This is a genomic window from Bacillus sp. ISL-34, assembly GCF_018613325.1.
Taxonomy (GTDB): domain Bacteria; phylum Bacillota; class Bacilli; order Bacillales; family DSM-1321; genus Peribacillus.
Genome location: NZ_JAGGQJ010000033.1, coordinates 1 through 115343 on the forward strand (window position 1 = coordinate 1; position 115343 = coordinate 115343).

General features: G+C 40.9%; 122 protein-coding genes and 1 riboswitch (1 of these 123 running past the window's edge). Of the genes, 110 read left to right on the forward strand and 12 right to left on the reverse strand.

The genetic code is table 11. The annotated features are described in order from the left end of the window. Nucleotides 1-100: 100 nt before the first annotated feature. The 3 genes from J7E52_RS21130 to mciZ form a co-directional block, all read right to left on the reverse strand. Complete coding sequence (locus J7E52_RS21130) at nt 101-526, reverse strand: Ohr family peroxiredoxin (RefSeq protein WP_214750581.1); 426 nt, start codon at nt 524-526, stop codon at nt 101-103. Between the two features lie 264 nt (nt 527-790). Next, nucleotides 791-1699 (reverse strand): aldo/keto reductase, encoded by a 909-nt coding sequence (locus J7E52_RS21135; RefSeq protein ID WP_214750406.1) that lies wholly within the window; start codon nt 1697-1699, stop codon nt 791-793. A 57-nt stretch (nt 1700-1756) separates the two neighbouring features. Further along, nucleotides 1757-1918, reverse strand: a complete 162-nt coding sequence (gene mciZ / locus J7E52_RS21140; RefSeq protein ID WP_214750407.1) for a Z-ring formation inhibitor MciZ — start codon at nt 1916-1918, stop codon at nt 1757-1759. A 75-nt stretch (nt 1919-1993) separates the two neighbouring features. Here mciZ and J7E52_RS21145 point away from each other — a divergent pair, with 75 nt between their 5' ends. Together J7E52_RS21145 and J7E52_RS21150 are read left to right on the forward strand one after the other, a co-directional pair. Beyond that, complete coding sequence (locus J7E52_RS21145) at nt 1994-2545, forward strand: NUDIX hydrolase (RefSeq protein ID WP_214750408.1); 552 nt, start codon at nt 1994-1996, stop codon at nt 2543-2545. Then, a complete protein-coding gene (locus tag J7E52_RS21150; protein ID WP_214750409.1) occupies nt 2546-3727 on the forward strand; it encodes an endonuclease Q family protein in 1182 nt (393 codons plus the stop codon). A gap of 37 nt (nt 3728-3764) precedes the next feature. Here J7E52_RS21150 and J7E52_RS21155 read toward each other — a convergent pair whose 3' ends face one another. Next, nucleotides 3765-4328 (reverse strand): GNAT family N-acetyltransferase, encoded by a 564-nt coding sequence (locus J7E52_RS21155; protein WP_214750410.1) that lies wholly within the window; start codon nt 4326-4328, stop codon nt 3765-3767. Nucleotides 4329-4467: 139 nt separating this feature from the next. On the opposite strand from J7E52_RS21155, the gene spoIIM reads away from it, so the two are divergent. The 17 genes from spoIIM (at nt 4468) to lysA (ending at nt 20584) form a co-directional block, all read left to right on the forward strand. Next, complete coding sequence (gene spoIIM / locus J7E52_RS21160) at nt 4468-5115, forward strand: stage II sporulation protein M (protein ID WP_034308157.1); 648 nt, start codon at nt 4468-4470, stop codon at nt 5113-5115. A 119-nt stretch (nt 5116-5234) separates the two neighbouring features. Beyond that, nucleotides 5235-5693 (forward strand): ferric iron uptake transcriptional regulator, encoded by a 459-nt coding sequence (gene fur / locus J7E52_RS21165; RefSeq protein WP_101223459.1) that lies wholly within the window; start codon nt 5235-5237, stop codon nt 5691-5693. A gap of 158 nt (nt 5694-5851) precedes the next feature. After that, on the forward strand, nt 5852-6079 hold the full coding sequence (locus J7E52_RS21170) for a YqzK family protein (protein WP_101223458.1): 228 nt from the start codon (nt 5852-5854) through the stop codon (nt 6077-6079). Between the two features lie 5 nt (nt 6080-6084). Continuing rightward, nucleotides 6085-6978 (forward strand): site-specific tyrosine recombinase XerD, encoded by an 894-nt coding sequence (gene xerD / locus J7E52_RS21175; protein WP_214750411.1) that lies wholly within the window; start codon nt 6085-6087, stop codon nt 6976-6978. A gap of 304 nt (nt 6979-7282) precedes the next feature. Beyond that, a complete protein-coding gene (deoB, locus tag J7E52_RS21180) occupies nt 7283-8485 on the forward strand; it encodes a phosphopentomutase (protein ID WP_214750412.1) in 1203 nt (400 codons plus the stop codon). Then, on the forward strand, nt 8486-9298 hold the full coding sequence (locus tag J7E52_RS21185) for a purine-nucleoside phosphorylase (RefSeq protein WP_214750413.1): 813 nt from the start codon (nt 8486-8488) through the stop codon (nt 9296-9298). Nucleotides 9299-9364: 66 nt separating this feature from the next. Further along, nucleotides 9365-10669 (forward strand): pyrimidine-nucleoside phosphorylase, encoded by a 1305-nt coding sequence (locus J7E52_RS21190; RefSeq protein ID WP_214750414.1) that lies wholly within the window; start codon nt 9365-9367, stop codon nt 10667-10669. A 206-nt stretch (nt 10670-10875) separates the two neighbouring features. Then, a complete protein-coding gene (locus J7E52_RS21195; RefSeq protein ID WP_214750415.1) occupies nt 10876-12042 on the forward strand; it encodes a D-alanyl-D-alanine carboxypeptidase family protein in 1167 nt (388 codons plus the stop codon). A 131-nt stretch (nt 12043-12173) separates the two neighbouring features. After that, nucleotides 12174-12524 carry an anti-sigma F factor antagonist gene (spoIIAA, locus tag J7E52_RS21200; protein ID WP_034308142.1) on the forward strand — a complete coding sequence of 117 codons (351 nt, stop codon included), beginning with the start codon at nt 12174-12176 and terminating at the stop codon, nt 12522-12524. 1 nt (nt 12525) lies between these two features. Then, on the forward strand, nt 12526-12966 hold the full coding sequence (gene spoIIAB, locus J7E52_RS21205) for an anti-sigma F factor (RefSeq protein WP_053346844.1): 441 nt from the start codon (nt 12526-12528) through the stop codon (nt 12964-12966). 13 nt (nt 12967-12979) lie between these two features. Next, entirely contained in the window at nt 12980-13747 is a 768-nt protein-coding gene (gene sigF / locus J7E52_RS21210) for an RNA polymerase sporulation sigma factor SigF (protein WP_034308137.1), read from the forward strand. A 292-nt stretch (nt 13748-14039) separates the two neighbouring features. Then, a complete protein-coding gene (locus tag J7E52_RS21215) occupies nt 14040-15329 on the forward strand; it encodes an NCS2 family permease (RefSeq protein WP_214750582.1) in 1290 nt (429 codons plus the stop codon). Nucleotides 15330-15849: 520 nt separating this feature from the next. Beyond that, entirely contained in the window at nt 15850-16473 is a 624-nt protein-coding gene (locus J7E52_RS21220) for a stage V sporulation protein AA (RefSeq protein WP_286197979.1), read from the forward strand. After that, a complete protein-coding gene (locus tag J7E52_RS21225; protein ID WP_148358836.1) occupies nt 16463-16885 on the forward strand; it encodes a stage V sporulation protein AB in 423 nt (140 codons plus the stop codon). Before J7E52_RS21220 ends, J7E52_RS21225 begins: the two co-directional genes overlap by 11 nt. A 43-nt stretch (nt 16886-16928) precedes the next feature. Further along, nucleotides 16929-17510 (forward strand): stage V sporulation protein SpoVABEA, encoded by a 582-nt coding sequence (gene spoVAEA, locus J7E52_RS21230; protein WP_214750416.1) that lies wholly within the window; start codon nt 16929-16931, stop codon nt 17508-17510. Beyond that, nucleotides 17488-18981 carry a spore germination protein gene (locus J7E52_RS21235; RefSeq protein ID WP_396020301.1) on the forward strand — a complete coding sequence of 498 codons (1494 nt, stop codon included), beginning with the start codon at nt 17488-17490 and terminating at the stop codon, nt 18979-18981. Before spoVAEA ends, J7E52_RS21235 begins: the two co-directional genes overlap by 23 nt. Before the next feature lie 274 nt (nt 18982-19255). Next, the gene (gene lysA / locus J7E52_RS21240; protein ID WP_214750417.1) at nt 19256-20584 is read left to right on the forward strand and encodes a diaminopimelate decarboxylase; all 1329 of its coding nucleotides are present in this window, start codon (nt 19256-19258) and stop codon (nt 20582-20584) included. Between the two features lie 39 nt (nt 20585-20623). On the opposite strand, the gene J7E52_RS21245 is transcribed toward lysA, so the two are convergent. Then, nucleotides 20624-21493, reverse strand: coding sequence for a DUF1002 domain-containing protein (locus J7E52_RS21245; RefSeq protein ID WP_286197981.1), 870 nt, complete (start codon nt 21491-21493; stop codon nt 20624-20626). Between the two features lie 580 nt (nt 21494-22073). On the opposite strand from J7E52_RS21245, the gene J7E52_RS21250 reads away from it, so the two are divergent. After that, the gene (locus tag J7E52_RS21250; protein WP_101222466.1) at nt 22074-22418 is read left to right on the forward strand and encodes a GNAT family N-acetyltransferase; all 345 of its coding nucleotides are present in this window, start codon (nt 22074-22076) and stop codon (nt 22416-22418) included. Nucleotides 22419-22446: 28 nt separating this feature from the next. On the opposite strand, the gene J7E52_RS21255 is transcribed toward J7E52_RS21250, so the two are convergent. Next, entirely contained in the window at nt 22447-22983 is a 537-nt protein-coding gene (locus J7E52_RS21255) for a DUF309 domain-containing protein (protein ID WP_214750418.1), read from the reverse strand. A 165-nt stretch (nt 22984-23148) separates the two neighbouring features. Continuing rightward, nucleotides 23149-23241 (reverse strand): YjcZ family sporulation protein, encoded by a 93-nt coding sequence (locus J7E52_RS21260; protein ID WP_072273196.1) that lies wholly within the window; start codon nt 23239-23241, stop codon nt 23149-23151. A gap of 214 nt (nt 23242-23455) precedes the next feature. On the opposite strand from J7E52_RS21260, the gene J7E52_RS21265 reads away from it, so the two are divergent. The 18 genes from J7E52_RS21265 (at nt 23456) to J7E52_RS21350 (ending at nt 41435) form a co-directional block, all read left to right on the forward strand. After that, entirely contained in the window at nt 23456-24223 is a 768-nt protein-coding gene (locus tag J7E52_RS21265; RefSeq protein ID WP_214750419.1) for a segregation/condensation protein A, read from the forward strand. Next, the gene (gene scpB / locus J7E52_RS21270) at nt 24210-24791 is read left to right on the forward strand and encodes an SMC-Scp complex subunit ScpB (protein WP_214750420.1); all 582 of its coding nucleotides are present in this window, start codon (nt 24210-24212) and stop codon (nt 24789-24791) included. Before J7E52_RS21265 ends, scpB begins: the two co-directional genes overlap by 14 nt. A 55-nt stretch (nt 24792-24846) precedes the next feature. Continuing rightward, nucleotides 24847-25263, forward strand: coding sequence for a hypothetical protein (locus tag J7E52_RS21275; RefSeq protein ID WP_214750421.1), 417 nt, complete (start codon nt 24847-24849; stop codon nt 25261-25263). A gap of 22 nt (nt 25264-25285) precedes the next feature. After that, nucleotides 25286-25774 (forward strand): YpuI family protein, encoded by a 489-nt coding sequence (locus J7E52_RS21280; RefSeq protein ID WP_214750422.1) that lies wholly within the window; start codon nt 25286-25288, stop codon nt 25772-25774. Between the two features lie 120 nt (nt 25775-25894). Beyond that, entirely contained in the window at nt 25895-26770 is an 876-nt protein-coding gene (locus tag J7E52_RS21285) for a superoxide dismutase (protein WP_214750423.1), read from the forward strand. Between the two features lie 441 nt (nt 26771-27211). Further along, nucleotides 27212-27775, forward strand: a complete 564-nt coding sequence (ahpC, locus tag J7E52_RS21290) for an alkyl hydroperoxide reductase subunit C (protein ID WP_063233159.1) — start codon at nt 27212-27214, stop codon at nt 27773-27775. Between the two features lie 178 nt (nt 27776-27953). Next, a complete protein-coding gene (locus J7E52_RS21295; protein WP_214750424.1) occupies nt 27954-29600 on the forward strand; it encodes an FAD-dependent oxidoreductase in 1647 nt (548 codons plus the stop codon). A gap of 159 nt (nt 29601-29759) precedes the next feature. Further along, nucleotides 29760-30920, forward strand: a complete 1161-nt coding sequence (locus J7E52_RS21300) for a D-alanyl-D-alanine carboxypeptidase family protein (protein ID WP_214750425.1) — start codon at nt 29760-29762, stop codon at nt 30918-30920. Next, the gene (locus J7E52_RS21305; RefSeq protein WP_202315805.1) at nt 30913-31506 is read left to right on the forward strand and encodes a nucleoside recognition domain-containing protein; all 594 of its coding nucleotides are present in this window, start codon (nt 30913-30915) and stop codon (nt 31504-31506) included. Before J7E52_RS21300 ends, J7E52_RS21305 begins: the two co-directional genes overlap by 8 nt. A 1-nt stretch (nt 31507) precedes the next feature. Further along, the gene (locus J7E52_RS21310; protein ID WP_137023788.1) at nt 31508-32047 is read left to right on the forward strand and encodes a spore maturation protein; all 540 of its coding nucleotides are present in this window, start codon (nt 31508-31510) and stop codon (nt 32045-32047) included. A gap of 302 nt (nt 32048-32349) precedes the next feature. Beyond that, on the forward strand, nt 32350-33090 hold the full coding sequence (gene rluB / locus J7E52_RS21315) for a 23S rRNA pseudouridine(2605) synthase RluB (RefSeq protein ID WP_034308106.1): 741 nt from the start codon (nt 32350-32352) through the stop codon (nt 33088-33090). Between the two features lie 206 nt (nt 33091-33296). Then, complete coding sequence (gene resA / locus J7E52_RS21320) at nt 33297-33827, forward strand: thiol-disulfide oxidoreductase ResA (protein WP_053535624.1); 531 nt, start codon at nt 33297-33299, stop codon at nt 33825-33827. Nucleotides 33828-33845: 18 nt separating this feature from the next. After that, on the forward strand, nt 33846-35495 hold the full coding sequence (resB, locus tag J7E52_RS21325; protein WP_214750426.1) for a cytochrome c biogenesis protein ResB: 1650 nt from the start codon (nt 33846-33848) through the stop codon (nt 35493-35495). Next, nucleotides 35488-36666 (forward strand): c-type cytochrome biogenesis protein CcsB, encoded by a 1179-nt coding sequence (gene ccsB, locus J7E52_RS21330; RefSeq protein WP_214750427.1) that lies wholly within the window; start codon nt 35488-35490, stop codon nt 36664-36666. Before resB ends, ccsB begins: the two co-directional genes overlap by 8 nt. A 297-nt stretch (nt 36667-36963) precedes the next feature. Continuing rightward, on the forward strand, nt 36964-37680 hold the full coding sequence (locus J7E52_RS21335) for a response regulator (protein ID WP_214750428.1): 717 nt from the start codon (nt 36964-36966) through the stop codon (nt 37678-37680). Next, nucleotides 37677-39470 carry an ATP-binding protein gene (locus tag J7E52_RS21340; protein WP_214750586.1) on the forward strand — a complete coding sequence of 598 codons (1794 nt, stop codon included), beginning with the start codon at nt 37677-37679 and terminating at the stop codon, nt 39468-39470. The genes J7E52_RS21335 and J7E52_RS21340 overlap by 4 nt, the downstream gene beginning before the upstream one ends. Nucleotides 39471-39685: 215 nt before the next feature. Further along, complete coding sequence (gene sigX, locus J7E52_RS21345; protein WP_214750587.1) at nt 39686-40246, forward strand: RNA polymerase sigma factor SigX; 561 nt, start codon at nt 39686-39688, stop codon at nt 40244-40246. Beyond that, nucleotides 40212-41435 carry a hypothetical protein gene (locus J7E52_RS21350; protein ID WP_214750429.1) on the forward strand — a complete coding sequence of 408 codons (1224 nt, stop codon included), beginning with the start codon at nt 40212-40214 and terminating at the stop codon, nt 41433-41435. Before sigX ends, J7E52_RS21350 begins: the two co-directional genes overlap by 35 nt. Before the next feature lie 131 nt (nt 41436-41566). Here J7E52_RS21350 and serA read toward each other — a convergent pair whose 3' ends face one another. Continuing rightward, entirely contained in the window at nt 41567-43141 is a 1575-nt protein-coding gene (gene serA, locus J7E52_RS21355; RefSeq protein ID WP_214750430.1) for a phosphoglycerate dehydrogenase, read from the reverse strand. 329 nt (nt 43142-43470) lie between these two features. Beyond that, nucleotides 43471-43607, forward strand: a riboswitch (FMN riboswitch). Between the two features lie 166 nt (nt 43608-43773). Here serA and J7E52_RS21360 point away from each other — a divergent pair. Further along, a complete protein-coding gene (locus J7E52_RS21360) occupies nt 43774-44355 on the forward strand; it encodes an ECF transporter S component (RefSeq protein WP_214750431.1) in 582 nt (193 codons plus the stop codon). Nucleotides 44356-44476: 121 nt separating this feature from the next. Here J7E52_RS21360 and J7E52_RS21365 read toward each other — a convergent pair whose 3' ends face one another. Further along, nucleotides 44477-44725, reverse strand: a complete 249-nt coding sequence (locus J7E52_RS21365) for a ferredoxin (RefSeq protein ID WP_034308087.1) — start codon at nt 44723-44725, stop codon at nt 44477-44479. A 289-nt stretch (nt 44726-45014) separates the two neighbouring features. Between J7E52_RS21365 and J7E52_RS21370 the strand changes: the two genes are divergently transcribed. The 21 genes from J7E52_RS21370 to fni all read left to right on the forward strand — a co-directional run bounded on the left by J7E52_RS21370 (nt 45015) and on the right by fni (nt 64199). Next, on the forward strand, nt 45015-46079 hold the full coding sequence (locus J7E52_RS21370) for a YpbB family protein (RefSeq protein ID WP_214750432.1): 1065 nt from the start codon (nt 45015-45017) through the stop codon (nt 46077-46079). 2 nt (nt 46080-46081) lie between these two features. Further along, nucleotides 46082-47587 carry a RecQ family ATP-dependent DNA helicase gene (locus J7E52_RS21375; RefSeq protein WP_286197983.1) on the forward strand — a complete coding sequence of 502 codons (1506 nt, stop codon included), beginning with the start codon at nt 46082-46084 and terminating at the stop codon, nt 47585-47587. Next, nucleotides 47577-48203 carry a CPBP family intramembrane glutamic endopeptidase gene (locus J7E52_RS21380; RefSeq protein WP_214750434.1) on the forward strand — a complete coding sequence of 209 codons (627 nt, stop codon included), beginning with the start codon at nt 47577-47579 and terminating at the stop codon, nt 48201-48203. The genes J7E52_RS21375 and J7E52_RS21380 overlap by 11 nt, the downstream gene beginning before the upstream one ends. Further along, nucleotides 48181-49035: a LysM peptidoglycan-binding domain-containing protein gene (locus J7E52_RS21385; protein ID WP_214750435.1), complete on the forward strand. Its 855-nt coding sequence runs from the start codon at nt 48181-48183 to the stop codon at nt 49033-49035. The genes J7E52_RS21380 and J7E52_RS21385 overlap by 23 nt, the downstream gene beginning before the upstream one ends. A gap of 144 nt (nt 49036-49179) precedes the next feature. Beyond that, nucleotides 49180-49638, forward strand: coding sequence for a YpbF family protein (locus J7E52_RS21390; protein ID WP_214750436.1), 459 nt, complete (start codon nt 49180-49182; stop codon nt 49636-49638). A gap of 95 nt (nt 49639-49733) precedes the next feature. Beyond that, nucleotides 49734-50549, forward strand: a complete 816-nt coding sequence (locus tag J7E52_RS21395; RefSeq protein WP_214750437.1) for a metallophosphoesterase — start codon at nt 49734-49736, stop codon at nt 50547-50549. 98 nt (nt 50550-50647) lie between these two features. Further along, nucleotides 50648-51541 carry a MerR family transcriptional regulator gene (locus J7E52_RS21400; RefSeq protein WP_214750438.1) on the forward strand — a complete coding sequence of 298 codons (894 nt, stop codon included), beginning with the start codon at nt 50648-50650 and terminating at the stop codon, nt 51539-51541. 91 nt (nt 51542-51632) lie between these two features. Beyond that, entirely contained in the window at nt 51633-52208 is a 576-nt protein-coding gene (locus J7E52_RS21405) for a genetic competence negative regulator (RefSeq protein ID WP_214750439.1), read from the forward strand. A 269-nt stretch (nt 52209-52477) separates the two neighbouring features. After that, entirely contained in the window at nt 52478-53755 is a 1278-nt protein-coding gene (locus J7E52_RS21410; protein ID WP_048681753.1) for a Glu/Leu/Phe/Val family dehydrogenase, read from the forward strand. Between the two features lie 152 nt (nt 53756-53907). Continuing rightward, complete coding sequence (locus J7E52_RS21415) at nt 53908-54879, forward strand: YpdA family putative bacillithiol disulfide reductase (protein ID WP_214750440.1); 972 nt, start codon at nt 53908-53910, stop codon at nt 54877-54879. 27 nt (nt 54880-54906) lie between these two features. After that, the gene (locus tag J7E52_RS21420) at nt 54907-55872 is read left to right on the forward strand and encodes an asparaginase (protein WP_214750441.1); all 966 of its coding nucleotides are present in this window, start codon (nt 54907-54909) and stop codon (nt 55870-55872) included. Between the two features lie 97 nt (nt 55873-55969). After that, nucleotides 55970-56656, forward strand: a complete 687-nt coding sequence (gene prsW / locus J7E52_RS21425; RefSeq protein ID WP_214750442.1) for a glutamic-type intramembrane protease PrsW — start codon at nt 55970-55972, stop codon at nt 56654-56656. Between the two features lie 125 nt (nt 56657-56781). Further along, nucleotides 56782-57621: a spore cortex-lytic enzyme gene (gene sleB / locus J7E52_RS21430; protein ID WP_214750443.1), complete on the forward strand. Its 840-nt coding sequence runs from the start codon at nt 56782-56784 to the stop codon at nt 57619-57621. A gap of 14 nt (nt 57622-57635) precedes the next feature. Further along, nucleotides 57636-58991, forward strand: coding sequence for a germination protein YpeB (gene ypeB / locus J7E52_RS21435; RefSeq protein ID WP_214750444.1), 1356 nt, complete (start codon nt 57636-57638; stop codon nt 58989-58991). A gap of 158 nt (nt 58992-59149) precedes the next feature. Beyond that, a complete protein-coding gene (locus tag J7E52_RS21440) occupies nt 59150-59398 on the forward strand; it encodes a flagellar brake protein (protein WP_214750445.1) in 249 nt (82 codons plus the stop codon). Beyond that, nucleotides 59385-59819, forward strand: coding sequence for a PilZ domain-containing protein (locus tag J7E52_RS21445; RefSeq protein ID WP_214750446.1), 435 nt, complete (start codon nt 59385-59387; stop codon nt 59817-59819). The genes J7E52_RS21440 and J7E52_RS21445 overlap by 14 nt, the downstream gene beginning before the upstream one ends. A 53-nt stretch (nt 59820-59872) precedes the next feature. Next, the gene (locus J7E52_RS21450) at nt 59873-60058 is read left to right on the forward strand and encodes a YpfB family protein (protein ID WP_048681726.1); all 186 of its coding nucleotides are present in this window, start codon (nt 59873-59875) and stop codon (nt 60056-60058) included. Between the two features lie 462 nt (nt 60059-60520). Continuing rightward, nucleotides 60521-61195: a (d)CMP kinase gene (gene cmk, locus J7E52_RS21455; protein ID WP_214750447.1), complete on the forward strand. Its 675-nt coding sequence runs from the start codon at nt 60521-60523 to the stop codon at nt 61193-61195. Next, a complete protein-coding gene (locus J7E52_RS21460; protein ID WP_214750448.1) occupies nt 61192-61779 on the forward strand; it encodes a lysophospholipid acyltransferase family protein in 588 nt (195 codons plus the stop codon). The genes cmk and J7E52_RS21460 overlap by 4 nt, the downstream gene beginning before the upstream one ends. A gap of 214 nt (nt 61780-61993) precedes the next feature. Then, complete coding sequence (rpsA, locus tag J7E52_RS21465; protein WP_214750449.1) at nt 61994-63133, forward strand: 30S ribosomal protein S1; 1140 nt, start codon at nt 61994-61996, stop codon at nt 63131-63133. Nucleotides 63134-63152: 19 nt separating this feature from the next. Then, entirely contained in the window at nt 63153-64199 is a 1047-nt protein-coding gene (fni, locus tag J7E52_RS21470; RefSeq protein ID WP_214750450.1) for a type 2 isopentenyl-diphosphate Delta-isomerase, read from the forward strand. 66 nt (nt 64200-64265) lie between these two features. On the opposite strand, the gene J7E52_RS21475 is transcribed toward fni, so the two are convergent. After that, nucleotides 64266-64397: a YpzI family protein gene (locus J7E52_RS21475; RefSeq protein WP_069981702.1), complete on the reverse strand. Its 132-nt coding sequence runs from the start codon at nt 64395-64397 to the stop codon at nt 64266-64268. Between the two features lie 113 nt (nt 64398-64510). On the opposite strand from J7E52_RS21475, the gene J7E52_RS21480 reads away from it, so the two are divergent. The 4 genes from J7E52_RS21480 to J7E52_RS21495 all read left to right on the forward strand — a co-directional run bounded on the left by J7E52_RS21480 (nt 64511) and on the right by J7E52_RS21495 (nt 69756). Continuing rightward, entirely contained in the window at nt 64511-65131 is a 621-nt protein-coding gene (locus tag J7E52_RS21480) for a YphA family membrane protein (RefSeq protein ID WP_214750451.1), read from the forward strand. Nucleotides 65132-65642: 511 nt separating this feature from the next. Continuing rightward, complete coding sequence (der, locus tag J7E52_RS21485) at nt 65643-66953, forward strand: ribosome biogenesis GTPase Der (RefSeq protein ID WP_214750452.1); 1311 nt, start codon at nt 65643-65645, stop codon at nt 66951-66953. A 16-nt stretch (nt 66954-66969) separates the two neighbouring features. Then, nucleotides 66970-68022, forward strand: a complete 1053-nt coding sequence (locus J7E52_RS21490) for an NAD(P)H-dependent glycerol-3-phosphate dehydrogenase (protein ID WP_214750453.1) — start codon at nt 66970-66972, stop codon at nt 68020-68022. Between the two features lie 381 nt (nt 68023-68403). Beyond that, the gene (locus tag J7E52_RS21495; RefSeq protein ID WP_214750454.1) at nt 68404-69756 is read left to right on the forward strand and encodes an APC family permease; all 1353 of its coding nucleotides are present in this window, start codon (nt 68404-68406) and stop codon (nt 69754-69756) included. 274 nt (nt 69757-70030) lie between these two features. On the opposite strand, the gene J7E52_RS27115 is transcribed toward J7E52_RS21495, so the two are convergent. Beyond that, nucleotides 70031-70165, reverse strand: coding sequence for a hypothetical protein (locus tag J7E52_RS27115; protein ID WP_286197985.1), 135 nt, complete (start codon nt 70163-70165; stop codon nt 70031-70033). A gap of 348 nt (nt 70166-70513) precedes the next feature. Between J7E52_RS27115 and J7E52_RS21500 the strand changes: the two genes are divergently transcribed. From J7E52_RS21500 to J7E52_RS21635, 28 genes are all read left to right on the forward strand, one after another. Then, nucleotides 70514-72619 (forward strand): sigma 54-interacting transcriptional regulator, encoded by a 2106-nt coding sequence (locus J7E52_RS21500; RefSeq protein ID WP_309476922.1) that lies wholly within the window; start codon nt 70514-70516, stop codon nt 72617-72619. Between the two features lie 275 nt (nt 72620-72894). Then, nucleotides 72895-74268, forward strand: a complete 1374-nt coding sequence (locus tag J7E52_RS21505; protein WP_214750455.1) for a putrescine aminotransferase — start codon at nt 72895-72897, stop codon at nt 74266-74268. Between the two features lie 208 nt (nt 74269-74476). Further along, entirely contained in the window at nt 74477-74674 is a 198-nt protein-coding gene (locus tag J7E52_RS21510; protein WP_101222425.1) for a DUF2768 domain-containing protein, read from the forward strand. A 13-nt stretch (nt 74675-74687) separates the two neighbouring features. Continuing rightward, on the forward strand, nt 74688-75413 hold the full coding sequence (locus J7E52_RS21515) for a hypothetical protein (protein WP_214750456.1): 726 nt from the start codon (nt 74688-74690) through the stop codon (nt 75411-75413). Between the two features lie 232 nt (nt 75414-75645). Beyond that, nucleotides 75646-77124: a stage IV sporulation protein A gene (gene spoIVA, locus J7E52_RS21520; RefSeq protein WP_101222423.1), complete on the forward strand. Its 1479-nt coding sequence runs from the start codon at nt 75646-75648 to the stop codon at nt 77122-77124. A gap of 504 nt (nt 77125-77628) precedes the next feature. Continuing rightward, nucleotides 77629-77901: an HU family DNA-binding protein gene (locus J7E52_RS21525; RefSeq protein WP_034308023.1), complete on the forward strand. Its 273-nt coding sequence runs from the start codon at nt 77629-77631 to the stop codon at nt 77899-77901. Between the two features lie 302 nt (nt 77902-78203). Further along, nucleotides 78204-78770, forward strand: a complete 567-nt coding sequence (gene folE / locus J7E52_RS21530) for a GTP cyclohydrolase I FolE (RefSeq protein WP_076365641.1) — start codon at nt 78204-78206, stop codon at nt 78768-78770. 19 nt (nt 78771-78789) lie between these two features. Beyond that, the gene (gene mtrB / locus J7E52_RS21535) at nt 78790-79038 is read left to right on the forward strand and encodes a trp RNA-binding attenuation protein MtrB (protein WP_137016024.1); all 249 of its coding nucleotides are present in this window, start codon (nt 78790-78792) and stop codon (nt 79036-79038) included. Nucleotides 79039-79283: 245 nt separating this feature from the next. Further along, entirely contained in the window at nt 79284-80114 is an 831-nt protein-coding gene (locus J7E52_RS21540) for a heptaprenyl diphosphate synthase component 1 (protein ID WP_214750457.1), read from the forward strand. 3 nt (nt 80115-80117) lie between these two features. Continuing rightward, nucleotides 80118-80828 (forward strand): demethylmenaquinone methyltransferase, encoded by a 711-nt coding sequence (locus J7E52_RS21545; protein WP_098370781.1) that lies wholly within the window; start codon nt 80118-80120, stop codon nt 80826-80828. Nucleotides 80829-80862: 34 nt separating this feature from the next. After that, a complete protein-coding gene (gene hepT / locus J7E52_RS21550; protein WP_214750458.1) occupies nt 80863-81825 on the forward strand; it encodes a heptaprenyl diphosphate synthase component II in 963 nt (320 codons plus the stop codon). 96 nt (nt 81826-81921) lie between these two features. After that, nucleotides 81922-82368 carry a nucleoside-diphosphate kinase gene (gene ndk, locus J7E52_RS21555; RefSeq protein WP_034308008.1) on the forward strand — a complete coding sequence of 149 codons (447 nt, stop codon included), beginning with the start codon at nt 81922-81924 and terminating at the stop codon, nt 82366-82368. Between the two features lie 190 nt (nt 82369-82558). After that, the gene (locus J7E52_RS21560) at nt 82559-83332 is read left to right on the forward strand and encodes a CheR family methyltransferase (protein WP_214750459.1); all 774 of its coding nucleotides are present in this window, start codon (nt 82559-82561) and stop codon (nt 83330-83332) included. 255 nt (nt 83333-83587) lie between these two features. Beyond that, a complete protein-coding gene (gene aroC, locus J7E52_RS21565) occupies nt 83588-84760 on the forward strand; it encodes a chorismate synthase (protein WP_214750460.1) in 1173 nt (390 codons plus the stop codon). A 3-nt stretch (nt 84761-84763) separates the two neighbouring features. Beyond that, nucleotides 84764-85843, forward strand: coding sequence for a 3-dehydroquinate synthase (aroB, locus tag J7E52_RS21570; protein WP_214750461.1), 1080 nt, complete (start codon nt 84764-84766; stop codon nt 85841-85843). 25 nt (nt 85844-85868) lie between these two features. Beyond that, entirely contained in the window at nt 85869-86237 is a 369-nt protein-coding gene (gene aroH, locus J7E52_RS21575) for a chorismate mutase (RefSeq protein WP_214750462.1), read from the forward strand. Nucleotides 86238-86318: 81 nt separating this feature from the next. Beyond that, nucleotides 86319-87431, forward strand: a complete 1113-nt coding sequence (gene hisC / locus J7E52_RS21580) for a histidinol-phosphate transaminase (protein WP_214750463.1) — start codon at nt 86319-86321, stop codon at nt 87429-87431. 47 nt (nt 87432-87478) lie between these two features. Beyond that, nucleotides 87479-88582 carry a prephenate dehydrogenase gene (locus J7E52_RS21585; protein WP_214750464.1) on the forward strand — a complete coding sequence of 368 codons (1104 nt, stop codon included), beginning with the start codon at nt 87479-87481 and terminating at the stop codon, nt 88580-88582. A 23-nt stretch (nt 88583-88605) separates the two neighbouring features. Beyond that, nucleotides 88606-89892 carry a 3-phosphoshikimate 1-carboxyvinyltransferase gene (gene aroA, locus J7E52_RS21590; protein WP_214750465.1) on the forward strand — a complete coding sequence of 429 codons (1287 nt, stop codon included), beginning with the start codon at nt 88606-88608 and terminating at the stop codon, nt 89890-89892. A 367-nt stretch (nt 89893-90259) separates the two neighbouring features. Further along, entirely contained in the window at nt 90260-91531 is a 1272-nt protein-coding gene (locus J7E52_RS21595; protein WP_214750466.1) for a tetratricopeptide repeat protein, read from the forward strand. Nucleotides 91532-91572: 41 nt separating this feature from the next. Beyond that, a complete protein-coding gene (locus J7E52_RS21600) occupies nt 91573-92124 on the forward strand; it encodes a ReoY family proteolytic degradation factor (protein ID WP_101222412.1) in 552 nt (183 codons plus the stop codon). Nucleotides 92125-92286: 162 nt separating this feature from the next. After that, nucleotides 92287-92748, forward strand: coding sequence for a YpiF family protein (locus tag J7E52_RS21605; protein WP_214750467.1), 462 nt, complete (start codon nt 92287-92289; stop codon nt 92746-92748). A 160-nt stretch (nt 92749-92908) separates the two neighbouring features. After that, nucleotides 92909-93415 carry a Rieske (2Fe-2S) protein gene (locus J7E52_RS21610; RefSeq protein ID WP_214750468.1) on the forward strand — a complete coding sequence of 169 codons (507 nt, stop codon included), beginning with the start codon at nt 92909-92911 and terminating at the stop codon, nt 93413-93415. A 3-nt stretch (nt 93416-93418) separates the two neighbouring features. Further along, on the forward strand, nt 93419-94093 hold the full coding sequence (gene qcrB / locus J7E52_RS21615) for a menaquinol-cytochrome c reductase cytochrome b subunit (RefSeq protein ID WP_034307974.1): 675 nt from the start codon (nt 93419-93421) through the stop codon (nt 94091-94093). Between the two features lie 56 nt (nt 94094-94149). Beyond that, entirely contained in the window at nt 94150-94917 is a 768-nt protein-coding gene (locus tag J7E52_RS21620; protein ID WP_214750469.1) for a menaquinol-cytochrome c reductase cytochrome b/c subunit, read from the forward strand. A 177-nt stretch (nt 94918-95094) separates the two neighbouring features. Next, nucleotides 95095-95691: a lipoprotein heptaprenylglyceryl N-acetyltransferase LhaT gene (gene lhaT, locus J7E52_RS21625; RefSeq protein ID WP_214750470.1), complete on the forward strand. Its 597-nt coding sequence runs from the start codon at nt 95095-95097 to the stop codon at nt 95689-95691. A 119-nt stretch (nt 95692-95810) separates the two neighbouring features. After that, nucleotides 95811-96596 (forward strand): sporulation protein YpjB, encoded by a 786-nt coding sequence (gene ypjB / locus J7E52_RS21630; RefSeq protein ID WP_214750471.1) that lies wholly within the window; start codon nt 95811-95813, stop codon nt 96594-96596. Between the two features lie 85 nt (nt 96597-96681). Then, nucleotides 96682-97356 carry a zinc metallopeptidase gene (locus J7E52_RS21635; RefSeq protein ID WP_214750472.1) on the forward strand — a complete coding sequence of 225 codons (675 nt, stop codon included), beginning with the start codon at nt 96682-96684 and terminating at the stop codon, nt 97354-97356. 138 nt (nt 97357-97494) lie between these two features. Here the strand turns inward: J7E52_RS21635 and J7E52_RS21640 are convergent, their stop codons facing one another. Continuing rightward, complete coding sequence (locus J7E52_RS21640; protein ID WP_214750473.1) at nt 97495-98367, reverse strand: YitT family protein; 873 nt, start codon at nt 98365-98367, stop codon at nt 97495-97497. 129 nt (nt 98368-98496) lie between these two features. Between J7E52_RS21640 and J7E52_RS21645 the strand changes: the two genes are divergently transcribed. The 18 genes from J7E52_RS21645 to hpaD form a co-directional block, all read left to right on the forward strand. Next, the gene (locus J7E52_RS21645; protein WP_286197986.1) at nt 98497-98889 is read left to right on the forward strand and encodes a nucleotide pyrophosphohydrolase; all 393 of its coding nucleotides are present in this window, start codon (nt 98497-98499) and stop codon (nt 98887-98889) included. Continuing rightward, nucleotides 98882-99682, forward strand: coding sequence for a 4-hydroxy-tetrahydrodipicolinate reductase (dapB, locus tag J7E52_RS21650; protein WP_214750474.1), 801 nt, complete (start codon nt 98882-98884; stop codon nt 99680-99682). Before J7E52_RS21645 ends, dapB begins: the two co-directional genes overlap by 8 nt. Before the next feature lie 18 nt (nt 99683-99700). Next, nucleotides 99701-100126: a methylglyoxal synthase gene (locus tag J7E52_RS21655; RefSeq protein ID WP_214750475.1), complete on the forward strand. Its 426-nt coding sequence runs from the start codon at nt 99701-99703 to the stop codon at nt 100124-100126. Continuing rightward, a complete protein-coding gene (bshB1, locus tag J7E52_RS21660) occupies nt 100110-100823 on the forward strand; it encodes a bacillithiol biosynthesis deacetylase BshB1 (protein ID WP_214750476.1) in 714 nt (237 codons plus the stop codon). Before J7E52_RS21655 ends, bshB1 begins: the two co-directional genes overlap by 17 nt. Nucleotides 100824-100827: 4 nt before the next feature. Continuing rightward, a complete protein-coding gene (gene bshA / locus J7E52_RS21665) occupies nt 100828-101967 on the forward strand; it encodes an N-acetyl-alpha-D-glucosaminyl L-malate synthase BshA (RefSeq protein WP_214750477.1) in 1140 nt (379 codons plus the stop codon). 13 nt (nt 101968-101980) lie between these two features. Continuing rightward, a complete protein-coding gene (locus tag J7E52_RS21670; RefSeq protein WP_214750478.1) occupies nt 101981-103165 on the forward strand; it encodes a CCA tRNA nucleotidyltransferase in 1185 nt (394 codons plus the stop codon). Then, nucleotides 103150-104130, forward strand: a complete 981-nt coding sequence (locus J7E52_RS21675) for a biotin--[acetyl-CoA-carboxylase] ligase (RefSeq protein ID WP_137015984.1) — start codon at nt 103150-103152, stop codon at nt 104128-104130. The genes J7E52_RS21670 and J7E52_RS21675 overlap by 16 nt, the downstream gene beginning before the upstream one ends. Before the next feature lie 341 nt (nt 104131-104471). Then, the gene (panB, locus tag J7E52_RS21680) at nt 104472-105308 is read left to right on the forward strand and encodes a 3-methyl-2-oxobutanoate hydroxymethyltransferase (protein ID WP_214750479.1); all 837 of its coding nucleotides are present in this window, start codon (nt 104472-104474) and stop codon (nt 105306-105308) included. Continuing rightward, entirely contained in the window at nt 105305-106153 is an 849-nt protein-coding gene (gene panC / locus J7E52_RS21685; protein WP_214750480.1) for a pantoate--beta-alanine ligase, read from the forward strand. Before panB ends, panC begins: the two co-directional genes overlap by 4 nt. A 25-nt stretch (nt 106154-106178) precedes the next feature. Beyond that, entirely contained in the window at nt 106179-106562 is a 384-nt protein-coding gene (gene panD / locus J7E52_RS21690) for an aspartate 1-decarboxylase (protein ID WP_054400285.1), read from the forward strand. 161 nt (nt 106563-106723) lie between these two features. Then, nucleotides 106724-109504 (forward strand): ATP-dependent DNA helicase DinG, encoded by a 2781-nt coding sequence (dinG, locus tag J7E52_RS21695; protein WP_214750481.1) that lies wholly within the window; start codon nt 106724-106726, stop codon nt 109502-109504. Between the two features lie 156 nt (nt 109505-109660). Next, nucleotides 109661-109831: a YpmA family protein gene (locus J7E52_RS21700; RefSeq protein ID WP_064505144.1), complete on the forward strand. Its 171-nt coding sequence runs from the start codon at nt 109661-109663 to the stop codon at nt 109829-109831. Nucleotides 109832-109849: 18 nt separating this feature from the next. Then, nucleotides 109850-110326 carry a cell wall elongation regulator TseB-like domain-containing protein gene (locus J7E52_RS21705; protein WP_063233239.1) on the forward strand — a complete coding sequence of 159 codons (477 nt, stop codon included), beginning with the start codon at nt 109850-109852 and terminating at the stop codon, nt 110324-110326. A 19-nt stretch (nt 110327-110345) separates the two neighbouring features. Then, nucleotides 110346-111530, forward strand: a complete 1185-nt coding sequence (locus J7E52_RS21710) for a pyridoxal phosphate-dependent aminotransferase (RefSeq protein ID WP_214750482.1) — start codon at nt 110346-110348, stop codon at nt 111528-111530. Between the two features lie 290 nt (nt 111531-111820). Then, nucleotides 111821-112498 (forward strand): GntR family transcriptional regulator, encoded by a 678-nt coding sequence (locus tag J7E52_RS21715; RefSeq protein WP_214750483.1) that lies wholly within the window; start codon nt 111821-111823, stop codon nt 112496-112498. 110 nt (nt 112499-112608) lie between these two features. Next, nucleotides 112609-113526, forward strand: coding sequence for a 2,4-dihydroxyhept-2-ene-1,7-dioic acid aldolase (hpaI, locus tag J7E52_RS21720; protein ID WP_214750484.1), 918 nt, complete (start codon nt 112609-112611; stop codon nt 113524-113526). 77 nt (nt 113527-113603) lie between these two features. Further along, complete coding sequence (gene hpaE, locus J7E52_RS21725; protein ID WP_214750485.1) at nt 113604-115118, forward strand: 5-carboxymethyl-2-hydroxymuconate semialdehyde dehydrogenase; 1515 nt, start codon at nt 113604-113606, stop codon at nt 115116-115118. 31 nt (nt 115119-115149) lie between these two features. After that, on the forward strand, nt 115150-115343 hold the start of the coding sequence (gene hpaD, locus J7E52_RS21730; RefSeq protein ID WP_214750486.1) for a 3,4-dihydroxyphenylacetate 2,3-dioxygenase. 790 nt of this gene lie beyond the right edge of the window; the window shows 194 of its 984 coding nt (coding positions 1-194); the start codon lies at nt 115150-115152; its stop codon lies beyond the right edge, outside the window.

Sequence of the window (115343 nt, forward strand, 5' to 3'; positions counted from 1 at the left end):
TCAAAGGAAATTTCAAAAGGGGCTCGGAATTTTTTAATTCCGAACCCCTTTTGTCTACAAACTGAGACGCTTGGGAACCCCAAGCGTCTTTTTGTCGGATTTAATCTACATCTATTTCAAAGGCGACATCCACATTGCCGTTGATTGCTTTTGAATAAGGACACATTTGATGTGCTTTATGAACAAGGATTTCGAATGTCTCCTTGTCGACTCCGGATCCCTTCACAGCCAAAGTTACAGCCAAGCTGTACTGATGCATCTCACCCATCAATAGGCTGACGCTTGCGGTAACTTTGGAATCGAAGGAAATGCGTTCAATTTTACCAACCGATTGCAATGCACTATCAAAACATGCAGCATATCCAGTTGCAAAAAGCTGTTCCGGATTAGATGCTTCAGGCATCTGTTTAGCCCTTGGTGTTCCAGGCATCGCAATATCAACCGTGAAGTTGCCGTCAGCAGAAATAGCCGTTCCTTCTCTTCCGCCATCAACTGTTACAGACGTTGTAAATAATGTTTTAGTCATCATTTTTTCTCCCTTACCTTCTTATTTAAATTGCGCACAACTGAATTGTACAACATTTATTTTAGGATGTCCAATGAAAAAAGTTCCATTGGTATGAAGTTAAATTGGTTTGGAAGGGATTAAGAATGATGGGAAACTTGAAAGCCGTGCAGAGGCAGTATGGCGAAAAAAACGATGGAACGGAAAAAGGCTGCCTATCACGTTGGTTAAACGGAGATAGTGCAGCCTAATTCGTTTGAAACATTTAGTTTAGTTCTATTCTTTTTAAACCCGGTGACTTTCATATTTGTTCGCTTTGGTCAACTGCTTTAAGATATCCAACTCGGTTTTGGACAGTGAAGGACTGTTAGCGGCCTGGCAGTTCTCACGGAGCTGCTGCACTGAGCTTGCTCCTGGTACAACGGTAGCGACGCTTGGGTGGGACAATACATATTGAAGTGCCGTTTCAGTCAACTCCCTATCAGAAAGTTTGTCCTTTATTTGTGGAAGCAAATCTTTAAGTTCGTGATAGCTATAGTCAAGGTATCCATCTTCATTTGCCTTTTCAAGCATTTTTTCACTGAGCAGCCCTTTGGCAAGGGGGCCACGGGCGACAATGCTGATCTGTTTGTTGGCCAAAAGGGACATCCACTCTTCTGGGCGGCGGTCGAGTAGATTAAACTGCATCATCACGGAATCAAGCTCAGACTTTTCAGTGAATTCCTTGATCACATTCGGACGAATCGAGGAAATTCCATAATATCGGATATAGCCTTCTTTTTTCAAATCTTCAAATGCTTCTACCGTTTCTCCGATATTGTCTGAAATGGTGCCGCCATGTAACTGATAAAGATCAATATAATCAGTCCCCAATCGCTTTAAGCTATCTTTTACTGCCGTTTTAATATAAGCGCCAGATGGATCCCAGCTCCAGGAATCTTTATTTTCATTCCAGCGGTTTCCGACCTTGGTGGCTATGTATACCTTATCGCGGACCGATTTTAAATTCTTTCCGACGATTTCTTCATTCATGCCGAAATCATATAAGTCAGCAGTATCAAAATAATTGATTCCTTCATCTAAAGCGGCCTGTATGATTTCGGATGCCTGATTTTCAACAGTCCCCAATGACATGCACCCAAGCCCGATTTCAGAAACTAGCAAGTCAGAATTTCCTAGTCTGCGTTTTTTCATGTTATCCACTCCCTTTACATTTCATTGTAAAGGAGAAATCCATTTCACTCAAAGAATTCACTTGATCCGTTTTAAATGAGTGGGCGGCACCTGATCGTGTATGTCGGCTATCCAATCATTGATATAGACATATTGACTTTGTAATTGTTTTAGTTTTTGAAGGATTTCCCAACTCTTTCCGGATAAAGTAACGCTTTTTTCCACTACGTAAACTTTCATTAAATCGCCCTCCATCTCTATTATGGTAAAATGTATGAGGAATCATGCTGCAATTAGAACAGAGGAGTGGTCAGGATGAAAAAATTTGAAGAAAAAACGCTGTCTTCGGAAAAAATCTTCACAGGAAAGGTAATCAGCCTGCAAGTGGATGATGTAGAGCTTCCTGATGGGAAAACGGGTAAACGTGAAATAATCAAACATCCGGGAGCGGTTGCCGTCATAGCTCTCACGGCAGACAATAAAATCATCATGGTTGAACAGTACCGTAAAGCGCTGGAGAGAAGCTTGGTGGAAATTCCTGCAGGAAAGCTGGAAAAAGGCGAAGAACCGGTTCTGTCGGCTAAACGGGAGCTGGAAGAGGAGACAGGTTATGAATGTGAAAAAATGGAGCATATCATATCCTTCTATACATCCCCGGGTTTCGCCGATGAATTGGTCCACCTGTATGTGGCCCACAATTTGAAAAAGAAAGAAAATGCGGCCCCGCTGGATGAAGATGAATTCGTCGAGATGATTGAACTCACGCTCGAGGAAGCTCAAACTTATATGGATGAAGGAAAGATCCAAGATGCCAAAACGGCATATGCAGTTCAGTATCTGCAGTTGAAAAAGGCGATGACATCATAAATGAAAGAGTTTTACGCTGACCTGCATATCCATATAGGCAGAACGAGAAGCGGAAGGGCCGTGAAAATAACAGGTGCTAAAACGTTGACCTTCAGCAATGTGCTGCAAGTGGCAAGTGAAAGGAAGGGCCTTGATCTAATCGGGATAATCGATTGCCATTCACCTGAAATTATCGAAGAAATCGAAGCGGGGATGCTGGATGGCGAAATCACGGAAAAGGTTGAAGGCGGACTTCAATACAAGAACACAACCATCATTCCAGGCTCGGAGATTGAGATTTATGATCAGAATTGTAATGGTCCGATCCATGTCCTCGCCTATTTTCCCACTTTAAATGCGATGAAGGAATTCTCCTCATGGATGAGCGGACATGTTAAAAATATCACCTTGAGCTCCCAAAGGATTTATTGTGATGGAAGAACGCTGCAAAAAATCGTGAAGTCACTGGGCGGCCTGTTTATCCCGGCACATGTTTTCACCCCATTTAAAAGCTTATATGGAAAAGGGGTGCGATCCAGTCTGACAGAAGTATTCGATCCGAAACTAATTGATGCCATCGAACTTGGTTTAAGTTCAGATACAGAAATGGTCAAGGATATCGAGGAGTTGGACTCCTATGTATTCGTAACAAATTCCGATGCGCATTCGCTTGGGAAAATCGCTCGTGAATATCAAAAAGTCCTGCTTGAAGAACCAAGTTTCAATGAGTTGGCAAAAGCCCTTAAAGAAAAAGGGAATCGTAAGGTGACCGTTAATTATGGATTGAACCCCTTATTGGGAAAGTATCATCAAACTGTATGTTCAGGGTGTTTACACCAGGTATTGAGGGATAGTGAACAATGTCCCGAGTGCGGTAATAAATCCATTATAAAAGGGGTATCGTCCAGGATCGAAGAACTCTCCATTTCCGGGATGGACGGAAGAAACGGAAGGGAAAGGCCGCCGTATATCCACCAAGTACCACTCGATTTCATCCCGGGACTCGGTCCTAAATCCATGGAAAAACTGCTAATGGCATTTGGAACAGAGATGAATATCCTACATGAAGTTACGCTTGAACAGCTCATGGAAATCGTTCCTGAAAAATTGGCGGGCTACATCGATTCTGCCAGAAAAGGGACGCTATCTTTTGAAGTGGGGGGCGGAGGAAAGTACGGAAAGGTCAAAAAGGAATTAACCTGAAAAAAGTCCTGACAGAGGAGATCTGTCAGGACTTTTTTTAGTTTGTTGTTTTTGCATAAATGGCGGTGTCCCGCACTTCCTTGCCATCTGCACTAAGGCAGTCATTACGCAAAATTCCTTCAAGGGTATACCCCAGCTTTTCGGGAATCCGTTTGCTGGCAATATTATTAGGATCACAGCGGATCTCGACTCGTTTTGCGCCATAATGGTAAAAGGCGAATTTGGTTAACTTTTCAACCGCCTCCGTTATGTAGCCTTGTTTACTGTATCTCGTATCAATCCAATAGCCAATTTCGAATTTAGGAATATCCCAGTTAATTCGGTGCAGACCGGTGGAACCAATGAATTGATCGTCTTCTTTCCTATAAATATGGAGTCTGATATCCTCTTTTAAAATAAAATCCGCAAAGGACTTAAGGACATTCTGTTCAGAAGTTTCCAAAGAAGCATCTTGATGGGCAAACGGCAGAAACTGTTTCAATTCAGGTTTAGAATGGACAATGGCCTCGTGAACGTACAGGCCATCTCCAGGCTGACAAGGCCTTAGATATAATCGTGGGGTTTCAATTTTTTCGGGAAAATCCATTAACATAGCTTTCATATCCTGCCTCCATATCGTTATTATGGAAAATTATAACATGAATTGAGTTCGAGGTGTTCGGCTGATGGGGAAAGTTTTCTTAGCATAAATGAGAGAGTGAAAACATAGATTCTAGTAAGCGGAGTTGGGAGGATGAAAGATGAAAAAAAAATCTGTCGTACAAAATGCCGTAATGAAACATATTAACGAACATTCCTCATTATATGTCTTTATCACTGTGCTTTTTTTGATGGGTGTCATTTTTGGGGCAATATTGGTGAATAGTTTGAGCTTTACCCAAAAGGAAGACTTGTTCTATTATTTATCGCAATTCTTCGGACAAGTATCCAAAGGTGAATTTGCATCTTCGCATGATATGTTCAGCCAAAGTATTATGCATAATATAAAATATATTGGGGTCATCTGGATTCTCGGAATATCGGTCATCGGTTTGCCTGTCATCCTGGTTTTGTTATTTATAAAAGGGATGGTTGTTGGATTCACAGTCGGCTTTTTAGTCAATCAAATGGGATGGAGCGGTTTTTTATTATCGTTTGTCGCTATTTTGCCCCAAAATATATTCATCGTCCCGATATTCATCGTGATAACCGTCCTTGCCGTCTCGCTATCAATGAAAATGATCAGCCGGATTTTCCTAAAGCAGGTTCGTGAACCGCTGAAGCCGATAATTTCACGGTATATTTTCTCATTGGTTTTGTCGGGGTTATTTTTGATTACAGCTGCTGCATTTGAAGCGTACCTATCCCCTTCTTTAATGAAAAATGTCGTAAGTTTATTGGGTCATTGATGGAAATTTACCGTTCCCACAAATTTTTTTATCATTAACAAGAAATCTATTTTGACAGTTTTCCCTCTTTTGATATAATGGATAGGATAGCGGCGCGGGAGGGAATATTAGGTATGGAAATAGAAAACAGAATTGATAGGATAAAAAAGCAGTTACACTCGTCCAGCTACAAATTAACGCCTCAGCGAGAAGCGACCGTCCGCGTTTTACTTGAGCATGAAGAGGATCATTTAAGCGCAGAAGACGTTTACCTCCTTGTCAAAGAAAAGTCGCCGGAAATTGGATTGGCAACAGTTTACCGTACGCTAGAGTTGCTGACTGAATTGAAGATAGTAGATAAAATTAACTTTGGAGACGGGGTTTCCCGTTATGATTTAAGACAAGAAGGAGCTGCGCATTTCCATCATCATCTTGTTTGTGTGGAATGTGGTGCGGTAGATGAGATTCAGGAAGACCTACTTGAAGATGTAGAAGACATTGTGGAACGCGACTGGAACTTCAAGATAAAAGACCATAGATTAACCTTTCATGGCATTTGTCATCGATGTCATGACAAAGAAGAAAATAAAGGTGAATGAAGTCGGACCTTTTCCATTTAATGGGGAAGGTTTTCTGCATTTTTAAAAGCCTATTTTCTGAAGTAAGAGCTGTTTTTGTTTTCTCCTTTCCGAAACACGTATAAAACTTGTCCTGTTGGGCATAGATTGATACAAAGGATCGAATGGGAGGGGAAGATATGAAAACATCATTATCGCTTGTTTTGCATACGGCTAAAGTGATGATTCTCTTTGTTAGCTTCACTGTTCTTTTTTATATAGGAATGGTATGGTTAAATCAGGAATATCAAGATTATCATCGTTATGATGAACCGAAAGGAATGGCTGTAAAAGTATCGAAGGCTGTTGATACGGGTGATGATGCATGGCTTGAACGCTTAATGTTGTTTTATTTAAACGGGGAGTAATGAATATGGAGAATCAAATTAGGGATTTCATTCATTTTTTAACCATTGAAAAAGGACTTGCCAAGAATACGCTCGTCTCGTATGAGCGTGACTTAAGATCATATTGGAGCTATCTGAAAGATGTTGAAACCATTGAAGATTGGAATGATTCGCGGCGGGCGAACATCCTGCATTTTCTCGTGCATTTGAAGGATCAAGGGAAATCATCGAAGACGGTGGCGCGTCATATAGCTTCCATTCGGTCTTTTCATCAATTTCTTCTAAGGGAAAAAGTAACCGATCAGGATCCGTCCATACATATAGAAACGCCAAAACCGGAACGAAGCCTTCCAAAGGTATTAAGCATGGAAGAGGTTGAAGCACTATTGGAAGCCCCGAAGAAAATGGATGAATTCGGGATACGCGATAAGGCGATGCTAGAACTGATGTATGCGACTGGTATGCGTGTCAGCGAGTTGATATCCATGGATGTGAGTGATGTCCATGCATCAATGGGGTTTGTCCGTTGTGTAGGGAAAGGAAATAAAGAGAGGATCATTCCGATTGGACAAACCGCTTTGGGTGCGATTGAACATTATATGGAAAGTTCCCGGGGGAAAATGGCCAGCCCTAAGCACAGGACAGATTCACTTTTTTTGAATCATCATGGAAACAGGCTGACAAGGCAGGGATTTTGGAAGATTCTAAAAAAACTTGTAAAATCGGCACAAATTGAAAAAGAAATTACACCGCATACACTAAGACATTCTTTCGCGACACATCTATTGATGAACGGGGCTGATTTACGTGCCGTCCAGGAAATGCTTGGTCATGCGGATATTTCGACAACTCAAATTTATACACATATTACGAACGTACGGATCAAGGATGTATATTCAAAATTCCATCCGCGAGCTTAAAAGAATAGTAGAATGATAGAAAGGTTGTGAATTTAACTGCGAAGCGGTTGAAGGAGCAGCCTTTTTATTTCAGTGTGTAACTTGACTGCCATAAGGGCTGCTGATGATTCTACCGCAAGCTCTAAGGGCACTTGGTTTCATTCCGAAATATATTATTTGTCTCCATCATGGTAATCGTTTACAATGTAGAGAGGTCAGACTTCTGACGTTCTCACGATTTCATTTAAAATGAAGAGTAACTGAGCAGAATAAGGGTATTATAGAGAGTATAAAAAGTGATTTACTATTTTAGGAGGAATGACTCATGAAAGGGAATTCAGCATTTAAACGAATATTTGTAATAGTTATGGATTCAGTTGGAATTGGCGAAGCACCTGATGCAGACTTATTCGGCGATAAAGGGGCGGATACACTCGGCCATATTGCAGAAAGAATGAATGGATTGAACATGCCGACTCTCGCAAAATTAGGTTTAGGCAATATCCGTGAAATCAAGGGGATTGATAAAGCTCAGCAACCTCTCGCATACTATACGAAAATGAAGGAAGCATCTACAGGAAAAGATACGATGACTGGACATTGGGAAATCATGGGTTTGAATATATCGACTCCATTCCGTGTATTTCCAGATGGTTTTCCTGAATTATTAGTCAATGAGCTCGAGGCGAAGATGGGTCGGGGAATTATTGGGAACGTCCCGGCAAGCGGCACGGAAATCATTGAAAGGCTCGGCGAGGAACATATGAAAACGGGTGCGCTGATCGTATATACATCAGCTGATTCTGTATTACAGATTGCTGCACATGAAGATATCGTCCCGATAGACGAATTGTACAAGATTTGTGAAATTGCCCGTGAAGTGACAATGGCTGATGAGTTCAAGGTTGGACGCGTGATTGCCAGACCTTTCACAGGTGAACCAGGCAACTTCAAAAGAACGCCTAACCGCCATGATTATGCATTGAAGCCTTTTAACCGGACAGTAATGGATGAATTGAAAGATTCTGGATATGATGTGCTTGCAATCGGGAAGATCTCGGATATCTTTGATGGGGAAGGCGTCACTGAATCATTAAGGACCGTATCCAATATGGATGGAATGGATAAATTAATCCAAACGGTAGAACAGGATTTCAAAGGGTTAAGTTTCCTTAATCTAGTCGACTTCGATGCTTTATACGGTCACCGCCGCGATCCAGAGGGATACGGAAAGGCATTGGAAGAATTCGATGCCAGGATGCCGGAAGTCCTTGATAAACTGAAAGAGGATGATTTATTGATCATCACTGCCGATCACGGGAATGATCCGGTCCATGAAGGAACCGATCACACACGTGAATATGTACCATTATTAGTCTATTCCAAACGATTTACAGAAGGTGCCGAACTACCGATCAGAGATACATTTGCTGATATCGGGGCGACGGTCGCTGCTAACTTTGATGTGAAAATGCCTGCATACGGGAAAAATATATTGGGCGATCTAAATTTAGGGGAGATTAAATAGATGTTTAACAAAATAGAAACTGCTGCGTCATTTATAAAAAGTAAAATTGAAGGCTCTCCGGAGATAGGACTGATTCTTGGTTCCGGACTTGGAGTATTGGCGGATGAAATTAAAAATCCCATAACGATTCCGTACCACGAAATCCCGGAATTCCCGGTATCGACTGTTGAAGGGCACGCTGGACAGCTTGTCATTGGTCAATTAAGTGGCAAAAAAGTTGTAGCCATGCAAGGGCGTTTCCACTTTTATGAGGGTTATTCCATGGAGAAGGTCACTTTTCCTGTACGTGTAATGAAACTTCTTGGTGTTGAGCAGTTAATTGTAACGAATGCTGCCGGAAGCGTTAATGAAAGCTATGAACCAGGTGACTTGATGCTCATTACGGATCATATCAATTTAATGGGGGCAAACCCGTTGATTGGTCCTAATGAAGAGCGTTTTGGCCCTAGATTCCCTGATATGTCGGAGGCTTACAATAAAGACCTTCGGACACAAGCGAAAAAAATAGCAGCTTCACTAGGATTGGATATTAAAGAAGGTGTTTATATCGGGAATACAGGACCGACCTATGAGACACCTGCAGAAGTGAAAATGGCACGGATACTTGGCGGGGATGCAGTCGGTATGTCGACAGTTCCGGAAGTTATCGTAGCAAGGCATAGCGATATGAAAGTGCTCGGAATTTCATGCCTTACGAATATGGCCGCGGGCATTCTGGATCAGCCTTTGTCGCATGAAGAGGTAATTGAAACGACGGAAAAAGTGAAAAGCAGTTTTCTGGAATTTGTTAAGCACATCGTTAAAGACATATAAAACGAACCAAAAAATACAAGTACACCTAAAGAGAAGCGGTGTCTTTAAAAAAGTGGGGATTCTAATATGAGAATGGTAGATTTAATCGAGAAAAAGCGTGATGGAAAGGCTCTTACTACAGAGGAAATTCAGTTCATCATCAAAGGGTTTACCGATGGATCGATTCCGGATTACCAAATGAGCGCTTGGTCAATGGCAGTTTATTTCAAAGGTATGAATGAGCAGGAACGTGCTGATTTAACCATGGCAATGGTCGAATCAGGAGATCAAATTGATTTATCGATGATTGAAGGAATTAAGGTCGATAAACATTCAACAGGCGGTGTCGGTGATACCACAACACTAGTGCTTGGACCATTGGTTGCTGCTGTTGGCGTTCCAGTGGCAAAGATGTCAGGACGCGGTCTTGGACATACAGGCGGAACGATCGATAAGTTGGAGTCTGTAGAAGGATTCCATGTCGAAATAGAAAATGACGAGTTCATTCGACTTGTTAATAAAAATAAGATAGCTGTCATTGGACAAAGTGGTAACCTGACTCCAGCCGACAAAAAGTTATATGCATTGCGTGATGTTACGGCTACCGTTAACAGTATCGGTTTGATTGCTGGCTCGATCATGAGTAAGAAAATCGCAGCTGGTGCTGATGCAATCGTACTTGATGTTAAAACGGGAGCGGGCGCTTTCATGAAAACGCTCGAAGATTCCGAAGAGTTGGCGCATGCAATGGTTAGCATTGGAAACAATGTGGGGCGAAACACGATGGCTGTCATTTCCGATATGAGCCAACCGTTGGGTTATGCAATCGGAAATGCTTTAGAAGTTAAGGAAGCCATCGATACACTCAAAGGAGAGGGACCGGAAGATTTAACGGAACTTTCTTTAACACTAGGAAGCCATATGGTATACCTTGCCAAAAAAGCAAGCTCGCTGAAAGAAGCAAGAACCTTGCTGGAAAATGCGATTAAGGATGGTTCTGCACTTAATTCATTCAAGGTTTTCCTAGAAGCGCAGGGAGGCGATGGTTCGGTTGTGGATCAGCCGGAAAAACTGCCGCAGGCTGCTCATACTTTCGAGCTGGAAGCGAAAGAGGACGGATATGTATCGGAGATCATCGCTGATGAAGTAGGAACGGCAGCCATGCTGTTAGGTGCCGGGCGGGCGACTAAAGAATCAGAGATTGATTTGGCAGTCGGACTGGTGCTTCGAAAAAAAATCGGGGAAACCGTGGCAAAAGGTGAATCCCTTGTGACGATTTACAGCAATTTTGAAGATGTTTCAAAGGTAAAAGAAAAATTGTATGAAAGCATTGCGATTTCAAAAGAAAAAATAGAAAAACCTACATTGATCTATAAAGAGATCATGGAATAAATATTTACCAAAAAAGGCCGCGCTTTTGAGCGGCCTTTTTACGTTTATTCCATTGAATGTTTAAAAGAGGATGCCCATGCGCATCCTCTTTTAATTTGGTTCACTTTGTTACCCTATATCGAGTATATGTTCAAAATTCATCTTTATTTGTATAAAAATGGGTTTAATGGAAAAAATAAATTCTATAAAGATTGGAGGGTATGGAGATGAAGCGGATTCTTTCTCTATTTTTAACCGTATTGGTAGCAATGGGCTTTAGCGTCCCGAATACAAAAGCAGCTGAGGAAAAAGGAGTCGAATTGGCGGCAAATGCTAAATCCGCTATTTTGATTGAACGGGATACAGGTACTGTTCTCTATGATAAAAATGCAGACGTTCGTCTTTCACCGGCAAGCATGACGAAAATCATGACGATGCTGCTGATCATGGAAGCGATCGATAAAGGCGAACTTAGCATGAAGGAGAAAATCAGGACTAGTGAGTATGCAGCATCCATGGGCGGTTCCCAGATCTTCCTAGAGCCAGGTGAAGAAATGACCACAGAACAAATGCTCAAGGGGATCTCGATTGGTTCGGCGAATGATGCATCTGTGGCGATGGCTGAACGTCTAGCTGGATCCGAAGAAGAGTTTGTTAGGAAAATGAACAAAAAGGCGAAAGAACTCGGGTTGAAAAATACAAAGTTCCAAAACGCAACTGGCCTTCCTGTTAAAGATCATTACAGTTCGGCACATGATATGTCGATCATGGCGAAGGAATTATTGAAATACGATACGATTACAAGGTTCACGGGTACATATGAAGATTATCTCCGTGAAAATACCGAAAAGAAATTCTGGCTTGTCAACACGAACAGATTAGTGAAGTTTTACCCTGGGGTCGATGGACTGAAGACTGGATTCACAAATGAAGCGAAGTATTGTTTGACAGCGACCGCTAAAAAAGGGAATATGCGTGTCATTGCCGTCGTTTTCGGAGCCGTTTCTCCAAAGGAACGAAACGCTCAGGTCACCAAGATGTTAGATTATGCATTTTCACAATATATCACATACCCGATTTATAAACGAGGCGAGATGTTAGGTGAAGCCAAGGTAAGTAAAGGCAACAAGAAATCCGTGGTGGGAGTGACAAGTGAACCTATTTCAGTTTTGACAGCCAAAAACGGAACGGCAAAGGACTTTACAAAAAAAATCACGCTTGATAAAGATTTGGATGCCCCGATTAAAAAAGGTGATGAAATTGGTACGCTTGAATTGAAGAAAAACGGAAAAGTGTATGTCGAATCTCCGATTGTTGCGAAGGAAACTGTTGAAAATGCCAGCTGGTGGCAATTGTATAAACGGGCTTTCGGCATGTTTACCCAAGCCAAATAGCATAAATTGTCGCAATGCCTGTTAATCGTACTAATTTAGGCGAAACTCCACTAGTTTTGCTAGCAAGGAGGAATCGGCAGGTGAGAAAGAGAATTTGACTCTTTATAAGACAGTGAAGGAGGCTGTATATAATGAGTCTTACGATTAATATGGAGGCGAAAAATCGCGTATTGTGCATTCGTCTCAAAGGTGATTTAGATCATCATACAGCAGAAAAATTGAAAAATCAGGCAGAGGCAGCCATTCAAAAGCATAATATCAAGCATATAATCCTTAACATGGAAGAATTGGATTTTATGGACAGTTCAGGGCTCGGAGTTATTTTAGGGCGCTATAAGCAGGTAAACAAAAAGCAAGGTGAAATGGTGGTCTGTGCAATTTCTCCAGCAGTAAAGCGGTTATTTGAGATGTCAGGGTTGTTTAAAATTGTTAAAATGGAACTATCCGAAAAAAACGCTTTGCAAAGACTGGGGGTTGCCTAAGATGAAAAATAAAATGGAAACGAAATTTTCTGCACTTAGCCAAAATGAATCTTTTGCCAGGGTAACTGTTGCGGCTTTCATTGCCCAATTGGACCCGACGATGGATGAATTGACAGAGATCAAGACTGTCGTGTCTGAAGCTGTTACGAATTCGATTATCCATGGGTATGAGAGTGACCCGGAAGGTTGGGTATACATTTCAGTGATTATCGAAGGCGATACTGTGGAATTGACCATCCGGGATGAAGGACTGGGCATTGAAGACGTCGAGGAGGCTAAACAGCCGTTATTTACGACAAAACCCGAACTTGAACGTTCCGGTATGGGATTCACCATCATGGAAAACTTCATGGATGAAATCAATATAATTTCCCATAAGGGCGAAGGCACGATCATTCGATTAAAAAAGCACTTAACTACAAGCAGAGCTTTGTGCAATTAAGGGAGACTTGCATATGGATGTGGAGGTTAAAAACGAGAAGAGCAAGAAAGGCCAGCCCCATTTAAAAGATGAGGAATTGCGGAATTTAATCCAACGCAGCCAGAGCGGTGACCAAGATGCGAGGAATCTGATTGTCAATAGCAATCTGAGGCTTGTATGGTCAGTAGTGCAAAGATTCCTCAATCGAGGTTACGAACCGGATGACCTTTATCAAATAGGCTGTATTGGTCTGTTGAAGTCCGTGGATAAATTTGACTTATCGTTTGAAGTGAAATTCTCAACGTATGCTGTGCCTATGATCATTGGTGAAATCCAACGTTTTATCCGTGATGACGGAACGGTTAAAGTAAGCCGGTCGTTAAAGGAAATGGCGAATAAAATTCGCAGGGCCAAAGAGGAACTTTCAAAGACGTATGGCCGTGTTCCGACTGTCAATGAATTGGCGGAACATCTAGAGCTGTCGCCAGAGGAAATCATCATGGCCCAAGAAGCTAGCAGGAGCCCTTCATCCATCCATGAAACGGTTTACGAAAATGATGGAGATCCGATTACTCTCCTTGACCAGATTGCCGACCATAATGAAACATCCTGGTTCGATCAAATCGCTTTGAAAGAAGCCATACATGAATTGAATGAACGTGAAAGGCTGATTGTTTTCCTGAGGTATTATAAAGATCAGACGCAATCAGAAGTGGCGGCACGGCTTGGAATTTCCCAAGTCCAGGTGTCAAGACTGGAAAAGAAGATTCTTCAGCAAATGAAAAACCACATGAATCAGTGATTCATGTGGTTTTTTTTTTTGAGCTGAAAATAAATATTGATTTTAGGAAAAAGTAAAAGTGATTCTTATCAGGTAGGGAGAAAATATGTGCGGGGGCAAATTTTTTAGTTGAATTTAGGAATAGAAACGAATATTATAGTAAAGGTCGCGTTTTTCATTCGTTTTTTTATCTTTCTTTCAAAGAATAATGATCAGGAAAAACGTCGATGCAGTACAATATTAGGACACCTTATCTTTTTCGTGCAAACGGTTGTCGGTGTTTCCTTTAGATCTGGAGGTCTAAAATATGTTTATGGAAAAGTTTTTCTCCCTGAAAGAAAATGGGACGGACGTCCGTACAGAAGTCATGGCGGGTGTTACGACATTTTTAACTATGGTTTATATCCTTATTGTGAATCCGGCTCTATTATCTTCAATCGGAATTCCATTTGAACAAGTTTTCATGGCAACGGTCATATCAGCGGTGATTGGTACCCTTATCATGGGGCTCGTTGCAAAATACCCAATTGCGATAGCACCAGGGATGGGTTTGAATGCTTATTTTGCCAGCGTAGTGGGGGCACAGGGCCTTTCATACCAGACCGTATTCGGTACGGTTTTCATTGCTGGATTGCTATTTCTATTAATTAGCGTGACTAGCTTGCGTAAAATGATAATTGATGCGATTCCTAACTCATTAAAATATGGCATCACATCCGGAATTGGTTTATTCATTGCGTTTATCGGATTAAAAAATGCTGGAATCGTAGTGCCTAATGAATCAACGATGGTGACGCTTGGCGATTTGCATCAGCCTGGAACCGTTTTAGCGTTAGCAGGCTTATTCATTACCTTGATTTTTATGGCCCGTAATATTAAAGGGGCAATTTTCATTGGTATGATCATTACGGCAATCATTGGCTACTTCATCGGTTTGCTCAACTTCGATGGGGTCTTATCAGTACCTCCAACACCGGTATTTTTTGATATCGATATTGCTGGGGTCTTCACGAATTCTTTATATTCAATTGTTTTCGCCTTTTTACTTGTGACGATCTTTGATACGACAGGAACCTTGATTGGCGTGACGGAACAGGCAGGACTAACGAAGGATGGGAAAATCCCTCGTGCCAAAAAAGCCTTTTTAGGTGATGCGATTGCGACGACAGTCGGCTCGATGTTTGGTACAAGCCCTTCGACTGCCTATGTTGAATCGAGCACGGGAGTGGCCGCTGGCGGACGTACGGGATTAACCGCTACTGTCGTGGCAATCTTGTTTGCTGCATCGATTTTCTTTTCTCCATTGATATCGGCAATTTCTTCAGTTCAAGCAATCACAGCTCCTGTTTTGATCATCGTGGGATGTTTCATGATGGAAGGGCTGGCTAAAGTCAATTGGAAAATTTTCGATGAGGCATTTCCGGCATTTGCGATTATTTTAACGATGCCGCTTACTTCAAGTATATCTACAGGGATTGCAATCGGGTTCATTACTTATCCCCTTATGAAGGTATTCAGTGGAAAAGGAAAATCGGTACATCCGCTCATTTATATTTTTGGATTGATATTTTTGGTTCAGCTGGTTTTCTTCCCCACTCATTAATGTTAAAAAAGACATGCTGTCATTGCAGCGTGTCTCAAACTGCATGCAAACTCGAAGAAAAACGAGTTTGCATGCAGTTTTTTCTTAAAAAAATTCAGTTGATTTCAGAAATCCGCTCCCTTTCCGCCGACTGTCTGCCAAGCCTCCTCGCCGCAAGCGGCTGTGGGGTCTCGGCTAGCCAGTTAAGGCACTCCCTTTCCGCGGGTGGTTCGCCCGCGGCCCCTGAGCGCCTGTGGGTCTCCCTTGGACGCGCTTTTCACGGAGGAGTCCCGACCCTTCCTCTCCAATCAAAACCATACCTGAGAAGTTGAAGGTGTTCTTTGGGTCAGTGGTTCCGAAACACCATTTGATGAAAGATCCGTTATCCAAACCCTTTTTGTCTACAAACAGAGACATGCTGTCATCAGCGTGTCTTTTTTTGTTTTCAATTTAGTAATATTTGGACATGGTTCACTTCCTGCATTTTCAATCTGTTTCCAATCCATACTACTAGCATAAGGAAATAAAAGGTCGGGATGTGATGATAGTGGCAGTTGTATATATCAGGATGAGGAACCGTGTACAAGTAAAGGGAAATCAAACGGTGAGGATAAAAGATATTGCAAGGATAATCGGACCTGAAGAAGTGATTACCTTAATTGAAGAAATCATATTATTAAAGGTCAAGAAGGAAGATAGGAATATCATTGTCATTGATTTGGCTCAAGTCATCATGGCCATCCGTAAGATGGATACGACTATTGAAGTGGAGACATTCGGGCCCTCCCAAACGATCATCGAAATCATCCTCTCGAAAAAGAAAATGTCATACCTGGCATTCGCCTTAGTTTGGTTATTGTTATTTGTCGGCGGCGGGATGACGATCATGAATTTTCATGTGGATGTCAGCATGGGGGAAGTGCATCAAAAAATCTTTACTATAATAACGGGAAAAGTGGAAGATAAGCCATTATTGATTCAAATCCCATATAGCTTCGGCCTTGGTATGGGCATGATTCTATTTTTTAATCACTTCTTTAAAAAACGCTTCAATGAGGAACCTAGTCCGCTCGAGGTTGAAATGTTCAACTATCAGCAGGATTTGGACAGTTATGTAATCATGAATGAAAATAAGGAGAACGTGCGCCACCTTGATGACCGGTAAAATCATCTTCGGAATTTTTGTCGGTTTAGCCGGGGGTTTTGCGACAGGTGCCGGTTTTGTAGCGTTTTTAACTGTACTTGGGGTGATTCCGAGACTGACTCAGCTGACAAAAACAATGAAAATGATACATTACTACGAAGGAGCCATCATTGCCGGTGTTGTCGCAGGAACATGGTTAGGATTACAGGAAACGGAATTTTCCCTCCCGCATTTTTTATTAATTCCGATCGGTTTGGCTGACGGGATTTTTAATGGGATGCTCGCTGCAGCCTTAACTGAAGTCCTGAATGTATTTCCGGTTCTGTCAAAGCGAATCGGGATTCAAGAGAAAATCATTTATCTGTTAATGGCACTCGTATTGGGGAAAATAGCCGGATCATTATTCCAATGGATTTATTTTGTCGATTTATAAGTTTATGAGGTAACTATTCCTGATGATGAAAGGTAGGCCCAAGATGGTGACCAAACGAAAAGTGATATTGATTACGGATGGAGATGAGTATGCGAAACGGGCTGTCGAGCTTGTAGCCAAGGAAATAGGAGGAAGATGTATCTCCATGTCCCAAGGTAATCCATCACGATATACGGGCTTGGAGCTAGTTGAATTAATAAAAAAGGCGAAGTATGATCCTGTATTGGTCATGTTTGATGATAGCGGTTTTATCGGTGAAGGATCAGGCGAACAGGCAATGAAGGTTGTTGCCGGACATCCTGATATTAATGTCCTTGGCGTGATAGCGGTCGCTTCAAAGACTAGAAGGGAAGAATGGACCAAGGTGGATATCTGTATTGACCGTGATGGTAATTTGACACCGAACGGGGTTGATAAATACGGCGCCGAGGAATTTGAACTGGGTAAGATAACAGGAGATACGGTGTATTGCATCGATCAATTACATGTTCCCATAGTAGTGGGGATAGGGGATATCGGCAAAATGTCCCACCAGGACGATTTTAGAAGAGGAGCACCGATAACGAAGCTAGCAGTAGAAATCATATTGGAAAGGAGTGGTCATGATGACTTCAGAAAAACCTGAAAACATGAAACCGATTCCGAATAGGGTAGCGGAAGTTGACGCATACATGGAAGAGAATGTTGGTCTGGGTGTCAGCTTCGACTTAGGTGTAAGAAGGATAAAGGTCCTAAGAAAAGATGTGCATCTTTACTATATAAACGGGCTTACGGATACAGAATACATCATTGAAATCCTCGATTCTCTCATTCATAACAAAAATGCGGATATCGTGACTACTAAGGTTTTTGATGTAGTCAAAGACTTGCTTGTACACCAATCCGTTCAGGAAATAAAGACGATGGATGAGCTTGTTGATCAGGTATTATCCGGTTTAATCGTCGTTGTTGTTGATGGTAAACCAATAGGATTGGTTGTGGACGTCCGGAGTTATCCCGGGAGACAGCCAGTAGAACCTGATACGGAAAAAGTCGTCCGTGGATCAAGGGATGGTTTTGTCGAGAATATCATCATTAACACAGCGATAACCAGACGGAGAATCCGGGATGAAAGATTACGTTTCGAAATGCTGCATGTAGGGGAGCGATCGAAATCGGATATATCCCTCGGCTATATTAAAGATATTGCCGATCCCGATTTAATAGATATCGTTCGTAAGGAATTGACTAGTATTGAGGTTGATGGCATAACGATGTCTGATAAAACGATCGAAGAGTTCATCGTCAAGCAAAGGTATAACCCATACCCGCTTGTCAGGTATACGGAACGGGCTGATGTGGCGGCAACGCATTTGCTTGAGGGGCATGTCCTTATTTATGTGGATACTTCACCGAGTGTCATCATTACCCCGTCCACTCTTTTCCATCACATGCAACACGCTGAGGAGTATCGTCAGGCACCTGCCGTTGGAACCTTGGTGCGCTGGGTCCGGTTTCTCGGGATTTTCGTTTCGTTATTCCTGCTGCCGATTTGGTTATTGTTTTGTTTGGAGCCTTCCCTGCTGCCGGATAAGTTCGAGTATATCGGGCCGAATGAAAAAACGCATATACCCATTGTGATCCAAATCTTCATTTCCGATATTGGGATAGAATTTTTAAGGATGGCAGCTGTTCATACCCCGACCCCGCTTTCTACGGCAATGGGCTTGGTTGCGGCAGTTTTGATAGGACAAATAGCGATAGACGTTGGCCTATTTGTTCCTGAAGTGGTTCTCTACGCTTCAGTGGCGACAATCGGTACATTTGTCACTCCAAGTTTAGAACTAGGGGTTGCGAATAAAATTTCCCGTTTAGTACTGCTAGTGTTGGTAGCTTTATTTAAAGTGCCTGGCTTAGTCATAGGCATCACACTCTACATTATCATGCTTACTAGTATAAAAACGTTAAATACACCTTATTTATGGCCGCTTCTACCGTTTCAGCCGAAGGCCTTGTCACATATAATATTAAGAAGACCTTATCCAGGTACTATAGAACGTCCTAGTATCGTACATCCCCAGGATTTATATAGGCAGCCGAGAAAATCTAAAGGTTGATGTTGTCGAAAAGTTGTGGTAATTTAATTTTATTCGGATAAAGCGGTAAAGTTAGGCTTCACAAAGAGATAAAGCTACTATGACTCTTTGGAGTTTAAACAAATCTGTCTTTCACTTCGAACTACTAAGCAGTCATAGAGAACAATATTTACATGGGATAATCGATTCGGATGAGGCTTGTTCAGATAAGGTCCTTTTATAGTAGGGTTTCTTTATTTGAGGCTGCCTCATTTCTTATTAATCTTTAGATTTAAGTCAGGAAGGTGAGGCTATCATGCATTTGTACGGAACCGGTGGTGTCAATGAACGTGGACATCTGGAGATTGGCGGAGTGGACACTATCGAATTGATCGAACAATTTGGCACACCATTATATGTTTATGATGTAGAGCTAATTCGTGAACGGGCAAGAGGGTTCAAGAGAACTTTTGAGGAATTGGGGATTTCAGCTCAAGTTGCTTACGCAAGTAAGGCATTTTCTTCGATTGCCATGATCCAGTTAGCTGAGCAAGAAGGACTTTCTCTCGATGTTGTGTCAGCGGGGGAATTGTATACGGCCATTAAGGCAAATTTCCCAACAGAACGGATTCACTTTCATGGAAATAACAAAAGTGAAGAAGAGCTACATATGGCTTTGGATTATGACATTGGCTGTATTGTAGTCGATAATTTTTCTGAGTTGACACTGTTGGAAGAAATTTGTACAAACCGTGAACAAAAGGTGAAAATCCTTCTTCGGGTAACACCAGGTATTGAAGCCCATACGCATGATTATATTTTGACAGGGCAAGAAGATTCGAAATTTGGTTTTGATCTTATTAACGGCCAGGCCGAAGCTGCCCTTAGGCAAGCGCTGCAAAGTGAATTCCTGGAAGTACTGGGGCTGCACTGCCATATAGGTTCCCAGATCTTTCAAACGACAGGTTTCCTTCTCGCAGCCCAAAAAATTATCGGCAAGCTGAATGATTGGCACGGTTCGGTAGGGTTTCAACCAAAGGTATTGAATCTCGGAGGGGGATTCGGGATTCGATATACACAAGAGGACGACCCGCTACCGGCGTCTCAATATGTTGAGGAAATCGTTAGGGAAGTGCAGAACCTGATTGCTGATTCTGATTTAGTGATGCCTGAAATCTGGATCGAACCTGGCCGTTCATTAGTCGGAGATGCCGGTGTGACATTGTACAAGGTCGGTTCTGAAAAGGAAGTTCCTAATGTCCGTAAATACATTGCCGTTGATGGGGGCATGAGTGATAATATACGTCCCGCTCTTTACGAAGCGAAATATGATGCAATTCTGGCAAACCGGCCGCTTGACCCTGTAGAAGAGACAGTGTCCATTGCCGGAAAATGCTGTGAAAGCGGAGATATGTTGATTTGGGATTTACCATTGCCAAAAGCCGGCCGCGGTGATGTCTTGGCGGTATTTTGTACAGGGGCCTATGGATATTCCATGTCGAATAATTACAATCGGATTCCGAGACCGGCTGTCGTCTTTGCCGAAAATGGAGAAGCCCGGTTGGTCATCAAACGCGAGACGTACGAAGATCTTATCCATTTGGATTTGGCCCTGCATGAAGCGGCAGTCGTCAATAAAAAATAGAAAAAAAGGATGGCATTGGCCATCCTTTTTTTATTTGATTCAGCTGAAAAGTGACTTGATTGCATCAATTAAGCTACTGAAGACTTCTTTCAATTTATCCAGAAATGATTGACCCTCTTCGGATTCAAGAAAATTGGAAAGCTTATCTTTAGCTGCAGTAAGCTGATCACCGACAGCGTTCCAATCAATATCCAATTCTTTTAGTTTATTGAATAAGTCAATTAAACTTTGAACTTGAGCATCATTTAAGGCGATTCCAAGTTCTTTTGCTGAAGTCTCGACAACCTCACGGACCTCTTCAGTATTGGCTGGTGGATTTGCAGCCATTTCCTCTTTGATTTTCGTAACAAGTGCAGAGGCTTCTTCTGTACCGATTTCGTCACCCAATTTTGCTGTTTTCACCATTTCTTCATTCGCTGCCTGTTTCACATCTTCAGGAATCTTCTTGTCGGCAGAGATTTCATAGGCTTTAATGACCCCTGTCAAAGCTGCTGTACCGGAAACGGGTATTGGTGCGGTGACATAAACGGTAGCATCCTTTACTCCAGCAGTTGCCAGTGCATTGATATACATTTCATCGGAAACCCAGTTAATGTTTTTCGACTCCAGTTTAAGTCCGGTACCTTTTTCCTCCAAAGTAATGGCGGAAGATGAAATCGCTTTTGTACCGATCAGACGGCTTGCGATATAGTCTCCTAAGTATTCATGTTCCTCCGCATTTGTAACCGTCAGGACCTCAACATCACTAGGTGCTTTCATTTCTGATAAAATCATATTTTTTTGTTCATTTGTCAAATTCTCACCAAGTGTGACGATCATATCACCAACAGCTGCATCTGCAAAAGCCTTATATGGCAATAATAGACATAATAAAATGGTTACAATGACCCATTTATTCATTTTTTTCATGATAATCCTCCTTAACTTTTCCTGCTGAATTGGGAATCTTTCAATAAAAGGGCGGCACTTTAAATCAGATTCATAGTATTTGACGAAACAAAGGATAAAAAAGATACATATTTTCCTGAAAAAAATTTATATAGCCAAAGATAGCTACGTTTTTTTAACGAAAAAGTTTGGTGTATCTTTGTCTTTTATGCCTAAGAGGGCACTCTATGAACCTAATCACTTTACCAATGTAGTAAAATCGAAGCAAGATTGCAAGGATATTTGTCAGATTGTGTTAAGTTATAGTAGAATGAATTCGTTATTTAAATATTTGGACCATTCATAAAGGGAGTATGGGATGAGGAAAAGTAATAAGACTCTTTTACTTATGATGCTTATTATCGCTTTGATGTGGGGAATCGTATACTGGCTGTTTATCGCTTAGCATATAGCACATCGATAAATCAAGTGCTGAAAGTGATGTTGAAACGAACGAGGTTTTTATGTATGATGTAATTGTTATATGTGAGGATTATTATTCAAAGCAAATTAATTGGAAACAGGATGATAATAAAAACGTTATTTAGTAACGAGGGATATTATGTTGATTAAGTATAAGAAAAGTTATGAGAAGTTTGCCATGGGATTATTATCTTTCATGCCAAATGAAAAAGAGATAAAAACGCTTCGGAATACGATGAAGAATTATGAAACGGATGAAAATCTACAGCTGTTCCTATGGAAAGATGAAGAGATCACGGGCTTGATCGGGATAGAGGTCTCTCCAAACCACATAGAGATACAACATATATCTGTAAATCCATCCTTTCGGAAGCAAGGTATCGGTAAAACGATGGTCAGGGCCATCAAGGAGCAATATCCTGACAAAGAATTAAAAGCAAATGAGTTTACGGAAAGCTTTCTTGACAGATGTGAAGAATTCTGAATATGAAAGCTGAAATGGAGGACCACCTTTAAGGGCGGTCCTCCATTCTTGTTTTTCGAAGGGATAGCTGCCGAGCCCTTTCAGAAATGACATCCGAACGGTCACGCATCAGATGTTTATCGACTATGGATGAATTGGCCATGTCGCTGTCTCCACCCCATATGTACCCTTCTTGCAAACACATGGACTGGCATTTTTCGATCAAGCTTTGATCCGCTATCGGCAGATTGATGCTTTCATATGGCTTTTGTGATAACATTCGCTCATGGGTTTCCTCGAGCAATTTGAACAGTCGTTCTGGATCGAGTCCCAACTTCAGGAGCTCGGCCTTTTTAAGGTGGAGATTTGCCAGGGCTTTAGCCAGGGTCCTTGCAGCCCCTTTTTTGTTTCCCCTGCGATCATGATACAGGGCAACCGCAATTTGAATGAGCCCGACCCAATGAGAGTCACGCTCTTTTGGTGCGGTTTCTTTCCAATATTCTTCAAGAATTTCATGACATTCGAAGTAGTCCCTTGTTCCATGGAACTGGACAAGGAAAGAAAGGTAGTCTTCCGCGTAATTCAATAGGAGCACCCCCTTTGTTTGATGGAAAATCTAAGGTAAGGCAAAAGCTTTTTTCTTATAGCCTAACACCCGCTATATATACTCACCAAGTTTAGCATAGAATTTTTTCTTGGAAAATAAAGAAAGCCGATTGCAAGGCAATCAGCTTGATTCATCAGTCTTCAATTAACACCAAGAAGCACCGACGATAACTAATAAAATGAACAATACTACAATAAACGCGAATCCGCCGCCGTTTCCAAAACCACCTGCACCCATAATAAGTACCTCCTTTGTTCTGCTATTCTTACATTTCTAGGTTATGTTGGATTTCGGAATGTGATTGGGCAACGACCCATTTGTCGGAAATCCCTTTTAAAAACTTTTCTAAGGACAGAAAATTATTATTTGGATAAAGGGCGGCAATCCACTATACTTGATTAGTAAAGAAATAGGCCTTTACAGGCCAATTAGATTTAAATGAGGTAATTTAATGGGTTATAATATAAAAATTGACGCTTTCGAAGGTCCGATGGATTTACTCCTGCATTTGATTAATCGCCTGGAAATAGACATCTACGATATTCCGATGGCTGATATTACAGATCAATACCTAGGGTACATCCATACGATGCAGCATCTGGAATTGGATGTAGCCAGCGAATATCTGGTGATGGCTGCAACACTGCTTGCCATCAAGAGTAAAATGCTGCTTCCAAAGCATGAAGATGAACAATTGATTGATGAAGATGGGGAAATATTTGAGGAAGATCCACGGGACGAGCTTGTGGAAAAACTATTAGAATATAAAAAGTATAAAAATGCAGCCGAAGAATTTAAAGGGATGGAAGAAGAACGCAGCTTGCTGTTCACCAAACCCCCAAGTGATTTATCTGCTTATGTTAAAGAAGCCGAAAGTGATAAACAAGAGTTGAATATAAGTCTATATGATATGTTGGGGGCTCTGCAAAAACTGCTGCGAAGGCAAAAAATTCAAAAGCCGCTATACACGAAAGTAACGAAACAAGAGATATCGATAGAAAAACGAATGGATGAAATCATGATTGAGTTACAATCCATAAAGGGTAAGAAAAGTTTTTTTGAACTGTTTTCGCTCCCGGTTAAGGAGCATATCGTCATCACTTTCATGGCGGTGCTGGAACTGATGAAACTAAATGAAATCATCGTTGAACAGGAAGATAATTTTTCGGATATCATGATTGCTGCTAAGGAAGGTGTAGAACCAATTGGAAGTTATTAATTGGAAAGGGATTCTTGAGGCATTATTGTTTGCTGCCGGAGATGAAGGGCTCTCCGTCAAACAAATTGCCTCTGTCCTGGAAATTACGGAATATCAAGCAACGGACATCGTTGAAAGCTTGAAGGAAGAATATATAACTGATGTACGCGGGATTCAGGTGATCGAAATAGCGGGTGTATATCAAATGACGACTAAGAAAGAACACTCGGATTACTTGAAAAGACTAGTGGAAACATCAAGCACTCAAGGCTTGTCCCAGGCGGCTTTGGAAACTCTCGCAATCATTGCCTATAAGCAGCCGATTACTAGAGCGGAAATTGATGAAATTCGCGGAGTGAAAACGGAACGCCCCATCCATACACTTGTCACTAAAGTCTTAATAAAAGAGGTCGGACGTGCTGAAGGCTCCGGACGGGCTTATTTATATGGTACAACAAAAGAGTTTTTGGATTACTTCGGCCTGAATTCCATAGATGAATTACCGCCTCTCGCCGATAATTCGGATGATAGCTTTGAAAATGGTGAAGCCGATCTGTTTTTTGAAAAATTTCAGCAAACAATCGAATAACATTTTTCTTTAAATTGTGATAATATAGAAAAAAATGAATGCGGGGGGATTGCGGGTGCAAATTGTAGCATGCAATGGATTTGGGCTTGAAAAGGAAAAGTCAAATTCACCTGAGGACTTCTTTAATCGATCCGTTATACAATACATAAAGGATGGAGAAGAAAAGACGCTGAATGTACTGTATCTTCGCTATTTTGATGAGATGGTCACTAGTTGGACCCCATATCCCGCCAATCCCATATTCAAAAGCCCTAACAGGGATATTTATATGGCTGATATCATTGCCATGGTCTGTCTGCTCAAAGACCCGAGCCTGGTTAACCGAAAACGTATATATATAAATGCAGAAAAAGAGCTGGCTGGTTATTTCGAAAATATAGATTTTGAAAAATTGGAGAAAGTGTTTATATCTATTGACCAAGCTAAACCATATGATATAGAATCACATGTTGACTATTATATTCAATCTTAATCATTTTGAGGAGGGTTCACGGTTGGGGAATACATTGGTAAAATCTCAGCTTGAGGATGTAAAAGGCTTTTTGGAAACGACAGTGGCTCAGCTAGAGGAATTTCTAAATGAGACGACCTATTCAAAGCTGCAAGAGGAAAAAAGCGGGGATGAAACCTATTATAAAGGGATCCTTTCCAGTTTAAGAAGAATGCTTGTAAGCTGTGAAGAGGGCTTGGAGGCTTGCCAAATCGTTCTGAAAAATGATGTTTTCAATAAAGCTGCAGCTGAAAAGACGCTTTATAGAATTTATCATCAATGTATCGAAGAATACTTTTCCCCAAAATCAGATCGGTGGTTTGAGGACAGCAGATCTGCCTATACAGGAAAAAACTCGATTAAATTTCACCAAAGTGTACCTGACAGCATAATATCCATTCTGAAGGCCGTGGAAAGTGGATTCCAGACCATGCGTGAAGAATTGGAGTTTTATGAAACGGATTACCGGACGAAAATGCTGCAGTCAAGATAATGAAACAGCAAGGCTAAATAGGCCTTGCTGTTTTTTTATCGATAAAAGGAATCTCCGCTTAATCGAAACATAAAATACTTTGATGATTTATGTGCATAAAGGCTAAGAGGAGGTTGCAAGATGTCTGATGTAAGAGATTATGCTAAAGAGGTCAGTGACTGGGTTGATGGAGTGATGGAATATCTTGAGAAGATCGATATCACCGATTCGGCATTGCTGTCAAATATTGAACGGCTTTCCGAGATGACAAAAGATATGGATGAGGAAGAAATGGATTATGAGGATATGGTCCTGATTGAAGAAGAGATGGCTCGGGTCTACGAGGAAATTGAAGAGCTCGCTAGAGAATTCAATATACAGGAAAGGCAATCAGTGCCGATTGGGAAGCATACACTACCGCCGTTACCTTATGCCTATGATGCGTTGGAACCGACGATTTCAAGGGAAATCATGTATCTTCACCATGATAAGCATCATCAAGCATATGTCGATGGTCTGAATAAAGCGGAATTGATGATGAAAAAGGCGAGGGAAACGAAAGATTTTTCCTTGTTGAAACATTGGGAAAAGGAAGCAGCCTTTCATGGGTCAGGCCATTATCTCCATACGCTGTTCTGGGAAGTGATGATTCCGGGAGGGGGCGGACAGCCAAGGGGGGATTTACTTAAACAGATTGAGAAGGATTTTGGAAGCTTTGCCGCTTTTAAGAGTCATTTTAGTGAAGCTGCCAAACAAGTGGAAGGTGTTGGCTGGGCGATTTTAGTCTGGGTTCCGCGTTCGCGGCGGCTAGAAATACTTCAATCGGAATTGCATATGGTTTTGACCCAGTGGGATACGATCCCAATCCTTGTCCTTGATGTTTGGGAACATGCTTATTACCTGCAATATAAAAATAATCGGGCAGCCTATGTGGACAAATGGTGGGACGTTGTAAACTGGCCGAAAATCGCCGTAAGGTTCACGGAAGCGAAAAAGCTAATTTGGAAAAAGCAATAACTGATAAAATATAGGAAAGTCTTTGGAGAAACAATTACACGAGCCGTGAAAAGGTTCGTTTTTTTTTGCCAGAAATTTTGTATCAAGAATTTTTTAGGGGAAATATGGGAAAGATATAAAGGGGTACCTGTAAATTTTATTCGAAAGCGACTTATGATTCTCATTTGGATATTATAATTAGATTGAAAGGGAGATGATATCATCTCACGAAATAATGAGCATATGTCTTATTTAAATCCTTGAAATAACATTGGAAATGTGTTAATTATGCTACTTTGAAGTACTATGGGTTTTTTTTAAAAAAATAATTTATATCAATATACAAACTGTGACCAATTTGTGAACTTAAAAATTATTAAGGTATATTTATTGACTAGTTTCTATTTAATAATTATTATAAACAGGAGCAGATAAAAAAAATAGCTATTGGAGGAATTTATTATGTCATTGATCAATAAACAAGTTGAAGATTTTAAAGTACAAGCTTACCATGCAGGAGAATTCAAAGAAGTTACACTTGAAGATGTTAAAGGAAAATGGGCAGTATTCTTTTTCTACCCAGCTGACTTCTCTTTCGTATGTCCAACTGAATTAGCTGATCTTCAAGATAACTATGAAACATTCAAGGAAATTGGTTGTGAAGTTTACTCAGTTTCAACAGATACTCATTTCAGCCACAAAGGATGGGCTGATGCTACTGATACAATCGGTAAAATCCAATATCCAATGTTAGCTGACCCAGCAAACGTTTTATCCCGTCAATTCGGTGTATTGATTGAAGAAGATGGATTGGCTCTACGTGGAACTTTCATCGTAAATCCAGAAGGACAAATTAAAGCATACGAAATCAATGACCTAGGAATTGGCCGTAATGCTGAAGAACTTGTAAGAAAAGTTCAAGCTGCACAATTCGTAGCTGAACATGGAGATAAAGTTTGCCCTGCAAAATGGACTCCAGGTGAAGCTACTCTTGAACCAAGCCTAGACCTTGTAGGTAAACTTTAATTTTTAATGGGATGGTCCATTTCTACAGGTAATGGACATACCCAGCATTGATTACGATTACTGGGACAAATCGTCCGACAAGAACTTATGACAAAAGGCACTTACCTAAAATAAGTGCCTTTTGTTTTTCAAAATAATCAGTTTAGCACGAATTATCATTCAGCAAGGAGCACAAAAGATGAAAAAAATATATGATTTATTAATCATTGGTGGCGGACCTGCAGGCCTCTCAGCCGGCGTTTATGCAGGAAGAGCTAAGTTAAAGACAATAATTCTTGAAAAAGGAACTGGCGGCGGACAAGCTGCAACTACGTCGGAAATAGCCAATTATCCTGGTATCCGTCATATATCGGGCCCTAGGTTAGTTGAAGAAATGAAGCTTCAAAACGAAGATTTTGGCGTTGAATTCGCCAAAGCTGATGTAACGGGCGTGGATTTCTCCGGTGAGGTGAAAGTCGTTAAAACCCTTGGCGGGGACTACCATGCACGTGCCGTCATTATTGCAACGGGTGCTTCTCCAAGAACACTAGGATTTCCAGGTGAAGAGGAATTTACTGGCCGCGGTGTAGCTTATTGTTCAACATGTGATGGTGAATTCTTTGAAGGGTTGGAAGTATTCGTTATCGGGGCAGGATATGCAGCCGCTGAAGAAGCTATATTCCTGACTCGTTTTGCTACAAAAGTTACAATCATCGCCCGGGAATCAAACTTCTCGTGTGCCCCGTCCATTGTTGATAAAGTAATGGCAAATGATAAGATTGAAGTGAAATTCAATACGGAAATCCTTGGGGTATATGGAGACGGGATGATTCAAAGTGCCCGTTTCATCAATAACGCGACTAAAGAAGAATTTGAATATAAGGCGAAGGAAGAAGACAGTACGTTTGGAGTTTTCGTTTTCATAGGTTATGAGCCGAAAACAGAAATTTTCAAGGGCCATATCGAAATGGATGATGCTGGTTACATTTTAACCGATGATGATATGAAGACTAATGTGAAAGGTGTCTATGCAGCGGGCGACCTAAGGCCAAAATCCTTGCGCCAGATTATCACAGCTGTATCTGATGGAGCGATTGCAGCAACGGATGCCGGTAAATATATTGAAGAAGAAAAAGATCGCCTAGGAATCAAAGATGAACCTGAAGTTGAAAAACCGGCGAAAAAAGAACAGGCCGCTGTCCCAGCAGGCAAGAGCGCTTTATTAAGTGATGCGTTACGTGGCCAATTAAAGGGAATCTTCGGCAAGATGGAGAGCGAAGTAACATTGGTGTCCATCGTCGATGAAAGTCTGCCAAAATCAGTCGAATTGCGAGACTTCTTGTTGGATGTTGCGGAATTAGGAGACAAGCTGCATCTTGAGTTATACAACAAGGGGGAAAGTCCGGAAATTGAAGAAAAAATCAATGCAGATAAGTTCCCTGTCGTTTCCCTCTTAAATTCGAATGGTGAATACAGTGGCGTCAAATACCACGGTGTACCAGGCGGCCATGAGTTGAATTCCTTCATTTTGGCTATTTATAACTTGGCCGGACCTGGTCAAGCATTGGATTCAGCCGTATTGAATTCAATTAAGGGAATCAGTAAAAAAGCGAACATTAAGGTTATGGTTTCATTGGCATGTCACTACTGTCCAGACGTTGTAGTGGGTGCACAGCGTATTGCGATTGAAAACCCTAACGTTGAAGCTGAAATGGTCGATATAAGCAATTTCCAGGAAATCAAGAAGAAATATAAAGTCATGAGCGTGCCGGCCATGATCATCAATGATGAAGAAGTCGTATTCGGAGCTAAGAAAATTGATGAAATCGCTGCATTATTAGTATGATAGAACACTAAATCGATAGGGGCCCCTATCGATTTTTTTTTATGGGAAATCACCACATGAAATCAATAGATATCATGAAGGATTACATTCTTTTATTCATAACCCTTGTCCCTTTGCATAAACTTGTACAAAAACAAGTAAAGAGACGAGGGGGCACTCATGCGTTTTCCATATAAAGGGTTATCAAGTTTGTGTATCGTCATTCTCCTGTTGTCTTTTATGGCACCTATACAAAGCGCCAATGCAAATGTATCCGTAAGTGCCCATAGCGCGATTTTGATGGATGAGGATAGCGGAAGGGTCATTTATGAAGTGAATGCTCATGAAAAGAATCGCATAGCAAGCATTACGAAAATAATGACGGCTATCTTGGCCATCGAATCGGGACAAATGGATGAGACAGTGAAGGTAAGCAGCAATGCCTTCGGGACGGAGGGCTCTTCCCTTTATTTAAAAGAAGGAGAAAAAATTAAGCTCGAAGATTTGGTTTATGGCTTGATGCTTCGTTCAGGTAATGATGCAGCAGTTGCCATCAGCGAAAAGGTTGGCGGAAGCCTGGATGGATTCGTCTGGATGATGAATCAAAAGGCGGAAGAAATCGGGATGAAAAATACCCATTTTTCAAATCCACATGGTTTGGATAATACGAAGAACCATTATTCAACTGCATATGATATGGCCATACTCACTCGTTATGCCATGCAAAATGAAACGTATGCAAAGATTGCCGGCACAAAGGAACACAGGGCACCTAATTCCACAGAGCAATGGGATTATGTATGGAAGAACAAAAATCGCTTACTTACACAATTATATGAGTATTGCACAGGGGGGAAAACAGGGTATACCAAACTAGCAAAACGTACCTTGGTCACGACGGCAACAAAAAACGAGCATGACCTGATTGCTGTGACATTGAATGGTCCGGATGATTGGAATGATCATATTCAAATGTACGAATCCGCCTTTAAGGATTATAAGCCGACAGAAATTTTACCCGAAGGCATGGTAAAAAATATGGAAAATAAAATATATGAAGGGCATGTTTACATTAAAAATGATTTTTCGTACCCACTGACAAAAGAAGAGAGAAAATTGGTCAATGTGAAAATGAAATTGTTGAAGCCCCAGAAGGCTTGGAAAGATAAAAGGAAAATCCCGGATGTGGTCGGCAGAGCATCCATCTATCTCGATGGAAAGAAAATAGGTACTCGTTCGATTTTTTATGGGGAATCAAAAGAAAGCTTCAAGCAACAATCATTCCAATCTTCATGGGCTGAGGTATTTGAAGCGGTATTGGGAATCGGACGCAATGGTTAATTACATTTGGGTCGGTATGTTTGTGATAGGTATTGTCTTTGGCATGATCAATGGGACGATGGATCAGGTGAATGAAGCTCTTTTCGTCAGCGCAAAGGAAGCGGTCACCCTTTGTCTGGGATTGATGAGCATACTTGTCTTTTGGCTGGGTTTGATGAAAATAGCGGAGGAATCGGGGCTGTTGGATAAACTATCCAACTTGTTCAAGCCATTCATGAGATGGCTGTTCCCTGAAGTGCCTCCTAATCATCCCGCTATGGGGTATATACTTTCCAATATGATGGCAAACACATTCGGATTGGGAAATGCAGCTACGCCTCTTGGAATAAAAGCCATGGAACAGCTAAAGAAACTAAATGGAGGAAAAGCAACAGTCAGCCGTTCGATGGTCACTTTTTTAGCAATCAATACCTCAAGTGTAACGCTGATTCCAACTACTGTCATTGCGATCCGCATGAATTACGATGCCCACTCCCCGACGGACATCGTTTTTCCGACCATAATAGCAACGGCCATTTCTGCCGTCGGAGGAATCGCAATAGATCGATATTTTTATTACAGGAGAAAGAGGAACGGGAGGGAATAGGATGTTGCACTGGATGACCACCATTTCAATTTGGATGATACCGATTTTGATCCTCTGTATATTATTGTACGGCACATTGAAGAGAGTTCCCACCTATGAGACCTTCGTTGAGGGGGGGAAAGAAGGAATCAGCATGTCCTTTTCCCTCATCCCTTTCCTGGTAGGGATGCTTGTGGCGATTTCAGTATTTAGGGCATCAGGGGCCTTGGATTTCATTGTACAATCACTGCACCCCTTGCTATCCTTTCTTCATTTTCCGTCTGAGGTTTTACCCCTTGCGATTATTAGACCAATATCCGGAACAGCCGCTTTAGGAATCACCAGCGACCTGATATCGGTTTATGGACCGGATTCCTTTGTCGGGCGCTTGGCTGCCACGATTCAGGGAAGTACAGATACCACCTTCTATGTATTGACCGTTTATTTTGGAGCGGTCGGGATCAAAAAAATGGGTGATGCCCTTAAGGTCGGTCTTTTGGCAGACTTGATCGGAATCATAGCTGCCGTTATCGTCGTCACACTGGTTTTCGGAATGAATTAAAGTTAGGGAAATGGACGAATCCATTTCTTTTTTTTGTCTTTTTTCTTAAACTTAACCCTCCAATTATTAAGGTGGATTCAAACTTTCATCAAAAGAAACATTTTTTTGTATGGAAAAATAAGCTATGTTACACTCATTATGGAAACCAACCCATTTAACCGTCCCATTATTGGTGTAATAATAAAAGAAAAGCTCTTAATCGCGAAAAACCTTTTGTTTTTGCCTCTCTATATGTAATAATTGTATGATTGTGTATGTATAGACAATAACAAACGAATGATTATACTATGGGGTGAAAATAGATGGAACGATTACAAAAGGTGATAGCACATGCTGGACTGGCTTCCCGCCGGAAAGCAGAAGAGTTGATTTTAGAAGGTAAGGTAAAAGTGAACGGCAAAGTAGTGAAGGAATTAGGAGTGAAGGTGGGGCCTAATGATAAGGTTGAGGTTAATGAAGTCCCGCTTGAAAAAGAAGCCCCGGTTTATTTCCTATTCTATAAACCGCGCGGCGTCATTTCGGCAGTTTCTGATGATAAGAACAGAAAAGTCGTAACGGACTTTTTCCCTTACATCAATGAACGGATTTATCCAGTTGGCCGCTTGGATTACGATACTTCGGGCTTGTTGATTTTAACGAATGACGGAGAATTTGCAAACACGTTAATGCATCCGAAGCATGAAGTGGATAAAGTGTATGTGGCAAAAGTGAAAGGGATGCCTTTGCGTGAAAGCTTGAAAAAGCTGGATAAAGGTATCAAGTTGGAGGATGGCAAAACTGCTCCAGCCAAGACAAGGGTATTGTCTACCGATAAGAAAAAGGAAACGGCCATAGTTGAAATCACAATACATGAAGGCAGGAACAGGCAAGTCCGCCGGATGTTCGAAGCAATTGGCCATCCCGTCATTAAATTGAAGAGGGAACAATATGGTTTCTTGACCTTGGACGGTTTAACAGCAGGAGATTCCCGGGAGCTGACTCCACATGAAGTTAAATTAATGCGGACTTTAGCAACGACCGAGCCTAAACAGCGGAGAATGTAAGAAAGAATTTTTCTGTATTGATAGGTTGAAACCACTACCCCATTCTTCCCTGGAAGAATGGGTGGTGGAAAACAACCTGTAAATACCTTTTCCTTCATGAATCGGGAAAGAATGTCACAAAACCTTCAGAAATGTAAATAAAAAGGACATGGCGTTAAATGGTATAATGGTATGGTTAAATTTAGTGTAGCCTTAGGAGGATCTCTATGGATAAAAAGAAGCGACGCCTAATTAGCAGAACCATCATTCTCCTGCTTTTAGGTGCAGCTTTAGTGTTTGCCCTTTACACGAACTTCACTAAAGATAAGAATGAAAGTCTGAGAAAAGGATCCGAAGCACCCAATTTTGTCTTGACTGATATGGAAGGCAAAGAGCATAAACTTTCCGATTACAAGGGAAAAGGCGTCTTCCTGAACTTTTGGGGTACATATTGCAAGCCGTGTGAATATGAAATGCCTTATATGGAAAATCAATATAAAAACTTTAAAGACCAGGGCGTTGAGATATTGGCGGTTAATGTCGGGGAATCTGACTATGCTGTCAATAATTTCATTACCAAGCATGACCTTACCTTTCCTGTCATGATCGATAAAGGTAGGGAAGTGGAAAATGCTTATCGAGTGGATATATTGCCTGTCTCCTTTTTGGTTGATAAAGAGGGGAAAGTGATAGATATCATCACCGGAGCTTTGACAGAAGAGAGCATCCAAAAGCATATGGAGAGAATTAAACCATAATATTGGGGAGTTTTTGACATGAAAGAAGTAAAATGCGATTGTGGTCATGTAAATCCGTTTGGCACAAACATTTGTGGGAAATGCGGGATGGTGCTTGATAACGAAAAAGAAAACAAGCTTATTGATATGAGATATGAAGGAAGTGCCAGGCGTTCACAAACCTATAAAAAAACGATCATCGATAAAATATGGAACTTCTTTTCTTCCGTTAAGGTCGGGGTGACGCTCATTGTCATTGCCTTGATCGCTTCAGCTATCGGGACGATCTTACCTCAGGAAATGTACATCCCTTCAACCGCGACGCCTGCAGAGCATTATGAATTGGAATACGGCTGGTTCGGAATGGTGTATTATGAACTCGGGTTTCATAACTTGTATAGTTCATGGTGGTATTTGATCATCATAGGCATGCTGGGCATATCACTATTGATTGCCAGTATCGACCGGTTCTTTCCATTGTATCGATCGTTAAAAAAACAAGGGGTCACACGTCATGACGGTTTCATGAAACGTCAGCGGGTTTATGGGGTGACAAAGCTTGAAGACCAAGATATAAACCTTGAAGAAGTAAAGGATAGACTAAAAAGGCAGCGTTATCATATACGAGAGGAAAACGGTCATATACTTGCCGAAAAGGGTCGTTTTTCACGTTGGGGACCCTATGTAAATCATATTGGACTTATCATTTTCTTAATTGGAGCATTATTGCGTTCCGTCCCTGGGATGTATATCGACAAAGTACTTTGGCTGCGTGAAGGCGAGAGAAAAGAAATCCCGGGTACAAATGGTGAATACTACCTCCAGAATAATGAATTCACCTTAGAGGTGTATGACAAAGAGAATGAAGAAGATGAACAGTACAGTGCTGCAATTGATAAAACCGGTACAATCGCAAAGACCTATCAATCCGATGTTACGCTCTATGAGCGCAAGGGAGAAACCTTACCAGGGGAAAAAGTGGACCTTGATAAGCTTAAAGATTATAAAATCAAAGTCAATGAACCTCTGAAACATGATCATTATGCTCTCTACCAAGTAGACTATAAACTGGATGAGCTCAGTACGATGGCTTTTAAATTGATAAATAAAAAAACCGAAGAGGAATATGGCAGCTTAAAGGTTGATTTGAATAATCCTCAAAAGAAATATGAGTTGAAAGAAGGATATTCCGTTGACTTGATCAGTTACTTCCCCGATTTCGAGTTCGATGAAAAAGGCGAACCTAGAACGATATCGAAGATTCCGAATAATCCAGCATTTATCTTTAAAATGCATACTCCGGATAAGCCAGAGGGTGAAGTCAGTTTCGTGGCGATTAAGGAGACTGTGGAGCCTTTAGGGGAAAACACTTATAAAATGGCTTTTAATGGTGTAGAAACCCAAGATGTCACGGCCTTGACCGTCAGGAAGGATTTAACGCTTTGGATCCTATTCACGGGTGGAATCATTTTCATGATCGGCGTTGTCCAAGGGTCTTATTGGAATCACCGGCGTATATGGATTAAGAGGAAAGATGATGAGATATTAATGGCCGGCCATACAAACAAAAACTGGCACGGCATTAAAAGAGATATAAAACAAGCGATTGAATCAACATCACTTTCCGAACCAATGGATCAACTTGAAGAGGAGAAATCTTCTAGTAAGGGGGAAGTTTTAAATGGCTGAATTAAGCAGTAACTTTTTATATGCCGCTTTCTTATTATATCTGATCGCTACCTTTTTATTTGGGGGATCGATCAAGGATAAACGCGGGGCGGAGGAAAAGAAACAAAACAAATGGGCTAAACTGGGCATTTTCATTACCATTATCGGATTTATAGCGCAAATTGGGTATTTCATCACCAGATGGATTGCTGCCGGTCATGCCCCCGTAAGTAATCTGTTTGAATTTACGACCTTTTTCGGAATGATGCTGGTCGGTGCTTTCATATTAATTTATTTTCTTTATAAAACACCTGCACTTGGGCTATTTGCTTTACCGATTGCGTTATTGATAATCGCATATGCAAGTATGTTCCCTACAGAGATTTCGCCACTCATCCCTGCTCTGCAGAGCGATTGGCTTCATATTCATGTAACGACTGCAGCGGCAGGACAGTCAATCCTTGCCATAAGTTTCGTTACTGCCATCATTTATTTAATCAAATTCGTCGATCAGACACAATCAAGCAAAAGAACGTTCTGGCTTGAAGCCATCATGTTCACATTGGTCTGCACCATCGGTTTCGTCATCATCACTTCTTCTTTTGCTGCCATGGATTATAAGGCGAATTTTGATTGGGTCGATAAACATGGTGCCGAGGTCAAACAGGAATTCAACCTACCGGCATTGGTAGGTCCCAATGAAGGGAAACTCATCGAGACGGATCGGTTTGAACCACTGGTGGACATGCCTGCACTGATCAATGCCAAGAAACTGAATACTGTACTTTGGTCAATCGGTGCGGGACTCGTCCTGTATGGTTTAATAAGGTTGATTGCTCGCAAAAGAGTGGCAGCATTGATTAAACCGATCGTTAAAAATGTGAATTTGAATTTATTGGACGAGATTAGTTATCGTTCGGTCCTTATCGGTTTTCCGATCTTTACACTCGGTGCTCTCATTTTTGCAATGATTTGGGCTCAAGTGGCCTGGACACGATTCTGGGGCTGGGATCCGAAAGAGGTCTGGGCATTGGTTACTTGGTTGTTTTATGCGGCTTTCTTGCATCTGCGCATGTCAAAGGGGTGGCAAGGGGAAAAATCAGCCTGGCTTGCCGTCATCGGTTTTGCCATCATAATGTTTAACTTGATATTCGTTAATCTTGTTATTGCCGGTTTGCATTCATATGCTTGATTCTGTATTGTAATATTTAGAAGAAGGGGGTCTTTTAATAGAAACGTCGAGGAGTTCGATTATCGATTTTTCTAGAGAATGATCCCTTTTTCCGTCACTCCCTTTAATAACAATCTTTCTTTCCTGAAATAGAATTTATGGATTCTTAGTGAGCGGCCGAAGTCTGTTTTGTGACAAAATGGTGAAAGGTTCATGGAAGCCATGCGAAATACGCTCTTTATCGTACTTTGTGAGGAAAAAGTATTAGTCATGGAAGTTTTCATTTTGTAGAATATATGATAGGAGGCTGATTACATAATGTATAATGCAATTAAAATTCTCGTGGTGGATGATGAGGAAAGAATCCGCCGGCTGCTAAAGATGTATTTGGAAAGAGAAGAATACATAATCGATGAAGCTGAAAATGGAGATGTGGCTTTAACAAAAGCCCTTGAAAATGATTATGATTTAATTTTATTGGATATTATGATGCCTGGTAAAGATGGAATCGAAGTTTGCCGTGAATTAAGGGAAAAGAAGACGACACCGATTATCATGCTGACTGCTAAAGGGGAAGAAGTGAACCGCGTTCAAGGGTTCGAAGTGGGTACCGATGATTATATCGTAAAGCCTTTCAGCCCCCGTGAAGTCGTGTTAAGGGTTAAGGCTTTATTACGTCGCTCTTCAAGCACAAGTTACATGCAGGCGGAAACGACGGCAAAAGATGTGATCGTCTTCTCACATCTAACCATTGATAATGATGCCCACCGTGTACTTGCTGATAACAAAGAGGTTTCATTAACACCAAAAGAATATGAATTATTATATTTCTTGGCGAAATCCCCGGATAAGGTTTTCGATCGGGAGCAATTGTTAAAAGAAGTATGGCACTATGAATTTTTTGGAGATCTTCGAACTGTAGACACGCATGTTAAACGCTTACGTGAAAAATTAAACCGCATATCCGAAAACGCAGCCAAGATGATTGTCACCGTTTGGGGTGTAGGTTACAAGTTCGAAGTCGTTAATGACTGATGCTATGGGGCAGTGTTGTAGGGAAGCTATGGGCAACGATCCTATTGCTCGTGTCGTTTGTATTAATCGTTTTAACCGTTTTGCTTGTCGAATTCTTTGAGAATTTCCAAATTGAAAATATTGAAAATAATTTAACCAAAACTGCTGAACAAATCATTAAGGTAACCAATGAACATCAGGGATCCAGCAATGAGGTTTTACAAATAGCTTCGGAACTGATAGGCAACGAAGTGAAAATGATCATTCTTAATGATGACAAAATGATATTCTCCTCCATCGGAGGAGATAATGAGTTCGAAATTACGCCGGAACTCATTAAAAATGATTCCGAATTACTCAAGGTTTTTACGGAAAGAAAGACTGTGAAAAAGGAAATGGCGCTATCCGATGAGGCGGGTAACGAGGAATTGTCCGCAATCGTAGTAGGCATCCCACTTGAATTGAATGGGGAACAGGATGAAGTTTTCCTATTTCAATCGTTGGAGTCCATGGAAGAAACCACAAAATCCACAACACAGTTCATTTTATTGGCAGCAGGCATCGCCATTATTTTGACAACGATTTTTGCTTTCTTTTTATCCACAAGAATCAATGCCCCATTGGTGAAGATGAGGGAAGCCGCTTTAGCGATTGCCCGGGGGAAATTTGATACAAAGGTTCCAATTCTGACTCAAGATGAAATCGGTGAGCTGGCAATAGCGTTTAATCAGATGAGGAAGCAGCTGAAATTCAATATGAATGCACTTAGTCAGGAAAAGGAACATCTCTCAAGCATTCTTAGCAGTATGGCAGATGGGGTCATTACCTTCAATAAAGATGGCACAATTCTTGAAACGAATCCGCCAGCGGAAAGGTTTCTGCAATCCTGGTACTTTGAAAAGGGCTATAATCGGGAAGATAATGTGAATGTCCCCTTGGTTTTGATGAATCTTTTTGATGATTCAGAGTCCTTCGATAAGGAGCAAGTCGGTGAAATTACCTTGCAGGGACGTGATTGGGGATTGATTGTCAGTCCGCTATATACAAATGCCGACAATATTCGGGGAGCGGTGGCCATCATACGGGATATGAGTGATGAAAGACGTATGGACAAACTTAGGACTGATTTCATAGCAAATGTCTCCCATGAGTTAAGAACGCCGATTTCAATGTTGCAGGGATATAGTGAAGCGATTGTAGATGACATTGCGAGCAGTGAAGAGGAAAAGGTGGAAATGGCCCGCATCATCTATGATGAGTCTTTGAGAATGGGACGTTTAGTCAATGATCTCCTCGATCTAGCTAAATTGGAATCGGGTAAAATGAACCTTAGTTATGAATGTGTACCTATTTCTCCTTATTTAAAGAGGATTACAAGTAAGTTTTCCGGGCTAGCTAAAGAAAAAGGGATCACAATATCAGCCAGTCTTGAAGACGATCAAATTCAATGGCATTTCGATCCGGACCGTATTGAACAGGTTTTGACCAATTTAATTGATAATGCGATTCGTCATACTCCTCCAGGAGGTAATATTGATGTCATTCAGAGGACTAGTGATCGAAGGGGTCTGATCATTGATGTGAGGGACTCTGGATCTGGAATTCCCGAAGAAGATTTACCTTTTGTATTCGAGAGGTTTTATAAAGCGGATAAAGCAAGGACCCGCGGGCGTTCGGGTACCGGATTGGGTTTGGCAATCGTAAAAAATATAATCAATGCCCATGATGGCTTCATTTCGGTAAACAGTTTACCTAATAAAGGGACGACGTTCAGTTTTATCCTGCCTCGAATTATGGAAAATGCTGAATGAATGACGGGTGGCTTGCCAAAAAATCTTGTTTCATAAGGAACTGAGAAGACAAAGGCAATTGGATTTCTTTCCAACTTGTCTTTGTTTTTTTTTAGGATACAAGATAAGTCCCGAATATGTAGAAAATAACGGAATTTTATAATAAGATAAAAGCCGAAGTATGTAACTTTTATTTAGGATTGACGACTAAATTTATGAACGGATGTGGGGAAATGATGGATTCCGTTTTCCACGATCTTTATGAAAAATATCATCAGGAAATTTATCAATTCATTTTTTATATGACTAAAAATCGAGAAACGGCTGAGGACCTTGTTCAGGAGGTCTATATCCGGGTGATGAAGGCCTATGAACGCTTCGAAGGAAAAAGCAGTGAAAAAACGTGGATGTATTCAATTGCTAGAAATGTGACGATTGATTACTTTCGGAAACAAAAAGGGTGGAAAGACAAAATCTTTCCTAACTTTGATTGGGATAGGCAATTGATAAAAGATAAAGAACCCATTCCCGAGGAAGTGGCTATCCTGAACGATGAAATCCAAGATATTTATCAATGCTTAAACCGGTGTACCACGAATCAAAGATCCGTCATCATTTTACGATATATTCAGGGATTGTCCATTACGGAAACTGCTGAAGTATTGAATTGGAGTGAAAGTAAGGTGAAAACGACCCAGCACCGTGCTTTGAAGGCTATTAAAAAGTTGATGGAAGATTTATCAGGAAAGGAGGGCCACCGCATTGAGAAGATCCCGTTGGAAAGAAAGCGAAATTGAAGACATGCTACGCGAGCTTCCAAAATTAAAAGATGACCGAAGCAAGGCAGAGGTGTATGCGAGAATACATGATAAAAAGAGAAAGAAACACTGGATACCTCTAATTGCGGGTGTTGCCTCCTTATTCTTGATGGTTGTTTTGGCATCATCATTAATTATTGAAAAAAAAGGAACGACAAGTCAAGAGGGCAGCGGCAGTAGTGGGAAATTATCTCTATCTGAAAATAATGAAACGGCAGATCTTGAACGGCAGGATGCAAGCAACAAAGCAAATCCTTCAGAAGATGAACAGGATTATCAAGAGTTTTCGAGTAAGCAAGCAAAAATCGAATCTAAAGACGAGGTTTCAGAAATTGAACCCGGAAAAGGGAAAAAGGAAAAAAACTTTGCACAAGCGATCTATCAAGATGACCATAATAATGCATCGATCATTACGATGGGTATCCCAGATAATCAAATGAATTTCATTGTTCCCATTTCAATCAAACTCAAAAATCATGACCAAAGTGATACACTGAAACAGTTAGTTAATCAAATGTCCGATATCAATGAAGAGAAATATGGGCTATCTGACTATTTTCCACTTGATATAAAGATTAGCCAAGGAAAAGATACGGCCACTGCTCATATTGATTTTCAAGAAAATAGCCAACTATTGGATGAAGATACACTTTTTCTCCATTCGATGGAGGAAACGCTTTCCTATAATAATATAGAGAAAATGACATTTTCTACAGGTGGCAAGCAAGGTGCCATGTTTGCGCATGCGGGATATTTAAAGGAGGTGGATATACCTCATCAAAAAAATCGCACATACCTGCTTTACCAAAAGGATGAGTCCTCCCCAAGGTTTCTTGTTCCAAGCAATATGGGATATCAGGACTTTGAGGAGGCGCTGCAAGCTGGAAAAGGGGAGGCAGACATCGAGGGAATTTCACCTGCAATCCCGCATGACCTGAAATGGGAAAGGATAAGCTCTAATGGAGATCTTGTGATCATTCAATTATCAGATCAAGCTGCTATTGAAAATAGTGAGGAATCCCTTGAAGCTTTGGAAGCCATACTCTTCATAGCTAAGGATTTTGGTTTTGAAAAAGTGAAATTTGAAAATGCTCCAATTGAAGAGGTAGGCCAGCTGAATTTAACTGAAGACATATTGGTGCCCAAAGCACCGAACCAAGTGAATTGATGCAGCGAGCCAAGATTAAATTAATGGGGAGGTTTTCCATATGATGGTGCTTTATAAACACCCTGTCTATGGTTGGCAAAAGCCCCTTGCATTCACAGAAAAAGTGCCCGCGCTGACGGGCACTTTTTTTCTTATAATGAAATACGGGCCATGAATGTAATTTCTTCTGTTTCCATTAAAAATTGTTTCATGTTATCTTCCAATGGTAAATCAAAGCTCAAAACCATGATGGCTTCCCCGCCAGCTTCTTTTCGGCCAACCTGCATGGTGGCGATATTCACCCCGTGATCACCAAGGACCTTACCTACGTTACCGATTACACCAGGTTTATCGGTATGCTGGATATAAAGTAAATTCGGTTCTGGATGAAAGTCGATTTTGAAACCATTCAAACTTACAATTCGAGAACCGTAATTTTCGATATAGGTCCCACTGATTGTTAATTCACGGTGGTCACCTTTTACTTTAAGGCTGATCAAATTCGAGTAACCTAAAGAGTCCGTAGAGATTTTTTCACCAACGGTTATGCCACGCTCTTTTGCGATCAACAAGGCATTCACTTCATTTACTGATGCATCAACTCTTGATCTGAAAAAGCCGGAAATTAGACTTTTTGTAAGAATCGCTGTATCGAAATCCAATGATTCTCCTGCATACGTAACGGAGATTTCCTGAATTCCTTCATTCATGCACTGAGAAGCAATGGATCCCATTTGCTGAACAAGTTGATAGAATGGCTGTACCTTTTCAAACACTTCTTTAGATATGGCTGGAAGGTTGATCGAACTTGAGACTGGATTTCCTTCGAAATAGGTCAATACTTCTTGGGCAACCTGTACGGCAACATTTAATTGGGCTTCTTTAGTGGAAGCACCTAGATGCGGTGTAGCAATGACGCTATCCAGTTCAAGCAGTTTATGGCCAAGTGGAGGTTCTTCGACAAAAACGTCCAGTGCCGCCCCTGCAACATGTCCTTGAACTAACATTTCATATAAATCATCTTCGTCCAGAATTCCACCACGGGCGCAGTTCAGTACATAAACCCCTTTTTTACAGGTAAGCAGTTTTTCTTTATTGATTAATCCTCTAGTTTCATTCGTAAGTGGTGTATGAACAGTAATGATGTCTGCTTTAGGAAGCAATTCATCTAACGGCAGGGCAGTTACGGACATTTTCTTTGCACGATCGACAGTCAGGAACGGATCATAGACAATGACATCCATGCCAAATACTTTAGCGCGTTTGGCAATTTCCCCTCCGATACGTCCAAAGCCAACTATACCTAATGTTTTACCGCGCAGTTCGGTACCCGTATATGAAGAACGTTTCCACTCCCCATTCTTCAGTGAAGCATAAGCTTGCGGAATGTGGCGCATTAATGAAGCCATCATGGCGAATGTATGTTCAGCTGTTGAAATGGTGTTGCCGTCAGGTGCATTAACCACGACAATCCCGCGTTTTGTCGCCGCAGGGATGTCTATGTTATCAACACCGACACCAGCGCGTGCTATAATTTTTAGCTGCGGCATACGGTTCATTAAATCTTCCGAAACCTTCGTTGCACTTCTTACAAGAATTGCATCAATTTGATCAAGTTCGTTTGCAGCTTCCTCTACGGTCTTCTGAATGAGATGAATATTGGATGCCTCTGAAAGCGGTCCGAGTCCTTCTGGTTTAATGGCGTCTGCTACTAAAATCCGATACACGTCTAAACACCTTCCTAGGGAAAAAATTATCTTAAATTTCAGTTAATTTTACAATTGAAATGCTGAATATGTCAATTTGGCTTATCTGGATGTAAGCGCTTAATGGAATGGTTATCATCTGTACATCTGTTTAATGTCGCGATATAAATGGCTTCGTCTAGGATTGAATATTATAAAAATAATTTTCATTATTTCGAATTATCAGTTGCCATTCGTTTTAAACCATTCACTATGACGATCGATAATGATCCTAAATGAATCAACTGAGAAAAAATGCTATCAAAAAAAAGGAAATTCCGATATAATGTGAGGTATAAAAAATTTTATAGATCTATCTTCGGGGCGGGGCGCAATTCCCCACCGGCGGTGATGAAGGAATTTCTTCTTCTAAGCCCGCGAGCCTTACAAGGCAGGATTTGGTGCGATTCCAAAGCCGACAGTATAGTCTGGATGGGAGAAGATGGAGGTTCCTGAGTGCGTTTCAACAGTTATTTGCTGAAACGTTTGTTTGATGTAACCTTTAATTTATCCCTTTAATTCTATTGGAATTGAAGGTTTTTTTATTGAGCATCAACATATTTTGGAACCCTAACCTCTTTTTCAGGTAGATCGGAAAAGAAGGAGAGAGAACTATGAAAAAGAACAAAGTGAAAAAAACGGTCACTCTTGCCATGATGGGAAGCATTTCTTATTTATTGATGCTTTTAAATTTCCCGTTTCCGGGATTCCCGCCTTTTCTCAATGTTGATTTTAGCGACATACCAGCACTGATGGCGGCATTGATTTTCGGTCCGATGGCTGGAATTCTAGTCGAGTTCATTAAGAACCTATTGGATTTAGTCATGACAGGGACCTTGACAGCTGTACCTGTTGGGCATATCGCTAACTTTATAGCCGGAATACTGTTTGTCTTGCCGACTTATTATGTATTTCAGAAAATCAATTCAAAAAAAGGGATGACGTTCGCTTTACTTGCTGGGACAGTTTCCATGGCGGTATTCATGAGTGTTTTAAACTATTATGTCTTTTTACCGGCTTATACCTTCTTTATGGGATGGGATGCAATGTCGGCTCCCGAGTCAAGAAAGTTCGTTACGACGGCAATCTTGCCTTTCAATGTGATTAAAGGAGTACTCATTACATCTGTATTCATGTTGCTGTTCATTAAATTACAGACATGGATCAATAAGCAAACATTATATAAAAATGCTTAATGGCATTGACGATAAAATAAAAAAACAACCGGATATCTTTATTCGGTTGTTTTTTATGCCTGTTTAATTGTGGGAAGATGGACAAAAGAAAAGCCATTTTCGATTGAAAATGGCTTGTACGTTATTCGAATTTAAGTGCATCTCCGTCAAATGCCTCGTCAGCAACTTTAATAGAATCCGTTGGGCATCCTTCAAATGCATCCATCATGTCATCTATAAGTACATCAGGAATTTCAACGATTCCCTCGTTATCGTCAAGGGTAACAAATGCAATCCCTTCGTCATCGTAATCATATATATCTGGTGCCGCTGCTCCGCAAGCTCCACAAGCTATGCATGTTTCTTTATCCACAATAGTAAATTTAGCCATGAATATAACCCCTCCTAAGTTGATTAACAACTGATAATCTTTTTATTTCAGATTATTATCTCTTTCTTATTGTAAGACCGAATGCCAAACTTTTCAATAGAAATTGTATTGATAATAACTATCAGTAGCACAATGTCAACGGAAAACATCGAAAAAATTAACTTGGTTCTTTCCATGGTTCGTCATTTAGTCACATAATTTCCCTTGTTTTCATCAATAATAACGGCGATTTTTGCAGTTATTTGTTACAATGGGTTTATTGGTTAAATGAAACAAGGATGTGAGTCCCATGAATAATTATCTACAGGCAATCATTCTATATTCGATAAAAAAATTTCAAGGCGAACGCTCCATTTATGCTATATACCATATGCTGCAGGGGAAGAAATCGTCACAAACAATCCAGGATGCCCATTTATTCGGGCTAACGGATATCTTTGGGACAATACCTCGATTTACCCGTCAGCAATTAAATCAAAACATTGAACATTTACTTAAGCATGACTTGATTAATTTAACGGATAAACCAGATGCATATGAAATTAGTATGCAAGGTGAGGGAATGTTAGTCGAATACTTTAAAAATAATCCTTTTCCGACGTATATAAATGGTTGGAAGTATCACAATATCACCTCGGTTTTCTGGGAAAGGTTAAACCTACTCATTCAAACCATATCCCATATTGTCCACAATGAAAGACGTTTTTATCCGATACAAAGAAATCCCAAAATCCAATTCTTCGTAAAGGAATTTTTACATGCCAATCGTCAGGATCGAGCGTTGATTGCCCAACATCTATATGATGAACTGATATCCCTTTTAGAAAGTCAAAGTGATATGAAACGAGACATTTTCATTTTGAAATTAACCGGGATTAACAGGATTGGACTTACGTTTGAACAGATTGCAAAAAGGAAAGACGTAGAAGAAGAGTATGTGCGCTTTACATTCCTTGACTCATTGCATCAAATGCTTGCAGAAATGGAAACGGGAAAGGATTACCCTCTCTTGTCCACATTAACAAATGATTGGAAAAGTAGTGGGAATCCTCATTTGACACAATCTACACAGACTACCTTACGATACATCCAGGAAGGGAAAAGTCTGGATGAAATAGCTGAAATCCGCAGATTGAAAGTCAACACCATCGAAGATCATCTCGTGGAAATTGTCTTATCGGACAAGAGTTTTCCGATTTCAGATTATGTGACTATCGAGGATGAAAGGAAAATTGCTGAAGCAATTAAAGAACTAGGAACGAAAAAGCTTAAAGCAATCAAGCAGATGGTCGATAATAATAAACAGATAAGCTTTTTCCAAATAAGACTTGTACTTGCGAAAATAGGTGAGTGATGATGAATATAGAACGAGTCCTCAAAGAAAAATTCGGTTTTGATGAATTCCGTCCTGGACAAAAGGAAGTGGTTGAATCATTGATGTCCGGCAGTCATACGTTAGCGATGCTACCGACCGGATCAGGTAAATCATTATGTTACCAGCTGCCGGCTTATCTTTTAAATAAGACTGTCCTAATTGTTTCCCCGTTATTATCATTAATGCAGGATCAGGCAGATCAGCTAAAGATGAGAGGCGAAAAAAGTGTATTGACCCTCAACTCTTTTTTGACTTTAAATCAAAAAAGGAAAGCTTTCGACCGGTTACATAGTTATCGTTTTATCTTTTTATCTCCTGAAATGCTAAGCCTGGATGGTGTGATAAAATCCTTGAAATCCATAGATATAGGTTTGTTCGTCATAGATGAAGCACACTGCATCTCACAATGGGGGTATGATTTCCGTCCGGATTATTTGAATTTAGGAGAAGTGAGGCATGAATTGAACAACCCGTTGACTCTTGCCCTGACAGCAACTGCAACCGAAGAGGTCCGGAGGGACATCGTTGGTAAACTCAACATTGGGCAGGTCAAGGAAACCGTCTCATCTGTTGATCGGGAAAATATTGCAATTATTGTCGAGCGAAAGTTCAGCTACGATGAGAAGCTAGCCCGTGTGCTGGAGCTTGTCAGGAAATTTACCGGAAGCGGGATTATTTATTTTTCCTCTAAAAAAGTGGCGGAATCGGTCACTGGTTTTTTACAGGATAACGGGATCGATAGTGTCAATTATTATCACGGTGGAATGGAACAGGAACAAAGGATGCTCATTCAGCAGCAATTCATTTCCGGCCAGTTAAAAATTATATGTGCAACAAGTGCATTTGGAATGGGTGTGAATAAATCGGATGTCAGATATGTTATCCATTTTCATATCCCATCCACAATGGAAGCATATCTTCAGGAGATAGGCAGGGCGGGACGGGACCGCAAGCAAAGTGTTGCTGTCTTATTATATAGCGAAGGGGATGAAGGGCTTCCCTTGCATTTGATGGAGCAACAGTTGCCTACGGAATCGCAAATCGGTGGTGTATGTTCTTTCTTTAATGCATCACAAAAAATTCCGGCTAATTTGACACTGTCAGAAAAAGAACAGCTGTCTCAATCCTTTTCGTTGAACGAAATCCAGCTGCGTTTTTTTACCCAGTTTATTACGGGCAATAATCTACATCAAGCGGCAGAGATGAAAGAGTATTGTCAAAAGAGGAAATCCAGGAATCAAGAAAAGCTGCATAAATTCCTGCACTGGATATATGCACAAAAATGTCGCCGTTTAGGGATACTGGACTACTTTGGAGAAAAGCAACGGGAAGTGAACCCCATCTGCTGTGATATCTGTGGGATGGATGCCGAAAAAATGGCTGATGTATGGCCCGAAGTCAATGTGGATCCGGTCAATTCCTTTTCCACGTGGAAAAAGGAATTGGCTTATATCTTATTAAAGAAGGAAAATGGCAATGAAAAATAAGCAAGCTGAAATGATTAAACAACTTACAGATAAACAGTTGCTATATAATTTATTTCTAACACAAATTATTCTCTTAACGTTAACCATCTTTTTAGGTATTATTTTATTTAAAGACCGTTCTGCCTTTTTCGACTTATTTATCTTTGATGACCTGAACATTTTGCTGATTGGAATTCCCGCTGGAGTCATTGTCGTGTTAATTGACATTTTGCTTATGAAAGTGACACCTTCTTCCTATCAGGATGATGGTGGTATTAACGAACGCATTTTCAGTAATTTGTCATACCCGATGATTTTTGTCGTAGCTTTAGTGGTAGCGATAAGCGAAGAATTATTATTCCGTGGAGTGTTGCAAACACATTTTGGTTTGCTTCTTACGAGCCTCATTTTTGCAGCCGTTCATTATCGTTACCTTTTTAATTGGTTTTTATTTTTAAATGTATTGGTTTTGAGCTTCTTTATCGGTTTTTTATTTGAAATGACTAATAATATCATCGTGACGATTACGGCCCACTTTTTGATTGACTTTATTCTTGGTATTTTAATCAGGAAAAAAAAGCAAAGAGGGTTGAGCAAGAAAGGGGGTGACTTGAATGAGCCGAGTACAAAAGAATGAAAAAGAAAACGATCAGGCTGGAGAACTTCGTTCGCGAATTGAACGTCAGAAGGCAAAATCATCATTGCCCAAGCGCAGCAAAGTCCACCAGAATAAAAAGAAAAAAAGTAAAGTGAAGATTAAGTTTCCAATGATACAATTATTAGCGTTATTTTTTATTTTGCTTCCAATTGGATTTTACAGCCTTTATACATATCTGCAGGATAGGCCAGTACAGGGTACGAAAAGTGACCAAGTCATCTTGAGTGGGAAAAGTAATGAATCGATTCCAACTACAGCAACGGCAGAAAATTTAAAGGAAAAAGAGTCGGCAAATGCTCAAGCGGATAAGGAAAAAGAAGAAGCAGAGGCTAAAGCCAAAGCGGAGCAAGAAGCTGAAGAAAAGGCCAAAGCAGACCAAGTAGCTGAAGAAAAAGCCAAAGCGGAGCAAGAAGCTGAGGAAAAAGCCAAAGCGGAGCTAGAGGCTGAGGAAAAAGCCAAAGCGAAGCAGGAAGCTGAGGAAAAAGCCAAAGCGAAGCAGGAAGCTGAGGAAAAGGCCAAAGCGGAGCAGGAAGCTGCAGAAAAAGCCAAAGCACAGCAAATAGCTGACGAAAAAGCAAAGAAGGAAGCAGCAGAAAAGAAAAAGTCTGCCGAAAATGTTCAAGCCGCGAAAACGGATAAAGAGGGATACAAGGTTGTCTTACATACTGTTCAAGGTCAAGAAACATTATTTCGCATTTCCATGAATTACTACAAATCACAGGAAGGGATTGCTCTGATCAAGGAGTGGAACGGGCTGAATGGCAATGAAATTTCCAAAGGTCAGGTATTGAAAATTCCGATCAAGAAATAACGATGGCACTCTGTCTTTATAGGCAGGGTGTTTTTAGAATTGTTTGACTTGGTCCCGGCATGAAGCCAAACGTGACAGGTACTTTTATCATTTTTTCCTCTACTCTTTCATATCATGATTTGAAAGAGTAGAGGAGGAAATGCGATGGAATCGACAATCATTTTATTGGATGAGAAAACGGATCAAGCAACAAAACAAATGCTGCAAAATGTCGTGGATCGAAAGAAAAAATTCGAGGCACTTAAAAAGAAGCACCTACAAAGTTTATGGGCAACCATGTTTGTTGCTGCCCTTTTTATGATTTATCTATATTTTTATATCGTTGTCCCTTATTCCTATTCCTTTTTCAGTATGTTTAGTGTTTTCGTCGATCATTTTAGCCATTTCCTTTTTTTGGCGGCAGCAATTGGTCTATATGGATATATGGTTTTAATCAAAAAAAAGCTTGATAAAGCTGAAAAGGAGTTTCAACTGCTACGCTGTGAAATCATTAATAAAAGTAAGCAATTGTGGGAAAAAGAGGAAGAATGGAAAAATCGCCATAAGGTTTTTGAAATGATGAAGAAGAATTATGATATTAACTTATATCATGAAAATAAATGATGATCACGTTAAATCATATTTAATTGCGGGTAATTTGGTTTTATGGTTATATGAAAGTACGTTTGGGATAAGGATGGAAAGAAGGTTTAACTAAGATGTCATGGTTATCTGGAATATTTTTAGTCATCATTCTGCTGTCATTTGCCACGATCATTTACATGTGGCGAACGGCTATGCAAGATAGGGTGATTTTTCAAGACTTATATTTCAAAGACTTTCCTGAAGGCTTTGGCGATGTTCGGATTTTTTTCATATCCGATCTTCATCGACGGATTGTTGCGGATAAATTAATTGAGGGAGCTCGTGACAAGGCAGATTTGGTGATAATCGGCGGTGACATTAGGGAAAGGGGGGTTCCCTTAGAACGTGTGGAAAAAAATATATTGAAACTAAAAGAACTTGGCCCCCTTTATTTTGTTTGGGGAAATAATGATTATGAAGGAGACTTCCATGAACTGGATGCGACTCTTCTGAAACATGGTGTGAAAATCCTTGATAATACAGCTGTTTCTTTTGAGTCTCAAAATGGCAGCAAAATAGCTCTTCTGGGCATTGATGATATATCGGAAGAACGTGATAGGCTTGACCTTGCACTGTCGGATTGCGGGAATGAAGGTTTTCGGATTTTGGTGAGCCATAATCCATTGGTCAAGAATCAGTTGACTCCGGAACACCATATTAGTCTCGTCCTGTCAGGTCACACCCATGGCGGGCAGATTCGCATATTCGGGTTCGGGCCCTATCAGATCGGCAGCATTAAAAAAGAGGGGGACTGCTTATATATGACGAGTAATGGCTATGGGACAAGCGCAGTGCCTTTAAGGCTTGAGGCTAAGCCGGAAACGCATCTGTTCACCTTGAAAAGGGGGACGAACACTTTAATAGGCGAAGCTGTGGAAAAGACCTATTAGGCGTCTTTTAGACGAGCATATCGGGATTTTACAGACTTTGAAAAATCCACTATAATTTCAACAAATGAACGTACAGTTATTGGAGGCCTTGTAAAACCATGCTAGAAGGTAAATATAATATAAAGGCAGTTTCAAAACTGCTGGACATTCAGCCGGGAACCCTAAGGGCATGGGAAAGGCGCTATAAATTTATCGAACCTGTCAGAAATGAATCAGGGCACCGGCTTTATACAGAAAAACATCTGCAAATCCTTAAGTGGCTCATCAATAAAACAGAGCAAGGCTTTACAATAAGCCAAGCCGTTTCACTTCTCGAAAGTACTGGCACTCTAGCTCCTGGAGTACCTGAAACGAACCGTAAGGATGAACAAACGGTTAAATTATCGGATGAATTGATCGAAGCTCTATTGAATTTCAATGAAAATAAAGCCCATATGCTGATAAGCCAAGCATTCAGTATGTATACAATCGAACAAACCATAGTTGATGTACTCGGTTCAATATTGGTTCAGATTGGGGATAAGTGGGAAAGGGGAGAAATTACTTCAGCTCATGAACACTTTGCGTCGAACATCCTAAAATCCAGGATCAGTTCAGTCATGCATACGATTCCGACTAATGGTTTCCTTCCGAAAGCCCTTACCGTTTGTGCTCCCGGTGAAAAGCATGAATTTGGACTGATGGTCTTCACCATTTTTTTGAAGCGGAAAGGGTATGAAACCATTTATTTAGGTGAATCCATTGCTGATAAGGACCTTTTCACCGTTTTAAACATCATAAAGCCCTCTTACCTATTCATGTCATGTTCACTGAAAGAGAATCTTGATGGAACATTTAGGCTGGTTGAAGCGTTAATGAAGGATTTCCCGGATTTGAAGGTGGGTCTTGGCGGCGCGGCGCTGAGTCTTATATCCGAAGAAAACAGTACGGCCTTCAGCGGAGTATTAATGGGGGACACGCAATCTAAATGGGAGGAATGGCTGAGAGGTTAGCTGCGGGCGGTTTAGGCGAAATAATGGATATGCACCCTGCGACCAAGGCTTCATATGATGTATGAAGATGGTAACCAGGGGGCATTTTTTTATGAAGCTGGAGCGATTAACTAACAATAAAATCAAGATTTTTTTGACCCTTGATGATTTAATTGATAGAGGCATTACAAAAGAAGATATTTTAGGGAATTCCTTAAAGGTCCACAAGCTATTTCAGGATATGGTCGAAGAAGCATGCGAAGAACTCAGCTTTAAAATGAGTGGCTCCATTGCAATTGAAATTTTCTCCTTGCCTGCTCAAGGATTGATAATCATTGTGACAAAGGACGAAGAGGAATTATTGACAGACGAAGAGGAGTACTTGGATTTACAAGTGAAAATTGATGACTTCCCCCATATTCTGTATGTTTTCAATGACTTTGAAGATATCGTCCAATTATCTCATAGATTATCTTTTCAAGGTTTGCTTAAAAGTACTCTTTATCATTTTGAGGAAAGATACTATTTACTTATCGAAAATGTTAAAGACACGACCTATGACACGGTCATATCTTTAGCGGCTGAGTATGGCCATGCATCTACATTGACACTCTGCCGCATCAATGAATACGGAACATGTATAATCGAAAATGAAGCGATACATGTTTTGCTCACACACTTTAGTTGATGTAAAACGAATGAGACAAGGCAGCCACATTATCAAAAAACAATGCGGTTTGCCTTATTTGTCTCAACTTTCGGCCGAAGGAGATTTACGGTTGAAGTGTAGGAAAACAGTTGATATGATAACGTTTTCATTTTTAGAATATTTCCAACTTTTAAATTCCCATTTTTACTCTTGCATAAATGTAACGAAGGTGTATACTAGCACATGAAGAGGACTATTTGTACATTATAATTTTATATATGGATGAGATTTTCTAGGAGGTACTTTTAATGGAATCGGCAAAAGGCAATAGCCATGTAAATGAAGAAGAAAAACACGACGTACTGAGGTCTACCCAAACTGTAATACATAAAGCTTTGGATAAGCTGGGTTACCCGGAAGAAGTTTTTGAGCTTTTGAAGGAACCATTGCGTTTATTAACGGTGAAGATACCAGTCCGCATGGATGATGGCTCGGTTAAAATATTCACGGGTTACCGTGCACAGCATAACGATGCTGTTGGGCCTACAAAAGGTGGTATCCGTTTTCACCCTAATGTAACGGAACGTGAAGTCAAGGCATTATCGATTTGGATGAGTTTGAAATGCGGCATCGTTGATTTGCCATACGGCGGGGGTAAAGGCGGTATCGTGTGTGATCCTCGTAATATGTCATTCCGTGAGCTTGAAAGGCTGAGCCGGGGCTATGTTCGCGCAATCAGCCAAATCGTTGGGCCGACTAAAGATATCCCGGCACCCGATGTGTTCACAAACTCTCAAATCATGGCTTGGATGATGGATGAATACAGCCGTATGGATGAATTCAACTCGCCAGGATTCATTACGGGTAAACCGCTAGTGCTTGGTGGTTCTCATGGCCGTGAATCTGCCACTGCTAAGGGTGTAACGATTTGTATCAATGAAGCTGCCAAGAAACGCGGCATCGATATTAAAGGGGCACGTGTAGTCATTCAAGGTTTTGGTAACGCAGGTAGTTTCTTAGCTAAATTCATGCATGACGCAGGTGCTAAAGTTATTGGGATTTCGGATGCATATGGTGCTCTTCATGATCCTGAAGGATTGGATATCGATTATCTTCTCGATCGGAGAGATAGTTTCGGAACCGTAACGAAATTGTTTAAAAGCACAATTTCAAATAAAGAACTGCTTGAATTGGAATGTGATATTCTAGTTCCGGCTGCAATTGAAAACCAAATCACTGAAGAAAATGCTGCTGATATCAAAGCATCGATCGTTGTCGAGGCAGCTAACGGACCTACAACAATTGAAGCGACACAAATCCTAACGGATCGCGGAATCCTTCTTGTTCCTGATGTCCTTGCTTCTGCTGGTGGTGTAACGGTTTCTTACTTCGAATGGGTACAAAATAACCAAGGATATTACTGGTCTGAAGAAGAAGTGGATGAAAAGCTGGAAAAAATCCTTGTGAAATCTTTTAATAATATCTATGAACTTGCACAATCAAGACGTGTTGATATGCGCCTTGCGGCTTATATGATTGGCGTAAGAAAAATGGCTGAAGCTTCCCGCTTCCGTGGTTGGATCTAAAAGATTCAAATCATGTATAAATTTATAGTTAAAATCATGTTCATTGCTTTATCATTGAAATGATTTGTAAAAACTCCTATCATGTATTGATAGGAGTTTTTATTATTTAGACGAACGAATTACATAGTGCATGGAAAGGCAGTGGAATAAAGATGAATGTTGAAGAAGAAGTCATTATCATAGGTGGGGGCCCTTGTGGATTGGCTGCTGCAATCGCTCTTAAAGAAGTGGGAATACAGTCCCTGATCATTGAAAAAGGCAATGTGGTTGATTCCATTTACCGTTATCCTACACATCAAACATTTTTCAGTTCGAGTGAAAAACTGGAGATTGGTGATATCGCTTTTATAATCGAAAACCGTAAACCGGTCCGCAATCAGGCGCTCGCCTATTATAGGGAGGTAGTCAGAAGGAAAGAATTGCGGGTCAATAAATTCGAAAAAGTGGAAAAAGTGGAAAAGCGTGAAGATGGGAAGTTTTTAGTCAAGACATCGAAGAGTGACTATACAGCTCTACATGTGATCGTATCGACCGGATACTATGATCATCCGAACTATATGTGCATACCGGGTGAACAGCTTCCTAAAGTGTTTCATTACTTCAAGGAGGGCCACCCCTACTTTAATAGTGATGTTGCGGTCATCGGTGGCAAAAACTCAAGTGTGGATGCAGCTCTGGAATTGGTCAAATCAGGAGCGAGGGTATCAGTCCTTTATAGAGGATCGGATTACTCTTCAAGTATCAAACCTTGGATCCTTCCCGAATTCGAATCATTGGTCCGCAATGGAACGATCAAGATGGAGTTTAATGCGAATGTTGACAGGATAACTGAAGACAGCGTCATCTATCATGTAGGTGATGAGGAAAGGGTCATTAAAAATGATTTTGTATTTGCCATGACTGGATACCATCCTGACCATTCATTTTTAGCTTCAATGGGCATTACTATTGATAAGGTGACTGGAAGGCCCGCATATAACGAGGAAACGATGGAGACGAACGTTAAAGGTCTTTATATTGCAGGAGTTCTGGCTGCCGGAAATAATGCGAACGAAATCTTCATCGAGAACGGCAGGTTCCATGGTGGAGTGATTGCGTATCATTTGGCTTTGAAAGAAAAGTGAATTATATAAATAAGGAGCTGGGACCGTATGGAAAAAATATCGTTAATAACGACTGGTGGGACTATTGCCAGTAAAGCAACTGCGAATGGTATGTTGGCCTCTGGTGCATTGACTGGCCATGAGTTGGCATCACTTTGCGAATTACCCACCGATATCGAGGTTAAAGTGGTTGATCTTTTTCAGATCTCAAGTATGTCCATGTCCTTTGAGAGAATGCAACAGCTTAAATCAACCATTCAAAAGGAATTGGAGGATCCTGATGTCACGGGAATCGTCGTGACCCACGGTACGGATACACTTGAGGAAACGGCTTATTTCCTTGATGTCACGATTAAGGATCAACGTCCAATCGTAATAACCGGCTCTCAACGTTCTCCTCAAGAGGTGGGCACCGATGTATATTCCAATCTAAGGAATTCGATATTATGCGCTGCGAGTGATCTTATTAGGGACGTCGGCGTAATAGTCGTTTTTAATGAGCGGATCTATTCAGCCAAGTATGTCAAAAAAGTCCATGCTTCCAATCTGCAGGGGTTCGTATCTTTTGGCTATGGATATTTGGGGATAATTGATAATGATGTCGTCAGCATCTATCAAAAGCCATTACATAGGGAGTGTTATGATATTCAGGATCGCATTCCCAGGGTGGATATCATCAAGTGCCATACAGGCGCTGATGGCCTCTTTATTGATGCTGCGGTTGCAAACGGTGCGAAAGGCATCGTGCTCGAGGGTGTAGGAAGGGGACAGGTTACCCCTGTAATGGTAACTTCCATACAAGCTGCAATCGATAAAGGCATAACGGTCATCATGACTACAAGTGCGGAAGAAGGAAAAGTTTACCCAGCATATGATTATGAAGGCAGCGCATTTGATTTAAAACAACGCGGTGTGATATTAGGCGCTGACTATGACAGCAAGAAGGCTCGAATTAAGTTAGCTGTCATGCTGGCAAGCGAAAACCCTATAGATGAGACATTCTTTAAGTACTGAAGGATTAAATAAAATTTGGAAGACTTGATTCTTGGATTCAGTTTTTCTTCATTCCATGGTACGATTAAGGAAACGAAGATGAAAAGAGGGTCAGCTAATGCTGGTCATGTTGTCAGCTGCCATTGCGCCAGGATTGGCGCTACTGAGCTATTTCTATTTGAAAGATCAATATGAAACCGAACCGATATCGGTTGTGGTCAAAACATTTTTATTCGGTGTCTTTCTTGTATTGCCGATTATGTTCATACAGTATGTGCTCGAAACCGAACATATCTTGAATACCGATTTAGCAAATGCTTTTTTATGGGCTGCACTGCTTGAGGAATTCTTCAAGTGGTTCATACTCATTTATGTTATTTATCAGCATGTAGCATTCGATGAGCCGTATGATGGGATTGTTTACGGAGCTGCAGTCTCCCTTGGATTCGCTACAATGGAGAATATTTTGTACCTGTTGGCCAACGGGGTGGAACATGCTTTCCTCAGGGCCATTCTTCCTGTATCCAGTCATGCTTTGTTCGGTGTGATCATGGGATATTATTTGGGCAAGGCGAAATTTTCAGCTTCGAATAATAGGGTCTATTTATCATTGGCATTGATCATACCAATTTCGTTACATGGGGTTTACGATTATATTTTAGTTTCCCAAAAATTTTGGGTGTACTTTATCATGCCATTCATGATTTATCTATGGTGGTTAGGCATGAAGAAAGTAAAAAAAGCACGTTTGTTGTCTGACTTTCATGCAGAAAAACTTTCTCAAAATCAATTCCTTAGCAAGTGAAGAATACTATCAAAACGGAGTGCTGGCATATTTTGCCCGCTCCGTTTTTTTTATGTTTGGAATAAAAAAGCCAGTAAAGAAGAAAATAGAATTACATTAATTCAAGAAAAAGAGGAGTGTTTTTGATGAAAGGAATTTCGTCAAAATGGAAATGGCTTTTGCTGTTTTCGTGTATAACTATTTGTTTCGGAATTTACCCGGAAACAAGAACAAATGCCTTTTCGAGCCAAGTCATTCAAAAAGGTGCGGTTGGGGATGATGTAATTGAACTGCAGGCACGCCTACAAAACATCGGTTACTATAATGGCAAGATTGATGGAGCCTATGGATGGGGCACTTATTGGGCACTTCGAAACTTTCAACAAGATTTCGGGCTTCCAATTGATGGTTTGGCAGGGACTACAACAAAACAGAAGTTGACGAATGCCTCTAATTTCAATAAAGGATTTGTTCACGAACAGATCAATAAAGGGAACGAGTTCACCTATTATGGGGGAGTCCCCATTGAAAAACAGGTAAAGGCGAAAGGAAATGGATCTACATCTGGAGGGGCTGCTTCCGGAAAAGCTCCTTCCAAAACAACGACATCAGCCAATCTTCCAGGAGGATATTCTCAAAACGATATACAGCTGATGGCCAATGCCGTTTATGGAGAGGCACGGGGGGAGCCATATACAGGTCAGGTTGCCGTAGCAGCAGTAATACTGAATAGAGTTGAAAGTGCTGCTTTTCCTAATACCATTTCGGGAGTGATTTTTGAACCTGGGGCCTTTACGGCTGTTGCGGATGGACAGATTTGGCTGACACCGAACGAAAGGGCAAAAGAAGCCGTGGTGGATGCAATCAATGGGTGGGATCCAAGCGGTAATGCAGAATATTATTTTAACCCCGATACGGCAACAAGCAAATGGATCTGGTCAAGGGAACAAATTAAAAGAATCGGAAAACATATCTTTTGTAAGTAAAGAGGTGAAGGAAAATGATCAGGAATATAGTGATTGCCCTGCTCGTTGTAGTTGTTGCGGGAACTGCATTCTGGGGCTATCAAGAACATAAGGAAAAAAATGCTGTATTAATCAACGCGGAAAATACGTATCAGCGAGCCTTTCATGATTTAAGCTATCAAGTGGATTTATTGCATGATAAGGTCGGCAGTACTTTGGCCATGAATTCACGTTATTCATTAAGTCCGGCTTTAACAGATGTTTGGCGCATCACTTCCGAAGCCCAAAGTGATGTCGGGCAGTTGCCATTGACCTTGCTTCCTTTTAATAAGACAGAAGAATTTTTATCGAAAATTGCAGACTTCAGTTATAAAACAGCGGTACGTGACCTTGAAAAAGAACCATTGAATGATAAGGAATATGCGACTCTACAATCCTTGTACACACAGGCTGGGGACATCCAGGGCGAATTAAGGAAAGTGCAGTATCTAGTCCTGAAAAACAATTTAAGATGGATGGATGTCGAAATGGCCCTTGCATCAGGGAAAGAAAATTCGGATAACACGATCATCGACGGATTAAAGACGGTGGAGAAAAAAGTATCTGGGTACGGCGAAACGAATGAGATGAATCCGACTTTTACTTCTGCACAACAGAGGGATGAAAACTTTAAAAATTTGCAAGGCGAGACCATAACAAAAGAAGAAGCCATTGCGACAGCAAAAAACTATGCACATTCAAAAAGTAAAAATTTGCAGGTGAATGTGGAGGAAAACGGAAAAGGATCCGATTTTGGGTTTTATAGTGTGAGCATCCTCGATAAAGATTCCGATACCGAATTGAATATGGATTTGACAAAAAAAGGCGGTTATCCTATTTGGTATATCAATAATAGGGACGTGAACAAAACAAATATTGATTTGAATCAAGCCTATACAAAAGCCGAAAAGTTTTTAAAGGAACATGAATTCAGTTCACTTGAATTATTTGAAAGTGCTCAGTACGATAATATCGCATTATTGAATTTCGTGACATCGGAAAATGGCGTGAAGATTTATCCGGATTCAGTCAAGGTCAAAGTCGCATTGGATGATGGATCCGTTATAGGGTTTTCAGCCGACGAGTATTTAAAATCACATAAAACCAGGGAATTAGGTAATCCGAAGATATCCGAGAAAGAAGCTAAAGACAAAATCAACAGTAATGTAAAAATAATGGAAGAAGGAAAGGCGTTAATCACCAATGATATTGGTGAAGAAGTTCTATGTTATGAATTTCTCGGTACGATTGAAGATGATACCTACCGTATTTTCATTAATGCAGATAGCGGTCAAGAAGAAAAGGTGGAAAAATTAAAGAATTCCGAACCGGTATACGAGAATTTAATTTAAACAGTTATCATGAATCTTGGTTGTAGGGAAATGTGCTTAGTCACTTTCCCTTTTTCTTATTTCATGACATAATAACATAATTTATTATTGGATTATATAGGAAGATTAATGGGTGATATGATGTGGTTTCCTTTCTGCCAAAAAGGACGTGGATCGCGATGTTTAAAATTGGTGATATATTAATGCTCGAACCGAAATGCTCATCACAGAAGGAAAAGTTCAATTGTATGGTTGTCGAAATGGGAACAGGTTGTGTCTATACGGACTTTCCCATCAATTTAGAGACTGAAAAAATTGCATTCCTTATGGATGGGACACAGTTGAACGTCACATTTTTCAATGAAGAGCAGGCTGTTTATGTATTTGATTCTGAAGTGCTTGGAAAAGTGAAAAGTGGAATCCCATGATGCAAATTTTACTGCCCGAAGCAGAAATGTTTGTGAAAATCCAAAGGAGGCTATACGTGCGCCTGGATGTAACCCTGGATACAGCCGTTCATCCAGAACATTCCGAGTTTCCCCTTTTCGCGCATTAACAGAGGATATAAGTGCAGGAGGAGCTTCCATAAGGCTTTTAAAAGGCACTAATATACAATCGGTTTCCCAATTATACCTGTGGATGGCGCTCACGCTAAAATCAGGTGAGATTCATTATTTAAGGTTAAAAAGCAAAGTCATTCGCGTAACGGAGAAAGATCATGGAAATATGCTGCTGCACGTCCAATTTCTTGAACCTACAAAAAATGATGTCCAGACATTAATGAGATTTATATTTGAAAAGCAGGTCGATTTAAAGAAAAAGGCTTGTATGCTTAACATGATTGAATGAAAAACAGCGATTCCATCCATACTGCTAATATAAACAGATGGAAGGTGCGGCTTATGAAAACATTTGAAAGACTATTAATTAAAGTGATCATCATTCAATTGGCCTGCTTATTTTTTTTCCAGTTCCTTTTGAGCAGGGAGGATCAAATCTTTGATTTGACAAAGCTTTCGAGGTATGAAGGTGTCACCAGCAATAATTACACGAAAATCATTGAAACCTTCAATGGGACCCATAAGTAAAAGCGGTGATACATCAACAAAAGGAGATTCGGAATGCTCTCCCCCGAACCGTGATTTTAAAAGTAAACTTGTTTATCCATCATGTTTTTACTTTTTTAAATGGAAAAAAACCTGCCTCATCAAAAAAGGCGGCAGCGGGGTCTCGGGTAGCCAATTATTCGGGTGGAGTCTCGCAAATTTCTTCAATCTAGGTCTAAAAAACACCTGGAACGTTTTTCTAAAAAAACCTGCAGGCAAACTCGCTTTTCTTCGAATTTGTCTTCAGTCTGAAGCGGTAATCCGCTTTTTTTGTATGAAGACCTTCAAGTAAAGGATAACTTTTGATGGCTGTAGTGATCAAAAAAAAGAACAAAGGTGATTTTGAACGTACACATCCCTTTTATTAATGATTTTCCCGCTAGTTGTGATAAAATGAAAGGGTACTAAATAATCAGCATGATTGTAGGATTCTTGGGAGGATTTATGGAAAAAAAATTATCAGTCGCAATCGATGGACCAGCTGCTGCTGGAAAAAGCACGGTTGCTAAAATTGTTGCAGAAAAGTTCAATTACATATATGTGGATACAGGTGCAATGTATAGGGCCCTTACCTATAAGGCCCTTAATCAAAAAATTCTTCTTGATGATGAACCAGCTTTAGCAGAAGTTCTCATCAATACGGAAATCGAATTAAGACCAAGTGAAAATGGGCAGTTGGTGTTCTTGGATAATGAGGACGTGACAGCCCAAATCAGGAACAATGAAGTGACTAGTTCCGTTTCGGAAGTGGCAAAGCACCGAAGCATCAGGGAAGAATTGGTTCGCAGGCAGCAAATCTTTGGTGAAAATGGCGGTGTCGTCATGGATGGCAGGGATATTGGTACGCATGTTTTACCTAACGCCGAAGTAAAGGTATTTCTAATCGCATCTGTGGATGAAAGGGCACAGCGGAGGCATCAGGAAAATATATTGAAAGGTTTTCCATCAGATATCGAAAAGTTAAGGGAAGAAATTGCAACAAGGGACAAGCTGGACTCGGAACGCGAGGTTTCGCCGCTGAAAAAGGCTGCGGATGCTATCGAAATCGATACGACTTCATTATCGATTCAGGAAGTTGCAGAAAGTATCATGTCATTAATAGAAGAGAGGAAAAGATGACATTGGATTTTTACACATTTGCGAAGAACGTCGTAAAAGGCGTTTTAATGCCTTCGTTTAGGGTTAAAGCGCTCGGAAAGGAACATATTCCTAAAGAGGGCGGAGTATTGATCTGTGCCAATCACATTGATAATTTTGATCCGCCCATAGTTGGCATAACATCTCCAAGGGATATTCATTTCATGGCGAAAGAAGAATTGTTTCGGGCACCTGTTTTAAAGGGTATATTACCCAGAGTAAATGCATTTCCCGTGAAGCGGGGCAATAGCGATCGGGAATCCCTTAGAAAAGGTTTAAAGCTTTTGAAGGAGGGCAAGGCGATTGGCCTTTTTCCTGAGGGAACCAGAAGCAAGACTGGTGAATTGGGGGAAGGTTTGGCGGGTGCTGGATTTTTCGCGTTGCGGTCTGATGCCGTTATCATACCGTGTGCGATCATCGGCCCATATAAATTTTTGCGTCCGTTGAAGGTCGTTTACGGTCCTCCAATAAATTTTACCGAATATCGCGAACAGAAAATATCAGCCGATGAAGCCACCAAAATCATCATGGACCAAATCGGGAAATTGATTTCCGAGCATAAATAGTCCTTCATACTTGACAATTTTCTGATTTTGTTAGAATTTATAAAATAAGGGTATTGTTCCTTATTTCGTATGAAAAGGAATATGACTTTATTACTCTAAAAAAACTGTTTTTATCTTTATTAGGAAAGTGTTTTTATTGAACCACTTTAAATAAAATATGTGGCCGATGAAGAGGAAATTTGCTGATCAGTCATGGGTTAAGGAGGAGTTAGTAATGACAGAAGATATGAACCAGGTAGAAGTGAACAATTACAAAGTTGGGGATCAAGTTAAAGCAACCGTTTCAAAGGTGGAAGAAAAACAGGTCATTGTCGATGTGGAAAACAGCAATATTGATGGAATCATACCAATCAGTGAGCTTTCAAGCCTGCATGTCGAAAAGGCGTCAGATGCCGTTTCGGAAGGTGATGCATTGGAGCTGGAAGTCATTAAAGTCGAAGAAGAAGCTCTCATTCTATCAAAACGTAAAATTGACGCTCTTAAAGCATGGGATGACCTGGAATTGAAATTTGAAAATGGAGACGTATTTGAGGCTGAAGTTAAAGATGTCGTCAAAGGCGGGCTTGTTGTAGATCTAGGCGTACGTGGTTTTGTTCCGGCTTCTCTAGTAGAAGACTATTTCGTTGAAGACTTTTCTGATTACAAAAACAAAACTTTAACATTCAAGATCGTTGAGCTTGAGAAAGACAAGAATCGCTTAATCCTCTCGCATCGGGCAGTCGTCCAAGACCAAAAGGAAAAGCAAAAAGCAAACGTTTTGGATAAGATTGAAAGCGGGCAAGTGCTTGAGGGCGTGGTCCAAAGGATTACCGATTTTGGTGCATTCGTGGATATTGGAGGCGTAGACGGCCTTGTCCACATTTCCCAGCTTTCCCATCAGCATGTCGACAAGGCATCCGATGTCGTTTCCGAAGGGGATAAAGTGCAAGTTAAAGTACTATCCATCGATCGTGATAATGAAAGGATCTCACTTTCCATTAAGGATACCCTTCCGGGACCTTGGGCAGGCATTTCAGAAAAAGCTGCCAAAGGCTCTACACTGGAAGGTATCGTCAAACGCCTTGTTTCTTTCGGTGCATTCGTGGAGATTTTTCCAGGGGTAGAAGGGCTTGTCCATATTTCACAGATTTCCCACAAGCATATTGCCACACCGCAAGAAGTGCTTAAAGAAGGCCAGTCTGTCGAAGTGAAAGTGCTGGAAGTCAATGAAACGGATCAACGCCTTTCATTGAGCATTAAGGAACTTGAAGAACCTCAAGCCAATTACAACACATCGGATTATGAGATCCCTGAAGAATCGAAGGGCTTTCAGCTAGGTGAAATGATCGGTGATCAATTGAAAAAACTAAAATAAGATAATAATGGTGATGGCCTTGGAGAGAAAACAACGAAAATTAGATCATATAGAATTTGCGCTAAAGACAGGGCAGCAGTATAAAACCGGACTAGAAGATATTTCGTTTATTCACCAAAGCTTACCAGGTATTTCCTTGAATAATGTGAACCTTACAGCAGAAGTTGGCGGACTTGTATTAAGTTCGCCAATTTTTATAAATGCGATGACCGGAGGCGGAGGCCCTGAAACCGAAAAATTGAATGGTGACCTAGCCATTGCTGCACGGGAAACAGGAATCGCCATGGCTGTTGGATCTCAAATGGCAGCCATCAAGGATTCTAGCCAGCAAGCTTCTTTTAAAGTTGTAAGGCAGGAAAATCCTGATGGTGTGTTGATTGGTAATCTCGGTGGTGAAGCAACAGTCGAACAGGCTAAGCGGGCCAGCGAAATGATCGGGGCAAATGCCCTTCAGATTCATATCAATGTAATTCAAGAATTGACGATGCCTGAAGGGGACAGGGATTTTGCGGGTACCCTTTCGAGAATAGAAGAAATCAACAGAACGATCGGAATTCCTGTCATCGTAAAAGAGGTTGGATTCGGGATGAGTATGGAAACGGTGCAGCAATTACATTCTGTAGGTGTTTCGATCATTGATGTAGGAGGGTTTGGCGGAACGAATTTTGCTAAAATCGAAAATGAGAGACGCGCGAAAATACTCGGATATTTCAATGAATGGGGCATACCTACGGCCGCTTCGATTGTTGAAGCAGTTAATGTTTCACCACAGCTATCAGTCATTGGATCAGGTGGCATTCAAAGTCCTTTGGAAATTACAAAAAGTCTGGCATTAGGAGCGAAAGGTGTCGGATTGGCCGGACATTTCCTCAAGCTCTATAAAGAGTTGGGCTTGGAACAACTGATTAAAGAAATAAATTACATACATGAAGATTTAAAGATCATCATGACTGCACTCGGGTGTGGTAATATCTCAGAGCTAAGGAAATCAAAATTAGTCATCAAGGGCAATACCTATCATTGGTTATCTCAAAGGGGCATTGATTGTTCGGCATATGCTAAATGACTGTCCACAAAAAGAAGCATCTCAATTGAAACGAATTGAGATGCTTCTTTTTGTTCAGGGATAGACTTAACTATTCCTTTTTCGTGCCTCTTCAGGGCTTTCCATTCTAGTTGCCCCTTTATGATCCAGTGACTGGTCCCTGTCGGACTCCACCCGTTTACTTTCTTTCAATTTCTTCTCTTGCCGATCTTTTCCCATGTTTACACCTCCTTTTTAAATGATAGTGAGAAGGTTTTCCTTATTAAATGCCGTGCTTTACGTTTATACTTTGAATAAACTAGCCATAATGTTCCTAAAAGGGGGGGCGCTGCATGGATGGAATTATATTTTATTGGATTTCATGGATAGTTTGGGTCATTGTCATGTTTTTTATTCCGAAAACGGTTCCCTTTCGTTTTGATTTTCTTTTTCATCTATTAGCCGTTATGGTATTGGCTGGCTATAAACTGGAGGTTCCCTTGGTTTCCGTGCAGCTGAGCGGGCCGTATCTTTTCTTTATACTGTGTGTGTATATTAGGAAGAAATCAATCATCAAGGTGATGGAACTTATCAGCGGAAGTCTTATTATCACTCTCGCTTATGCCAGTTTTCAACTTTTTTCCTTGCTTGATCCGATATGGCTCATCATGAAACCGTCTTATCTTTTGTGTATTTTCCTGAATTATCTTATCCTATTACTTTTTAAAAATTGGAAACATCGATTGTTCGTCCTTTTAATTGGGATGATGATGGGAGATATCATATATTCTGGATTGCTTGCTTACCACTCTTTACCTTATGTGGCCCTTGCTTACGCATGGCATGACAATGCAGTGCTGGTATTGGGCGTAAACATACTGTGGAGAATGTTGGAACTGGTTGGCCAATACATTTATTCAATATCCCAATCGAGATTTTTATCAAAACAAGGAAAAGAGAATTTTAATCAATGAAGAGTATGGTGAAAAATTAAGGAAAATAGGTATAGGGTATTAGCGCTTTATCAAAAGGTTCTTGCTAAATGTAACAAACTGGAATTGGAAGGCTTTTATTCATACAATCATTGTTGATTGGCGAGAAATTTGTTACTATAGGATAGTTAGAGGTCTGTAGATAATCGTAAAATGCTCTAAACAATTAAAAAGGAAGCCGTATGCCGAAGCTTTCTTCATTTTTTTGGGCTGTTTATAATCAAGTATGAACATGCAGAGGGGTCAGCTTCACGTCACCTTAGGAACACTGGGGCGTCAAGTGGACAAACTGCCCGTGAATACTTGATACGTTTAACTGAACATCAGTTGGGAATTCTCTTACTGATGAAAGATTCCTTTAAATGATGATGGAATACAGCCTTTTCCTTTAAAAGGAAATAATGAAAATCAATAATGCAAAGCAACCGTAATAAATGCATTCATGAATTTCGTGACTTTGACAGAGATATAGTAGCAGAAAGGGTGAATAGCAATGCCAAAACCGGTAATTGCGATAGTCGGTCGTCCGAACGTGGGAAAATCGACAATCTTTAATAGAATAGTTGGAGAACGGGTTTCGATAGTCGAAGACGTTCCTGGAGTGACTCGGGACAGGATATATAGTTCTGGTGAATGGTTGACACATGATTTTAACATTATTGATACAGGTGGAATTGATATCGGTGACGAGCCGTTCCTGGAACAAATTCGCCAGCAGGCAGAAATTGCCATCGACGAAGCTGATGTGATAATTTTTATGACGAATGGTCGTGAAGGAGTAACGGCTGCTGATGAAGAAGTCGCTAAGATTCTCTTTAAATCGAGAAAGCCAGTTGTCCTTGCAGTAAATAAAGTCGATAACCCAGAAATGAAGGATCAAATTTATGATTTCTATGCGTTAGGTTTTGGCGATCCATTCCCGATCTCCGGGTCTCATGGACTTGGTCTTGGTGACCTTCTGGATGAAGCGGCCAAACATTTCCCTGAATTCAGCGGCCAGGATTATGATGATGATGTCATTAAATTCAGTTTGATTGGTAGACCGAACGTAGGTAAATCATCTCTGGTCAATGCATTGTTAGGTGAAGAACGTGTCATTGTAAGCGATATTGAAGGTACGACTCGCGACGCGATTGACTCTCCGTATAAGTACAATGGCAAAGAATATGTCATTATTGATACAGCAGGGATGCGGAAAAAAGGTAAAGTGTATGAAAGCACAGAAAAATATAGCGTACTTCGTGCATTAAGGGCAATTGAACGTTCAGACGTTGTTCTTGTGGTCCTGAACGCTGAAGAAGGCATTCGTGAGCAGGATAAAAAAATTGCCGGATATGCCCATGAAGCGGGTAGGGCGGTCATCATCGTCGTCAATAAGTGGGATGCCATCGAAAAAGATGAAAAAACGATGAAGGATTTTGAAGAAAAGATCCGTGCCCATTTCCTATTCTTGGATTATGCGCCAATCATTTATCTTTCTGCCTTAACAAAAAAACGGACACATACCTTAATACCGGTCATTGATCAGGCTAGTGAGAATCATGCTATCCGGGTTCAGACAAATGTATTGAATGAAGTGGTCATGGATGCCGTGGCGATGAATCCGACACCGACACATAATGGCAACCGTTTGAAAATTTATTATACGACTCAGGTAGCGATCAAGCCGCCAACTTTCGTTGTATTCGTTAACGATCCGGAGTTATTGCATTTCTCATATGAGAGATTTTTAGAAAATCGAATTAGGGATGCCTTTGGTTTTGAAGGAACACCAATACGAATTTTTGGACGCCAGAGAAAATAGTAAAGGTGGTTATACCATGGTGAAAGATAAAGAAAGTATCGCAGTGATTGGAGCAGGGAGCTGGGGAACTGCTTTAGCGCTCGTGATCGCTGATAACCAGCATGAAGTGAGATTGTGGGGACATAATCAGAATCAAATCAATGAAATAAATCAAAATCATACGAATGAAAAATACTTGCCTGGGATTGAATTGCCTTTAGGGATTAAAGGTTATTCTTCGATTAAGGAAGCATTGGTCGGGATTGAAATAATAATTTTGGCTGTGCCGACCAAAGCCTACCGGGAAGTGCTTGGTCAGATCAAAGAGGCTCATGATAAGCCATTGACAATCGTTCATGTGAGTAAGGGGATTGAACCTGATTCCCTGCTTCGTATATCGGAAATGATTGAAGAAGTCTCATCGGCGGATTGGCTTAAAGATATAGTGGTTCTTTCAGGACCGAGTCATGCTGAAGAAGTCAGTCTACGTCACCCGACAACAGTTGCCGTTTCTTCAAAGAATATGAAAGCTGCCGAAAGGGTTCAGGACATCTTTATCAATAATAATTTCCGTGTGTATACAAATCCGGACTTGATTGGCGTTGAAATCGGAGGGGCATTAAAGAACATCATTGCATTGGCTGCCGGCATTACGGATGGTTTAGGCTATGGGGATAATGCCAAGGCTGCCTTAATGACACGAGGATTGGCTGAAATATCCCGTCTAGGGGTGGCCATGGGGGCTAACCCACTAACGTTTTCAGGTTTAGCTGGGATTGGAGACTTGATCGTCACTTGTACAAGCGTACATTCCCGTAATTGGAGAGCTGGGAATATGCTTGGTAAAGGGCAAAAGCTTGAAGAAGTTTTGGAAAACATGGGTATGGTCGTTGAAGGTGTCAGAACCACTAAAGCCGCCTATCAGCTAGCTCAAAAGTACGAAGTGAACATGCCGATCACTGAAGCCCTGTACGATGTTTTATTCAATGGGGAAGAAGTGAAAAAGGCAGTTGACCTCTTGATGAATCGTTCAAAAACGAATGAGATGGAAGAACTTTTTAACATTTTGGATAGCAGACAGCAGGATTAAAATTCGAAACTGTTGATTTTTATAAAAGAATTTCATTAAATTAGGCATTTGATGATGCGCCTTGCCGTGTATCAGCATACAATGCAACGAAAGTAAACTAGTAATTTGACCTCGGCACGGGGGATTTAGTCAAATGAGCAGAAGATATCTAGATATCTTCTGCTTTTTTATGGGCAAAAAATCATCCGTTCTCTTATGAATAATTGAATAGGTTATTCAAATTTGCATAAAAGCATTCTACATATTTCCTTGTTTTTTGTTAAAAATCGACTATTTTTTTTGGTATGAAAATTGCGAGGTGTAATATGACCAAAAAAATTATAAGGGAGGCCAGAAAAGTTGGTTTAACTTTTCTGGCTAAAAAAGGAAGGGGAATGATACATGCAAACAGGTAATCTGAAAAGGTCTTTAAACTTGTGGCATATCGTATTGCTTGGTGTTGGATATATGACGCCGATGGTTGTTTTTGATACATTTGGGATAGTTTCCGAAAAAACGGGGGGGCATGTGCCAACCGCTTATGTCATTGCTCTTTTAGCGATGTTGTTTACTGCAGCCAGTTATGGAAAAATGGTGAAAATTTATCCGCAGGCAGGTTCATCCTATACTTACACACAAAAAACGATCAATCCACATTTAGGCTTCCTTGTCGGGTGGTCTTCGTTACTTGATTATTTATTTTTACCGATGGTGAACGGCATTTTAACAAAAATATACTTAACTGCCCTTTTTCCGGAGGTATACCCGTGGATATGGGTGGTGGCATTTGTCCTTTTAATGACAGTCATTAACTTATTCAATGTTAATTTTGCAGCCAACTTCAATAGCTTCCTTGTTTTTTTTCAAATGTTGGTCATCGTTATTTTTGTCGGACTTGTCGTTAAAGGGGTCATGGGTGGAGAAGGGACTGGAGAGGTCTTATCGGTTCAGCCATTCTTCGGGCCTCATATGGAAATGTCGACGCTCATAACAGGTGCTACAATCCTGTGTTTTTCTTTCTTGGGGTTTGACGCAGTCACTACTTTATCGGAAGAAACACCGAATCCATCCAAAACGGTTCCACAGGCCATCTTTTTGACTGCCCTTATCGGAGGGGTTTTATTTGTGACGGCATCATTCTTTACACAGTTATTTTTCCCGGATGTTTCCCGTTTTAGCGATCCTGAAGCCGCTTCTCCGGAAATTGCCCTTTTCGTGGGCGGGAAGTTATTTCAAGCCTTCTTTCTTGCAGGAACTTTATGCGGTACCCTTGCCTCTGGGCTTGCATCTCATGCTAGTGTTTCTAGGTTGTTGTATGTCATGGGGCGTGACCAAATGATCCCGAAAAAACTATTTGGGTTTGTCCACCCCAAATACAACACGCCATTTTTTAATGTCATATTTGTCGGGTCCATATCAATGGTTGCCTTATTCCTTGATTTGGTTACCGCCACTTCCCTCATAAACTTTGGGGCTTTAATTGCTTTTACTTTCGTGAATATTTGTGTAATCGTCCATTCAATAAGAAACAAAAGCTTCAGAACGATTAAAGGATTTCTTTCAACTATTCTGTCCCCGGTTTTAGGTGCTGCATCGGTCTTCATCCTTTGGCTTAATCTCGAGAAGAGTTCATTGATCCTAGGAATAGTATGGGCGGTAATCGGGATTGGTTATCTTCTGTATCGGACGAAATGGTTTACGGAATCTCCCCCGCTATTCCGTTTTGAAGAACACAGTGAATTTACTAATTCATGAACGAAGGAGGTTGTTATTTGGCTGATGAGAAAATGAAAAGGTCTTTAACGCTCTTTCTATTCGGTTTTTTGATCGTGGCATTAGCAAACGGTGATTTAGCACTTATGGGATTGCCGCAGAGATATCACATGGAATGATTCCGGTAGCCTGCCTGCTCGCATTAATGGAGATGCTATTCACACCGTATATGATGGACAGAAAGGCGCAAAAGTCTATTAATACATATGCCGGTTTTCTTATAGGTTGGTGGATACTGAGGGATTATTTATTCATTTCAAGGGTCAATTACTTGTTGTTCAGCATTTTTTTCAGCAGCTTTTCCTTTTGTACCGGCCTTTGCATGTGTGCTCAATTTACTGATTATTGTGACGGTTATCAATGTCATGAGGGTGAAAATGGCTACTAACATTCGTCTCCTTGCTTTTCATGATCATATTCATCGTCATATCTATCCGTTAATTTACATACAGGGAATGATCAAGTAAAAGTGAAGGTAGCAGAAACTATGAAAGCGTAAAGCCGGTTTAAGCAAAGGCGATCCTGATCAGTAAATTATAAGGAAAGGGAACGGTCCAATATTAAATAAGTGTAAGGTGCATAGCAGGTTTTAAGGTCAAAAGGGTCCGTTAAAGGGCCCTTTTGTTGTGGAATAAAAAAAGGTAAATGCTGGATACGGGTAATCGTACATGTTATTTTTTATCTAGCAATTCAGAATTGTGATAAAATATAGGTTAGGTTACAAAAGGAGAGTGAAACTGTGTTATCTATTCCGGATGATAAAATAAGACCATTCATAACTATAACAATTGATCAGCCTACATTATCAGACCAAAAAATTCATGAGATACAGGAACCTTTCTTCTTTCTTATGAAGGAAAATCAAGTGTTTGCGTATATCCGCATGGATGACCTCCCGTTAAATGAAAAAATAACGACAGTCGATCAGCTTTTACAGTATGCTTTTTCGATTGATAATGTCTGTAAATTAACTCCTAACATATCCTTGCCACATCTGTTTCAAATTATCGGTGAACCTATCGTACTGATAAAAACGGATGATGGCCTGCTTACCGGTTATGTAAAAAGGGAAGATGTGTTAGCTGAATTATTCAAGCAGGACAGCAAACAAAATTTAGACCTGTTAAATGTTATTTTAACCTCCATTCCTATGGGGATTTTTGTAGCTGATAAAGAAAAAAATATCGTGAACTTCAATGAATCAGGCTTGAAGATGATAAAAAAGCCTTCTGAACAAGTCCTGAATGAACCTGCTGCGAACATCTTCAATAAGCAGCATATACATAGCGTGTTTGCCAGCGGGAGCAGTATTTTGAATCAGTTGGAGATTACTGATGTCATGAGTGTGCTTGTCGACTATAGCCCGATCCTGAACCATGAAAAAGAAGTCGAAGGCCTGATCATCATCGTTCAGGATTTACCGATGGTTGAGGAAATGGCCATGGAAATAGAATTGATAAAAAGCTCGAATAAAGACTTGAATGCCATTTTAGCGAATATCTATGATGAAATACTTGTAGTCAATCAAAAAGGAGAGCTGCTGCGCTATAGTGACAGCATCATCTCAGGATTCTGGGGGAAGGATTTAAAGGATTATATCGGGAAGAATCTTTTGCAATTAGAAGATGAAGGGATTTTTAATCCTTCGGTCACCCGGTTGGTCCTTGAACAAAAAAAGAAAGTATCGATTGTCCAAGATACGAAAATGAATAAGAAAGTCCTTTCCGTCGGCACCCCTGTGTTCAATGAAAAAGGGGATATAGATCGAATAGTCATTGCTTCAAGGGATATAACGGAAACGACACAATTGAAATCGGAATTAAATGAAATGAGGAAAGAACTGGATTCATTCAAAAAACAGGATCAATTTTATAAAGAGTTGGTTTTTGCCAGTCCTAAAATGGAGCAGATAATCAGCCAAGTCAAGAAAATCGCTCATTTTTCATCTACTGTATTAATCAACGGGGAGTCGGGAGTAGGTAAAGAAGTGATAGCCGAAGCCATTCATAAAATGGGCAGGCGATCCAAGCAGCCTTTCCTGAAGATAAATTGCGGGGCGATTCCGGAAAACCTCCTCGAAAGTGAATTGTTTGGTTATACGAAGGGTTCCTTTACAGGAGCGGATAAAAATGGGAAGGTAGGATACTTTCAACAGGCCAATAAGGGTGTATTATTCCTTGATGAAGTGGGTGACATGCCTATACACCTGCAAGTCAAGCTGCTGCGGGTCCTCCAGGAACAGGAAGTGATTCCGATTGGGAGCACTACACCCATTTCCATTGATGTTCAAATTGTTGCGGCCACGAATAAGAGTCTGGAAAAAATGGTCGAGATGGGGACGTTCAGAGAAGATTTATTCTATCGTTTGAACGTCATACCTATACATGTGCCCCCTTTAAGGGAAAGGCCGGAGGATATACCGCCTCTAGCCTTTCATTTCCTGCAAAAACTGAATGAAAGGTATCAGCGGAATTACCACTTTTCCCCCGATGCATTAAATATACTGGAAGTCTATACATGGCCGGGGAATATCCGTGAATTGCAGAACATGATTGAAAGGTTGGTTGTTTCTGCAGATGAAGAGATGATCGATGCTGATTTCATTCAAAGGTTCATACCTGTGGGCAGTGACTTTAAACAAACGAAACCCATTATTACGAGAATTCTTCCACTGCAGGAAGCGCAGGACCATGTCGAAGAGCAATTGATCATGCTTGCCATGAAACAGTATAAAACTACGACCAAAGCGGCAAAAGCGCTCGGGATAAGTCAATCGTCAGTGAGCAGGAAGTATCAAAAAGTGTTAGCTGAACAGAGTAAGAAAATCGAAAAAAATGCATATTGAATAAAAGCCGTTGCCGAGTGATGATCATCACTGGCAACGGCTTTTTTTAATGGTTTTTCCAAAATGATTATGCAAATTGAAATATCGATATGCAAATTTGCATAATTTTAGCGTTAATTATCAAAAAGAATGCGATTTTATTGGTTAATTAACTTGGCATGGTTCTTGCTTGATTAGTAAGTATAAGAAAAAAGGGAGGTAAGCATCAAAGTTTCATAAAAGAAGCAATCTCAATTAACCATCCACTAAAGTTATAAAAAAAAGGAGCTTATAAAATGTCAATTAACGTAGAAAGTAAAAACACTCAAGCTAACCAAACAGCAACCCAAGATTATATTAAAAAAGTGCTTCAATTAATCGAACAAAAAGAAATTTCAAAAGAAGATGCGCAGTGGGTAACAAGAGAAACGGTCGAGAATTTCCGTAACCATGTAAACCCAGGATTTTTGGAATATCGTAAGACGGTCACTAAAGACACACAATTCGCTTCGGTGGAGTGGTCTGATCAAGATTCCTGTTTTACAGATGTAAATGGAAAAAAATATATTGATTGTTTAGGTGGCTTTGGTATTTATAATGTTGGCCATCGTAATCCTAAAGTAGTAAAGGCCGTAACCGATCAATTGCAAAGGCAAGCCCTTCATAGCCAGGACTTACTTGATCCATTACGTGCAATGCTTGCCAAGATCCTTGCCGAAATCACACCGGGAGATCTAAAATACTCGTTCTTTACGAACAGCGGTACCGAGAGCGTGGAGGCTGCACTTAAGCTGGCTAAAATGTACAGTGACCGTTACACGATCATTTCGACGACAAAATCATTTCATGGGAAAAGCCTTGGTTCCCTATCGGCAACGGCGAAGGGCATGTTCAGAAAACCGTTCCTCCCGTTGGTACCAGGTGTGCGTCATGTACCTTTCGGCGATGTGGATATGATGAGAAAAACGTTTGAAAGTTGTGCATTGGTCGGTGAAGATGTAGCTGCTGTGCTGTTGGAGCCTATCCAGGGTGAAGGAGGAGTCATTCTTCCTCCGCAAGATTATTTAAAGCAGGTTCGGGCATTATGTGACGAATATGATGCGTTATTGATCTTGGATGAAGTGCAAACAGGAATGGGACGGACAGGTAAAATGTTCGCGTCTGAGCTATATGATGTTGTTCCGGACATCATTTGTTTAGCGAAAGCATTTGGCGGCGGAGTAATGCCTGCAGGTGCTGTCGTAGCCAATGAGAAAGTGTTTAAAAGCTGGTTCGACAATCCATTCATGCACACAACCACATTTGGAGGAAATCCACTAGCTTGTGCTGCGGCCATTGCTACGATCGACGTACTTTTGGAAGAAAACTTACCGCAGCGTGCTGCAGAAGTTGGTGAATACTTCCTTAATGGGTTAAGGGAAGTGGCTGCTGAGCACAAAGATAAGGTCTTGGAGATCCGCGGCCAAGGATTGATGATTGGTATTGAGTTCCATAAAGATGAAGTGGGTTATGAATTCTCAAAAGCCCTCTTTGATAAAGGCATCTTGGTGGCAGGTACGCTTATCAATTCCAAAACAATCAGGATTGAGCCGTCATTGACTATTAAGTTGGATGAAGTCGATACAGTCATTAAAGCGTTTAAAGATGTCTTGCCAACGCTTCAATCTTAATTTAAATAAGCAGAAAAACAGCCTTTGGGCTGTTTTTTTGCTGCTTGGAGGGAGTATGGAGATTACTTACTATACTTATTTCTCGTTAAATATTTTTTTACGGAAATGAGTCATGAAAACGGGAATTACACAGATTGGACAAGGATTTAATTCCTTTAACGTAATTTGGTATGTTATAATAATTTCTGGAAAAAGGAGTGATGAAGATATGACACCTGCTCTGCAAAAGATGTGGATATCCTTTATAGCAATGGGCTTTATGATTATCTCTATATTTCTAATCTACTTAAGCCGCTATAAATTAAAAGGTTTTTGGAGAGTCTTGACAGCAATTATCGCATACATACTTATGATTCTAGCCGGCTTGATCATCCTTATCGTTGTTCTTAGCGGGCCAACCACTTGATAGGTGAGGAGAAATGATGAGAAATTTTTTCAAAATATTATGTTTATTATGCATCTCTGTATCATTATCTGGCTGCTTATATCCGGAGAAGCAAAAAATGCAAAACCAACTGCCTTATAAAGAGCAAATACAATCCGTCCAAAGTGCAGTGGATCAATTTCAGAAAGATGAAGGCGGCATACTGCCCATCGTTACAAAAGATGCAGGTACACCGATTTATCAAAAATATGTCATAAAATTTTCTAAGATTTCACCGAGGTATATGGCTGAACCGCCGGACAATGCCTTTGAATCAGGAGGCGTCTTTCAATACATCCTCGTTAATGTTGAAAAGGATCCGACCGTAAAGCTGTTGGATGTCAGGATGGCGCAGAAGATACAGGATGTTTCCTTGAGATTGACTGCTTATCAGCAAAGCAACGGATACCCGCCATTTAAGGAAAGGTTATCCGATAATGTCTTCAAGCTTGATTATGAAAAAATGGGCCTGAAGGAAGCTCCGACGGTCACGAGCCCATTTTCACAAAAAGACTTATATCTTGTAGTCGATGGTCAAGGCAGCATTTTTGTTGATTATACCCCGGATTTACTTGAGGCATTGAAGAAGCATGAGGGGGAAATGAAGCCAGGTGAAGATATCCGGGAACTGCTGGTGCAGAGTTCGGAGTTCGTCCCTGCCTATTCATTACCATATACAATTGATGAAAAAACAAATAATCCAATATTTCTTACAAAATAGGCATAACCCTTCTTCTGCAAAATATATTGTAGGGGAAGGGTTATTTCTTTTATCTTTATTTCATCTTACTTTTAAAATAACAACCCTTATATAAAATTTCTGGTGGAGGAAGGGATTGAACCAGGGAAATAATTGGAATAAATTTTTAGGACAACATCATAGATATATAATGTCCTAAATAAATGCAAATGGATAAACGAAATCCCAAAACTCTAATTCGGGAGGGGATACCTTGGAAAAGGTAGATATTTTTAAAGATATAGCTGAACGGACTGGTGGCGACATATATTTGGGGGTGGTCGGAGCCGTCAGGACGGGGAAATCCACATTTATTAAAAAATTCATGGAGCTAGTCGTCATTCCGAACATTCCGTCAGAGGCGGACCGTGCCAGGGCACAGGATGAATTGCCTCAAAGTGCTGCTGGAAAGACGATCATGACGACGGAACCTAAATTCGTACCGAACCAGGCAGCATCGATTCAAGTAGCTGAAGGTCTCGACGTGAACATCCGTTTAGTCGATTGTGTCGGTTATACAATACCTGGGGCTAAAGGGTATGAAGATGAAAATGGTCCCCGCATGATTCACACGCCTTGGTATGAAGAGCCGATTCCGTTCAATGAAGCGGCTGAGATCGGTACTCGCAAGGTAATTCAGGATCATTCCACATTAGGCGTAGTCGTTACGACGGATGGGTCGATAGGAGAAATCCCGCGAAGTGATTATTTAGAGGCCGAGGAAAGGGTTGTCGAAGAATTGAAGGAGGTTGGCAAGCCATTTATCATGATTGTCAATTCCGTTCAGCCTCACCACCCGAATACGATAGCACTGAAGGAATCCTTGCAGGAAAAGTATGATATCCCTGTATTGGCCATGAGTGTCGAAGGAATGCGGGAATCGGATGTTTACAGCGTACTCCGCGAGGCCCTGTACGAATTTCCAGTTCTCGAGGTCAATGTTAATCTTCCGAGCTGGGTAATGGTTCTGCGTGAGGATCATTGGTTAAGGGAAAGTTACCAAGAAGCGGTTAAAGAGACCGTCAAGGACATTAAACGCCTGAGGGATGTAGATCGCGTAGTCGGTCATTTCAATGAATTCGAGTTCATTGACCGTGCAGCGCTTGCAGGCATTGAGATGGGGCAGGGTGTTGCAGAGATCGACCTATACGCACCTGATGAACTCTATGATGATATTCTGAAGGAAATTGTCGGTGTGGAGATTCGGGGCAAGGATCATCTATTATCTTTGATGCAGGACTTTGCGTATGCGAAAGCGGAGTATGATCAGGTGGCCGATGCATTGAGAATGGTCAAACAAACAGGATATGGTGTCGCAGCCCCTTCCCTTAACGATATGAGTCTTGATGAACCGGAAATCATCCGTCAGGGAGCCAGGTTCGGTGTCAGGCTAAAAGCCGTAGCCCCTTCCATCCATATGATCAAGGTCGATGTCGAATCCGAATTCTCGCCAATCATCGGTACGGAAAAGCAAAGTGAAGAATTAGTCCGGTATCTGATGCAGGATTTCGAAGACAATCCGCTTTCCATTTGGAACTCCGATATTTTTGGCAGAAGCCTAAGTTCCTACGTAAGGGAAGGCATACAGGTGAAATTAGCGATGATGCCTGACAATGCCCGCTACAAATTGAAAGAAACACTGGAGAGGATTATTAATGAGGGCAGTGGGGGATTGATTGCCATCATCTTATAAAAACGTTTAAAAGCTGGACCAACTCCATTTATGGATTGGTCTTTTTGCATGCGATGGACGGCAGGATCGCAAGAAAAATATCATTTATGAATGCTGATATTTGAAATAATCTGCTGTTTTTTAGTATAATCTTGAAAAAACCCTGTGGTTAAGCGATTTTCAGCAATATAATAAGTTTAAATTCTATAAAAAAGGGAAATGATGAATAGCGTAAGACAAAATTTATAATATATACAATTATTAATGAAAAGATTCCCATTATTTTTTGAATTCCCTTGCTAAGCTAATAGGATTTGTGATAATCTACATACAGAAAACGCGTTATAACAGCGATTTCAACCTATACATAAATTTCTGGATGAATTATTTGGAAATTAATTCGGCTTGGTAATCCTTGATTGCCAGGGAATGAAAATTTTTGGACCGAAGCTAATATCAAATCACTATTATAGTGTTGTAATAATGATTTTTTATAAAGATTCCTTTTGGGAGGAGGTGAATGGCATGAACAAAACAGAATTAATTAATGAAGTTGTTACAGCAACTGAAATTTCTAAGAAAGACGCTACAAAAGCTGTTGATGCTGTTTTTGATACAATCTTAGAAGCTCTAAAAAACGGTGATAAAGTCCAATTGATTGGTTTTGGTAACTTTGAAGTTCGTGAACGTGCGGCTCGTAAAGGCCGTAACCCACAAACTGGTGACGAAATCGAAATTGCAGCTAGCAAAGTGCCAGCTTTCAAACCCGGTAAAGCGCTGAAAGATGCAGTGAAGTAATTCTACCATTACATACGGGTGCTTAACCGAAAAGGGCCGCGTGAAAACGCGGCCCTTTTTTTGCTTCTTAATTTCCATCTGTGATAATATAAAAGACAGTGAATATTTTAGAAACGCTGCAGATGGTTAATCCGTCACAAGGAAATGCCCAACCAAAAACCGCTTCCGGCGAAACTGCCGTTCAAGGGCGTAATGTATGGGTCTTCTTTAATAATTGCAATTATGGATATCCGGGTGCAACGCGCTTTGGATTTTTTATCTGAATACATAATATTATTGATTTTTTTAGGAGGTACAAAAAAATGGCTAATGTTGATCATGCCAAATTGGAAGAAGCGGTTAAAATGCTTCTTGAGGCTGTAGGGGAAGACCCAACGAGGGAAGGACTGCTGGATACTCCTAGCCGTGTAGCCAGAATGTATGAAGAAATTTTTTCTGGGCTTAATCAGGATCCAAAGGAATATTTTGATACTGTTTTTGGAGAGGACCATGAAGAACTCGTTCTTGTAAAGGATATTCCGTTTTACTCAGTATGTGAACATCATTTAGTCCCTTTTTACGGGAAAGCCCATGTAGCATACATTCCGAAAAACGGAAAAGTGACTGGCTTAAGTAAATTGGCACGGGCGGTTGAGGCTGTATCCAAGCGTCCGCAACTTCAGGAGCGCATCACTTCTACAGTTGCTGACTCGATAATGGAAAAGCTCGAGCCTCATGGTGTAATGGTTGTAGTAGAGGCTGAACATATGTGCATGACCATGCGAGGTGTAAAAAAACCTGGATCTAAAACAGTGACTTCAGCTGTAAGGGGAACGTTTGCGAAGGATCATCGTACTAGGGCTGAAGTGCTGGCATTCATTAAAGACTAAGGACATGGGGGCAGGAAAAATGAATGAAAAAAAGATTCTAAATGATTTTGTCGTAATCAAAGCCATTGAGGATAGTGTGAACGTCATCGGGTTGACAAGGGGAACGGACACCAAGTTTCATCACTCCGAAAAACTTGACTCAGGAGAGGTGATGATCGCACAATTCACGGAACATACCTCGGCAATTAAAATCAGGGGCCATGCAAAAGTCTATACTCCATTCGGAGAGATAGAAAGTGATTCCAAAAAGAATTCACCTGAGAAATGATAGCTTCTCAATACTTGGTTAATTAGTAAATCAATCATCTGATATCGCGTTTAACAAGCTGTAAATTTCCCGCATCCATTTCTTTGAGCAAAAGACGATGGTTTCCTGACCATTGGAAGTTTCATTTTATAAACGTTGACCATTTCATCTGATTGTTTTTATGGTATAATAATGTGTATTTTACACAGACAGAAACCAATATGTATGAAAAAAATTATCTTTCGGGGATGCAAGGGTGATCTCAATTGTTAAACATAACGGACGACATAAGGCAATTAAAACGATTAATAGAAACGAAAGCTCAACATCCATATTTATTGAAGTATATACAAAAGCCAAGCTTGGACGAAGATAAACTGATATTGCTTTGGGGATTGTTTAACGATTTGGACGTTTTAAGCGAAAAACGGAATCAATACATCATTTCAACCATGTTAGTGCAAATAGCTCTGGATACCCATGAAGTCGTCTCGAATTCGGGAGAAGGAACCGAGCTGCCCGAGGTATTGAAAAATCGCCAATTACAAGTGCTTGCCGGTGATTACTATAGTGGCTTGTATTATCAAGGGCTTGCCAGTGTAGGTAATGTTGATATGATCCGTATACTTTCGAGCGCGATAAAAAAAATAAATGACAATAAAATCATTCTTTACCAACTAGGGTCCATCAATGATGTCCCAACGCTTCTAATGACGATAAAAGCGATTGAGGCTTCGCTGATTCATAAATTGGCGGATTATTATAATGAGCCTGCCTGGATAGAAATAGCGGAAGACCTGCTGCTTTTAAAACGGTTGCATGCCGAGAAGAGCAGTTATATGGAGTCGGGGCAATCGATAGTTTTTGATGTCCTAAGGGAAATGCCTTTCGATGACTCGATTGGCGGGGAAGTTCCCATTTCGGAAAAAGAAGAACAGGTGCGCACCCAATTCGACAAGTGCCTCAGGGACGCCAGGCATTCCGTACAGCGCTCGATGCGGAAGCTGGCAAAGTTGGATGATGAACTTCTGGAAAGAGTGAAGGACATCTTGGAACAAACAGAGAGTATAGCAAATTCATATGTGAAAGAAGGGTGAACCATGGAGCAGTCTAAAGAGCAAAAAGTTCATCATGTCTTTGAAAAGATCTACGGAAATTATGACAAGATGAATTCCCTCATCAGCTTTAAACAGCATCTTAAATGGCGGAAGGCTACAATGGCCATCATGAATGTCCCAAAAGGCGCCCATGCACTGGATGTATGCTGTGGAACAGCGGACTGGACCATTGCCCTTGCTAACGAAGTAGGACCAGAAGGAAAGGTTGTTGGTCTGGATTTTAGTAAGAACATGCTGAAAATCGGTGAACAAAAGGTGAATGAACTCAATCTAGATCAAGTGTCCCTAATGCATGGGAATGCAATGGAGCTTCCTTTTGAGGATAATAGCTTTGACTATGTCACGATCGGTTTCGGGCTGCGGAATGTCCCCGATTACATGAAAGTGCTTAAAGAGTTAAACCGGGTAGCCAAGCCGGGTGGAATGGTCGTTTGCCTGGATACTTCACAGCCAACGATGCTTGGCTTTAAACAGGGCTATTATTTTTATTTCCGTTTCATCATGCCCATGTTCGGCAAATTATTCGCAAAAAGCTATAGCGAATACTCATGGCTGCAGGAATCGGCTCGGGATTTCCCTGGCATGAAAAAGCTTGAAAACATGTTCAAGCAGGCGGGAATGGAAAATGTCAGTTATAAGGCCCATTTCGGTGGGGTAGCAGCAACACATTTCGGGTACAAGCCTTCAAAATAAGCATAATAGCAATGGACAAAGCTGGGTGGAATGTATGAAATTTAAAATGATGTATTCATTTTTGAATGCAGATTTGCAATTAATAGAAAAAGAACTGGAAGCCGCAATTGAAGCGGATTCCACGGTTTTAAGGGAAGCTTCCCTGCATTTGCTGCAATCCGGTGGAAAACGGATCCGTCCGGTATTCGTCCTATTGGGTGCGAAGTTTGGCAACTATGATATTCATGTCGTAAAGCATGTCGCAGCGACTTTGGAACTGATCCATACAGCTTCCCTTGTACATGATGATGTTGTGGATGATGCGGATTTACGCAGGGGATCTGCTACCATTAAGTCAAAATGGGATAATCGTGTCGCCATGTACACAGGCGACTTCATTTTTGCTCGTGCACTGGAAATGATGGCGGTTATCGAGTCACCGCTAGCGCATCAAATTCTAGCTGATACTATGGTTGAATTATGTCTTGGGGAGATTGAACAAATAAAGGATAAATACAATTTCGAACAGAATTGGCGGATATACTTTAGAAGGATCAAACGGAAAACGGCACTGCTCATTGCATCCAGCTGCCAGTTGGGAGCCATTTCAGCGGGTGTTGAAGAGAGTATTCACCAAAAGCTATTTAAATTCGGATATTATGTCGGTATGTCTTATCAAATCACCGATGATATATTGGATTTTACTGCTTCGGAAGAAGAGCTTGGGAAACCAGCCGGCAGTGATTTGATTCAAGGTAATATCACTTTACCCGCATTGATCGCCATGGAAGATCCAAAGTTAAAAAAGCTTATCGAAACAGTTCGGGAAGATACGCCAAAAGACGAAATGTCCCATATAATTCATGCGATAAAAACTTCCGGTGCCATTGAACAGGCAGCGAGGGTCAGTGATATGTATTTAGAAAAGGCTTTTACTGAGTTGAAAGGTCTTCCTGCCATTAAAGCTAGAAAAACTTTATCGGATATCGCGAAAAATATCGGAAAAAGAAAGTTTTGATAATGGGAGTTGCGAAACTCATCAAACAATGGTAATATTCTAAAAGTATTGCCTTATATAGGCAAATAACAATGATACATATTAGGAGTGACATTCATGGAAAGAACATTTTTAATGGTTAAGCCTGACGGCGTTCAACGCAATTTAATCGGTGAAATCGTTTCCCGTTTTGAAAAGAAAGGCTTCCTTCTTGCAGGAGCAAAATTAATGGTCATTTCTCAAGAATTGGCTGAGCAGCATTATGGCGAGCACAAAGAACGTCCTTTCTTTGGCGAATTAGTGGACTTCATTACTTCAGGTCCTGTCTTCGCAATGGTTTGGGAAGGTGAAAACGTAATCGCTACTGCACGTCAAATGATGGGTGCCACTAACCCTAAAGATGCAGCAGCAGCAACAATTCGTGGCGATTTTGCCGTAACTGTCGGCAAAAACATCATTCACGGATCTGATTCAGCTGAAAGCGCTGTACGTGAAATCGGTTTATTCTTCAAAGAAGAAGAACTTGTTGAGTACTCTAAACTTGTTAACGAGTGGGTATATTAATTAATACGATTTCTTTATAAAAAGCGGGTTCCATCGTCATATGCGATGGAACCCGCTTTTTTTTGAATTGGCTTTTTAGTTTCGAGCAGCAACGTAAGGAATTATTTTAGTTTAAAGAAAATATGGCACTCTCCGATATATATAAAGGGAAGAACCACCTAAAATAATTATCTGCAGGGGAGTCGTAGGAATGCCTCAGGAATATGAAGAGTTTATTCGTAATATTAAAATGCTGACAGGCATTGATTTGGCATTATATAAGGAAGGGCAAATGAAAAGGCGACTAACATCTCTATATGTAAAAAGAGGATATCATTCATTCCGTGAATATTATAAAGACATTCAATCCAATCCCGGGGTTTTAAATGAGTTTTTGGATAGAATGACAATCAATGTTTCCGAATTTTATAGAAATGCGAAAAGATGGGAAGTGTTGGAGCGGAAAATCCTGCCTGGGTTATTAGAAAGCAAAAAAAAGTTGAAAATTTGGAGTGCAGCCTGCTCGACTGGCGAGGAACCATATACGATTGCCATGATATTATCAAATCTGGTTCCGCTTAGCCAGATAGAGATATTGGCGACGGATCTCGATGAAAATGTATTGGCGCGAGCGAAATTGGGGATGTATCCTGAACGTTCCTTGAATGAAGTGCCCGAGGAAATTAAAAGGAAGTACTTTGAAAAAAAGTCGGATTTTTATCATGTCGATGATGAAATAAAGAGAAGGGTGACATTTAAAAAGCAAAACCTTCTCGCTGACCGATTCGACCAGGGGTTCGATTTAATCGTTTGCCGCAATGTTTTAATTTATTTCACTGAAGAAGCCAAAAATTTATTATATGAAAAATTCAGTGCATCGCTAAAAAGCGGCGGGGTTTTTTTTGTAGGAAGTACAGAGCAAATATTCACCCCAGGAAAATATCAATTTGAAACGATCGACACATTTTTTTATAAAAAAAAGTAAATGCTTTAGAAAAAAGGGACTGATCCTGCATGTGTGCATTCAGTCCCTTTTCGTTTGCCGTGTAATAGTAAATCAAGTAGAACTCTAAATTTGAAAGATTAAACTATATCGAAAATGTTTAAGTACTTGTAAAATAGAAAGAAAAGTGATTAAATTCAAACAATATGGTTTTTACGTTTTACATATACCCACATTTCATAAAATTGTGGTATATTGATACATATACACTTTAAAGTGCTAAAAGGGGGCTGGAAGATGAGATATTTAACAGCGGGAGAATCACATGGTCCGCAACTGACTACTATCATTGAAGGATTACCGGCAGGAATGCCGATTTCGAAAGAGGATATTAATCAAGAATTAGGACGCCGGCAAAAAGGGCATGGACGTGGAAGAAGGATGCAGATCGAGAAAGATCAGGCTTTTATTTCTTCGGGAATCAGACATGGCTACACACTCGGTTCACCGGTTGCTTTGGTGGTTGAGAACGATGACTGGAAGCATTGGACAAAGATTATGGGAAGCGAAGGGCTTTCAGAAGAGGAAGCTGAAGAAATTAAACGTAAAATCACCCGGCCTCGTCCTGGTCATGCCGACTTGAACGGTGGAATTAAATATGGCCACCGCGATTTGAGAAATGTTCTGGAACGCTCTTCAGCCCGTGAAACGACAGTAAGGGTGGCAGCAGGTGCTGTCGCTAAAAAGCTATTGTCTTTATTGGGGATAGAAGTGGCATCGCATGTTTTGGAAATTGGCGGAGTGAAGGCAGAACCGCCAAAATACGAAAGTATTCAGCAATTGCAACAAGTAACAGAAGAATCTTCCGTTAGATGTTTTGACAAAAACGTAGAGCAGCAGATGAAGGATGCAATCGATGAAGCTAAACAAAAAGGAGATTCCATTGGCGGCATCGTTGAAGTCATTGTAGAAGGAATGCCGGTGGGTGTAGGAAGTTATGTGCATTATGACCGTAAGCTTGATGCAAAACTAGCCGCAGCAATAATGAGCATCAATGCATTTAAAGGGGTGGAAATAGGTCTTGGATTTGAAGCGGCCCATCTATTTGGCAGTGATGTCCATGATGAAATCGCATGGGACGAAGAACAGGGCTATTACCGGAAAACCAATCGCCTTGGCGGTTTTGAAGGCGGTATGACAACTGGAATGCCGATAGTTGTACGCGGTGTGATGAAACCGATCCCCACTTTATATAAACCTTTGAAAAGCGTTGATATTGACACGAAGGAAGTGTTTGAAGCAAGTGTCGAACGTTCCGATAGTTGTGCGGTTCCTGCAGCAGCAGTAGTTGCTGAGGCAGTAGTGGCATGGGAACTGGCGGCCGCCATCGTTGATCAATTCCCTTCAGATCGTTATGAGCAATTAGCGGAATACATAAGATCATATCGGGAAGAAGTAAAGGGGTTTTAAATCATGGAATCCATCCAAATAAAAACGGCTTCCAAGCAATATCCGGTTTTAATTGGCAAGAAGGCAATAAATGAATTGCCCGAATTAATAACACATGAATTAAATCATCTAAACAAGATTCTGATCATAACTGATGAGAAAGTGGCGGCACTTCATTTGCAGACTGTGAAAAACGCCCTGATCAAGACGGGGAAACCGGTCCTGCATCATGTAGTGCCAGAAGGGGAGCATGCTAAAACATTCGATGTGTTTTATGAATGCCAAAGCTTCTGCTTATCTCAACAGATTAATCGCAAGTCATTGATTATCGCCCTTGGGGGTGGTGCAGTCGGTGATTTGGCTGGATTCGTTGCGGCTACTTTTATGAGAGGGATTCCATTTATACAGGTTCCGACGACTTTACTCGCCCACGATAGTGCAGTGGGCGGCAAGGTTGCCATCAATCACCCGCTAGGGAAAAATATGATTGGGGCCTTTCATCAGCCTGAAGCGGTCATTTATGATCTTGAATTTTTAAAAACTCTGCCTCTTAAAGAATTAAGGTCAGGTTTTGCAGAAGTCATTAAGCATTCATTGATAGCCGATAATGAGTTTTATCTATGGTTAAAGTCGAATATTGTTGATTTGAATGATATAACGGATGAGCAATTCCTGACAATGATTACAAAAGGGATTGGCATTAAAGCTAAAATTGTCGAAGAGGATGAGAAGGAAAACGGCATTCGTGCCTTTTTGAATTTTGGTCATACGCTCGGACATGCAGTGGAAGGTTCAATGGGATACGGAAACTTTACGCATGGGGAATCCATTTTAATCGGGATGGTATATGCTCTTAAATTAAGCAGAAAGAAAGTGGATCTCGATTTTAAACTGGATGAGTTCATTAACTGGGTATCTTCTTTAGGTTATCAAATAACCATTCCAACACGACTTGAACATGCAATGCTGCTTGAATTAATGAAAACAGACAAAAAATCGGTCAATGATTCAGCTACCTTTGTCCTGCTAAACGAGGTGGGGTCACCGCTATTAATGGATATAGCCGACTCTGAGCTGATAGAGGAATTGACGGATATGATATAGAGTTCAGGAGAAGGGGGGACTATGTGTGATTAGAGGGATAAGGGGTGCCACTACTGTAGAAAAAGACACGGAAATGGAAGTGATTTCCGCTGCCGAAAAGTTGATGGCAGAGATCATTCAGGTCAACGAGATTGATCCCGAAATGGTCGCTTCTGTGTTTTTTTCTGCTACGGAAGAGATTCGTTCTGTATTCCCTGCCAAAGCTTTAAGAAAATTCGAAGGCTGGACTTATGTACCGGTTACATGCATGAAAGAAATACCGGTGAGCAATTCCTTGCCATTTTGCATTCGGGTCATGATTCACGTAAATACGACAAAATCTCAAAAAGAGATACAGCATGTATATCAGGCAGGGGCCACGGTATTACGGCCAGATTTGACAAAGCAGATATAAGATGATTTTAAATCTATGAATATGATATACTATTCTTGCACTTTCTTACTTTAAAGTGATAAAAATATAGAGGTGATTGACATGAAATGGAATGAAGCGGTCCTTTCCTTGAAGTCTTATCAACCGGGAAAATCCACTGATGAAGTGAAAAAATTATACGGGTTGGAAAAAATCACGAAATTAGCTTCAAATGAAAATCCTTTCGGCTGTTCGGAAAAGGTCAAGGAGTCCGTCAGGAATTCAACCCATTCGTTTGCCATCTATCCAGATGGATATGCCACGATGCTAAGGGAAGCTGTTGCAAAACATACAGGTGTGAAAGAAACTCAGCTTATTTTTGGAAATGGATCTGATGAGAACATTCAAATCATCTCCAGAAGCCTATTGGGGGCTGGAAAGAATACGGTCATGGCAACAGGCACTTTTTCACAGTATCGCCATAATGCCACGCTGGAAGGTGCGGAAATCAGGGAAGTTCCTCATATTGATGGTGCTCATGATCTAGAAGGAATGCTTAAAGTTATTGATGAAAAAACAGCAGTTGTCTGGCTTTGTACACCAAATAATCCAACAGGTAAATACATTTCGGAACCGGACCTATTATCGTTCATCGAAAAAGTGCCGGAAGATGTTCTTATCGTTTTGGATGAAGCTTATTGTGAATATGCAACGGCTGAGGATTACCCGAGAACGAATCAATGGATCAATAAATATAAAAATTTGATCATACTCCGGACATTCTCAAAAATTTATGGACTTGCCAGTTTTAGGGTAGGGTACGGTTTGGCGGATGAGAATATCATCCAGAAACTAGATCCAGCCCGGGAACCATTCAATGTCAACACATTCGCACAGAATATTGCTATCGTCGCTTTGGAAGATCAAGCCTTCATTGAAAAATGCAAGGAAGAAAATCAAAAAGGGCTCAAGCGGTACTATGAATTTTGCGATAAGGAAAATTTGGCTTATTACCCGTCACAAGGTAATTTCATCTTTATCCATTTTAAACAGGATGCCGATGTGGTATTTCAATATTTGCTTGAGCGCGGATACATCGCAAGGTCGGGGAAATCTTTCGGTTTTCCTAACAGCTTGAGGGTCACGATTGGTTCTACGGAAGAAAATGAAGGAATGATTAACGCTATTAAAACTTTTTTGAATGAAGTTGAGGCACCTTCTGATTCGCTGCTTTAACGTTTCATCAAACCTAGAGGAGCATAAAAGATGCGGGGGAGAGAAGAGTGAAGGGTAAGGTTTTTGTAATAGGTCTAGGTCTAATTGGCGGATCATTGGCCATGGCTGTTCGCCATGCACATCCTGAAGCCGTGATTGTTGGTACGGACCTAAGTGAAAAGAATATTCAACTATCGATGCTATTGGGGATCATTGATGATTCTGTATCATCATTGGAAGCGGGAGCATGTGATGCTGATTTGATTCTACTTGCTGTGCCTGTCAATGAAACCGTAAAGATTTTAGCTCAATTGGCTGAGATGGATTTAAAGAGAGATGTCCTCATATCGGATGCAGGAAGCACGAAGGATACAGTCGTTAAGGCAGCAAAACCATTGATAGATAAAGGGGTGGCCTTCATCGGGGGGCACCCTATGGCTGGTTCCCATAAAAGCGGTGCTGCGGCAGCCAAATTGCATTTATTCGAACATGCATTTTATTTGCTTACTCCTGGAGATTCCATCGAAGAAGTAAAAGTAGAGCAGCTGAAAGGGTGGCTGCAAGGGACAAGAGCGAACTTTCTGGTTGTGAGTCCTGCCACACATGATAAGCTGACTGGGGTCATTAGTCATTTCCCGCATATTGTCGCATCGGGGCTCGTTAAGCAGGCAGAAAATTACAGTAAGGAAAATAAGTTGATTTCAAGGCTTGCAGCAGGTGGATTTCGAGATATTACAAGAATTGCTTCAAGCAGTCCGGAAATGTGGCGTGACATTTTGTTACATAACCGGGATGTGTTACTTGAATTAATGAATGATTGGCTGAATGAAATGGAGCATATAAAAGGCCTGGTTGCGAATGAAGATAGTGAAGAAATCCTTCGATTCTTTACCGATGCCAAGATTTTCAGGGATGATTTGCCAACACATGCGAAAGGCGCCATACCAGCGTTTTATGATTTATATATCGATATACCGGATTATGCCGGAATAATTTCTGAGATTACCGGATATTTGGCACAAGAAGGTATCAGCATTACAAACATAAGGATCATTGAAACCAGGGAAGAGATATACGGTGTGCTGGTCATAAGCTTCCAAACGGATGTTGATCGCATAAAAGCTGCAGAGTGTATTTCAAGACATACAGATTATGAAACGATCCTGGCATAACATTTATAGGGAAGGATGGTTTTATGAATACAAAAAAATTACAAACGAACATCCAATCATTACGTGGTTCGATTGCCATACCTGGAGATAAGTCGATCTCCCATCGTTCGATAATGTTCGGAGCCCTTGCCGAGGGGGAAACGACAGTCACTAATTTTCTTCCAGGAGCCGATTGTTTAAGTACGATTTCCTGTTTTAAGCAGCTTGGAGTCCATATTGAACAAGATGGCCAGCACGTCAAAATTGAAGGCAAAGGATTTACTGGATTAAAGGAACCGGAATCAGTACTGGATGTCGGAAATTCTGGTACCACGATCAGGTTAATGATGGGCATTTTGGCAGGACAGGAATTTTCGGCCGTTTTGGCAGGTGACGAATCGATAGCCAAACGTCCAATGACCCGGGTAGTCAACCCGCTTCGTCAAATGGGAGCGGTCATTGATGGCCGAAAAGGAGCCGAATACACCCCACTTTTCATAAGAGGCGGCAAATTACAAGGGTTTCGCTATGAATTGCCAGTGGCAAGTGCGCAGGTAAAATCAGCGATAATCTTGGCCGGTTTACAGGCAGAAGGTGAAACGATCATTATCGAACCGGAAGAGACCCGCGATCATACAGAACGGATGATCCAAGAGTTTGGCGGAAAAATCGAAAAAGACGGTCAAACGATTAAAGTAAGCGGAAACCAAGTCTTCAAAGGAACCACCATCCATGTGCCGGGTGATATTTCTTCAGCGGCTTTCTTCATGGTGGCTGCAGCGATTACGGAAAATAGTGAAGTGGTTTTAAAGAATGTGGGCCTTAATTCGACAAGGACCGGAATCATCGAAGTCATGAAATCGATGGGGGCGGATATTACGATAGAGAAGAAGACGACCGAGGGTGAACCTGCAGGGGATATCACTGTCAGAAGCTCCCGACTAAAGGGAACGACCATCAGCGGTGATCTAATTCCCCGTCTCATCGATGAAATACCGGTCATTGCACTTCTGGCAACACAGGCTGAAGGGATAACGACAATCAAGGATGCAGCAGAACTTAAAGTGAAAGAGACGAATCGAATTGATACTGTTGCAAATGAGCTTTCCGTCCTGGGGGCAGATATAACCCCGACAGCAGACGGATTGATCATCAAAGGGCGTAAAGCCCTGAATGGTGGTAAGGTTACAAGCCATGGAGATCATCGTATCGGGATGATGCTTGCTGTAGCGGCTTTGATAACGGATGGGGAAGTGGAACTTGCCGACCCTGATGCCATAGATGTATCATATCCACAATTTTTTGGGCATATGACGCAATTGATAAAGTGAATATAAAAAAAGTTTACATACCTTATTTGGTCTGTAAACTTTTTTTAAATGCTTAAAAGTGTTGAAAGCGCTAACATTCGGGCTTATTGTATCTGTAGTGAACATGAAAATAATGAAAAAGGGGTTCATGATCAAAAAGGAGATTTACCGTAGCGTGGAGAATTAACTAGTAACCTTTTTTTAATGGGAATGGGAGGGGACTTCATCAATGGAATACAGGGCTACAGTATGGTAAACTAATGAATACTGTTTACTATGCATCTCGCGATTATATGGTATTTTGTCTTAATGGCAGAATATGTTACATTATGGCGTGAGTGTGTATGACTAGGGACCAAGTCTATCATGCAAAAGGAAGGATTCAACAATGAACACAGTGGAACAAGTTATACAGCATTTAAAAAAAGGGGAATTAACGGAAGCTCTTAAACATATAAATCGAATTAAATCATCAGAGTCAGCAGAGGACATATTGTTGCTGGCCGAAGAAATGCTCCAGCTTGGTTTTGCGGAGGAGGCAAAGGATCTTTTTGAACATCTGCTGCAACTCTATCCCGATGAAGGAGAATTGATTGTTTCGTTGGCGGAAATCCTGATTGACATGGACCAGGAAGATGAAGCGATGCTGATGCTTGAAAAAGTAAGTCCAGATGATGAAGTATATCCAAGTGCTTTGCTTTTGGAAGCGGACCTTTATCAATTACAGGGAATGGATGAGGTCAGCGAACGGAAATTACTGCAGGCCAAGGAAATGCTTCCAGATGAGATCATCATTGATTTTGCACTAGCTGAACTGTTCTTTCATCAAGGAAGGGATCAGGAAGCCATTGCAAATTACATAAAGGTTTTGGAACAGGAACAAGAAATCGCTGGTGTTAATGTCAATCAGAGGCTTGCTGAAGCATTAAGCAGTTCGGGGAAATTCGAGGAGGCACTTCCGCACTTTGAAAAGGCCTTGAATGACGGGCTTGAAATCAATACCCTATTTGAATATGCATTTACAGCTTTTCAGGCAGGTCTTTATGAGACAGCCGTACGAAAGTTCATTGAACTTAAGGAATTAGATCATGAATACCATTCTTTATATTTGTACCTGGCAAAGAGTTATGAACATCTTGAAGATCTGGAAAATGCCTTGAAAACAGTCAAAGAAGGAATCAAGGCTGATGAATTCAATAAGGAACTTTACTTCTTCGGTGGAAAAATAGCCTTGAAAAGCGGGCTTGAAGAAGAGGCGGAAAATCTATTTAAAGAAGCACTAGCCATTGATCCTGGATACCTGGAAGCTGCACTCACCCTCTTGAAATTGTATATGCACCACGAAAGGTATGAAGATGTATTGGAGTGTATTGGTGAAGTAAGGCGATATGGAGAGGATGATCCGCAGTTTGAATGGATAGCTGCTGTATCATATCAGCATACTGAACAATTTAAAGAGTCATTAACCAGCTATCATAAAGCATATAATTCATTCAAGAACAATCAAGATTTCCTTGAAGATTATGGTTTCTTTTTAATTGAAGAAGGAGACAGGGCCACATCTAGAGAAGTATTTAATAAGCTGCTTGAGATGAACCCGGCGAATGATGAGTATGCGTTGATTTTGGAGCGGCTAGGTGAAAGCACAGATGAAATGTAGATAAGTGAAATAAAACTAAATCTAGACAGAGGAGGGAATTCATGGTGGCTGCCCCTGTTTCTGTGAATGAGAAGAAGGATTTTATTCGGTGGTTTTTAAATCATTATCAACTGAAACGAAGAGAATGCGTGTGGATATTGAATTACTTAATGAGTCATGATCAACTAATGAAAAAGGTCCATTTTGTAGAAAATGCACAATATTGCCCACGTGGACTGATTATGTCGACACATTGTGTGGATGAGGTTCCTTTCAGGTTCTATAAGTCCAATATCATGACGACCGATGCAGAGAAATCCTTTCATGATATCCGTTTGAATCGGGATGAAGACATTTATATTCAGCTTAATTTTAAATCGTCTTATTCTTCCTATCAATATGCAGCGGTACTCGAGAACAATCCCTTCATGCCGAAGTCAACGGCATCGAATGAAAAAGATCAGCTGCTGGCTGAACAATTTTTGGAAAGAAGCATGTTGTATTTTCAAAGGGACCGTCTGCTTAAGGAAATCGATGAAGCCCTTGATAAGCATGATGAACAAGCGTTTAAGAACTTAACCGAACAATTGAATCAATTAAAAGTACTTGGATGAAATAAATTGACCTTTCCGTAATCAGGAAAGGTTTTTATTTTTTATAAAACATTGATAAAATCCACATTTTTGTAAAGACTATGGGTATATGGTAAAGATGTTATAAAAATAATGGTAAAATGATAAGGAGTTGATTTGAAAAATCGGGAGTGAAGAGAAAACATGAAGTGGACAGCAAAAGATCTTGACATGTATATGCAGTCAAAAGAGTATGTGGATACCGTTTTGATTCCTTTGGTTCCCCTATCTTTTCGAGGGCAAATGAAACAAACGGGCTCAATGAATGAATTTCTTACCATTTTAAGCTTGGAAATTGAAAAGCAGATGAAAGGAAGGATTCTTTTATTGCCAACATTTCATTATTTAAGTGATGAAATGGATAAGGTTGAGCGGTTAAAGCATTGGGCCAATGAAGTGAAAGAAAATAATTTCGAGCATGTTTTTTTCCTTACATCGGATTTTGAGTGGAAAAAGGAAGAGCCGGAATTAGAAAATAATTTAGTATGGATTCCTGCCATCCCCCTGGAGGGGCTTGAAATTGAACAAGCAAGGGAAATGATTAACCAGCAAGTTCTCCAAATCCTTGATATTTTCTCTTATAATTGGAAAAATGAAAAAAAGTAGGATTTTTCGCATTATTTGACACATAGTTGCCACCTTTTGGGTTTTACAAATATTGACCTTGGTAAATTATTGAGATATCATGGAAATGTCCTAGTTTTATAGTGTCGCTATTTATTGGTCCTTTGGGCTCTCAGTATAGTAATAGAGGGGGGGAAAACGCATGAGCAAGCATAATGTTTCACGACGTCAATTCCTTAATTACACACTTACTGGCGTTGGTGGATTTATGGCGGCCGGTATGTTGATGCCTATGGTTAGGTTTGCAATTGATCCTGTTTTATCAGCTGATAAAGGCGGGGATTACGTTGCAACTAAACAGAAGGTAGGTGAACTGACTACCGAACCAACACGAGTCGACTTCAGTTTTAAACAGGTCGATGGGTGGTATGAGTCTGAAGAAACAAATACAGCTTGGGTTTACAAAACGGAAGATGGTAAGATCGTTGCTTTATCTCCAATCTGTAAACATTTAGGCTGTACGGTAGGGTGGAATACGGATAAGACTAATCCGAATCAATTTTTCTGTCCTTGCCATTACGGCAGGTATACGAAAGATGGGATGAATGTCAAAGGGACACCGCCGGTTTCACCATTGGATGTCTATGACACGAAAGAAAAAGATGGAATACTTTATTTGGGTCAACTAAAACCGCACGGGGAGGCGTAAACATTGCTAACAAAGTTATATGACTGGGTGGACGAGCGTTTAGATATTACGCCGTTATGGCGGGATATTGCTGACCATGAGGTTCCTGAACATGTTAACCCCGCACATCATTTTTCTGCATTCGTATATTGTTTTGGTGGGTTAACTTTTTTTATTACGGTCATCCAAATCTTGTCAGGCATGTTCTTGACGATGTACTATGTCCCGGACATTAAAAACGCTTGGGAATCTGTTTATTATTTGCAAAATGAAGTTGCCTTCGGTCAAATAGTCCGTGGTATGCATCACTGGGGAGCAAGTCTAGTTATCGTTATGATGTTTTTACATACTCTTCGTGTCTTCTTCCAGGGAGCTTACAAAAAACCGCGTGAATTGAACTGGATGGTCGGCGTATTGATTTTCTTCATCATGCTGGCATTAGGCTTGACTGGTTATTTATTGCCATGGGATATGAAAGCGCTATTCGCAACGAAAGTTACTTTGACAATTGTCGAATCGGTACCGTTGATGGGACCGGCACTCAAGACATTGATAGCAGGAGATCCAACCATCGTTGGAGCACAGACATTGACACGATTCTTTGCAATTCATGTATTCTTCCTGCCAGCAGCATTATTTGCTTTACTAGCGGCTCATTTCCTGATGATCCGAAAACAAGGTATTTCAGGTCCACTATAAAAGAATGGTGAACCAAGAACCAAAAAAACCTTTTCATAAAGGAGGGGAATTGTTCAATGCATCGTGGGAAAGGTATGAAATTCGTAGGTGACTCGCGTATCTCCGCGGACCGTAAACCGAATATTCCGAAAGATTATTCAGAATATCCTGGGAAAACTGAAGCATTTTGGCCTAATTTCCTTTTAAAAGAATGGATGGTAGGAGCTGTATTTCTTGTAGGTTATCTATGCCTGACAGTCGCACATCCGTCACCATTGGAAAGGATAGCAGATCCTACAGATACAGCGTATATTCCGCTGCCAGACTGGTATTTCCTATTCCTTTACCAATTACTTAAATATACCTATGCTTCAGGCCCTTATAATGCAATCGGGGCTCTAGTAATACCTGGTTTGGCTTTCGGAGCATTGCTCTTGGCACCTTTTTTAGATCGTGGTCCAGAGCGGAGCCCGGCAAAACGTCCTTTTGCTGTAGGCTTCATGCTATTGGCAATTGCCGGCGTATTCTATTTAACATGGGAGTCTGCAGCCCACCACGATTGGGAAGCTTCCAAGAAACAAGGAGCGATCGTGGAAGGTGCAGACATTGATAAAGAGAGCGATGGGTATAAACTGATGGATTCTAGCGGCTGTATTAGCTGTCACGGAGCAGAGTTAACTGGTGGAGCAGGAGCGCCAAGCTTAATTGACACTGGCTTGAGCCCAGAAGAAGTCTCTAAAATCGCAGTCAAAGGCCAGGGCGCTATGCCAGCTGGCATGTTCAAAGGTACAGATGAAGAATTGGCGACATTAGCTGAATTTGTATCTGGTTTATCGGCAAAATAATATAGCCATCAACAGCATTTTCCTTCATATGCTGCAAATGAAGCTGACGACTACGGTTGTCGGCTTTTTTATTGGTAAATTGAAGTGTAAATGAGAAGAAATTGAAATGAATGCTTGGTTTTCTGGTTGATGGCCTGTAAAATGAGTATACATGAAAATGTTAGTGAGGGTAAAAGAATGAATGTTATCTACAGTTGGCTTGCAAATCGGCAAATGCTCGCTTTGTTATTAATGATAAATATATTCGGAACTGCCTATGGATATTATTGGTATGGCAGTCAATTGGAAAATACTCCTGCGGTTTTTTTGGCATTTGTACCGGACAGCCCGACAGCTAGCCTGTTTTTTGTATTTGTTTTATTGGGGTTCCTATTAAGAAGGAATTTCGGATTTATGGAAGCGTTGGCGATAATAACACTATTCAAATATGGCATATGGGCAGTTGTAATGAATTTGATGACCTTCGTGACAACAGGTTCATTGCCTTGGGAAGGTTATATGTTAATGGCTTCTCATTTGGGGATGGCGATTCAAGGGGTATTATATGCACCATTTTATCGAATAAAACCTTGGCATTTGATAGTGGCCGGGATATGGACCATACATAATGACATAATCGACTATGTTTTTGAAATGATGCCAATATACCGTGATTTATTGGTGTATATGAATTCGATAGGTTATTTCACTTTTTGGCTCAGTATACTTTCCATTTTTGTCGGCTGGTACTTTGGATATAGAAAAAAGCGGTTCACCCTGTCCTTCATTTCTTAAAAAGTTAACTCTAAATACAGCTTTGTAAAAGCAGGGTTAACTTTTTTATGTTGAACGAGGTCTACTCATGTTTTTTCTTTCATATCGTTTTAGTAGAGATATGAGGAGGGACGAGTAGCATGTTGAAAAAATTCATATTAACCATTGCTGTTTTATTTGTCGTCTTACATTTCCCTGTCTATGCAGAATCCTCTTCAAGTTTGGAGCAATTAGATAACATTTCCGATAGAGCCTTGGAAATGACCAAGTTGAAGCGATATGGAGATTCGGAAAAGATGCTGACGTTTTTTTCTGACCGGTTTTTAAAAGATACAGCGAAAGAGCAGATCCTTGACATGGACGAACTTCGAATTATCACTGTAGCTCATAATGAGGCATTGATGACAATAAAGGATATGAACAAGGGAGATTCCGAAAAGGTTAATTCTGTTACAAAGTTCCGGCTTGTTGTTGATGCGGTCAAGTCTACCCATCAGCCACTTTGGACAGAGATGGAGGATCAAATGATGAATTCTTTCCAGCAGACAAAGAATGCCGCGATCAAACAAGACACAATTACATTCAATAGCCAATTGAACTTATTCCTATCACAATATGAAATGATATATCCAAGCTTGAAAGTCGACCTTTCCAAAGAAACGATGCAGCAACTGGACACAAGGATTCAATACATCAACCAATACCGTCCAGAGGTAATCAGTGATGGAGAGAATCAAGAGGAACTGGAAGCGCTGCAAAACGAACTAACCTCCATTTTTGATGATATGGGGGAAGATGATGCAGATCCTTCCCTTTGGTGGGTCATCATATCGACAGGCTCAATCATTATCATGACGCTTTCTTATGTAGGCTGGAGAAAATATAAAGGTGATAGGGAAAAACCAAGGAAAGAACATAATGATTAAAAAGACAGGGGTAGAGAACACTATATTTGACAGGGTTACCTTCAATCCATAGAATTAAGGGTAATAATAGTTATAGGAGGATACCATGTATTTCATTTATTTGGCGATTATCATTTTAATCCCGATTTATGCACAAATGAAAGTGAAAAGCACGTATAAAAAATATTCAAAGGTATCGGCTTCTTCCGGAATGAATGGTGCTGAGACGGCGCGGGCCATTTTGGATCAAAATGGACTGTTCAATGTCAGGGTCGAAGAGACACCTGGAATGCTTTCCGACCATTATGACCCAAGGGATAAAACGGTGCGTTTATCAACGAATAACTATCACGGCCATTCAGTTGCCGGTGTAGCGGTTGCAGCCCATGAAGTCGGACATGCGATTCAAGATAAAGAAGCATATGCATTCTTGCGTTTCCGCCATGCATTAGTACCGGTAGCTAATTTTGGCTCTAACATATCTTGGATTTTGATTTTAATCGGGATGTTAGCTTCACTTCCTGGGTTGCTTTTGGCGGGTATCGTATTTATGGCAGCCGCTGTATTGTTCCAAGTGATAACCCTGCCGGTTGAATTCAATGCTTCTTCCCGGGCTATGGATCAACTCGTTTCCGCTGGGGTCATCCGGAATGATGAAGAACGGGAAACGAAAAAAGTATTAAGTGCTGCTGCGATGACCTATGTTGCTGCCGCTCTTGTAGCCGTACTGGAATTAGTTCGTCTTCTGCTTATGTATACAGGAATGAGGGAAGAAGATTAATTTGAAAAAAGGACTCCATCTTGGGATGGGGTCCTTTTCATATTTAAGAGTATTTGCTGCACATTGCTAATAAAATTCAGTTAGAAAGGGCAACATTCATAAGGATTGGATTCCATCGGCATGCCATAAATCAATGGATTACCTTTCAATGGGATTCTTGTTCTCATCAAGTGTAAAGCCCTCACCCAATACATCATGAACTTCACTTACAGATACAAATGCATGAGGGTCCACCGATGTTATGGCATTTTTTAAGCGGACTAACTCATTTTTCCCGACAACACAATAGAGTACTTCCCGATCATTGCGTGTAAAGGATCCATATCCCCTTAATACAGTTACGCCCCGTTCCATATCATTCATGATTTTTTCTGCAATTTCCATGTTTTTATCACTAATGATCATTGCACCTCTGGCAGCATAGGCTCCTTCTTGCATAAAGTCGATTACTCTGGCACCTATAAATACGGCAACGAGGGTATACATCGCTTCACGGTAATCCAGGTAGGTAAGGATGGACAGGCCGATGACGACGGCATCAAAGATGAACATGGTACGTCCCATGCCCATCCCTAAGTAACGATGCGCAAAACGGGCAATGATATCCACTCCGCCTGTTGTCCCTCCGTAACGAAAGATGATGCCCAACCCGACACCAACAGAGACCCCGGCAAACAATGCCACCAGCATCAAATCGTTTCCGAGATCGATTTCGATTTCGTATCTCTCGAAAACCCATAGCCAAACGGAGAGGCCAACCGTTCCGATTATCGTATAAAAGAAAGATGTTCGCCCTAAATATTTCCACCCTATTAAAAATAAGGGAATATTCAAAATCAAATTAGAATAAGAAGGATTTATTCCGATAAGTTGATATATAATCAATGTGAGACCGGTGAATCCGCCTTCGGCCAAGTTGTTCTGCATGTTAAAATGCACGAGGCCAAAGGCGAAGATTCCAGCCCCAAAAAGGATGAATATGATATTTTTCAATTTTAAGCCCAAAAGCATGTTCCATACCTCCAAAGGTTTACATTTCATTAATTTACTTATTATAACTAATTAACCAACTATGGGCAATTTTGATTCGTGAACGTATCTGTTGTCATCTGTTTCACTTTTAGCTAACATGGAGAAGGTATGATGTTAGAAAACGAAAGAATGGGTGACTATATGGAAAAGCATAAGACGATCCAACAAATGCAAGCGGAAGTCGACCAATACATAGGACAATTTAAAGAAGGATATTTCAGCCCTCTGGCCATGCTGGCCCGCATGTCTGAAGAACTTGGGGAGTTGGCTAGGGAAGTCAATCATTACCATGGAGAAAAACCAAAGAAGGCAACAGAGGAAGAGAATACGATTGAAGCGGAATTGGGGGACATGCTTTTTGTGTTGATTTGTTTTGCCAATTCTTTAGGGATTGACCTTCAAAACTCGCATGATTTGGTCATGGAAAAGTTCACTACCCGTGATAAAGATAGATGGACAAGAAAAGAAGAAAAAATGGAGGAGGAAGGTAAAGATGAGTAAAGTGAAAGTGATTGTAGCTGGTCCACGTGGCAGAATGGGAAATGAAGCGGTGAAGCTTGTACATAGGACAGAAGGGTTTGAATTGGCAGCTGTCATAGATCGCAAGCATAACGGGGAAAGCCTTTCCGCAATAGAAGGTTTTCACGGTATTGAAGCACCGGTTTTTTCGGATATAAATGAATGCTTTTCTTCTGTAAATGCGGACGTTTTGATTGATTTGACCACACCGGAAGTGGGGATGTTTCATACCGAAACGGCACTTAAACATGGCATCCGCCCTGTAGTGGGAACGACTGGTTTTACAAAGGAAGATTTAGCTAAGCTGGATTCATTAACAAAAGAAAAGGGCATTGGTTGCATCATTGCGCCAAACTTTGCCATTGGAGCCATTTTGATGATGAAGTTTTCCCAAATGGCCGCAAAGTATTTCCCGGATGTGGAAATCATAGAAATGCACCATGATCAAAAACTGGATGCTCCTTCTGGAACTGCTTCCAAAACGGCAGACATGATTGCAGCGGTACGTGAAACAAAACAACAGGGGCACCCAAATGAAAAAGAAACCATCCAGGGGGCAAGAGGCGCAAATGTAGATGGCATGCATATCCACAGTGTCCGGCTGCCTGGGTTGGTTGCCCATCAACAGGTGCTTTTCGGAAGTGATGGAGAGTTATTGACGGTTCGGCATGATTCCTTTAATCGAGCTTCCTTCATGTCAGGAGTCAAACTTGCTGTCGATACCGTCATGAAATTGGATGTTCTTGTATATGGCCTGGAAAATATTATTGAATAGGGATCAGGAGGATTTACGATGAAAATTGCCTTAATTGCCCATGATATGAAAAAAGAAGATATCATTCAATTTGTAACAGCCTATAAAGATGTATTTGAGCAGCATGAATTATTTGCTACAGGAACAACCGGGAAAAGAATCATGGAAGAAGTATCACTGCCTGTCCATCGTTTTCATTCAGGACCTCTTGGCGGGGATCAGGAAATAGGTGCAATGATTGCACGCGGAGAAATGGACATGGTCCTATTTTTCCGCGATCCATTGACATCTCAGCCACATGAACCTGATGTATCGGCGCTTATACGCCTATCAGATGTCTATGAAATTCCCTTGGCGACAAATATGGGCACGGCAGAAGTGCTGATACAAGGTTTGAAACATGGGTATATGGACTGGCTAAAACTACGGAAAAAACAAGGTGAGATAAATGATAAACAAAAGTAACATAGATATTCTGGCTTTCGGAGCACATGCGGATGATGTTGAAATCGGTATGGGTGGCACGATTGCTAAATATGTGCAACAAGGCAGGGAAATTGTCATTTGTGATTTGACAAAAGCTGAAATGTCATCCAATGGAACCGTTCCATTGCGGCAAGAGGAAGCGCATAAGGCTGCTGAAATCCTTGGGGTGAAGAGGATTTCCCTTGATCTACCCGATCGGGGACTATACATGAAAGCGGAATATATAAATCAAATCATTTCGGTCATTCGCCAATATAAACCTGCCCTTGTATTTGCACCATTTTTGGAAGATCGCCATCCCGATCATGGTAACTGTGCCCAATTAGTGGAAGAAGCAGTTTTTTCGGCAGGAGTAAGAAAGTATATGGAAGAAGCGGGCTTGAATTCTCATCGTGTCCAAAATATGTACTATTATATGATCAATGGGTTTCACAAACCGGACTTCGTCGTGGACATCACTTCCACAATATCGAAAAAGCTTGATAGCCTTAGGGCATATCGCAGCCAATTCGAAAAAAGTCAAGTAACTGTAGAAACACCGCTAGTCAATGGCTATATCGAGACTGTCGAGGCACGGGAGCGGATGTTCGGCAAAGAAGTGGGTGTCGCCTATGCGGAGGGATTCATGACAAAAAAACCGTTACTGATCGATGCCGACTTGTTAGGAGAAAAATAATCTTATGAAATTAAAAATTGGAATTACCTGTTACCCTACAGTTGGGGGTTCTGGTGTCGTAGCAACTGAATTAGGTAAGATGCTTGCAGAAAAAGGACATGAAATACATTTCATTTCTTCAAGCCTCCCTTTTCGTTTAAATAAGAGGTACTGTAATATTTTTTATCACCAAGTTGAAGTGAACTCATATTCAGTCTTTCAATATCCACCTTATGACCTGGCGCTTGCGAGCAAGATGGCAGATGTCGTAAAACGGGAGAAATTAGATATCCTCCACGTTCATTATGCGATTCCACATGCTGTTTGTGCGATCCTTGCAAAGCAGATGTCAGGAAATGAAGTAAAAATCGTAACCACACTGCATGGTACGGACATAACCGTATTAGGCCATGATCCCTCATTGACCAATTTGATTAAATTCGGGATAGAGCAATCCGATGTCGTTACAGGAGTATCTAATTCCCTTGTTCAGCAGACGCACGAATTAATCGCGCCGGATAAGGAAATCAAAACCGTTTATAATTTTATTGATGAAAGAGATTACCATAAATCCGATTCCGATTACCTTAAGGATGAATACGGAATCAGTGAAGATGAAAAAGTGATCATACATGTTTCGAATTTCCGTTCGGTCAAGCGAGTGAAAGACGTCATCCAGGCGTTTTATCTAACTCAAAAGAAAATGCCTGCAAAGCTTCTACTCGTAGGTGACGGGCCGGAAGTGACAACCGTATTGAATTTGGCTAAAGATCTTGGAATCGATGATTCGGTCTTGTTTCTTGGTAAGCAGGATAATCTTGCCGAATTATATTCAATCAGTGATTTGATTTTCCTGTTATCGGAAAAAGAGAGTTTCGGACTTGTGCTGCTTGAGGCGATGGCATGTGGAGTTCCTTGTATCGGGACAAACATCGGGGGAATTCCTGAAGTCATCGTTGACGGGAAGACTGGTTATATTTGTGAATTGGGAGATGTCAAAATGGTTGCTGAAAAAGCGATTGGACTTTTAAGCGACCCGATTTTACATAAACGCTTTTCTGAAGCTGCGCTGGAAAGGGCCAATACTAATTTTCACAGTGATACGATCATGGCTGAGTATGAAGCCATCTACATTCAGGCACTTGAAGGTAAATCCATGGAATAGGGAGGGGATGCTGATGGATCGGTTATTCTTAAAATCAGTACCCATTCTGGAATTGATTGAAGAAGCAGGATACGAGGCTTATTTCGTTGGCGGCTCAGTAAGGGATTATATCCTTGGCAGGCCCATTAACGATGTGGACATCGCCACTTCCGCAACACCACAGGAAATCAAAAGGATTTTTCCTAATACGGCAGATATCGGGATCGACCACGGAACAGTGCTTGTCATTACGGATACGGGTACATACGAAATTACGACGTTTAGAACGGAAAGCGGGTATTCGGACTTTCGCAGACCCGATGCTGTTCAATTTGTCCGTTCTTTGACTGAAGATTTGCAAAGAAGAGATTTTACGATGAATGCAATGGCAATGGATAAGACCGGAAAAATCATCGATCCATTTAATGGTAAGCGAGATTTGGCTGAAAAAAGGATTATCACGGTTGGCAACCCGCATGAAAGATTTCATGAGGATGCTTTGAGAATGATGCGTGCATTAAGATTCGTCAGTCAACTAGATTTTGCACTGGATACAGAAACCTTTGATTCCCTTAAAGTGAACGCCCAGATCATCAGTGAAATCGCTGTCGAAAGAATCCTGGTTGAATTTGAGAAGCTATTGGCCGGCTCCAATAAGATAAGGGCTTTCTCACTCTTGCTGGAAAGCGGTTTATATCAATACCTGCCTCTATTCTCCGGTAAAAAGGATCATTTAATGGACTTACTGAACCTGCCGCTTCATCAGCTAAAAGCGGCAGAAATATGGTCTATAATCATGGTTCACACAAAGGATCAGGAAATGGAAGAGGCCTTGAGGGAATGGAAGCTGCCATTGAAAACGATAAGAAACGTTCAACGGACGATACAGCTAGTGAAGAAAGAAGATCCATCAGCCATCGATGTATTTCAGGCAGGTCATGGCGTAACTGTACAAGCTGCTAAAGTCAGGGCGGCACTGACTGGCGGTAATGTACCGGATGCGGAGGAGAAGGCACATCAAAGCTACAATGGACTTATTATTAAACAAATGTCGGATCTTGCCGTTACGGGGACGGATTTATTGAATTGGCAACAAGAAAAGCCAGGACCATGGGTCAAGGAATACTTGGAAAAAATATTGAATGCTGTCCTGAATGAAGAATTAAGAAATGATAAAGAAGAAATAAAGAGGTGGCTGGTGAAATGCAATCTGAGTTAAGAACAAAGCTGATGGAAGCCCTCTCAAAAGCGGATGGTGCGTTTATATCCGGTCAGGAAATTGCTGAATACATTGGCTGTTCGCGCACAGCTGTCTGGAAGCATATAGAAGACCTGCGCAGTGAAGGTTATAATGTGGAAGCCGTAAGGAAAAAAGGCTACCGGATCATATCAGCGCCGGAAAAAGTGTCCGAGAGCGAAATACAGCTTGGCTTGGAAACAAAAACGATCGGCAAGATGATCCACTATCAGGAAACTGTAGAATCCACACAAAAAATTGCGCATCAACTAGCAAATGAAGGCGTTCAGGAGGGTACCCTCGTCGTTGCCGAGGAGCAGATATCCGGAAAAGGAAGGCTAATGAGATCTTGGCATTCCCCAAAATTCAGCGGCATATGGATGAGTCTCATCCTAAGACCGAAAATCCCGATTCATGAGGCTCCACAGCTTACATTATTGGCCGCGGTCGCTGTGGCTCAGGCTATAGAGGATACCACTGATCTGAAGCCACAAATAAAGTGGCCGAATGATATTTTGGTGAATCGCAAGAAAGTGGTGGGCATCCTGACGGAGATGCAGGCGGAATCAGATAGGATCCATTCTGTCATTATCGGAATTGGAATGAATATCAATCAGCAATTGGAGGATTTTCCTGAAGATCTGCAGGAAAAAGCGTCTTCCCTTCTCATAGAAAGTGGAGGGACGGTTTCTAGGTCCAAGGTCATTCAACGAGCATTGTTTCGTCTGGAAAATTTGTACGAACTCTATTTAAATCAAGGCTTCATGCCAATAAAGGATTTATGGGAGAGTTATGCGATCAGCCTTGGACAGGTTATCAAAGCAAGTACCGTTAATGACACGATTGTCGGAAAAGCATTGGGCATAACGGATTCAGGCGTTTTACTCCTTGAAGACGGCAAAGGAACCGTACATTCAATATATTCTGCAGATATTGAAATTCAGTAGGTTTTTGTCAAATTGTGAAAATTAAATAGAAATTTTGAATTTGGCTTGTTATAATGCAAGTGGGCAGTATCTCATGTGAACTGCACCCCCATAAATACCAAATTATTTGAAAATCTGCCTTGATCCAGAGAACTGGACGGGGACGGAGGGATGAAACTTCTGATGAAACAAAGGGATTGACTAAATGATAAGTGCTGTTTATTGATCGAGATGTGGCTTTTTAAGCCTTTTTTCGTGGCGAAACAGATACTTTTTTAGTCAGTCCCTTTTTTTGAGCATGAATGTATACACACCAGTTTTCGCTGATGTTTTCATCTCCTCCATCAAAAGGAGGAAACGTAATGAAATTGTCCGGAGATTTTTTGAAAATGAAACAAAATCAAGAGAAAATTGTCATGCTGACGGCTTATGATTACCCATCAGCAAAGTTAGCCGAACAATCAGGTGTAGACATGATTTTAGTCGGCGATTCTTTAGGAATGGTCGTATTGGGATATGAATCGACGATTCCGGTTACGGTGAATGACATGATCCATCATACAAAGGCAGTAAAACGCGGGGCACGGGATACATTTGTTGTGACGGATATGCCTTTTATGAGCTATCACCTATCTATGGATGAAACACTAAAGAATGCAGCCCGGATCATGCAGGAAGGTCATGCGGATGCCGTGAAGCTTGAGGGAGCGGATGATGTTGTTGAAAAAATATCAGCATTGACCAAGGCGGGCATCCCGGTAGTGGCCCATCTTGGCTTGACTCCTCAATCAGTCGGCGTTCTGGGCGGATATAAAGTGCAAGGAAAAGATGCCGAAAGTGCAGCACAGCTCTTGGAAGATGCGAGAAAGTGTGAAGCGGCGGGAGCGATGGCAGTAGTATTTGAATGTGTACCATATCAAGTGGGGGAACTCATCACACGGAACCTGGGCATTCCAACCATTGGAATTGGGGCAGGTGCTGAAACGGATGGTCAAGTCCTCGTTTACCATGATGTCATCAAGTATGGGGTAGACAGGCTTGCGAAATTCGTAAAAGTTTATGGAGATGCAAATGAACTGATTGGCCAATCGATAACAAGCTTCGTGAATGAAGTGAAATCTAAAGATTTCCCGTCGGAAGAACATACATTTACGATGAAGGAAGAGCAGCTTTCTGAACTTTACGGAGGGAAAAGATGAAAACTTTTACATCGGCAGCCGATTTGCAACTGGAACTAAGAGAGGAAAAAAGCAATCACAAAAGCATTGGCTATGTAGCGACAATGGGATTTTTACATGAGGGGCATGCAACCCTTTTGGAAAAGGCGCGCAAAGAAAATGATATTGTGGTATTGAGTATTTTTGTCAATCCGATGCAATTTGGACCCAATGAGGATTTTGAAACATATCCGCGGGATTTGGAACGGGATGAAAATGTCGCAGCCAATGGCGGAGTGGATTATCTCTTCTATCCAACAGTCCACGAAATGTACGGTGAAGAACCATCTGTGAAAGTTGTTGTCCAAAGCAGGACTGATGTTTTATGCGGCAGACAAAGGCCTGGACACTTTGATGGTGTTGCGACAGTCTTAACGAAATTCTTCAATATCATCCTTCCTGATAGAGCTTACTTTGGTAAGAAGGATGCCCAGCAAGTCGCCGTGATAGATGGACTGATCAAAGACTTCAATTTCCCTATCCAGCTAATTGCTGTAGATACCGTACGTGAAAAAGATGGATTAGCGAAGAGCTCGCGAAATGTGAACCTATCAGATCAGGAACGCTTGGAGGCTAAAGAGCTGTACCAAAGTTTATTGAAGGCTAAAGAGGCGGTTGAATCAGGTGAAAGAAATGCAGCAACCGTTACGGCTCTAGTAAGTGAACATATTGGTGCCCATACAAGTGGAGCGATCGACTATATTGAAATCTATCAATACCCGGAACTTAAACCGCTTGAATTGTTATCAGGAAACATCATCATTGCAATTGCTGTAAAGTTCAAGCATGCAAGACTAATTGATAATATCACTTTATATGTAGAATAATTCATGAAGATCTGGGGGAATTGAGATGTTTCGAACGATGATGAATGGAAAAATCCACCGTGCAAGGGTAACTGAGGCTAATTTGAACTATGTTGGCAGCATTACGATTGATGAAGACATAATTGATGCGGTGGGTATTCTGCCAAATGAAAAAGTCGCCATCGTGAATAATAATAATGGTGCACGACTTGAAACGTATGTGATTGCGGGTGAACGGGGGAGCGGTGTCGTGTGTCTGAACGGAGCGGCAGCAAGACTGGTGCAGCCGGATGATATCGTGATAATCATTTCTTATGTGATGGTTTCAGAGGATAAACTGGGGGATCATAAACCAAAAGTTGCAATCATGGATGAAAATAACAAAATCATTGATCTGATTTCAAACGAACCTGCAGCTACAATCATGTAAGCGGAGGGCCGGCACAATATGCATGGATCATGCATACAGGTGCCGGCCCTTTTCGTCCGTTGATGAACGGCTTGTTTCCTTTATTACGATTATTATGGTATAAAAAAGATAAGAGAATTCCATCAGGAAGTGGAGAAAGTGAAGTTTGAGGTGTACAATTCATGATGCAACGATATGTAGTGGTCGATTTGGAAACAACAGGGAATTCTCCGAAAAAAGGGGATAGGATTATTCAATTTGCTGGCGTGGTCATCGAAAATGACCAAATTGTGGATGAATACTCGACATATATCCACCCTGGACAGGAAATTTCCTTGTTTATTGAAGAATTGACCGGAATAAGCAACGAGACGGTAAAAAATGCACCTGACTTTGAAGATGTTGCAGAAAATATTGCCCGGCTTATAGAAGGGGCTTGTTTTGTTGCCCATAATGTTTTATTTGATTTATCTTTTCTACAGGAAGAACTAGTACGATGCGGGTTTGAGCCGTTTTATGGTTCCACCCTTGATACAGTAGAGCTAGCGAAAATATTAAAACCAACATCCGATGGATATAAGCTGCACCAGCTGGCTAAAGAAGAAAACCTTGATCATTCCAGACCCCATCAAGCGGATAGTGATGCATATGCCACCGCTTTATTATTGTTGGAATTGAAAAAAAAGCTGATGAATCTTCCAGTGATGACACTTAAACAGTTATATCGATTATCTTATTCCTTACAAAGTGAGATTTCCGAATTGATAGATGCTTGCATTGCAAGCAAACTTGCTAAAGCAGAGATCCATTCACCAGATCTTATTACTTATAGGGGCCTTGCATTTAAAAAGGCCGAAGACGAAACTGATCAAAAAGACACGGAGTCGGAATTCCCGCTCGATGATGAGGAAAAAATAGCCCTGCTTCAAAGTGCATTCCCTGCCTTTGAAGCAAGAAGCGGACAACTTGATATGATGAACTTGATTCATCATTCCTTCGAATCCAGCCAGGATGCAATCATTGAAGCTGGGACAGGTATTGGGAAATCCATAGGCTATCTGCTTCCGGCCGTTTATTTTGCAAAAAAACATCATAAACCTGTCGTCGTTTCGACGTACACGCTTCAGCTACAGGATCAACTTCTTCAAAACGAGGTTCCCAAGCTTAAAAAGATACTTCCCTTCTCCTTTCAAGCTGTTTTGCTAAAGGGGAGAAGTAATTATTTGAGCTTGGCAAAGTTCGAAAGGGCATTGCGTGAGAAGGAAGATAATTATGAAACGGCATTAACGAAAATGCAGATATTGGTTTGGCTTACCGAAACCGTAACAGGCGATAAAGATGAATTGAATCTTACAAGCGGCGGTCAGCTATTTTGGAATAGGCTTCAAAGTGATGGTCTTACATACGCCGGATTAAAACAGCCCTGGCTTGAATTGGATTTTTTTGAACGGGCAAAAAGAACAGCTGCCAAGGCGGATATCATCATCACTAACCATTCATTTTTAATGACCGATCTGCTTACAGAAGATGCCTTGATTCCAAAAAAAGGGTATTTGATTCTCGATGAAGCGCACCATTTGGAACAGGCTGCATCCAAACAGCTTGGGAGCAGGCTTAATTACATTTCGGTGAAGACGGTTTTGAACAGACTGGGGACATCAGATCAAAAGCAATTATTATATAAATTGGACAGGATGCTCTTAAATAATGGATTGGCTGATGGGAAGTCCCACTATGAATTAGATCAAAAGCTTAGTGATTTTTCCTATGAATTCGAACAGCTTTTTTATTACATTTCCAATCAGGCGGAAAAACTTTCACGTTCCATGGGTCCGAAACGGCTTTCATTCAAAATAGATGATGGGAGATGGGGTAAAGCGATTCTGGTCGCTGAGCGATTGGTGGATTTATTAGGATACATCATCATGGAGTTAGAAAAAAGATTGGCTCTTTTATTGAATAATGAGTCCCCCTTAGGAAAAAATTCATTATTTCACTTGAATGATATCGAGGTGCTGCTTGGACATTTACAGGATACCAGGGACTCCTTGCATGAATTTTTCATCAAGCCGCATGAAGAAAATATTTATTGGCTTGATTATACGAATGCAGCACCCCAGCATGGGGTGACTTTGACGGTTCAGCCGATTGCAGGAAGTAAACGGTTATGGGATTCCTATTTCGGACGCCAAAAAAGTGTGGTCATGACATCGGCAACCCTCGTGGTGAAGGATTCTTTTAAGTATTTTAAAGAACAACTCGGTTTAGAGAATGAACCAATGCAGACAGCAAGTTTTCCTTCACCCTTTCCTTATAAGGAACTCGTAAAGGTACTGGTTCCAAATGATCTACCAGATATCAATTGCTTATCGGTGGAGGAATTCTCCGAAACCGCGGCAAACCATATTATTGCTGCCGCTCAAGCAGCGAAAGGGAGGATGATGGTATTATTCACCTCGCATGAAATGCTGAGGGCGACCTATCATTCCATCAAAGACAGTGGGGTACTGGATGAGTTCACCCTGTTTGCACAAGGGATTTCTGGCGGAAGCAGGATGAGGCTGCTCAGGAATTTCCAAAACTTCGAGAAAGCCGTCCTGTTTGGGACAACCAGCCTATGGGAAGGCGTCGATATCCCAGGCGAGGATTTATCTTGTTTAATCATTGTCAGGCTGCCATTTTCGCCACCGGATGAACCAGTGACAGCTGCAAAATGCCAACTTCTCGAGAAGCAAGGGCGTAACCCTTTTTCCGCGTATTCTTTACCTGAAGCCCTGTTAAGGTTCCGGCAAGGATTCGGCAGGCTTATACGCACGCCAGAAGATAAAGGGGTTATGGTTATTCTTGATCGCCGCATCATCACTGCCAAATATGGCCCTGAATTTCAAAAGGCCATTCCGGAAGTGGACTGGCACCAGGCCTCAATAACAGAAATGGCTGAAATGATAGAGAAGTGGATCTAAAGAATCTTTAGATTTTTCATTAATCTAAAATGAATTTTTAAGAATTTATAAAGAAAAATAACCTTTGAACTGGTATAATGTGATAGGTGGTAAAGCCTTCGAATCCTATTCATACCAGTGGTTGTTGACAATTTATTAAAATGGAGGGGCGTTTTCATGGAAAGTAAAATCGAAGTAATTTCAACAGTCAGGTTGCAACATTCTCCTGATCTGTATAAAATTGTGGATTCCTTGAACCGAACATTGAAAAAAGATGATTTGATGTTCGGTCTGGCATTGGATTCCGAAGATCAAGAAAAAGCGATATTTACAATTTATCGTACATAGAAAGAGGGAAAAGCAGCTTTGAAAAAATGGTTGATTATTGCTTCTATCCTGGTCCTTTGTTTTATCGGATTTGTCAGCGGGGCATATATTAAAGCGTTGCAGCCTAAAAAAGAGGCTGGTAATGAGGCTTTTAAAAAGGCGAAGGAAGAGGGCGGCCTTGTGACCATGGAAGAATTCTACCTTTATAATGGGCAGGATTCATACTCCGTCATCATTGGTAAGGGAGAAAAAGGGACTAAAAAAATAGTCTGGCTTCCTGAGGATAAGAAGAAAGAAATAGTAGTGGAAAACTATAAAGATGGTAAATCCAAAAAAGAGATCTTGAACATTGTCAAAGAAAAGCTTAATCCCCAAAAAATCATTTCGGTTAAGCTGGGCATGGAAAAGAACGTTCCGCTTTGGGAAGTAACGTATCTTGATGAATCCGAGCGTTTTAACTATGACTATTATGATTTTAAAACTGGGGAATGGCTAAAGTATTATCGAAGCATTTAGAATGGAGGATTAATTTAAAATGAAATTAGCGAACCGGGTTCAGTCATTAACGCCATCAACAACATTGGCCATTACGGCAAAAGCAAAGGAACTTAAGGCCCAGGGTCTAGATATAATTGGTTTGGGTGCTGGTGAACCAGACTATAATACGCCCCAACATATCATAGATGCAGCACTTCTATCCATGAATGAAGGTCAAACTAAATACACGCCATCCGCTGGTCTGCCGAAGCTAAAAGAAGCAATTGCGGCTAAATTGAAGCGTGATCAAGGCTTGGAATACAAACCATCTGAAATTTTAGTTGGTTCAGGTGCAAAGCACGCGCTTTACACATTGTTTCAAGCCATCCTGGATGAAGAAGATGAAGTCATTGTTCCGATACCTTATTGGGTGAGCTATCCTGAGCAAATCAAGCTTGCTGACGGAAAGCCAGTTTATGTAGTCGGTACGGAAGAAAATCAATATAAAATCACAAAAGAACAATTGGAACAAGCAATTACCGAAAAAACGAAAGCCGTTATCATCAATTCGCCAAGCAATCCAACGGGCATGCTTTATTCCAGGGAAGAATTGGCGGCTATCGGGGAAGTTTGCCTGGCTCATGATATCTTGATCGTTTCCGACGAAATTTACGAAAAATTGGTTTATGGAAATGCTAAACATACATCCATTGCAGAGATTTCACCTGAATTGAAAAAGCAAACGATCATCATCAACGGTGTTTCTAAATCGCATTCGATGACTGGATGGAGAATTGGTTATGCTGTCGGTGAAGAATCCATCATTAAAGCAATGACGAACCTTGCCAGCCATAGCACATCTAATCCTACCACAACTGCTCAATATGGTGCGATTGCGGCTTATGAGGGTACACAAGAGCCTGTTGAAGAAATGCGTCAGGCGTTTGAAGGCCGTTTGAATAAGATATATGATAAATTGGTTGAAATTCCAGGCATTAGCTGCATTAAACCACAAGGGGCATTTTATTTATTCCCGAACGTTAAACATGCGGTTGAATTAACAGGGTACAGCAATGTCGAAGATTTCACGACTGCGTTGCTGGAAGAAGCTCAAGTGGCTGTTATCCCAGGTTCAGGGTTTGGTGCACCTGATAACATCAGACTCTCTTATGCAACTTCACTGGAACTGCTGGAAGCAGCAGTTGAAAGAATACATTCATTCGTTAAATCCAAAATGGCATAATTTTTTAATAACCTGCCGGCCTGGCTACATCAGGGTCTGCAGGTTTTTTTTTTGAATTATATTTTGATATGGTACTTTCGGGGAGAAGACATGATAAGTATTTTAGCTCACTTCACTATGGCAAGGGAAGGTGAATTACTGGCCTCCCTTCATCAATGGAGTTTTTTGTCCCATTAAGACCTTCAGAGAAAACAGTTCATTAAACAAGCTTGTAAAGAATAAAGAAAATCATATATGATTTTTAATAAAAATCGATTGCAATCATATATGATTTCATATATGATGAAAATATGGAAGAGAAAAACAAAAACCCCAGCAAAAAGCAAATAGCTTATGAGCACCTTCGTAAATTAATTTTGGATGGAACATATGGTTCCGGACAGCGGATCATCATTGATCAAAAGGCAAAAGAACTAAGTTTAAGTCCGATTCCTGTCAGGGAAGCGATCAGACAGCTTGAATCTGACGGCCTTATTCAATATAAGCCTTATAGTGGAGCAGTTGTAACAAGCATAAATGAAAGCGAATACATTGAAACCCTTTCAGTTTTATCTTTGCTTGAAGGATATGCGGCTGCCCTCAGTTCTTTAACGATGAATGATCAAGATTTTGAAAATCTGATTAATTTAAACAAAGAAATGGAAAAAGCCCTCCATAACTTTGAATTAGAGCTGTTTGGTAAGTTAAACGAATGTTTCCATGCACAAATTTATGAAAAGTGCGGAAATTCCTTTTTAAAGGAGGAAATTAAACAGGCGCAGCAAAGAATGAATAGAGTCAGAAAGTCCATGTTCACAATGGTGCCGCAACGCGCAGTCCAATCGATTCGAGAACATGAAAGCATCATAAAGCTTTTAAAGGAAAAAGCATCTTTTGAAGAAATTGAATCATTGGTGAGAAAGCATAAATTGAATGCCATTAGTACATTCAAGCAGAGGGCGGAAACTAATCACGATCAGGCACTTTGATGACCCAGGCTTTGTTTTATAATAGTCGATCGATTATTCATAAAAGCAAAGCCGATTTTTTCACTTTGATTATTCCGAATATTCAAATAAATGGAAGGGTGGTAGAAAAAATGTACGAGGAAATCAAAAGTCGGTTAAGAGGATCAATAGCTCCAGTTATCACTCCGTTTGATGACAAGATGGATGTGGATGTAAAGGCAATTGAAAATCTGGTAAACTGGCATATTGAAAGCGGTTCCCATGGAATCTCGGTATGCGGGACTACCGGCGAGCCGAGTTCTTTAACGATTGAGGAACGGGAATTAGTGATGGAAACGGCAATTAGAACAGCGAAATCCCGTGTTCCAGTTGCACCAGGTACAGGATCTGCCAATCAGAAAGAAACGTTGCATTTGACAAAAAGGGCACAGGAAATGGGGGCGGATGCTGCTTTAGTCATCGTTCCTTATTACAATAAGCCGAATCAACAGGCACTTTACAATCATTTTAAGACGGTAGCCGATTCCGTTGATATCCCGATTATCGTTTATAACATTCCCGGAAGAACGGGGACGAATTTAGAAGTGAAGACATTGGCACGCTTAGCTGAAGATTGCGAAAATATTATTGGTGTAAAGGAATCTAATAAGGATTTCGAACATGTGAACCGTGTCTTATTGAATTGTGGAAGGGATTTTCTTTTATATTCGGGCATCGAATTATTATGCTATCCAATGTTGGCTATTGGAGGGGCAGGACATATTAGTGCTACAGCTAATATCACTCCTAAAGAAGTGGCGGAAATTTATAATCATTGGGTCGATGGTGATGTGGAAAAGGCACTTGATCTCCATTACAAATTAATGCCATTGAATGATGTTTTGTTTAAAGAAACCAATCCAGGACCATTAAAGGCTGCGATGGGGATGATGGGGAAAATCAATCCTGCATTGAGGCCGCCAATGGGACCGCCTTCGGGACCGTTAGAGAAAGAACTGCGTGAAACCCTTCAATCATACGGATTGATTGACCAAATAATCCAGTCATAATTGCTAAATTGGGAAGATTGCACTAATCCAAACGATTATTGTCATCTTCCCGAATTAATTTTAAAGGAGGATTTATCATGCAAACTTTTCCCGTGCAAGATGTCAAGCATTACATCAATGGTCAATTTGTTGATGGTATTTCAGGAAAAACATTTGAAAATCTAAGCCCTTTTAATAATCAGGCAATCAATATTGTGGCAGAAGGGTTTAAAGAGGATATTGATCAAGCGGTAGCTGCTGCAAGAGCTGCATTCGATAACGGTCCATGGAGAACGATGAAAGTGGAAGAAAGGTTGAAGTACATTAATAGGATTGCTGATTTAATTGAGGAAAATGCCGAAGAAATTTCCTTTTTGGAATCGCTTGATACAGGGTTGCCGATTAGCCAGACAAAAAAACAGGCGGCAAGGGGAGCGGAGAATTTCCGTTTTTATTCTGAAATGGTGAAAATCAGGCTAATAGGAGAGTCATATCAAGTGGATGACACTTTCATCAATTATACGATTCATAAACCAATAGGCGTGGCAGGATTAATCACTCCTTGGAATGCGCCTTTCATGTTAGAAACCTGGAAAATCGCCCCGGCTCTGGCTACAGGTAATACATGTGTCCTTAAACCGGCGGAATGGTCTCCATTGACTGCCAATAAATTGGCACAAATCATTGACCAATCCGGTCTGCCGAAAGGGGTATTCAATATCGTTCACGGTTTTGGGGAGACAGCAGGGGCGTCCTTGGTTGCCCATCCTGAAGTCCAATTGATATCCTTTACCGGAGAAACGACGACTGGCGCTGAAATCATTAAAAATGGTGCGGATACAATGAAACGTTTTTCCATGGAGCTCGGGGGCAAATCGCCAGCGGTCATCTTTGGAGATGCCGATCTGGAAAAGGCCCTGGATTCAGTGGTTTGGGGAATTTATTCATTCAATGGGGAGCGATGCACAGCCAATTCCAGATTATTTGTCCATGAATCGATAATAGACCAGTTCGTTGCAGAATTGAAGGAACGTGTTCATAATATAAAAATTGGAAACCCAATGGACCCAGAAACGGAAATCGGACCGCTGATCCATCGTAACCATTTTAATAATGTCTCCCGTTATCTGGATATAGCAAAAGATGAAGGGGCGCAAATTGTAAGCGGTGCCATACCGAGTGCGTTCAAGGAAGGGAATTATATTGCCCCGACGCTTCTCTTGAACTGTACAAATGAGATGACGGTAGCCCAGGAAGAGATTTTTGGACCAGTCATGGCAGTCATTCCTTTCAAGACTGAAGAGGAAGTACTGAGAATGGCAAACGATGTAAAGTATGGGCTAGCTGCTTATGTATGGACCAATGATATGAAACGTGGACATAGGTTTGCTCAAGCTGTCGATAGCGGGATGGTCTGGGTGAATTCCCAAAACGTAAGGGATTTGCGGATACCATTTGGAGGATCAAAATATAGTGGGGTAGGACGTGAAGGTGGCCATTATAGCTTTGAATTCTACACGGAAACACAAGTTATTCACGTAGCAATTGGGGAACATCACATTCCGAAATTTGGAGATATAAAACGAAATGCCGTTTCTTCTGCTGAAAAATAAACCGGGTTTCATTTAAGAAGGGGAGAATACTATGAATTTTTCTATTATTCGTGTTGCAAGAACGATACTTAATGTAACAGATTTAGATAAATCAAGAGCCTTTTATGTGGATGCTTTAGGTTTCATTGAAACGGAAAGAACAAATGATCACATATATTTACGTGGTTTAGAGGAAGCGCATCATCACTCTCTTATCTTGCAAAAGGCAGAAAAGCCAAGCGTTGA

Excerpts from the sequence above, each read along its gene's own strand:
- J7E52_RS21190 (WP_214750414.1), top strand. The coding sequence starts at position 9,365 with ATGAGAATGGTAGATTTAATCGAGAAAAAGCGTGATGGAAAGGCTCTT.
- J7E52_RS21135 (WP_214750406.1), bottom strand. The coding sequence starts at position 1,699 with ATGAAAAAACGCAGACTAGGAAATTCTGACTTGCTAGTTTCTGAAATC.
- hpaE (WP_214750485.1), top strand. The coding sequence starts at position 113,604 with ATGCAAACTTTTCCCGTGCAAGATGTCAAGCATTACATCAATGGTCAA.
- J7E52_RS21170 (WP_101223458.1), top strand. The coding sequence starts at position 5,852 with ATGAAAACATCATTATCGCTTGTTTTGCATACGGCTAAAGTGATGATT.
- der (WP_214750452.1), top strand. The coding sequence starts at position 65,643 with ATGCCAAAACCGGTAATTGCGATAGTCGGTCGTCCGAACGTGGGAAAA.
- aroB (WP_214750461.1), top strand. The coding sequence starts at position 84,764 with ATGGAATCCATCCAAATAAAAACGGCTTCCAAGCAATATCCGGTTTTA.
- J7E52_RS21640 (WP_214750473.1), bottom strand. The coding sequence starts at position 98,367 with ATGCTTTTGGGCTTAAAATTGAAAAATATCATATTCATCCTTTTTGGG.
- resB (WP_214750426.1), top strand. The coding sequence starts at position 33,846 with ATGAAAGAAGTAAAATGCGATTGTGGTCATGTAAATCCGTTTGGCACA.
- J7E52_RS21250 (WP_101222466.1), top strand. The coding sequence starts at position 22,074 with ATGTTGATTAAGTATAAGAAAAGTTATGAGAAGTTTGCCATGGGATTA.
- ypeB (WP_214750444.1), top strand. The coding sequence starts at position 57,636 with ATGATCAGGAATATAGTGATTGCCCTGCTCGTTGTAGTTGTTGCGGGA.
- J7E52_RS21475 (WP_069981702.1), bottom strand. The coding sequence starts at position 64,397 with ATGGGAAAAGATCGGCAAGAGAAGAAATTGAAAGAAAGTAAACGGGTG.
- resA (WP_053535624.1), top strand. The coding sequence starts at position 33,297 with ATGGATAAAAAGAAGCGACGCCTAATTAGCAGAACCATCATTCTCCTG.
- J7E52_RS21370 (WP_214750432.1), top strand. The coding sequence starts at position 45,015 with ATGAATAATTATCTACAGGCAATCATTCTATATTCGATAAAAAAATTT.
- hpaI (WP_214750484.1), top strand. The coding sequence starts at position 112,609 with ATGTACGAGGAAATCAAAAGTCGGTTAAGAGGATCAATAGCTCCAGTT.
- J7E52_RS21610 (WP_214750468.1), top strand. The coding sequence starts at position 92,909 with ATGAGCAAGCATAATGTTTCACGACGTCAATTCCTTAATTACACACTT.
- prsW (WP_214750442.1), top strand. The coding sequence starts at position 55,970 with ATGCTGGTCATGTTGTCAGCTGCCATTGCGCCAGGATTGGCGCTACTG.
- sigX (WP_214750587.1), top strand. The coding sequence starts at position 39,686 with ATGGATTCCGTTTTCCACGATCTTTATGAAAAATATCATCAGGAAATT.
- J7E52_RS21305 (WP_202315805.1), top strand. The coding sequence starts at position 30,913 with ATGGTTAATTACATTTGGGTCGGTATGTTTGTGATAGGTATTGTCTTT.
- J7E52_RS21505 (WP_214750455.1), top strand. The coding sequence starts at position 72,895 with ATGTCAATTAACGTAGAAAGTAAAAACACTCAAGCTAACCAAACAGCA.
- J7E52_RS21360 (WP_214750431.1), top strand. The coding sequence starts at position 43,774 with ATGAAAAAGAACAAAGTGAAAAAAACGGTCACTCTTGCCATGATGGGA.
- J7E52_RS21400 (WP_214750438.1), top strand. The coding sequence starts at position 50,648 with ATGCTAGAAGGTAAATATAATATAAAGGCAGTTTCAAAACTGCTGGAC.
- sleB (WP_214750443.1), top strand. The coding sequence starts at position 56,782 with ATGAAAGGAATTTCGTCAAAATGGAAATGGCTTTTGCTGTTTTCGTGT.
- mciZ (WP_214750407.1), bottom strand. The coding sequence starts at position 1,918 with ATGAAAGTTTACGTAGTGGAAAAAAGCGTTACTTTATCCGGAAAGAGT.
- J7E52_RS21525 (WP_034308023.1), top strand. The coding sequence starts at position 77,629 with ATGAACAAAACAGAATTAATTAATGAAGTTGTTACAGCAACTGAAATT.
- spoIIAA (WP_034308142.1), top strand. The coding sequence starts at position 12,174 with ATGAGTCTTACGATTAATATGGAGGCGAAAAATCGCGTATTGTGCATT.
- J7E52_RS21245 (WP_286197981.1), bottom strand. The coding sequence starts at position 21,493 with ATGAAAAAAATGAATAAATGGGTCATTGTAACCATTTTATTATGTCTA.
- J7E52_RS21395 (WP_214750437.1), top strand. The coding sequence starts at position 49,734 with ATGTCATGGTTATCTGGAATATTTTTAGTCATCATTCTGCTGTCATTT.
- J7E52_RS21675 (WP_137015984.1), top strand. The coding sequence starts at position 103,150 with ATGCAATCTGAGTTAAGAACAAAGCTGATGGAAGCCCTCTCAAAAGCG.
- J7E52_RS21460 (WP_214750448.1), top strand. The coding sequence starts at position 61,192 with ATGACATTGGATTTTTACACATTTGCGAAGAACGTCGTAAAAGGCGTT.
- spoIIAB (WP_053346844.1), top strand. The coding sequence starts at position 12,526 with ATGAAAAATAAAATGGAAACGAAATTTTCTGCACTTAGCCAAAATGAA.
- hisC (WP_214750463.1), top strand. The coding sequence starts at position 86,319 with ATGAAATGGAATGAAGCGGTCCTTTCCTTGAAGTCTTATCAACCGGGA.
- lysA (WP_214750417.1), top strand. The coding sequence starts at position 19,256 with ATGCATTTGTACGGAACCGGTGGTGTCAATGAACGTGGACATCTGGAG.
- xerD (WP_214750411.1), top strand. The coding sequence starts at position 6,085 with ATGGAGAATCAAATTAGGGATTTCATTCATTTTTTAACCATTGAAAAA.
- J7E52_RS21295 (WP_214750424.1), top strand. The coding sequence starts at position 27,954 with ATGAAAAAAATATATGATTTATTAATCATTGGTGGCGGACCTGCAGGC.
- dinG (WP_214750481.1), top strand. The coding sequence starts at position 106,724 with ATGATGCAACGATATGTAGTGGTCGATTTGGAAACAACAGGGAATTCT.
- sigF (WP_034308137.1), top strand. The coding sequence starts at position 12,980 with ATGGATGTGGAGGTTAAAAACGAGAAGAGCAAGAAAGGCCAGCCCCAT.
- J7E52_RS21145 (WP_214750408.1), top strand. The coding sequence starts at position 1,994 with ATGAAAAAATTTGAAGAAAAAACGCTGTCTTCGGAAAAAATCTTCACA.
- J7E52_RS21560 (WP_214750459.1), top strand. The coding sequence starts at position 82,559 with ATGCCTCAGGAATATGAAGAGTTTATTCGTAATATTAAAATGCTGACA.
- lhaT (WP_214750470.1), top strand. The coding sequence starts at position 95,095 with ATGAATGTTATCTACAGTTGGCTTGCAAATCGGCAAATGCTCGCTTTG.
- folE (WP_076365641.1), top strand. The coding sequence starts at position 78,204 with ATGGCTAATGTTGATCATGCCAAATTGGAAGAAGCGGTTAAAATGCTT.
- ypjB (WP_214750471.1), top strand. The coding sequence starts at position 95,811 with ATGTTGAAAAAATTCATATTAACCATTGCTGTTTTATTTGTCGTCTTA.
- J7E52_RS21480 (WP_214750451.1), top strand. The coding sequence starts at position 64,511 with ATGGATGGAATTATATTTTATTGGATTTCATGGATAGTTTGGGTCATT.
- bshA (WP_214750477.1), top strand. The coding sequence starts at position 100,828 with ATGAAATTAAAAATTGGAATTACCTGTTACCCTACAGTTGGGGGTTCT.
- J7E52_RS21335 (WP_214750428.1), top strand. The coding sequence starts at position 36,964 with ATGTATAATGCAATTAAAATTCTCGTGGTGGATGATGAGGAAAGAATC.
- J7E52_RS21635 (WP_214750472.1), top strand. The coding sequence starts at position 96,682 with ATGTATTTCATTTATTTGGCGATTATCATTTTAATCCCGATTTATGCA.
- J7E52_RS21545 (WP_098370781.1), top strand. The coding sequence starts at position 80,118 with ATGGAGCAGTCTAAAGAGCAAAAAGTTCATCATGTCTTTGAAAAGATC.
- panB (WP_214750479.1), top strand. The coding sequence starts at position 104,472 with ATGAAATTGTCCGGAGATTTTTTGAAAATGAAACAAAATCAAGAGAAA.
- J7E52_RS21605 (WP_214750467.1), top strand. The coding sequence starts at position 92,287 with ATGAAGTGGACAGCAAAAGATCTTGACATGTATATGCAGTCAAAAGAG.
- spoVAEA (WP_214750416.1), top strand. The coding sequence starts at position 16,929 with ATGGTGACCAAACGAAAAGTGATATTGATTACGGATGGAGATGAGTAT.
- J7E52_RS21710 (WP_214750482.1), top strand. The coding sequence starts at position 110,346 with ATGAAATTAGCGAACCGGGTTCAGTCATTAACGCCATCAACAACATTG.
- J7E52_RS21670 (WP_214750478.1), top strand. The coding sequence starts at position 101,981 with ATGGATCGGTTATTCTTAAAATCAGTACCCATTCTGGAATTGATTGAA.
- spoIIM (WP_034308157.1), top strand. The coding sequence starts at position 4,468 with ATGAAAAAAAAATCTGTCGTACAAAATGCCGTAATGAAACATATTAAC.
- J7E52_RS21390 (WP_214750436.1), top strand. The coding sequence starts at position 49,180 with ATGGAATCGACAATCATTTTATTGGATGAGAAAACGGATCAAGCAACA.
- J7E52_RS21195 (WP_214750415.1), top strand. The coding sequence starts at position 10,876 with ATGAAGCGGATTCTTTCTCTATTTTTAACCGTATTGGTAGCAATGGGC.
- J7E52_RS21715 (WP_214750483.1), top strand. The coding sequence starts at position 111,821 with ATGGAAGAGAAAAACAAAAACCCCAGCAAAAAGCAAATAGCTTATGAG.
- J7E52_RS21405 (WP_214750439.1), top strand. The coding sequence starts at position 51,633 with ATGAAGCTGGAGCGATTAACTAACAATAAAATCAAGATTTTTTTGACC.
- J7E52_RS21225 (WP_148358836.1), top strand. The coding sequence starts at position 16,463 with ATGACCGGTAAAATCATCTTCGGAATTTTTGTCGGTTTAGCCGGGGGT.
- aroC (WP_214750460.1), top strand. The coding sequence starts at position 83,588 with ATGAGATATTTAACAGCGGGAGAATCACATGGTCCGCAACTGACTACT.
- J7E52_RS21655 (WP_214750475.1), top strand. The coding sequence starts at position 99,701 with ATGAAAATTGCCTTAATTGCCCATGATATGAAAAAAGAAGATATCATT.
- bshB1 (WP_214750476.1), top strand. The coding sequence starts at position 100,110 with ATGATAAACAAAAGTAACATAGATATTCTGGCTTTCGGAGCACATGCG.
- aroA (WP_214750465.1), top strand. The coding sequence starts at position 88,606 with ATGAATACAAAAAAATTACAAACGAACATCCAATCATTACGTGGTTCG.
- dapB (WP_214750474.1), top strand. The coding sequence starts at position 98,882 with ATGAGTAAAGTGAAAGTGATTGTAGCTGGTCCACGTGGCAGAATGGGA.
- J7E52_RS21595 (WP_214750466.1), top strand. The coding sequence starts at position 90,260 with ATGAACACAGTGGAACAAGTTATACAGCATTTAAAAAAAGGGGAATTA.
- J7E52_RS21260 (WP_072273196.1), bottom strand. The coding sequence starts at position 23,241 with ATGGGTGCAGGTGGTTTTGGAAACGGCGGCGGATTCGCGTTTATTGTA.
- J7E52_RS21365 (WP_034308087.1), bottom strand. The coding sequence starts at position 44,725 with ATGGCTAAATTTACTATTGTGGATAAAGAAACATGCATAGCTTGTGGA.
- hepT (WP_214750458.1), top strand. The coding sequence starts at position 80,863 with ATGAAATTTAAAATGATGTATTCATTTTTGAATGCAGATTTGCAATTA.
- J7E52_RS21380 (WP_214750434.1), top strand. The coding sequence starts at position 47,577 with ATGAAAAATAAGCAAGCTGAAATGATTAAACAACTTACAGATAAACAG.
- J7E52_RS21700 (WP_064505144.1), top strand. The coding sequence starts at position 109,661 with ATGGAAAGTAAAATCGAAGTAATTTCAACAGTCAGGTTGCAACATTCT.
- rpsA (WP_214750449.1), top strand. The coding sequence starts at position 61,994 with ATGACAGAAGATATGAACCAGGTAGAAGTGAACAATTACAAAGTTGGG.
- J7E52_RS21440 (WP_214750445.1), top strand. The coding sequence starts at position 59,150 with ATGTTTAAAATTGGTGATATATTAATGCTCGAACCGAAATGCTCATCA.
- panC (WP_214750480.1), top strand. The coding sequence starts at position 105,305 with ATGAAAACTTTTACATCGGCAGCCGATTTGCAACTGGAACTAAGAGAG.
- J7E52_RS21265 (WP_214750419.1), top strand. The coding sequence starts at position 23,456 with ATGGGTTATAATATAAAAATTGACGCTTTCGAAGGTCCGATGGATTTA.
- J7E52_RS21235 (WP_396020301.1), top strand. The coding sequence starts at position 17,488 with ATGATGACTTCAGAAAAACCTGAAAACATGAAACCGATTCCGAATAGG.
- rluB (WP_034308106.1), top strand. The coding sequence starts at position 32,350 with ATGGAACGATTACAAAAGGTGATAGCACATGCTGGACTGGCTTCCCGC.
- J7E52_RS21185 (WP_214750413.1), top strand. The coding sequence starts at position 8,486 with ATGTTTAACAAAATAGAAACTGCTGCGTCATTTATAAAAAGTAAAATT.
- J7E52_RS21645 (WP_286197986.1), top strand. The coding sequence starts at position 98,497 with ATGATGTTAGAAAACGAAAGAATGGGTGACTATATGGAAAAGCATAAG.
- J7E52_RS21600 (WP_101222412.1), top strand. The coding sequence starts at position 91,573 with ATGGTGGCTGCCCCTGTTTCTGTGAATGAGAAGAAGGATTTTATTCGG.
- ahpC (WP_063233159.1), top strand. The coding sequence starts at position 27,212 with ATGTCATTGATCAATAAACAAGTTGAAGATTTTAAAGTACAAGCTTAC.
- J7E52_RS21220 (WP_286197979.1), top strand. The coding sequence starts at position 15,850 with ATGATAGTGGCAGTTGTATATATCAGGATGAGGAACCGTGTACAAGTA.
- J7E52_RS21375 (WP_286197983.1), top strand. The coding sequence starts at position 46,082 with ATGAATATAGAACGAGTCCTCAAAGAAAAATTCGGTTTTGATGAATTC.
- ndk (WP_034308008.1), top strand. The coding sequence starts at position 81,922 with ATGGAAAGAACATTTTTAATGGTTAAGCCTGACGGCGTTCAACGCAAT.
- J7E52_RS21415 (WP_214750440.1), top strand. The coding sequence starts at position 53,908 with ATGAATGTTGAAGAAGAAGTCATTATCATAGGTGGGGGCCCTTGTGGA.
- J7E52_RS21155 (WP_214750410.1), bottom strand. The coding sequence starts at position 4,328 with ATGAAAGCTATGTTAATGGATTTTCCCGAAAAAATTGAAACCCCACGA.
- cmk (WP_214750447.1), top strand. The coding sequence starts at position 60,521 with ATGGAAAAAAAATTATCAGTCGCAATCGATGGACCAGCTGCTGCTGGA.
- J7E52_RS21300 (WP_214750425.1), top strand. The coding sequence starts at position 29,760 with ATGCGTTTTCCATATAAAGGGTTATCAAGTTTGTGTATCGTCATTCTC.
- mtrB (WP_137016024.1), top strand. The coding sequence starts at position 78,790 with ATGAATGAAAAAAAGATTCTAAATGATTTTGTCGTAATCAAAGCCATT.
- J7E52_RS21620 (WP_214750469.1), top strand. The coding sequence starts at position 94,150 with ATGCATCGTGGGAAAGGTATGAAATTCGTAGGTGACTCGCGTATCTCC.
- J7E52_RS21410 (WP_048681753.1), top strand. The coding sequence starts at position 52,478 with ATGGAATCGGCAAAAGGCAATAGCCATGTAAATGAAGAAGAAAAACAC.
- J7E52_RS21215 (WP_214750582.1), top strand. The coding sequence starts at position 14,040 with ATGGAAAAGTTTTTCTCCCTGAAAGAAAATGGGACGGACGTCCGTACA.
- J7E52_RS21310 (WP_137023788.1), top strand. The coding sequence starts at position 31,508 with ATGTTGCACTGGATGACCACCATTTCAATTTGGATGATACCGATTTTG.
- J7E52_RS21490 (WP_214750453.1), top strand. The coding sequence starts at position 66,970 with ATGGTGAAAGATAAAGAAAGTATCGCAGTGATTGGAGCAGGGAGCTGG.
- J7E52_RS21495 (WP_214750454.1), top strand. The coding sequence starts at position 68,404 with ATGCAAACAGGTAATCTGAAAAGGTCTTTAAACTTGTGGCATATCGTA.
- J7E52_RS21385 (WP_214750435.1), top strand. The coding sequence starts at position 48,181 with ATGAGCCGAGTACAAAAGAATGAAAAAGAAAACGATCAGGCTGGAGAA.
- J7E52_RS21420 (WP_214750441.1), top strand. The coding sequence starts at position 54,907 with ATGGAAAAAATATCGTTAATAACGACTGGTGGGACTATTGCCAGTAAA.
- deoB (WP_214750412.1), top strand. The coding sequence starts at position 7,283 with ATGAAAGGGAATTCAGCATTTAAACGAATATTTGTAATAGTTATGGAT.
- J7E52_RS21150 (WP_214750409.1), top strand. The coding sequence starts at position 2,546 with ATGAAAGAGTTTTACGCTGACCTGCATATCCATATAGGCAGAACGAGA.
- panD (WP_054400285.1), top strand. The coding sequence starts at position 106,179 with ATGTTTCGAACGATGATGAATGGAAAAATCCACCGTGCAAGGGTAACT.
- J7E52_RS21130 (WP_214750581.1), bottom strand. The coding sequence starts at position 526 with ATGACTAAAACATTATTTACAACGTCTGTAACAGTTGATGGCGGAAGA.
- J7E52_RS21515 (WP_214750456.1), top strand. The coding sequence starts at position 74,688 with ATGATGAGAAATTTTTTCAAAATATTATGTTTATTATGCATCTCTGTA.
- J7E52_RS21285 (WP_214750423.1), top strand. The coding sequence starts at position 25,895 with ATGTCTGATGTAAGAGATTATGCTAAAGAGGTCAGTGACTGGGTTGAT.
- ccsB (WP_214750427.1), top strand. The coding sequence starts at position 35,488 with ATGGCTGAATTAAGCAGTAACTTTTTATATGCCGCTTTCTTATTATAT.
- J7E52_RS21450 (WP_048681726.1), top strand. The coding sequence starts at position 59,873 with ATGAAAACATTTGAAAGACTATTAATTAAAGTGATCATCATTCAATTG.
- J7E52_RS27115 (WP_286197985.1), bottom strand. The coding sequence starts at position 70,165 with ATGTTAGTAGCCATTTTCACCCTCATGACATTGATAACCGTCACAATA.
- J7E52_RS21510 (WP_101222425.1), top strand. The coding sequence starts at position 74,477 with ATGACACCTGCTCTGCAAAAGATGTGGATATCCTTTATAGCAATGGGC.